The sequence below is a fragment of the Frigidibacter sp. RF13 genome (genome assembly GCF_026626305.1).
In the GTDB taxonomy this organism is placed as follows: Bacteria; Pseudomonadota; Alphaproteobacteria; order Rhodobacterales; family Rhodobacteraceae; genus TMP-24.
On the sequence record NZ_JAPNUE010000009.1, the window covers coordinates 1 to 111,760 of the forward strand.

The 111,760-nt window shown below is 64.8% G+C and carries 106 protein-coding genes, 2 tRNA genes and 1 pseudogene (1 of these 109 cut by a window edge); 50 read left to right on the forward strand and 59 right to left on the reverse strand.

The window, feature by feature from the left end:
* Together OU426_RS14870 and OU426_RS14875 are read right to left on the reverse strand one after the other, a co-directional pair.
* Window positions 1-1,281, reverse strand: a pseudogene (locus tag OU426_RS14870) (hypothetical protein); the annotation flags it as partial.
* Window positions 1,282-1,316: 35 nt separating this feature from the next.
* Window positions 1,317-2,384, reverse strand: a complete 1,068-nt coding sequence (locus OU426_RS14875) for a calcium-binding protein (protein ID WP_267634831.1) — start codon at window positions 2,382-2,384, stop codon at window positions 1,317-1,319.
* 286 nt (window positions 2,385-2,670) lie between these two features.
* Between OU426_RS14875 and yddG the strand changes: the two genes are divergently transcribed.
* Window positions 2,671-3,561: an aromatic amino acid exporter YddG gene (gene yddG / locus OU426_RS14880; RefSeq protein ID WP_267634832.1), complete on the forward strand. Its 891-nt coding sequence runs from the start codon at window positions 2,671-2,673 to the stop codon at window positions 3,559-3,561.
* Here yddG and OU426_RS14885 read toward each other — a convergent pair.
* From OU426_RS14885 to OU426_RS14895, 3 genes are all read right to left on the reverse strand, one after another.
* Complete coding sequence (locus tag OU426_RS14885) at window positions 3,539-3,706, reverse strand: YdcH family protein (RefSeq protein ID WP_267634833.1); 168 nt, start codon at window positions 3,704-3,706, stop codon at window positions 3,539-3,541. The genes yddG and OU426_RS14885 overlap by 23 nt on opposite strands.
* A gap of 119 nt (window positions 3,707-3,825) precedes the next feature.
* Window positions 3,826-4,584 carry a tRNA1(Val) (adenine(37)-N6)-methyltransferase gene (locus OU426_RS14890; RefSeq protein WP_267634834.1) on the reverse strand — a complete coding sequence of 253 codons (759 nt, stop codon included), beginning with the start codon at window positions 4,582-4,584 and terminating at the stop codon, window positions 3,826-3,828.
* Window positions 4,577-4,795 carry a putative signal transducing protein gene (locus OU426_RS14895; protein ID WP_267634835.1) on the reverse strand — a complete coding sequence of 73 codons (219 nt, stop codon included), beginning with the start codon at window positions 4,793-4,795 and terminating at the stop codon, window positions 4,577-4,579. Before OU426_RS14895 ends, OU426_RS14890 begins: the two co-directional genes overlap by 8 nt.
* 63 nt (window positions 4,796-4,858) lie before the next feature.
* Here OU426_RS14895 and OU426_RS14900 point away from each other — a divergent pair, with 63 nt between their 5' ends.
* Window positions 4,859-5,860, forward strand: coding sequence for a polyprenyl synthetase family protein (locus OU426_RS14900; protein ID WP_267634836.1), 1,002 nt, complete (start codon window positions 4,859-4,861; stop codon window positions 5,858-5,860).
* Window positions 5,861-5,960: 100 nt separating this feature from the next.
* On the opposite strand, the gene leuB is transcribed toward OU426_RS14900, so the two are convergent.
* The 7 genes from leuB to OU426_RS14935 all read right to left on the reverse strand — a co-directional run bounded on the left by leuB (window position 5,961) and on the right by OU426_RS14935 (window position 12,347).
* Window positions 5,961-7,067, reverse strand: coding sequence for a 3-isopropylmalate dehydrogenase (gene leuB / locus OU426_RS14905; RefSeq protein WP_267634837.1), 1,107 nt, complete (start codon window positions 7,065-7,067; stop codon window positions 5,961-5,963).
* 66 nt (window positions 7,068-7,133) lie between these two features.
* A complete protein-coding gene (locus OU426_RS14910) occupies window positions 7,134-8,183 on the reverse strand; it encodes an endonuclease/exonuclease/phosphatase family protein (RefSeq protein WP_267634838.1) in 1,050 nt (349 codons plus the stop codon).
* Between the two features lie 8 nt (window positions 8,184-8,191).
* Complete coding sequence (locus OU426_RS14915; protein WP_267634839.1) at window positions 8,192-9,028, reverse strand: hypothetical protein; 837 nt, start codon at window positions 9,026-9,028, stop codon at window positions 8,192-8,194.
* Window positions 9,029-9,307: 279 nt separating this feature from the next.
* Window positions 9,308-9,913 carry a 3-isopropylmalate dehydratase small subunit gene (gene leuD / locus OU426_RS14920; protein ID WP_267634840.1) on the reverse strand — a complete coding sequence of 202 codons (606 nt, stop codon included), beginning with the start codon at window positions 9,911-9,913 and terminating at the stop codon, window positions 9,308-9,310.
* 88 nt (window positions 9,914-10,001) lie between these two features.
* On the reverse strand, window positions 10,002-11,408 hold the full coding sequence (leuC, locus tag OU426_RS14925; protein ID WP_267634842.1) for a 3-isopropylmalate dehydratase large subunit: 1,407 nt from the start codon (window positions 11,406-11,408) through the stop codon (window positions 10,002-10,004).
* A gap of 199 nt (window positions 11,409-11,607) precedes the next feature.
* A complete protein-coding gene (locus tag OU426_RS14930; protein ID WP_267634843.1) occupies window positions 11,608-11,829 on the reverse strand; it encodes a helix-turn-helix domain-containing protein in 222 nt (73 codons plus the stop codon).
* Window positions 11,829-12,347 carry a DUF2975 domain-containing protein gene (locus OU426_RS14935; RefSeq protein WP_267634845.1) on the reverse strand — a complete coding sequence of 173 codons (519 nt, stop codon included), beginning with the start codon at window positions 12,345-12,347 and terminating at the stop codon, window positions 11,829-11,831. The genes OU426_RS14930 and OU426_RS14935 overlap by 1 nt, the downstream gene beginning before the upstream one ends.
* Window positions 12,348-12,413: 66 nt before the next feature.
* Between OU426_RS14935 and OU426_RS14940 the strand changes: the two genes are divergently transcribed.
* The 7 genes from OU426_RS14940 (at window position 12,414) to OU426_RS14970 (ending at window position 18,571) form a co-directional block, all read left to right on the forward strand.
* Window positions 12,414-12,947 (forward strand): hypothetical protein, encoded by a 534-nt coding sequence (locus tag OU426_RS14940; RefSeq protein WP_267634846.1) that lies wholly within the window; start codon window positions 12,414-12,416, stop codon window positions 12,945-12,947.
* Between the two features lie 195 nt (window positions 12,948-13,142).
* On the forward strand, window positions 13,143-13,511 hold the full coding sequence (rsfS, locus tag OU426_RS14945; RefSeq protein WP_267634847.1) for a ribosome silencing factor: 369 nt from the start codon (window positions 13,143-13,145) through the stop codon (window positions 13,509-13,511).
* A 13-nt stretch (window positions 13,512-13,524) separates the two neighbouring features.
* On the forward strand, window positions 13,525-13,995 hold the full coding sequence (rlmH, locus tag OU426_RS14950; protein ID WP_267634848.1) for a 23S rRNA (pseudouridine(1915)-N(3))-methyltransferase RlmH: 471 nt from the start codon (window positions 13,525-13,527) through the stop codon (window positions 13,993-13,995).
* Between the two features lie 96 nt (window positions 13,996-14,091).
* Window positions 14,092-15,621: a 2,3-bisphosphoglycerate-independent phosphoglycerate mutase gene (gene gpmI / locus OU426_RS14955; RefSeq protein WP_267634849.1), complete on the forward strand. Its 1,530-nt coding sequence runs from the start codon at window positions 14,092-14,094 to the stop codon at window positions 15,619-15,621.
* On the forward strand, window positions 15,618-16,724 hold the full coding sequence (locus tag OU426_RS14960) for a murein hydrolase activator EnvC family protein (RefSeq protein ID WP_267634850.1): 1,107 nt from the start codon (window positions 15,618-15,620) through the stop codon (window positions 16,722-16,724). The genes gpmI and OU426_RS14960 overlap by 4 nt, the downstream gene beginning before the upstream one ends.
* A 3-nt stretch (window positions 16,725-16,727) precedes the next feature.
* Window positions 16,728-18,071 (forward strand): S41 family peptidase, encoded by a 1,344-nt coding sequence (locus OU426_RS14965; protein ID WP_267634851.1) that lies wholly within the window; start codon window positions 16,728-16,730, stop codon window positions 18,069-18,071.
* On the forward strand, window positions 18,068-18,571 hold the full coding sequence (locus OU426_RS14970) for an RNA pyrophosphohydrolase (RefSeq protein ID WP_267634852.1): 504 nt from the start codon (window positions 18,068-18,070) through the stop codon (window positions 18,569-18,571). The genes OU426_RS14965 and OU426_RS14970 overlap by 4 nt, the downstream gene beginning before the upstream one ends.
* A gap of 67 nt (window positions 18,572-18,638) precedes the next feature.
* Here the strand turns inward: OU426_RS14970 and thpR are convergent, their stop codons facing one another.
* Window positions 18,639-19,220, reverse strand: coding sequence for an RNA 2',3'-cyclic phosphodiesterase (gene thpR, locus OU426_RS14975; protein ID WP_267634853.1), 582 nt, complete (start codon window positions 19,218-19,220; stop codon window positions 18,639-18,641).
* Window positions 19,181-19,744, reverse strand: coding sequence for a cupin domain-containing protein (locus tag OU426_RS14980; RefSeq protein WP_267634854.1), 564 nt, complete (start codon window positions 19,742-19,744; stop codon window positions 19,181-19,183). Before OU426_RS14980 ends, thpR begins: the two co-directional genes overlap by 40 nt.
* Window positions 19,745-19,883: 139 nt before the next feature.
* Between OU426_RS14980 and OU426_RS14985 the strand changes: the two genes are divergently transcribed.
* Window positions 19,884-21,158, forward strand: a complete 1,275-nt coding sequence (locus OU426_RS14985; RefSeq protein WP_267634855.1) for a 4-aminobutyrate--2-oxoglutarate transaminase — start codon at window positions 19,884-19,886, stop codon at window positions 21,156-21,158.
* 270 nt (window positions 21,159-21,428) lie between these two features.
* On the opposite strand, the gene OU426_RS14990 is transcribed toward OU426_RS14985, so the two are convergent.
* The 5 genes from OU426_RS14990 to OU426_RS15010 form a co-directional block, all read right to left on the reverse strand.
* A complete protein-coding gene (locus OU426_RS14990) occupies window positions 21,429-22,685 on the reverse strand; it encodes a lytic murein transglycosylase (protein WP_420712605.1) in 1,257 nt (418 codons plus the stop codon).
* Window positions 22,686-22,758: 73 nt separating this feature from the next.
* On the reverse strand, window positions 22,759-25,008 hold the full coding sequence (gene rnr, locus OU426_RS14995; RefSeq protein ID WP_267634856.1) for a ribonuclease R: 2,250 nt from the start codon (window positions 25,006-25,008) through the stop codon (window positions 22,759-22,761).
* Between the two features lie 90 nt (window positions 25,009-25,098).
* Window positions 25,099-26,250 carry a succinyl-diaminopimelate desuccinylase gene (gene dapE, locus OU426_RS15000; RefSeq protein ID WP_267634857.1) on the reverse strand — a complete coding sequence of 384 codons (1,152 nt, stop codon included), beginning with the start codon at window positions 26,248-26,250 and terminating at the stop codon, window positions 25,099-25,101.
* A gap of 10 nt (window positions 26,251-26,260) precedes the next feature.
* Entirely contained in the window at window positions 26,261-26,641 is a 381-nt protein-coding gene (locus OU426_RS15005) for a DUF8846 family protein (RefSeq protein ID WP_267634858.1), read from the reverse strand.
* A 74-nt stretch (window positions 26,642-26,715) separates the two neighbouring features.
* The gene (locus OU426_RS15010) at window positions 26,716-27,351 is read right to left on the reverse strand and encodes a glutathione S-transferase family protein (RefSeq protein ID WP_267634859.1); all 636 of its coding nucleotides are present in this window, start codon (window positions 27,349-27,351) and stop codon (window positions 26,716-26,718) included.
* A 162-nt stretch (window positions 27,352-27,513) separates the two neighbouring features.
* On the opposite strand from OU426_RS15010, the gene OU426_RS15015 reads away from it, so the two are divergent.
* Window positions 27,514-28,590 carry a bifunctional transcriptional activator/DNA repair enzyme AdaA gene (locus OU426_RS15015; protein WP_267634949.1) on the forward strand — a complete coding sequence of 359 codons (1,077 nt, stop codon included), beginning with the start codon at window positions 27,514-27,516 and terminating at the stop codon, window positions 28,588-28,590.
* On the forward strand, window positions 28,587-29,345 hold the full coding sequence (locus tag OU426_RS15020; protein ID WP_267634860.1) for an isocitrate lyase/PEP mutase family protein: 759 nt from the start codon (window positions 28,587-28,589) through the stop codon (window positions 29,343-29,345). The genes OU426_RS15015 and OU426_RS15020 overlap by 4 nt, the downstream gene beginning before the upstream one ends.
* Before the next feature lie 76 nt (window positions 29,346-29,421).
* On the opposite strand, the gene OU426_RS15025 is transcribed toward OU426_RS15020, so the two are convergent.
* Window positions 29,422-29,697 (reverse strand): NfeD family protein, encoded by a 276-nt coding sequence (locus OU426_RS15025; protein ID WP_267634861.1) that lies wholly within the window; start codon window positions 29,695-29,697, stop codon window positions 29,422-29,424.
* Window positions 29,697-30,578, reverse strand: coding sequence for an SPFH domain-containing protein (locus OU426_RS15030; protein WP_267634862.1), 882 nt, complete (start codon window positions 30,576-30,578; stop codon window positions 29,697-29,699). Before OU426_RS15030 ends, OU426_RS15025 begins: the two co-directional genes overlap by 1 nt.
* Before the next feature lie 307 nt (window positions 30,579-30,885).
* Here OU426_RS15030 and OU426_RS15035 point away from each other — a divergent pair, with 307 nt between their 5' ends.
* On the forward strand, window positions 30,886-31,992 hold the full coding sequence (locus tag OU426_RS15035; RefSeq protein ID WP_267634863.1) for a LysM peptidoglycan-binding domain-containing protein: 1,107 nt from the start codon (window positions 30,886-30,888) through the stop codon (window positions 31,990-31,992).
* 94 nt (window positions 31,993-32,086) lie between these two features.
* Window positions 32,087-33,340 (forward strand): DNA polymerase IV, encoded by a 1,254-nt coding sequence (locus OU426_RS15040; RefSeq protein WP_267634864.1) that lies wholly within the window; start codon window positions 32,087-32,089, stop codon window positions 33,338-33,340.
* A gap of 62 nt (window positions 33,341-33,402) precedes the next feature.
* Here OU426_RS15040 and OU426_RS15045 read toward each other — a convergent pair whose 3' ends face one another.
* Window positions 33,403-34,278, reverse strand: coding sequence for an N-formylglutamate amidohydrolase (locus OU426_RS15045; protein ID WP_267634865.1), 876 nt, complete (start codon window positions 34,276-34,278; stop codon window positions 33,403-33,405).
* A 133-nt stretch (window positions 34,279-34,411) separates the two neighbouring features.
* Between OU426_RS15045 and OU426_RS15050 the strand changes: the two genes are divergently transcribed.
* Window positions 34,412-34,486, forward strand: a tRNA-Val gene (locus tag OU426_RS15050).
* A 58-nt stretch (window positions 34,487-34,544) separates the two neighbouring features.
* Complete coding sequence (ykgO, locus tag OU426_RS15055) at window positions 34,545-34,670, forward strand: type B 50S ribosomal protein L36 (protein ID WP_100196728.1); 126 nt, start codon at window positions 34,545-34,547, stop codon at window positions 34,668-34,670.
* Window positions 34,671-34,745: 75 nt separating this feature from the next.
* Here ykgO and OU426_RS15060 read toward each other — a convergent pair whose 3' ends face one another.
* A complete protein-coding gene (locus OU426_RS15060; protein ID WP_267634867.1) occupies window positions 34,746-35,402 on the reverse strand; it encodes an RluA family pseudouridine synthase in 657 nt (218 codons plus the stop codon).
* A 127-nt stretch (window positions 35,403-35,529) separates the two neighbouring features.
* On the opposite strand from OU426_RS15060, the gene OU426_RS15065 reads away from it, so the two are divergent.
* Window positions 35,530-37,143 carry an arylsulfatase gene (locus OU426_RS15065; RefSeq protein WP_267634868.1) on the forward strand — a complete coding sequence of 538 codons (1,614 nt, stop codon included), beginning with the start codon at window positions 35,530-35,532 and terminating at the stop codon, window positions 37,141-37,143.
* A gap of 13 nt (window positions 37,144-37,156) precedes the next feature.
* Here the strand turns inward: OU426_RS15065 and OU426_RS15070 are convergent, their stop codons facing one another.
* From OU426_RS15070 to OU426_RS15080, 3 genes are read right to left on the reverse strand one after another with little or no spacing between them, the layout of a single operon-like run.
* Window positions 37,157-37,765 (reverse strand): nucleotidyltransferase family protein, encoded by a 609-nt coding sequence (locus OU426_RS15070; protein WP_267634869.1) that lies wholly within the window; start codon window positions 37,763-37,765, stop codon window positions 37,157-37,159.
* Window positions 37,765-38,661, reverse strand: a complete 897-nt coding sequence (locus tag OU426_RS15075; protein ID WP_267634870.1) for a homocysteine S-methyltransferase family protein — start codon at window positions 38,659-38,661, stop codon at window positions 37,765-37,767. The genes OU426_RS15070 and OU426_RS15075 overlap by 1 nt, the downstream gene beginning before the upstream one ends.
* Window positions 38,662-38,668: 7 nt before the next feature.
* Window positions 38,669-39,298 carry a LysE family translocator gene (locus tag OU426_RS15080; RefSeq protein ID WP_267634871.1) on the reverse strand — a complete coding sequence of 210 codons (630 nt, stop codon included), beginning with the start codon at window positions 39,296-39,298 and terminating at the stop codon, window positions 38,669-38,671.
* 72 nt (window positions 39,299-39,370) lie between these two features.
* Here OU426_RS15080 and OU426_RS15085 point away from each other — a divergent pair, with 72 nt between their 5' ends.
* A complete protein-coding gene (locus OU426_RS15085; RefSeq protein ID WP_267634872.1) occupies window positions 39,371-39,793 on the forward strand; it encodes a VOC family protein in 423 nt (140 codons plus the stop codon).
* Window positions 39,794-39,883: 90 nt separating this feature from the next.
* On the opposite strand, the gene OU426_RS15090 is transcribed toward OU426_RS15085, so the two are convergent.
* From OU426_RS15090 to OU426_RS15100, 3 genes are all read right to left on the reverse strand, one after another.
* Window positions 39,884-41,089 (reverse strand): rhamnan synthesis F family protein, encoded by a 1,206-nt coding sequence (locus OU426_RS15090; RefSeq protein ID WP_267634873.1) that lies wholly within the window; start codon window positions 41,087-41,089, stop codon window positions 39,884-39,886.
* Window positions 41,079-41,939, reverse strand: coding sequence for a glycosyltransferase family 2 protein (locus tag OU426_RS15095; protein WP_267634874.1), 861 nt, complete (start codon window positions 41,937-41,939; stop codon window positions 41,079-41,081). The genes OU426_RS15090 and OU426_RS15095 overlap by 11 nt, the downstream gene beginning before the upstream one ends.
* Before the next feature lie 159 nt (window positions 41,940-42,098).
* A complete protein-coding gene (locus tag OU426_RS15100) occupies window positions 42,099-43,187 on the reverse strand; it encodes an NAD-dependent epimerase/dehydratase family protein (RefSeq protein WP_267634875.1) in 1,089 nt (362 codons plus the stop codon).
* A gap of 194 nt (window positions 43,188-43,381) precedes the next feature.
* Between OU426_RS15100 and OU426_RS15105 the strand changes: the two genes are divergently transcribed.
* From OU426_RS15105 to OU426_RS15120, 4 genes are all read left to right on the forward strand, one after another.
* Window positions 43,382-44,434, forward strand: a complete 1,053-nt coding sequence (locus OU426_RS15105) for a Gfo/Idh/MocA family protein (protein WP_267634876.1) — start codon at window positions 43,382-43,384, stop codon at window positions 44,432-44,434.
* 63 nt (window positions 44,435-44,497) lie between these two features.
* On the forward strand, window positions 44,498-45,436 hold the full coding sequence (locus tag OU426_RS15110; protein ID WP_267634877.1) for a glycosyltransferase: 939 nt from the start codon (window positions 44,498-44,500) through the stop codon (window positions 45,434-45,436).
* Between the two features lie 10 nt (window positions 45,437-45,446).
* A complete protein-coding gene (locus OU426_RS15115) occupies window positions 45,447-47,063 on the forward strand; it encodes a GMC oxidoreductase (protein ID WP_267634879.1) in 1,617 nt (538 codons plus the stop codon).
* On the forward strand, window positions 47,060-48,082 hold the full coding sequence (locus OU426_RS15120; protein ID WP_267634880.1) for a formylglycine-generating enzyme family protein: 1,023 nt from the start codon (window positions 47,060-47,062) through the stop codon (window positions 48,080-48,082). Before OU426_RS15115 ends, OU426_RS15120 begins: the two co-directional genes overlap by 4 nt.
* 89 nt (window positions 48,083-48,171) lie before the next feature.
* On the opposite strand, the gene OU426_RS15125 is transcribed toward OU426_RS15120, so the two are convergent.
* Both OU426_RS15125 and OU426_RS15130 read right to left on the reverse strand, forming a co-directional pair.
* Entirely contained in the window at window positions 48,172-49,581 is a 1,410-nt protein-coding gene (locus tag OU426_RS15125) for a mannose-1-phosphate guanylyltransferase/mannose-6-phosphate isomerase (RefSeq protein ID WP_267634881.1), read from the reverse strand.
* A 42-nt stretch (window positions 49,582-49,623) separates the two neighbouring features.
* Window positions 49,624-50,877, reverse strand: a complete 1,254-nt coding sequence (locus tag OU426_RS15130) for an arylsulfotransferase family protein (RefSeq protein ID WP_267634882.1) — start codon at window positions 50,875-50,877, stop codon at window positions 49,624-49,626.
* Between the two features lie 220 nt (window positions 50,878-51,097).
* Here OU426_RS15130 and OU426_RS15135 point away from each other — a divergent pair, with 220 nt between their 5' ends.
* Entirely contained in the window at window positions 51,098-52,483 is a 1,386-nt protein-coding gene (locus tag OU426_RS15135) for a phosphomannomutase (RefSeq protein ID WP_267634883.1), read from the forward strand.
* A 90-nt stretch (window positions 52,484-52,573) separates the two neighbouring features.
* On the opposite strand, the gene pnp is transcribed toward OU426_RS15135, so the two are convergent.
* Both pnp and OU426_RS15145 read right to left on the reverse strand, forming a co-directional pair.
* The gene (gene pnp, locus OU426_RS15140) at window positions 52,574-54,724 is read right to left on the reverse strand and encodes a polyribonucleotide nucleotidyltransferase (RefSeq protein ID WP_267634885.1); all 2,151 of its coding nucleotides are present in this window, start codon (window positions 54,722-54,724) and stop codon (window positions 52,574-52,576) included.
* Window positions 54,725-55,057: 333 nt separating this feature from the next.
* Entirely contained in the window at window positions 55,058-55,768 is a 711-nt protein-coding gene (locus OU426_RS15145; RefSeq protein WP_267634887.1) for a winged helix-turn-helix transcriptional regulator, read from the reverse strand.
* Between the two features lie 123 nt (window positions 55,769-55,891).
* On the opposite strand from OU426_RS15145, the gene OU426_RS15150 reads away from it, so the two are divergent.
* On the forward strand, window positions 55,892-56,176 hold the full coding sequence (locus OU426_RS15150; protein ID WP_267634888.1) for a YjiS-like domain-containing protein: 285 nt from the start codon (window positions 55,892-55,894) through the stop codon (window positions 56,174-56,176).
* Window positions 56,177-56,259: 83 nt separating this feature from the next.
* Here OU426_RS15150 and OU426_RS15155 read toward each other — a convergent pair whose 3' ends face one another.
* The 4 genes from OU426_RS15155 to dnaK all read right to left on the reverse strand — a co-directional run bounded on the left by OU426_RS15155 (window position 56,260) and on the right by dnaK (window position 61,239).
* A complete protein-coding gene (locus OU426_RS15155; protein ID WP_267634889.1) occupies window positions 56,260-56,976 on the reverse strand; it encodes a sterol desaturase family protein in 717 nt (238 codons plus the stop codon).
* Between the two features lie 90 nt (window positions 56,977-57,066).
* A complete protein-coding gene (queG, locus tag OU426_RS15160; protein WP_267634891.1) occupies window positions 57,067-58,107 on the reverse strand; it encodes a tRNA epoxyqueuosine(34) reductase QueG in 1,041 nt (346 codons plus the stop codon).
* Entirely contained in the window at window positions 58,104-59,246 is a 1,143-nt protein-coding gene (gene dnaJ / locus OU426_RS15165) for a molecular chaperone DnaJ (RefSeq protein WP_267634892.1), read from the reverse strand. Before dnaJ ends, queG begins: the two co-directional genes overlap by 4 nt.
* A gap of 73 nt (window positions 59,247-59,319) precedes the next feature.
* The gene (dnaK, locus tag OU426_RS15170; protein ID WP_267634893.1) at window positions 59,320-61,239 is read right to left on the reverse strand and encodes a molecular chaperone DnaK; all 1,920 of its coding nucleotides are present in this window, start codon (window positions 61,237-61,239) and stop codon (window positions 59,320-59,322) included.
* A gap of 223 nt (window positions 61,240-61,462) precedes the next feature.
* Here dnaK and OU426_RS15175 point away from each other — a divergent pair, with 223 nt between their 5' ends.
* The 8 genes from OU426_RS15175 (at window position 61,463) to OU426_RS15210 (ending at window position 70,097) form a co-directional block, all read left to right on the forward strand.
* Window positions 61,463-62,041 (forward strand): alpha-ketoglutarate-dependent dioxygenase AlkB family protein, encoded by a 579-nt coding sequence (locus tag OU426_RS15175; RefSeq protein WP_267634950.1) that lies wholly within the window; start codon window positions 61,463-61,465, stop codon window positions 62,039-62,041.
* Between the two features lie 193 nt (window positions 62,042-62,234).
* Entirely contained in the window at window positions 62,235-63,320 is a 1,086-nt protein-coding gene (locus OU426_RS15180) for a transporter substrate-binding protein (RefSeq protein WP_267634894.1), read from the forward strand.
* A complete protein-coding gene (locus OU426_RS15185; RefSeq protein ID WP_267634895.1) occupies window positions 63,317-63,925 on the forward strand; it encodes an ANTAR domain-containing response regulator in 609 nt (202 codons plus the stop codon). Before OU426_RS15180 ends, OU426_RS15185 begins: the two co-directional genes overlap by 4 nt.
* Complete coding sequence (locus OU426_RS15190; RefSeq protein ID WP_267634896.1) at window positions 63,918-64,802, forward strand: ABC transporter permease; 885 nt, start codon at window positions 63,918-63,920, stop codon at window positions 64,800-64,802. Before OU426_RS15185 ends, OU426_RS15190 begins: the two co-directional genes overlap by 8 nt.
* A 1-nt stretch (window position 64,803) precedes the next feature.
* Window positions 64,804-65,724, forward strand: a complete 921-nt coding sequence (locus OU426_RS15195) for an ABC transporter permease (RefSeq protein WP_267634897.1) — start codon at window positions 64,804-64,806, stop codon at window positions 65,722-65,724.
* 17 nt (window positions 65,725-65,741) lie between these two features.
* Window positions 65,742-67,355 (forward strand): ABC transporter substrate-binding protein, encoded by a 1,614-nt coding sequence (locus OU426_RS15200; RefSeq protein ID WP_267634898.1) that lies wholly within the window; start codon window positions 65,742-65,744, stop codon window positions 67,353-67,355.
* Between the two features lies 1 nt (window position 67,356).
* Entirely contained in the window at window positions 67,357-68,316 is a 960-nt protein-coding gene (locus OU426_RS15205; RefSeq protein ID WP_267634899.1) for an acetamidase/formamidase family protein, read from the forward strand.
* Window positions 68,313-70,097, forward strand: coding sequence for an ABC transporter ATP-binding protein (locus OU426_RS15210; protein ID WP_267634900.1), 1,785 nt, complete (start codon window positions 68,313-68,315; stop codon window positions 70,095-70,097). The genes OU426_RS15205 and OU426_RS15210 overlap by 4 nt, the downstream gene beginning before the upstream one ends.
* Before the next feature lie 13 nt (window positions 70,098-70,110).
* Here OU426_RS15210 and OU426_RS15215 read toward each other — a convergent pair whose 3' ends face one another.
* Genes OU426_RS15215 through OU426_RS15240 form a run of 6 tightly spaced genes read right to left on the reverse strand, consistent with a single transcriptional unit; the run spans window position 70,111 to window position 75,731 of the window.
* Window positions 70,111-71,136, reverse strand: coding sequence for an AbrB family transcriptional regulator (locus OU426_RS15215; RefSeq protein WP_267634902.1), 1,026 nt, complete (start codon window positions 71,134-71,136; stop codon window positions 70,111-70,113).
* A complete protein-coding gene (locus OU426_RS15220) occupies window positions 71,133-71,429 on the reverse strand; it encodes a DUF4387 family protein (protein WP_267634903.1) in 297 nt (98 codons plus the stop codon). Before OU426_RS15220 ends, OU426_RS15215 begins: the two co-directional genes overlap by 4 nt.
* Window positions 71,426-72,784: an acyclic terpene utilization AtuA family protein gene (locus OU426_RS15225; protein WP_267634905.1), complete on the reverse strand. Its 1,359-nt coding sequence runs from the start codon at window positions 72,782-72,784 to the stop codon at window positions 71,426-71,428. Before OU426_RS15225 ends, OU426_RS15220 begins: the two co-directional genes overlap by 4 nt.
* Window positions 72,785-72,791: 7 nt before the next feature.
* Window positions 72,792-74,315 (reverse strand): tripartite tricarboxylate transporter permease, encoded by a 1,524-nt coding sequence (locus OU426_RS15230; protein ID WP_267634906.1) that lies wholly within the window; start codon window positions 74,313-74,315, stop codon window positions 72,792-72,794.
* A gap of 10 nt (window positions 74,316-74,325) precedes the next feature.
* Window positions 74,326-74,766: a tripartite tricarboxylate transporter TctB family protein gene (locus tag OU426_RS15235; protein ID WP_267634951.1), complete on the reverse strand. Its 441-nt coding sequence runs from the start codon at window positions 74,764-74,766 to the stop codon at window positions 74,326-74,328.
* Window positions 74,766-75,731 (reverse strand): Bug family tripartite tricarboxylate transporter substrate binding protein, encoded by a 966-nt coding sequence (locus OU426_RS15240; RefSeq protein ID WP_267634907.1) that lies wholly within the window; start codon window positions 75,729-75,731, stop codon window positions 74,766-74,768. The genes OU426_RS15235 and OU426_RS15240 overlap by 1 nt, the downstream gene beginning before the upstream one ends.
* A 136-nt stretch (window positions 75,732-75,867) precedes the next feature.
* Between OU426_RS15240 and OU426_RS15245 the strand changes: the two genes are divergently transcribed.
* From OU426_RS15245 to OU426_RS15275, 7 genes are all read left to right on the forward strand, one after another.
* Window positions 75,868-76,533: a response regulator transcription factor gene (locus tag OU426_RS15245; protein WP_267634908.1), complete on the forward strand. Its 666-nt coding sequence runs from the start codon at window positions 75,868-75,870 to the stop codon at window positions 76,531-76,533.
* 55 nt (window positions 76,534-76,588) lie between these two features.
* Window positions 76,589-77,929: a sensor histidine kinase gene (locus OU426_RS15250; RefSeq protein WP_267634909.1), complete on the forward strand. Its 1,341-nt coding sequence runs from the start codon at window positions 76,589-76,591 to the stop codon at window positions 77,927-77,929.
* A complete protein-coding gene (locus OU426_RS15255; protein ID WP_267634911.1) occupies window positions 77,899-78,945 on the forward strand; it encodes an ABC transporter substrate-binding protein in 1,047 nt (348 codons plus the stop codon). Before OU426_RS15250 ends, OU426_RS15255 begins: the two co-directional genes overlap by 31 nt.
* A gap of 91 nt (window positions 78,946-79,036) precedes the next feature.
* Window positions 79,037-79,690, forward strand: a complete 654-nt coding sequence (locus OU426_RS15260; RefSeq protein WP_267634912.1) for a protein-L-isoaspartate O-methyltransferase family protein — start codon at window positions 79,037-79,039, stop codon at window positions 79,688-79,690.
* Between the two features lie 80 nt (window positions 79,691-79,770).
* A complete protein-coding gene (locus tag OU426_RS15265; protein ID WP_267634913.1) occupies window positions 79,771-81,153 on the forward strand; it encodes a TolC family outer membrane protein in 1,383 nt (460 codons plus the stop codon).
* Between the two features lie 78 nt (window positions 81,154-81,231).
* Window positions 81,232-82,383: a hypothetical protein gene (locus tag OU426_RS15270; RefSeq protein ID WP_267634914.1), complete on the forward strand. Its 1,152-nt coding sequence runs from the start codon at window positions 81,232-81,234 to the stop codon at window positions 82,381-82,383.
* A gap of 60 nt (window positions 82,384-82,443) precedes the next feature.
* The gene (locus OU426_RS15275) at window positions 82,444-83,013 is read left to right on the forward strand and encodes a cobalamin biosynthesis protein CobQ (protein WP_267634915.1); all 570 of its coding nucleotides are present in this window, start codon (window positions 82,444-82,446) and stop codon (window positions 83,011-83,013) included.
* Between the two features lie 61 nt (window positions 83,014-83,074).
* Here OU426_RS15275 and OU426_RS15280 read toward each other — a convergent pair whose 3' ends face one another.
* Both OU426_RS15280 and ygfZ read right to left on the reverse strand, forming a co-directional pair.
* The gene (locus tag OU426_RS15280; RefSeq protein WP_267634917.1) at window positions 83,075-83,395 is read right to left on the reverse strand and encodes a DUF6280 family protein; all 321 of its coding nucleotides are present in this window, start codon (window positions 83,393-83,395) and stop codon (window positions 83,075-83,077) included.
* 234 nt (window positions 83,396-83,629) lie between these two features.
* The gene (gene ygfZ, locus OU426_RS15285; protein WP_267634918.1) at window positions 83,630-84,400 is read right to left on the reverse strand and encodes a CAF17-like 4Fe-4S cluster assembly/insertion protein YgfZ; all 771 of its coding nucleotides are present in this window, start codon (window positions 84,398-84,400) and stop codon (window positions 83,630-83,632) included.
* 122 nt (window positions 84,401-84,522) lie between these two features.
* Here ygfZ and OU426_RS15290 point away from each other — a divergent pair, with 122 nt between their 5' ends.
* Window positions 84,523-85,722, forward strand: coding sequence for a pyridoxal-phosphate-dependent aminotransferase family protein (locus OU426_RS15290; protein ID WP_267634919.1), 1,200 nt, complete (start codon window positions 84,523-84,525; stop codon window positions 85,720-85,722).
* Between the two features lie 54 nt (window positions 85,723-85,776).
* Here OU426_RS15290 and OU426_RS15295 read toward each other — a convergent pair whose 3' ends face one another.
* From OU426_RS15295 to OU426_RS15315, 5 genes are all read right to left on the reverse strand, one after another.
* Entirely contained in the window at window positions 85,777-86,883 is a 1,107-nt protein-coding gene (locus tag OU426_RS15295) for a pyridoxal phosphate-dependent aminotransferase (protein WP_267634920.1), read from the reverse strand.
* A 73-nt stretch (window positions 86,884-86,956) separates the two neighbouring features.
* Window positions 86,957-90,028 carry a valine--tRNA ligase gene (locus OU426_RS15300; RefSeq protein ID WP_267634922.1) on the reverse strand — a complete coding sequence of 1,024 codons (3,072 nt, stop codon included), beginning with the start codon at window positions 90,026-90,028 and terminating at the stop codon, window positions 86,957-86,959.
* A 128-nt stretch (window positions 90,029-90,156) separates the two neighbouring features.
* Window positions 90,157-90,507, reverse strand: a complete 351-nt coding sequence (locus OU426_RS15305; protein ID WP_267634923.1) for a DUF1428 domain-containing protein — start codon at window positions 90,505-90,507, stop codon at window positions 90,157-90,159.
* Between the two features lie 37 nt (window positions 90,508-90,544).
* Window positions 90,545-91,309 carry a VOC family protein gene (locus OU426_RS15310; protein ID WP_267634924.1) on the reverse strand — a complete coding sequence of 255 codons (765 nt, stop codon included), beginning with the start codon at window positions 91,307-91,309 and terminating at the stop codon, window positions 90,545-90,547.
* Window positions 91,310-91,329: 20 nt separating this feature from the next.
* Entirely contained in the window at window positions 91,330-92,013 is a 684-nt protein-coding gene (locus OU426_RS15315) for a glutathione S-transferase family protein (protein WP_267634925.1), read from the reverse strand.
* 101 nt (window positions 92,014-92,114) lie between these two features.
* Here OU426_RS15315 and OU426_RS15320 point away from each other — a divergent pair, with 101 nt between their 5' ends.
* On the forward strand, window positions 92,115-92,750 hold the full coding sequence (locus tag OU426_RS15320; RefSeq protein WP_267634927.1) for a winged helix-turn-helix transcriptional regulator: 636 nt from the start codon (window positions 92,115-92,117) through the stop codon (window positions 92,748-92,750).
* A 27-nt stretch (window positions 92,751-92,777) separates the two neighbouring features.
* On the opposite strand, the gene OU426_RS15325 is transcribed toward OU426_RS15320, so the two are convergent.
* A complete protein-coding gene (locus OU426_RS15325) occupies window positions 92,778-93,209 on the reverse strand; it encodes an Lrp/AsnC family transcriptional regulator (protein ID WP_267634928.1) in 432 nt (143 codons plus the stop codon).
* Window positions 93,210-93,431: 222 nt separating this feature from the next.
* Here OU426_RS15325 and OU426_RS15330 point away from each other — a divergent pair, with 222 nt between their 5' ends.
* Together OU426_RS15330 and OU426_RS15335 are read left to right on the forward strand one after the other, a co-directional pair.
* A complete protein-coding gene (locus OU426_RS15330; RefSeq protein ID WP_267634930.1) occupies window positions 93,432-94,577 on the forward strand; it encodes a type III PLP-dependent enzyme in 1,146 nt (381 codons plus the stop codon).
* A 158-nt stretch (window positions 94,578-94,735) separates the two neighbouring features.
* On the forward strand, window positions 94,736-95,812 hold the full coding sequence (locus OU426_RS15335; RefSeq protein ID WP_267634931.1) for a T6SS phospholipase effector Tle1-like catalytic domain-containing protein: 1,077 nt from the start codon (window positions 94,736-94,738) through the stop codon (window positions 95,810-95,812).
* Window positions 95,813-96,065: 253 nt separating this feature from the next.
* On the opposite strand, the gene metF is transcribed toward OU426_RS15335, so the two are convergent.
* Window positions 96,066-96,935, reverse strand: coding sequence for a methylenetetrahydrofolate reductase [NAD(P)H] (metF, locus tag OU426_RS15340; protein WP_267634932.1), 870 nt, complete (start codon window positions 96,933-96,935; stop codon window positions 96,066-96,068).
* 100 nt (window positions 96,936-97,035) lie between these two features.
* Between metF and OU426_RS15345 the strand changes: the two genes are divergently transcribed.
* From OU426_RS15345 to OU426_RS15360, 4 genes are all read left to right on the forward strand, one after another.
* On the forward strand, window positions 97,036-97,941 hold the full coding sequence (locus tag OU426_RS15345; protein WP_267634933.1) for a LysR family transcriptional regulator: 906 nt from the start codon (window positions 97,036-97,038) through the stop codon (window positions 97,939-97,941).
* Window positions 97,942-98,133: 192 nt separating this feature from the next.
* A complete protein-coding gene (locus OU426_RS15350) occupies window positions 98,134-99,648 on the forward strand; it encodes an ABC-F family ATP-binding cassette domain-containing protein (protein WP_267634934.1) in 1,515 nt (504 codons plus the stop codon).
* 136 nt (window positions 99,649-99,784) lie between these two features.
* Window positions 99,785-100,828, forward strand: a complete 1,044-nt coding sequence (locus OU426_RS15355) for a fatty acid desaturase (RefSeq protein WP_267634935.1) — start codon at window positions 99,785-99,787, stop codon at window positions 100,826-100,828.
* Window positions 100,829-100,904: 76 nt separating this feature from the next.
* On the forward strand, window positions 100,905-101,696 hold the full coding sequence (locus tag OU426_RS15360) for an inositol monophosphatase family protein (RefSeq protein ID WP_267634936.1): 792 nt from the start codon (window positions 100,905-100,907) through the stop codon (window positions 101,694-101,696).
* Window positions 101,697-101,765: 69 nt separating this feature from the next.
* Here OU426_RS15360 and OU426_RS15365 read toward each other — a convergent pair whose 3' ends face one another.
* Together OU426_RS15365 and OU426_RS15370 are read right to left on the reverse strand one after the other, a co-directional pair.
* Entirely contained in the window at window positions 101,766-102,161 is a 396-nt protein-coding gene (locus OU426_RS15365; RefSeq protein ID WP_267634937.1) for a GFA family protein, read from the reverse strand.
* Entirely contained in the window at window positions 102,158-102,898 is a 741-nt protein-coding gene (locus OU426_RS15370) for a rhomboid family intramembrane serine protease (RefSeq protein ID WP_267634938.1), read from the reverse strand. Before OU426_RS15370 ends, OU426_RS15365 begins: the two co-directional genes overlap by 4 nt.
* A 146-nt stretch (window positions 102,899-103,044) precedes the next feature.
* Between OU426_RS15370 and OU426_RS15375 the strand changes: the two genes are divergently transcribed.
* Window positions 103,045-103,443: a GFA family protein gene (locus OU426_RS15375; protein WP_267634939.1), complete on the forward strand. Its 399-nt coding sequence runs from the start codon at window positions 103,045-103,047 to the stop codon at window positions 103,441-103,443.
* 72 nt (window positions 103,444-103,515) lie between these two features.
* On the opposite strand, the gene putA is transcribed toward OU426_RS15375, so the two are convergent.
* Complete coding sequence (putA, locus tag OU426_RS15380) at window positions 103,516-106,983, reverse strand: bifunctional proline dehydrogenase/L-glutamate gamma-semialdehyde dehydrogenase PutA (protein WP_267634940.1); 3,468 nt, start codon at window positions 106,981-106,983, stop codon at window positions 103,516-103,518.
* 97 nt (window positions 106,984-107,080) lie between these two features.
* On the opposite strand from putA, the gene OU426_RS15385 reads away from it, so the two are divergent.
* A complete protein-coding gene (locus OU426_RS15385) occupies window positions 107,081-107,551 on the forward strand; it encodes an Lrp/AsnC family transcriptional regulator (protein ID WP_267634941.1) in 471 nt (156 codons plus the stop codon).
* Window positions 107,552-107,630: 79 nt separating this feature from the next.
* Here the strand turns inward: OU426_RS15385 and OU426_RS15390 are convergent, their stop codons facing one another.
* On the reverse strand, window positions 107,631-108,116 hold the full coding sequence (locus tag OU426_RS15390; RefSeq protein WP_267634942.1) for an META domain-containing protein: 486 nt from the start codon (window positions 108,114-108,116) through the stop codon (window positions 107,631-107,633).
* A 115-nt stretch (window positions 108,117-108,231) separates the two neighbouring features.
* Between OU426_RS15390 and OU426_RS15395 the strand changes: the two genes are divergently transcribed.
* Window positions 108,232-108,317: transfer RNA gene (locus tag OU426_RS15395), tRNA-Leu, on the forward strand.
* Between the two features lie 561 nt (window positions 108,318-108,878).
* Here the strand turns inward: OU426_RS15395 and argF are convergent.
* From argF to OU426_RS15410, 3 genes are all read right to left on the reverse strand, one after another.
* Window positions 108,879-109,805 carry an ornithine carbamoyltransferase gene (gene argF, locus OU426_RS15400; protein WP_267634943.1) on the reverse strand — a complete coding sequence of 309 codons (927 nt, stop codon included), beginning with the start codon at window positions 109,803-109,805 and terminating at the stop codon, window positions 108,879-108,881.
* A 93-nt stretch (window positions 109,806-109,898) separates the two neighbouring features.
* Window positions 109,899-111,074, reverse strand: coding sequence for an aspartate aminotransferase family protein (locus OU426_RS15405; protein ID WP_267634944.1), 1,176 nt, complete (start codon window positions 111,072-111,074; stop codon window positions 109,899-109,901).
* A gap of 249 nt (window positions 111,075-111,323) precedes the next feature.
* Window positions 111,324-111,760, reverse strand: the end of a protein-coding gene (locus tag OU426_RS15410) for a serine hydrolase domain-containing protein (protein WP_267634946.1). The gene runs 700 nt beyond the window's last position; the window shows 437 of its 1,137 coding nt (coding positions 701-1,137); its start codon lies off the right edge, out of view — the gene reads right to left on this strand; the stop codon is at window positions 111,324-111,326.

Sequence of the window (111,760 nt, forward strand, 5' to 3'; positions counted from 1 at the left end):
CCCGTTCCCGTTCCCGTTCCCGTTCCCGTTCCCGTTCCCGTTCCCGTTCCCGTTCCCGTTCCCGTTCCCGTTCCCGTCGCTCGGCACGCCGGTCGAAGGATAGTGTGGTGCCGGCGCCGACACGTCCACGTGCGCAGCGGGATCGCCCGGGGCGAAGGGACCATCGGTCTTATCGATCCCCCAGGCATTGCCCTGACCATTGTTCTGGCCTAGCCCATGGTCTGGCCCTCCTCGGTCTGGCCCTCCTCGGTCCGGCCCGCCATCGCCATGCCGACCGCGGTCCCGCGCCCCGTGGTCCCGGTCGCTGCGGTGTTCATCTGCGCCATCCCTTTCGGTCCGGTCCTGAATCCCGCCGTCGTGGGTATCCGGTTGGTCGCGCTCATCCTCGTCATCCCGGCGATCCTCATCACCCGGCGGACCAAGCGTCTCATCCTCGTCGCTATCGCCCTCATGATCATGATCGGAGCCCGACGGGCCGATGCCCGTCACTGCATCAGGGTCGTGCGCGGCCTCTTGCGATATCTCGCTCTCCAGGTTGACGGCGTCGTCCGGAGGATCTCTGGCCGTGATGCCTGGTATCGGCCGACCCGGGTCGATTGATTGGGGGTCGGTGGCCTCGGCCTCGGCTCCGCCGGTCGGCAGCCCAGCGTCACCGCTTTCGCCCGCCAACGGATCGTCCGAGGCGCTGCCGGGCCCGATGTCAACTGCCGCCCCCGCCTCCGCACCAGCCTCGGTCGTCTCGGATGTGGCGTCGACGAGCGGATCATGGTCCAGGGGCTCCTCCTCCGACGTCTCCGGGGCATCTGACGCCAGATCGGGAAAGTCATCGGTCCAGGCGAACCAATCGTTCGCAGCGCTGTCCGCGATCTCGCCATCCTGCCCGGATGTGTCAGGATCATCCGCTTCGGTTTCGCCTGTGCCTGCTTCGCTCAGGAAGCCGCTTTCCGCTTCCGGCTCCAGATAGCTTTCCTCCTGAGGTGCTTCGCCGCTGCCAAACCAGTCCACAGGTGCCGGGCTGTCACTGTCCGGCCCTTCGTCCGGCTCACCACGATCGCTGACCAAATCGGGCCGCATCTGGGGCGGGTGATAGCTGGCGTGATCGCCCTGCTGCGCGTCGCTCTCGCCAGGCGCTTCTTCGTCCGGCCAATCGCCCTGGGCTTCACCCGCGCTGCCCAAGGCTTCGTCGGCCTCGTCGGGACCTGTGTCTTCGTTGTCGTCGTCACCCGAAAAGGCATCGAGCACCGAAACGGCAAGAACGAGGCCAAGGAGTCCGGTCATCATGAGCACAGGTTTGTCCTTTCCTCTGACGTGCCAGGTTACGCGGCCTGCGCAGGCAGAAGCTGGATGTCCGAAACCGCGAGATCGGGGCTTGCAAGCACCCGCGCGACCAGGACGCCGTCGAGAAACAGGTTCATGTCGCCCTCGCCCTGGCCGTCATCTGCCGGCGCGAGTGAAAGAGAGGGCTCGGGATGTGCCGTCGTGTCATAGACGACCACGATCTGGTCCTCTGTCGCATCATAGTCGCCGATGGTGGCGGCCTCGTGTGCCTCGTTCAGCCACTGGCTGAGGACGAAACTGTCATGGCCCTCGCCGCCGTCCAGCCAGTCGCCCTCGCCAGCCACCAGCGTATCGTCACCCGCGCCGCCGTTCAGGAAGTCGCGCGTCACCTCGCCTTCGGGGTCACGGTCGGACAGGACATCATTGCCGCCGCCGCCCATGAGCACATCGGTGCCCGCGCCGCCGTCAAGCGTATCTGCTCCGTCATGGCCTTCAAGCGTGTCACCGCCAGCGCCACCAGAAAGGTTGTCGTTACCCGCGCCGCCCAGAAGCGAATCCGCGCCAGCGCCTCCATCGAGCACGTCATCGCCCATCTGACCGGCGAGGAGGTCATCGCCATCGCCGCCGGACAGGCTGTCATTGTCGTCGCCCCCCGAGAGCCCATCGTCACCCGCTCCGCCATCGAGCGTATCGTCGCCCGCCATGCCATGCAGGTCGTCATCGCCGTCCTCGCCTTCGATCAGATCGTCACCCCCATTGCCGCCGATCTGATCGTCACCCGCGCCGCCATCCATCGTGTCGCCGCCATCAGTTCCCACGAGAATGTCGGGCAGAGCGGTGCCGGAAATGACCTCGCCGTCCAGCGTGGGATCGCCCCTGCCGGTGAAGTCACTGTCGGGATGGCGTCGCAGCTCCTCGGTCGGGCCGCCGTCTGTCGCGTCGCCAGGCTCGCCCGCTTCTGGCAATGTCACTTCGTGAGAGGCGCCCGCCTCGCCAAGATGAGGGTCTGCGTCGGCTTCTGTCTCGTCGATCCCGCCGAACACCGATACAACGTCAAGGGCCGCGATCGCTGCCATCAGACCCATAAATCCCGCGAGCATGAGCATTGGTGCCCCCTGATCCCGGCGCCGGAACCCCTTCCGTGCGCACCCCGGGACCCAGAGGACGACAAATTGCTTAAGAGCGTGGAAACGGGGGCGGGAGCATGAACAATTCGAGCTATTATCCGCGGACACGGCGGGTTCGTGCCGCATTCGCGACCTATTCGCACAGCGATGGGCGGCCCTCGAGCAAAGCCATCGGCCGGGGGCGCCGTGCTCGCGCCCCAGCGGAAACCATGGCTTGTGCTTCGCCCGCGCATGCGCGATCACCGCGGAGCGGGAGGAAACAGACATGCGGGCACGGGCGACGGCGATCGGTTTCGGTGCGATCCTTCTGTGGTCGCTTCTGGCGCTCTTCACCGTCGGTACGGTGCCGGTGCCGCCTTTCCTGCTGAACGCGCTGACCTTTTCCATAGGGGGGCTCGTCGGGCTGATCTGGATCGGGCTCAGCGGTGGGTTTGGCCAGCTCGGGCACGTGCAGCCGAAAACCTATCTTCTCGGCGCAACTGGTCTCTTTGGCTATCATTTCCTTTATTTCTCGGCGCTGCGTCTGGCTCCTCCGGCCGAGGCCGGGCTGATCTGCTATCTCTGGCCGCTATTCATCGTGCTCTTCTCGGGCCTTTTGCCCGGTGAGCGGCTGACGCCGCTGCATGTGGCGGGTGCGGCCGTGGCCTTCGCGGGGACCGCCTGGCTGCTGCTCGGCAAGGGTGGTGGATTTGACGGCAGCTGGCTCGGCTTCCTTCTCGCCTTCCTGGCGGCGCTGACCTGGGCCTCGTATTCGCTCCTGTCGCGCCGGATGGGCGAGGTGCCGACGGCTGCCGTCGCTGTCTTCTGCCTGATTACGGCGGCGCTGTCCGTGCCTTTTCATGTCGCGCTGGAAACGACGGCCTGGCCCGTCGGCCTGCGCGGTTGGCTGTGCGTCATCGCCCTTGGCCTTGGGCCTGTGGGGCTGGCCTTCTATGTTTGGGATGTGGGGGTCAAACGCGGCGATATCCAGATGCTGGGAACCGCCTCCTATGCGGCGCCGCTTCTGTCGACGCTCACACTCATCGCCTCGGGCGTCGCAGAACCAACCGCCCGCATCGGCGTTGCCGCCATGTGCATCACCGCCGGTGCGGGTCTGGCCGCCTGGGCCAGCTCCCGCGCCCGGCCGGTGGAAATCAGGCCCGGCTCAACCGACTGATTTCTTCCTTCAGCTTCAATTTCTGTTTTTTCAGATCGGCGATCGTCAGATCGTCGACGCTCAGGCTGCGCTGGGCTTCCTCGACAGCTTCGGACAGATGCTGGTGCTTTTTGTGAAGCTCCTGCAAATGAGCGTTCATCGACATCGTCAACTCCTCTGCTGTGGATCTCTGGGATCAGTCGAGCATATTCCCCGAGTCGTGTCACGCGCGAAGGTGACGCAGTGTGAAGAGATTATGACAACCGGCGGGCGATGGCCGTTCGGTCAGTCGAAACCGGGAAGGGCGGCGCCATCGCGCAGGACGGCGCGGGCCTCGGGCGTGAAATCGTCGCCATCCGCCAGATGCGCCGCGCCTGCGTGCAGGATGAAGGGAGACAGGAGCCGAAGAGGCGCCTTTCCGGTCTTGCGGGCCCGCACGATCACCCGGCTCGCCGGACGCCCGGCGCGCGGCACCAGCGGCAGGATCGAGACCGATCCGGCGCGGCCTTCGAGGCCGGTCAGAATGTCGGCCAGCCGTTCGGACAGATGGATCATCGTCAGCCAGCCGCCGGGCCTGAGCCGTCTGAGGCCCGCGTCGATCCAGGCCGACAACGGCGCCTCCTCACGGAAGGCGATCTCGCGGCCCGGGTTCTGGGCGCCGGTGCCGTCACCGGCACGGAAGAAGGGCGGATTGGCGATCACCTGATCGAAGCTCAGGGCGCGCAGGTCAGGAGGCGGCCGCGTCAGATCGCCGGTGATCACCTCAAGCGGAAGTCCGTTCTGCCTCGCATTCCGGTCCGCCAAGGCGGCATAGTCCGCCTGACGCTCGATCCCGGTCGCGCGCACCTCCGGGACACGGGACAGAAGGCACAGGCTCGCCACCCCGACGCCGCAGCCAAGCTCCAGAACGCTGTCGCCCGGCTGCACCGGGGCGGCGGCGGCAAGAAAAACCGGGTCGGTCGCGGCACGATAGCCGTCCTTCGGCTGAAGGATGGAAAGCCGCCCGCCGAGGAAGCCGTCCGACGTCGTCTTTGCTTCAGCCATCGCGTTCGGGGATGTCATGGTCGCGCAGCAGCGCCTGCGCGATGAAATAGTCGCGGTCGGCCACCATCAGCCTGCGCGGCAAAATGCCCAAGCCGCCTTCAAGGACGCTCATGTGGACGTCCCATTCAAAGGCCGCTATACCCTCCCCATCCAGTAGGGCGGTTGCGAAGGCGATCCGGGTCGGGTCGGTGGTGCGCAAAAGCTCTTTCATATGCCAAGACTTAACGCGCTTTGCGGAAATGTCACGGCACGACCGGAACGGCCTGGGACGAAGATGAGCTTGGACGACGCCTCGACAAAACCGCATGACCGGCTGGGAGCCTATCTCGCCCGGGATATGGAGGCGGTGAATGTCCTGATCCGCACGCGGATGGCGTCGGAACATGCCCCCCGCATCCCCGAAGTGACGGCGCATCTTGTTGAAGCAGGCGGCAAGCGCCTCAGGCCCATGCTGACGCTCGCGGCGGCGCGCATGATGGGCTACCAAGGCCCCTATCACGTGCATCTCGCGGCGACGGTCGAATTCATCCATACCGCGACGCTTCTGCATGACGATGTGGTCGATGAAAGCCGCCAGCGGCGGGGCAGGCCGACCGCGAACCTTCTGTGGGATAACAAATCCTCGGTGCTGGTTGGCGATTATCTTTTCTCGCGCTCGTTCCAGCTGATGGTGGAAACCGGCTCGCTGCGGGTTCTCGACATTCTGGCAAATGCCTCGGCGACGATTGCCGAGGGCGAGGTGCTGCAGCTGACAGCGGCGCAGGATCTTCGCACTGACGAACGGATCTATCTGCAGGTGGTGCGCGGCAAGACAGCGGCGCTGTTCTCGGCCGCGACCGAGGTGGGCGGCGTGATCGCCGGGGCGTCGGACGATCAGGTGTCCGCGCTCTTCACCTATGGCGATGCGCTGGGCGTGGCCTTCCAGATGGTCGATGACCTTCTGGATTACGGCGGGGCGGCGGCTGTCATCGGCAAGAATGTCGGCGACGATTTCCGCGAACGGAAGCTGACACTGCCGGTGATCCGCGCGGTTGCCCATGCCAATGCGGCCGAGCGTGCCTTCTGGGAACGGGTGATCGAGAAGGGCGACCAGCGCGAGGGCGATCTGGAAGAGGCCATGCGGCTTCTGGCCCGCCATGGTGCGCTGGAGGCGACGCGGGCCGAGGCGCTCGCATGGTCGGCCAAGGCGCGGGACGCGCTGACCCGTCTGCCGCAGCACGAGCTGAACGACATGCTGGCCGATCTTGCCGATTATGTCGTGGCGCGGGTACGCTGAGCCCGGGTAGCGAAGCGGGCCGCTCTTCGGCCCTTTCAGGCCTCATCGCTTGTCAGCGAAGAGCCCCAGAAAGGGGGCGATGAGCGGCTTCCTTAACGGGTCAGAGACTGGCGTTCAGAGCCGCGATGATCGCATCGCCCATCTGGCTCGTCGACACCGGCTTGCCGCCTTCAGGGCCCATCAGGTCGGCGGTTCGGACGCCGTCGGCCAGGACCTTCTCGACCGCCTTTTCAACCCTCGTTGCCTCATCGCCCATGTCGAACGAATAGCGCAGCGCCATCGCGAACGACAGGACGCAGGCGATCGGATTGGCCTTGCCTTGTCCCGCGATATCGGGGGCGGAGCCGTGGACCGGCTCGTAGAGCGCCTTCGGTCGGCCATTGGCCATCGGTGCGCCGAGCGAGGCCGAGGGCAGCATGCCGAGCGATCCGGTCAGCATCGCGGCCGCGTCCGACAGAAGGTCGCCGAACAGGTTGTCGGTGACGATCACGTCGAACTGCTTGGGCCAGCGGCAAAGCTGCATCGCGCCCGCGTCGGCGTACATGTGCGAAAGCTCGACGTCGGGATATTCCTTGTCGTGCACTTCCTGCACGACCTCGCGCCACAGGATGCCACTTTCCATCACATTGGCCTTCTCCATCGAGCAGACCTTGTTGCCGCGACGGCGCGCGAGTTCGAAAGCCGACCGCGCCACGCGGGCGATCTCGCTTTCGGTATAGCGCTGGGTGTTGATGCCCACCCGCTCATTGCCTTCGGTGAAGATGCCGCGCGGCTCGCCAAAATAGACGCCCGAGGTCAGTTCGCGGACGATGACGATATCGAGGCCCGCGACGACCTCTTTCTTCAGGGACGAGAAATCGGCGAGCGCATCGAAGCACTGCGCGGGGCGGAGGTTCGAATAGAGATCCATTTCCTTGCGCAGGCGCAGGAGGCCACGCTCGGGCTTCACCGAGAAATCGAGCTTGTCGTATTTCGGCCCGCCAACCGCGCCAAGAAGCACCGCATCAACCGCCTGAGCCCTGGCCATCGTATCGTCATGCAAGGGCGTGCCGTACTTGTCATAGGCGCAGCCGCCGACAAGGTCTTCGGAAACGTCGAACGTCACGCCGCGCTTCTCGCCGAACCAGCCGATGATCTTCTTCACCTCGGCCATGACTTCCGGGCCGATGCCGTCACCGGCGAGGATGAGGAGGGAAGGGTTGGCCACGGGCGATCTCCTGTGAAAACGGGTGCGAGAAGCGCCTAGCCAAAGGGGGACGCGGGGTCAAGCCGGTCAGGGAAGATCGATATCGACCCACACGAGTCTGTGGGGCGAGGCAGCGGCGACAGTTGCGGCGAACGGGTCGTCCGGCGCGGGCCAGATGACGCCCGAACCGGTAAGGACCAGATCGGCGGAGGGCAGGACATAGTCCACCCTCAGATTGTCGCCGACATTGGGGTTCGCAGCCCAGTCTGCCGTGTCCAGCGCCGGATCGCCCGCCTTGTCTGGCAGGGCGGCGGTTGCACCGCCTAGGCTTGCCGGGCGCGGATCGATAAGGCGCGGATCGGACAGAAGCGCCCGGATCGCCGTCCGGTCGCCCGCGCCATCTTCGGGGTCGGTGTTGGCATTGCCGAGAAGGACGAAGGGCCCTTCTGGTGGAGCCCAGGGCAGTTTGCCGTCGAGATAGAGCGGCCAGAAGGTCGCCTCGTCGTGATTGCGGGCGCGGTTCATCGCCTCGGGGGCAAAGACCGGCGGGCCTGCATGCCAGGCGAGAAGGTGAAGCGCGTTGCCGTTTGGTAAGGCGACAGGCACATCCCACATGCCGTGGGCAGAGAGCCGCAGCACATCCTCGGCGCTCTCGGGCAGCCCTGCTTCGGCCATGCGATTGCCCGGCAGATCGCGCCATAGGAAGGGCGACAGGTCTCGGGTGCCATCATCGTCGATGGCAAGGCGCGACAGGATCGCCATGCCGCCTTGCCCCCGAAAGCTGCCGAAACCTTGCGCGTCGCGCGGTCCGCTCACTGAACCGTCACCATCGAGATCGAATCCGGTCGGTTCACCCGCGTTGGGTCGAAAGGCGAAGCTGTAAGGGTAGGGGTGACCTGCGGCCTCGAGCGATGTCTGAAGCGCGCGGAGCGCAACCAGATCGGCGTCCCAGTCGAGATCGGTGAGCAGGAGGATATCGGCATCTGCTGCGGCGATCACCGCAAGCGCCGCCCTGATCTGCGCGTCCTTGCCCGCTGCCAGATCGCGCGCAACAAGGCCCGGGCCATCGCGGCTGAGATCCGGATCCCAGGTGGCAACGCGCAGGGTTTCGGCCGCCGCCGGGGCGGCCAGTATCAAGGCAGTGCTCAGGCCAGCTGGTATTCGGCTTCGGCGGATTGACCCTGCATGCGGCGCTTGGTTGCGATCATCCGGGCGATGCGGCCCATGGCGATGCCGCGCATGAAAAGGCTGGCGGGAAGGAAGGCCCATGCGGTCATCGTCCAGATCAGGGTATGCGGGCTTTCAAGCGTGACGGGCGAGAAGGAAAGCGACGCGATCTTCAGCGTTGCTGGGATAATGAACGGCAGAAGCACGCCGAAGGCAATGTTGAACCGCGAATCGCGGGTCAGCCGGTCCACCACATCACCGCCCGCCGTCGGATCGAATGTGGGAAGGTTGATCCAGACGTTGAACGTGCCCATGCGGCTCGGCCAGCCGAGAAGCCAGAGAACCGCGATGAAGACGACAAGCGTCAGGAGCGAGATGAGGTAGGACAAGCCCGCCGCCGTGCGGACAAGCGCGATATGGTTCGGATCCATGTCGTTCGGCAGCATCAGCACCACAAGACGCACTGGGCTGTAGGGCACGTCGATCAGAAGGCCGATCTGGGTGCCGATCGCGGTCAGGAACTCGGTCATCGTGGTGGGCTGGGTCTGGCCGCGCACGATGGCGGCGAGCAGCATCACAGTCGCCAGAAGTGACAGATAGCGGATGCGGTTAAAGGGGGGCGCGTCGCGAAACTCCACCAGACCCGGATAGGTCGAGGCATATTCGAAGAAGGTGAGGGCGGCGGCGAAAAGCGAAACGAGGGCGACAATCTGGGTCGTATCGGTGTTGACGCCCGGCAACATGAGCGACGGCGTGGCGAGGAGCACCATCACCAGAAGCCCGCGCACGAAAGCGCCTGTGATCTGCGAAAACACTGCCTTACGCCCTCACACCCGTCGGGCTCAGCGCATTGCTCCGGCCCGAACCGCTGGCCTGTCCGCCAATTGTGGCAGCACGCCTTATTCTTGCCACACTTTTGCCCATATTCATGCCCCCCTGGCAATCGTCAGGGTGAGATAACAGGACAATAACGGCCATTTGATGGAGAAACTGGTGCGACTTTGCATCAAGGGCGACAGTTCGCCGATCCATCCTCCGAAAAGGCAAAGGGCCGCGCAAGCGCGGCCCTTTGTGAGCTGAGAGGTGACCGGGTATCAAACCCAGGGGCGGCTCAGGCTGGCTTGTGCCTCGAAACTGTCGATCGATGAAACTTTCTCAAGCGTCAGGCCGATATCGTCCAAGCCATTGAGAAGGCAGTGTTTCTTGAAAGGATCGATGTCGAAGGAATAGGTTTCTCCGTCCGACGCGGTGACGGTCTGGGCCTCAAGATCGACCGTGATGCGGGCATTGGCGCCCTTCTTCGCATCTTCCATCAGATGGGCGACAGCCTCGGGCGGCAGGACGACCGGCAGGATGCCGTTCTTGAAGCAGTTCGAGAAGAAGATGTCCGCAAACGAGGTCGAGATGACACAACGGATGCCGAAGTCCAAAAGCGCCCAAGGCGCGTGCTCGCGCGAGGAACCGCAGCCGAAATTGTCGCCGGCGACGATGATTTCTGCCTTGCGATAGGCCGGCTGGTTCAGCACGAAGTCCGGGATTTCCGATCCGTCGGCGTTGTAGCGCATTTCATCGAAGAGGTTCTTGCCAAGCCCCGAGCGCTTGATCGTCTTCAGGAACTGTTTGGGGATGATCATGTCGGTGTCGATATTGACCAGCGGCATGGGCGCCGCGATGCCGGTCAGGGTGGTGAATTTGTCCATGTCTTGTTTCCCTGCGGGGCCTCCTCGTCGCCTTCGGCGCTCGTCGTCCTTGCGAAGAGCGCCCGAAGGTCGACGATGAGCACCAAGTTTACATCATTTCGCGCACATCGGTCAGATGGCCCGTCACCGCCGCCGCTGCCGCCATGGCTGGCGACATGAGGTGCGTGCGGCCGCCGCGGCCCTGACGGCCTTCAAAATTGCGGTTCGAGGTGGCAGCGCAGCGTTCGCCGGGGGCGAGCTGGTCGGGGTTCATGGCGAGGCACATGGAACAGCCCGCGAGCCGCCATTCGAAACCGGCGTCGATGAAGATCTGGGCAAGGCCCTCTTCCTCGGCTTGAGCACGGACGAGGCCCGAACCCGGCACGACCATGGCACGCATGCCGTCCTTGATCTTTTTGCCTTTCAGGATCGCGGCTGCCGCCCGCAGATCCTCGATCCGACCGTTGGTGCAGGACCCGATGAAGACCGTGTCGATCTTGATATCCTCAAGCTTCATTCCAGGTGTCAGGCCCATATAGTCGAGGCTGCGTTGCGCCGCTTCAACCTTGCCGCCGGTAAAGTCGCTGGCAGCGGGGACAGTGCCGGTGATCGGCAGCACATCCTCGGGGCTCGTGCCCCAGGTCACCACCGGGGCGATGTCCTCGCCCTTCAGCACCACCACCTTGTCGAAATGCGCGCCCTCGTCGGTGAAGAGTGTCTTCCACCAGGTGAGCGCCGCTTCCCACTGTGCGCCCTTCGGTGCATGCGGGCGGCCCATGACATAGGCGAAGGTCTTTTCATCCGGCGCGATCAGGCCCGCCCGCGCGCCACCTTCGATCGCCATGTTGCAGACCGTCATGCGGCCTTCCATGGAAAGGTCGCGAATCGCCTCGCCGCAATACTCGATGACATAGCCGGTGCCGCCCGCCGTGCCGGTGGCGCCGATGACGGACAAAGTGATGTCCTTGGCCGTCACGCCGGGGCGGAGTTTCCCTGTGATCTCGACCTTCATGTTCTTGGACTTTTTCTGGATCAGCGTCTGGGTCGCCAGAACATGCTCGACCTCGGACGTGCCGATGCCGTGGGCGAGTGCGCCAAACGCGCCGTGGGTCGCCGTGTGGCTGTCGCCGCAGACGACGGTCATGCCCGGCAGCGTCCAGCCCTGCTCCGGCCCGACGATATGGACGATGCCCTGACGGACGTCGGTTACCGGGTAATAGTGGACGCCGAACTCCTTGGCGTTCTTGTCCAGCGCCTCGACCTGGATGCGGCTTTCCTCGGTCATGGTGGCCGCGTTGGCGCGATCGAGCGTGGTGGGCACGTTATGGTCGGGGACTGCGATGGTCTTTTCCGGCGCGCGCACCTTGCGGCCGGTCATGCGCAGCCCCTCGAAGGCCTGCGGGCTCGTGACCTCATGGACCAGATGGCGGTCGATATAGAGAAGGCAGGTGCCGTCGGCATCCTGATGGACGACATGGGCGTCCCAGATCTTGTCATAGAGAGTGCGGGCTGTCATGGCTCCGGTCTTTCGGCTGAAGTTCGGGTATGGCGAGACGGGCGCCCTGAGGCGCCTGCCGCATCAAAGGTGCGCAAGGATCGAGCGCGTGGCCTGGGTGAACCGCCAGGGCAGCCGCGCGTGATCATCCATGTCGAAATAACGCATCATGGGTCGGGTGATACGCCCGAATCCCTAACGAGGCAAGACGGCGGGAACCTCAGCCAGCATGCGTGCCGTCGGGCACGGCTTCCAGCAAATCACCCGGCTGGCAGTCGAGCGCCGCGCAGATCGCGGCAAGCGTTTCGAAACGGATACCCTTCACCTTGCCGGATTTCAGAAGGCTGATGTTCTGTTCGGTGATCCCGACCAGATCGGCGAGCTCTCGTGACCGCATCTTGCGGCGCGCGAGCATCACATCGAGGCGGACGACGATCTCCATCACACGAACCCGCGGTTTTCCTCGGCCAGCTCGGCCGCCTCGCGCATAGCCCAGCCGATGGTGACGAGAAAGCCGCCAGCCAGCATGAAGATGACGAAATTGTCGTTCAGGCCGAAAGAGAGCGTATCGCCGGTCAGAAGCAGGAGTTGGATCGCGGGCACCACCACCTTCAGCACGGCCAGCGACAACATGGCGCGGCCGATGCCGAGGATATGGCGGGCGCTCGCCTCGGTCAGGATTTCGCCGCGCCGGTAATTGCCGAAGAGGCTCCGCATCTCGACCAGCATATGCAGGATCGGAAGCACGAGCACCAGCGCGAGCGCGATGACCAACGAGGCAGCGACCCATCCTTGCTGCGCCCCCGCCGAGGCTTCGGGAAAGACATTCTGCGGCCAGTCGGGTGCCTGCACCAGAATGACGATGACGATGAAATAGGTGACCGGCAGGGCATAGACCAACACCGCCACCACCCACCACAGCCATGAGGCCAGTTTCTTCACGCGTTCACTATTCGCCATGACACCCTCTTCTAAAGTTATTTTTTAATGTAATACGATAAAAAGATCATGTCAAAGGAGATTCTGATGGCCTCGTCGAAACTGCTTCCTCTTTTGATGTCCGCCCTTGTTGCGGGCTGCAGCTATCTGGATCCGCGTGGAGTGAAGGACCTGTCGCTACTTGATCCCCTGCGCGCCGACCCGGCGGCGATCGAGGCGCGGGTGACAATGCCCGACGGGCTGCGGCTGCGGCCCGATCAGGCGCTTCTGAATGTCGAGGCGCGGCAGGGCGATCTGCGGCTTGCCGAAAGCTTCCGGCTTCGGCTGGTGGAGGGGCTGGAGGGCGGGGTTACCCAGCTTTCCTTCTCACCCGCCGACGCAGACCGGTTCCGGGCTTGGCAGGCACGGGTGCTAGAGCTTCGGCAGTCCGGCGAGGTGCCGGGGCAACTGTCGGTCAGCCTTGGCGCCTGCACGACGGGCAAGGGGCCCGCGTCCGATGCGACCGGGTCACTGGTCCTGAAACTTCGCCCTGATGCGCCGCTGGCGCCGGTGATCGAGGAGGCACCGCTCGCCGCACTGCTCGGCCCGGAGAATCTTGCCGCCATCGGCCCTTGTCGCTGAACGCACAAGAAAATCCCGCGCCCGGCTGCGGCGCGGGAACTTTTGCAAGGTAAGGTTCATTGAGATTTCGCAATTGCGATGTTACCTTAGATGCAAGCCCGGCGCCGGGGCCTCATTCGGCGTGCAGCACAGGAGGACAATGTTCTGTCCAGTCTTCATGAAGCGGCCGGTTCGACGGCCGCGCGGGCGGTGCCGATGACGGCACGGCCTTCCGATGGGCAAAGCGACGCTCTGCTTGCCCGAATTCTTGCCTCCCTCGACGACGACAAGGCCGAAAACGTGGTGACCATCGACCTGCGTGGGCGGTCTTCGGTCGCTGACTATATGGTCGTCTGCTCGGGCCGTTCGTCGCGTCAGGTCGGCGCCATCGCCGAAAAGCTGGTGGAACGGCTGAAGGACGAGATGGGGCGCAATTGCAAGATCGAGGGCAAGGAGCAGGGCGACTGGGTGCTGATCGATACCCAGGACGTGATCGTCCATGTCTTCCGCCCCGAGGTGCGCGACTTCTATCAGCTGGAAAAGATGTGGCTTCCGGCGGCGGCCGCTGCGGGCAAGCCGGTCTGAGGCCGGGCTTCCGGTGAAAGTCACCCTCGTTGTCGTGGGCCGCTTGCGGGCGGGCCCGGAACTTACGCTGATTTCCGACTATCTGGAACGGTTCGACCGGACCGGGCGGGCCCTGGGCCTCGGCCCGGCGCGCGTCGTCGAGGTCGAGGACAAGAAAGGTCTCGGGATGGAGGCTGAGGCGGCTCTGATCGAACGCGCCCTGCCGCAGGGCGCGCTTCTGGTGACGCTCGATGAGCGCGGGCGCACCCTGTCCTCGCCGGAGTTCGCGGAAGAGATGGCGCGCTGGCGCGATGGCGGGCGGCAGGAGGTAACCTTCGTTATCGGCGGCGCCGACGGGATCGCGCCAGGCCTCCGGGCCAAGGCGGATGTTTCGATCAGTTTCGGTAAGATGGTCTGGCCTCATATGCTCGTGCGGGTGATGCTGGCCGAACAGCTCTATCGCGCCGCGTCGATCCTTGCCGGTGCACCCTATCATCGGGCCTGACAGGGCGCGTGGCAGCCCACCCGTGAGGGCAGTGCTTGGTTGCCGCCCGCCGCCGCTGCGACTAGAAGAAGCCGAGATTTCCTGCAGGAGCCTCTGATGACCCGCACCCGACCCGTCGCCCTTTGCATTCTGGATGGCTGGGGCCTCAGGGCGGAAAGCGCGGGCAATGCCGTCATGCTGGCAGAGACGCCCACCTATGACCGGATCATGGCGACCTGCCCGCATGCTCAGCTTGTGACGCACGGTCCCGACGTCGGCCTGCCGACCGGCCAGATGGGCAATTCAGAGGTAGGGCACACGAACATCGGCGCGGGCCGGGTGGTGGCGATGGACCTTGGCCAGATCGATCTGGCGATCGAAGACCGCAGTTTCTTCTCGAACGAGGCCATGCTGGCGTTTGCCCAGACGCTGAAAGGCACGGGCGGAACCGCGCACCTGATGGGTGTGATCTCGGATGGCGGCGTGCATGGCCATATCAACCATGTGATTGCGGCCGCCGAGACAATCGTCGCGCAGGGCGTGCCGGTCGCCCTGCATGCCGTGACCGACGGGCGTGACGTGGCGCCATCTTCGGCGGCCGGGTTCATCGCCAATCTGGAAAGGCGTCTGCCCAAGGGCGCACGGGTCATGACGGTGACGGGCCGGTTCTACGCGATGGACCGCGACAATCGCTGGGAACGCGTCGCGCGTGCCTACGGGGCGATGGTCAAGGCCGAAGGCCTTGCGTCCGAGGGCGCGAGCGCAGCGGTGGCCGAGGCCTATGCGCGCGGGGAAACCGACGAATTCATCCAGCCCACGGTTCTATCGGGCTACACGGGTGCCAGGGACGGCGACGGCTTCTTCTGCCTCAACTTCCGCGCCGACCGGGCGCGCGAGATCCTTCTTGCTGTGGGCGAGGATGCGTTCGCGGGCTTCGAACGCGGCCCCCGTCCGCATTGGGCGGCGCTGATGGGCATGGTCGATTATTCGAAGACCCATGATGCCTTCATGGCCGCTGCTTACCCGAAACGCGCCGTGGTCAATACGCTTGGCGCATGGGTTGCGGGCAAGGGTCTGACGCAATTCCGTCTGGCGGAAACCGAGAAATATCCCCATGTCACCTTCTTCCTGAACGGTGGCAGGGAAGCGCCCGAGGAGGGCGAGGATCGCTACATGGCGCCCTCGCCCAAGGTCGCGACCTACGATCTGCAGCCGGAAATGTCGTCGACTGAGGTGACCGACCAGTTCGTCAAGGCGATCGGCAAGGGCTATGACCTGATCGTGGTGAACTATGCCAATCCCGACATGGTCGGCCATACCGGCAGCCTGCCCGCCGCGATTGCCGCATGCGAGGCGGTGGACCGGGGTCTCGCGCAGGTTCTGGCCGCCTTGGAACAGGCGGGGGGCGCGATGATCGTGACCGCCGATCATGGCAATGCCGAACTGATGATCGACCCGGTGACCGGCGGGCCACATACGGCACACACGACGAACCCGGTTCCGGTGGCGCTGATCGGCGGGCCCAAGGGTGCGCATCTCCGGAACGGTCGCCTCGCCGACCTGGCGCCGACGATCCTCGACCTTATGGGTCTCGACCTGCCGCCCGAAATGACTGGGCGCAGCCTGATTGAACGGGCGGGCGAATGAGGTTCCAGCCTATCGCGCTTGCACTGCTGTTCGTGGCTTCCCTCGCCTCGGCGCAGACCGCCCCGGTCACGGCCGAAAGTGCCGCCGCAGAACTGCGCGCCGCGATTGATGATCTTCAGGCCGCGAAAAGCGGCAAGGACCGGATCGCGGCGCTGACCCGGACGATCCGCGCCTATGAAACCGGCCTGTCGGCCTTTCGCGATGCCTTGCGCGCCGCGTCGGTGCGCGAGGCCGAGATCAGCGCGGGCTTCGAGGCGCGGCGCGATGATATCGGCCGCCTTCTCGGCGTGATGGCGGCGATGGAGCGGGAACCGGCTCCGGTTCTTCTCCTGCATCCCTCCGGTCCGCTCGGCGCGGCGCGCTCAGGCATGGTCCTGTCGGCGGCCGCCCCGGCGGTTCAGGATCAGGCGGATCGGCTGAAAGCGGAACTGACCGAGATGCGCAATATCCGCCGCCTGCAGCAAGAGGCACAGACAATGCTGACGCGCGGGCTGGTCGCGGTTCAGGAGGCGCGCACCGCGCTCTCGAAAGCCATGCAGGACCGGACCGACCTGCCGCAGCGCTATCTCGACGACCCGGCCGAACTGCAGCAGCTGCTCGACAGCGCGGGCACGCTTGATGCCTTCGCCGAAGGGCTGCGCGGGCTGGAAAGCGACATCGGGCCACCGCTTGAAGACTTTGCCGGAGCGAAGGGCACGATTGACCTGCCGGTGCTCGGGCGGCTCCTGCGACGCGCGGGCGAGACGGACGCGGCGGGCATCCTCCGCCCCGGCCTCCTGATCGCTACCGCGCCTGGCGCGCTCGTCACCGCGCCCTGGCCCGCGACGATCCGCTATCGCGGCCCGCTGCTCGACTACGGAAATGTGATGATCCTCGAGCCCGCGAACGGCTATCTATTGATTCTCGCGGGCATGGGCAGTGTGTTTGGCGAAACCGGCGATGTGCTGACAACCGGCGCACCGGTGGGGCTGATGGGCGGGACCGAGAACGGCAGCGAAGAAGGCAGTGGCGCAAACCGAACGGAAACGCTTTATATCGAACTCAGAGAGAACGGCGCGACCATCGATCCCGGTCCGTGGTTCGTGGAAACGAAGGACAAGTAGGTCATGAAGAAATACCTCTACTCCGCGCTTCTCGGCACGGTGGCGGGCATCGCGCTTACCACACAGGTGGCAGCACCTCTGGTGGCGCAGGAGAATACCAAGCCCGCCTCGGTCTACGAGCAGCTTGACCTCTTCGGCGACATATTCGAGCGAATCCGCGCGCAGTATGTGGAAGAGGTCGACGAGCGCGAGCTGATCGAAGCTGCTATCAACGGCATGCTGACCTCGCTTGATCCGCATTCCTCCTACCTGCCGCCCGAAGACTATTCCGACATGCGGGAATCGACGCGCGGCGAGTTTGGCGGCCTCGGGATCGAAGTGACCCAGCAGGACGGGTTCGTGAAGGTTGTGTCGCCGATCGACGGTACGCCAGCGGCCGAGGCAGGCATCCAGGCGGGCGATTTCATTACCCATGTGAATGGCGAAAGCCTTCTCGGCCTGACGCTCGACCAGGCGGTAGACATGATGCGCGGCCCGGTCGGGTCCGAGATCACGATCACCATCGCGCGCGAAGGATCGGACGAGCCCTTCGACGTGACCATCACCCGCGAGACGATCAAGATCGCGGCGGTGAAACCGCGCACCGAAGAAAGCACCGTGATCCTGCGCGTTACGACCTTCAGCGAGCAGACCTATGCGGGCATCGAGGAAGGGATCAAGAAGTCCATCGAGGAGCTTGGCGGCATCGACAAGGTCCGGGGCTTCGTCATTGACCTCAGGAACAACCCGGGCGGGCTCCTGACCCAGGCGGTCGCCGTGTCGGACGCCTTCCTCGACAAGGGCGAGATCGTCTCGACCCGCGGTCGCAACCCGGAAGACAGCGAACGGTTCAACGCGGAGCCGGGCGATCTGGCGCAGGGCAAGCCGATCGTCGTTCTGATCAACGGCGGCTCGGCCTCGGCCTCGGAGATCGTTACAGGCGCGCTGCAGGACCATCACCGGGCGATCGTCGTGGGCACCAAGAGCTTCGGCAAAGGCTCGGTCCAGACCATCGTGCCGCTGAAGGGCGATGCGGCGATGCGCCTGACGACAGCGCGCTACTATACGCCGTCGGGCCGCTCGATCCAGGCGCTGGGCATCTCGCCCGACATCGTGGTGGAACAGCCGAAGGCCGATCCCGCCGCGACCGGCGAAGAGACGCCCGAGAGCGCGGCGAAACGCACGCGGTCGGAAGCCGACCTGCGGGGCGCGCTCTCGAACGATTCGATGAGCGAGGACGAGAAAAAGGTCTTCGAGGAGGAGCAAAAGGCCGCCGAAGAGGCCGCCAAGCGTCGCCTTGACGATTATCAGATGGCCTATGCGATCGACATCATCAAGGGCCTTGCGGTGTCGCAGGGCACCGAATGAGCGGAAGCGACAAGGGCGGGTCGCCCATGAGGGATGACCTGCCCTACCGGCCCTGCGTGGGCGTGATGCTGATCGATGGCGCTGGCCGTATCTTCGCGGGCCAGCGCAAGGACAGCGAGGTTGCCGCCTGGCAGATGCCGCAGGGCGGGATCGACAAGGACGAAAAGCCGCGTGCTGCGGCGCTGCGCGAGCTCTGGGAGGAAACCGGGGTGACGGCCGGTCTTGTCGATTTCGTCGGCAAGACCCATGGCTGGATTACTTATGACCTGCCGGACCATCTAGTCGGAAAGGTCTGGGGTGGCAAATATCGCGGGCAGAGGCAGAAATGGTTCCTTTACCGCTTTCTCGGTCGCGACGATCAGATCGATATCGCCACCGAACATCCCGAGTTTTCCGAATGGAAATGGGTGACGGCCGACGAACTGATCACCTCGATCGTGCCGTTCAAGCGCAAGGTCTATGAGGAGGTGGTTATGGCCTTCCGTGCGTATCTGGCCTGACGGGCGGCTCGTCGTCGCACTTCGTGCGCTCCTCGTGCGAAGACATGCCGCACGGCTGCATGAGCAGCTAGCCCAACGGATAATCCGCGAGATCCTCGTAAAGCGAGCCTTCGGGACGCAGCCATGACCGGTAGAGGATCAGCCGGTCCGCGGTGAAGTCCGGCAACGGGGTCGCCGCATGCACGCCCAGAAAGCGCGCGACCTCCGCGTGATCGCCGGGGGCGGGATGACGGGGCAGGCGGGCGATCGTCACATGCGGGCGGAACCGCCGCCGCTCAAGCGTGATACCCGCCCCGCGTACGGCCCCCATGACCGACCGGTGCAGCGCCTTAAGACCGGGCGATAGCTGAACCTCTGCATGGACCGTCCCCGGACTGTCGCCGAAGGTGCCGAGCGGGCCGAAGGTCACCGGTAGGGCAGGCTGGTGCAGCCGCTCAAGCTCACAATGCAGCTCCTCTAGCGCGGGCTCGCGCTGCTCGCCCAGAAAGGCGATGGTCAGATGCAGGTTTTCTTCGGGCAGCGGGCGGCCGACCTTGAGGCGCAAGGCGACCTCCGCCAGCCGGGTCGCGACCGGTTCGGGCAGCGGGATGGCCAGAAAGAGCCGCATGGTCAGAAGGTCGGCGGCGTACAGCCCGAAACGATCACGCAATCGCCAGGCCCCGGGTTGCGGAAGCGGTGCGGCTGGCGGCTGTTGAAATGGTATCCGTCACCCGTCTTCAGAAGCTGCGTCTCGGTCCCGACCGTCAGCTCGATCTGGCCCTCGACCACAACGCCCGCCTCTTCGGATTCGTGGCTGTAAAGCTCAGGCCCAGTGTCGGCACCGGGGCGGTAATGTTCATAAAGAACCAGAAGCGCACTGTCGGTCGCATGGCCGACCCGCAGGAAGCTGATCTTCGGGTCCGCCGCCCCGCCCGGCGGCGTGATCTCGCGGAATTCCTCGTGGGTGAAATGCCATTTGGTGGCGGCAGGCTCATCCTCGGCAAAGAAGGCCGAGAGCGGCATGTTGAGCCCGCTCAGGATCTTCTTCAGCGTGCCGATCGAGGGGCTCGTCCGGTTCTGCTCGATCATCGAGATCATCGCCGCCGTCACGCCCGCAAGCGTCGCGAGCTGGCGCTGCGACAATTTGCGGGCCTCGCGTTCGGCCTTCAGCCGCGCACCGGTATCGAATGTCATGGATGCTCCTTCCATATGCATGAAATAGCTTGCGGGTCGGCCGGGAGAAAGATAAATTTATTTTCTGTCAATACATAATATTGAACGCACGCCGACGCGGGGCCCTGAGGGGCGGCGCGGCCATTGAAGGGGGACTGCCATGAAGAACGCCGAAATCGAAGCCCGCCGCAAGGCCGCCATGTCGCGCGGCGTGGGCGTGATGACGCAAATCTTCGTCGACCGCGCCGAAAATGCCGAACTTTGGGACAAGGAAGGCAACCGCTATATCGACTTCGCGGCGGGGATCGCGGTGGTGAACACCGGCCACCGGCACCCCAAGGTAATTGCGGCGGTCAAGGACCAGCTCGACCATTTCACCCACACCTGCCACCAGGTCGTGCCCTATGAAAACTATGTGCGCCTGGCCGAACGCCTGACCGCCATCGCCCCGATCAAGGGCGAGAAGAAAGCGGTCTTCGTCACCACCGGCGCCGAGGCGGTGGAAAATGCAGTCAAGATCGCCCGCGCGGCCACCGGCCGCCAGGCAGTGATTGCCTTCACCGGCGCCTTCCATGGCCGCACCTTCATGGGTATGGCGCTGACCGGCAAGGTCGTGCCCTACAAGGTCGGTTTCGGCGCCATGCCGAACGACGTCTTCCACGTCCCCTTCCCGGTCCCGCTGCATGGCGTCTCGGTCGAACAGTCGCTCGATACGCTGAACTATCTCTTCAAGGCCGATGTCGACCCCAAGCGCGTCGCCGCGATCATCCTTGAACCCGTTCAGGGCGAGGGCGGCTTCTATGAAGCGCCGCGCGAGTTCTTCAAGGCACTCCGCGCGATCTGCGACGAACATGGCATCCTTCTGATCGCCGACGAGGTGCAGACCGGCTTTGCCCGCACCGGCAAGATGTTCGCGATGGAGCATTACGACGTGCAGCCCGACCTGATGACGATGGCCAAGGCGCTTGCCGGCGGCTTCCCGCTTGCCGCGGTGGTCGGCCGGGCCGAGGTTATGGACGCCCCCGGCCCCGGCGGCCTTGGCGGCACCTATGGCGGTTCGCCCATGGGGATCGCGGCGGCGAATGCCGTCCTTGACGTGATCGAGGAGGAAGGGCTCTGCGACCGCGCCAATCAGCTCGGCTCCCGCCTGAAGCAGCATCTGGAAATGCTGCGCGCCGAAGTGCCCGAGATCGTCGATATCCGCGGCCCGGGCTTCATGAACGCGGTCGAGTTCAACGATGCCAAGAGCGGCAAGCCGTCGGCCGACTTCGCCAACAAGGTGCGGCTCGAGGCGCTGAAGCGCGGGCTGATCCTTCTGACCTGTGGCGTCCATGGCAATGTGATCCGCTTCCTTTCGCCGATCACCATCCAGGACGAAATCTTCACCGAGGCGCTCGGCAAACTTGAGGACTCGATCCGCGCCGCCCGCGGCTGACGTAATCCAAAGGCGAGGCCTTCGGCCTCAAGCCTCTTCGTGGCGCCGCAGCCGATAGCTGCGGCGCGCGTGCCTCCGGCGGGGATATTTCGAAACGGAAGAAACCAGCAAGAACGCCCTGACCTGCGGGTCAGGGCGCCTCTTCCGCTACGGTCATCGGCGTCCCCGCCTGTACCGTCTCCGCAGGGTAAAAGAGCAAGGTTAACGAAACATTGCTCTTCCGTTTCCAAATATCCCGCGGGGGTCCGGGGGTGCGAACCCCCCGGCCTCTCAGCCGCGCAGCCGCTTCAGGATATCGAGGCTGGCATAGCCATCGGGGATCATGCCGATCGCGCGCTGGAACGCCTTGACGGCCGCGATGGTCTTCGGGCCGACCTTGCCGTCCGCTCCGCCGGTGTCGAAGCCCGCCTTGATCAGGCGTTCCTGCAGTTCCACACGTTCCGGCAGCGTCAGCGCCCTGTCCTCGCGCGGCCAGGGGGCCTGAATGGGCGCGCCGCCCTTCAGGCGGTCGGCAAGGTGGCCCACGGCGATCACGTAGGCGTCGGCGGCGTTATAGCGTTCGATGGCGCGGAAGTTCGGGAAGATCATGAAGGCGGCTCCACGCGCGCCGGCTGGCAGCAGGATCGAGGCCGAGCCGCCCTCTTTCACAACCTTGCCATCCATGTCGCGCACGCCGAGCGCGGCCCAGTCGGCGGCGCTTTTCTTCACGCCGTCGCCGGTCAGATCGACGTTGAAATCGGACGGCAGGCGCACCTCGGCGCCCCAGCGCGCGCCCTTGCGCCAGCCGGATTTCGCCAGATAGGCGGCGGTTGAAGCGAGCGCGTCGCTGGGATCGTCCGACCAGATGTCGCGCTTGCCGTCGCCGGTGAAATCGACCGCGAAAGCGAGGTATGAGGTCGGGATGAACTGGGTATGGCCCATCGCACCAGCCCAGCTGCCGGTCATGTCACTGGGCGCCACATTACCCGCCTGAATGATCTTCAAGGCGGCGATGAGTTGGCTTTCGAAGAAGCTGCCGCGACGGCCGTCATAGGCGAGCGTCGCCAGCGATTGAATCAGCGGCAGGTTGCCCCTGTTCGCGCCGTAGGAGCTCTCGAGCCCCCAGACCGCAACGACGATCTCCTTTTCGACTCCGTAGGCCGCCTCGATCTGTTTCAGAAGGCGGGCGTATTTCTTCAGCGCTTTCCGGCCGTTCGCCACCCGTTCGTCCGAGACTGCCTTGTCGAGATATTCCCAGATCGGCTTGACGAACTCGCCCTGATTGCGGTCCTTTTCAACCACATAGGGGTCGTAGGTCACGCCCCTGAAGGCCCGCTCGAAGAGCTTTTCGCTGATGCCGCGGGCCAGCGCGCGGGGGCGGAAGCCCTCGACCCAGCGGTCGAACCCCGCTTCGCTGCCCACGGTGATCAGCGCCTCGGGACCGGTGGACATGGGCGGGGCTCCTAAGGGCGGTGCGGGCTGCGCGGCGAGGCCCGGCAGGGCGGCAAGCGACAGAAGAAGGGTAATCGGGCCTGTTGGGCGGATCATCGGGCTGCTTTCTTTTCGGCAAGCCTACCCTGCCTGCCGCGGCGCGAAAAGGGGGGCGGTCGCGAACGGCGGTTCAGCGCCGGTGCCGTTCGACCTTTCGACGGACCTTCGCATCGCGCGCGCGGGTCTGACCGGGTTTGCGCGCCATGCGCCGCCCGCGCTTCAGCCCGCCGCCGGGAAGGGGCGCGCCATCGATCTCCAGAAGCTCCAGCGCGAGGCCGCCCGTCACTGGAACCGCCTCGGCCAGCCGCACTGTCACCTTCTGGCCAAGCCCGATGGTCAGGCCGGTATCGGCGCCTATCAGGGTCTGGCTTGCTGGATCGTAATGGAAGAACTCCCGCCCGACCGACCGGATGGGGATCAGCCCGTCTGCGCCGGTCTCGTCGAGCTTCACGAACAGGCCGAACTTCTGCACGCCGCTGATCCGACCGGTGAATTCGGCGCCGACCCGGTCCGACAGGTAGGCCGCCAGATAGCGGTCGGTCGTATCGCGCTCCGCGGCCATCGACCGGCGCTCGGTGTCGGATATTTGCTGGGCGGTCTCCTCCAGCATCTCGATATCTTCGGCCGACAGCCCGTCCTTGCCCCAGCCATGGCCCGAGATCAGCGCCCTATGCACAATCAGGTCGGAATAGCGCCGGATCGGCGAGGTGAAATGCGCGTAGTTCCGCAGAGCGAGGCCGAAATGACCGAAATTCTGCGGATGGTAATAGGCCTGGGTCATCGAGCGAAGCATGGTGATGTTCAGAAGCTCGTCGAATTCCGTACCTTCGGACTGTTTCAGCAGCCGGTTCAGCGCCGAGGTTTTCAGCACCTGTCCCTTGGCGAGCGTGAAGCCCGACGCCTCGGCTACCTCGCGCAGGGCGTCGATCTTTTCGGGGCTTGGTTCTTCGTGGATCCGGAAGAGAAGCGGGCGGCGCAACCGGATCAATTCTTCGGCGGCGGCGACATTGGCGAGGATCATCGCCTCTTCGATCAGCCTGTGGGCGTCGAAGCGTTCCTTGAAGGCGACCGAGGTGACATGGCCGTCATCGGAAAGCTCGATCCTGCGTTCGGGCAGGTCGAGGTCGAGCGGCTGGCGCGCGGCGCGGGCCTTCTTCAGCGCCTCATAGGCCCCATAAAGCGGCCGGATCTGATCCAGCAAACCCGCAGTCCGGTCACCCGGCGCGCCATCCTGGGCTGCCTGAACCTCTTCATAGGCAAGCGAGGCGCGCGAGCGGATGAGGCCACGCGTGAATCGGTGCGAGAGCTTGTTGCCGTGGGTGTCGATCTTCATCCAGACCGCCAGAACCGCCCGGTCGACATGTTCGTGCAGCGAACAGAGATCGCCCGACAGACGGTCGGGCAACATCGGCACCACCCGGTCGGGGAAATAGGTGGAATTGCCGCGCTTGCGCGCCTCGCGGTCCAGCGCGGACTGCGGCGTCACATAATGTGCGACATCGGCGATCGCGACCCAAAGGATGAACCCGTCAGCGTTCGTCGGGTCTTCATCCTCATGCGCAAAAACCGCATCGTCGCGGTCGCGGGCGTCGGCCGGATCGATCGTCAGGAAGGGCAGATGCCGTAAGTCCTCGCGGTCGCCAAGCGGCGCGGGCTCCATCCCATCGGCCTCGGCGATCACGGCGTCGGGGAAATGATCGGGGATGCCGTGCTGGTGGATCGCGATCAGCGAGACGGCCTTAGGGGCGGACGGATCGCCCAGAACCTCGACCACGCGGGCGCGCGGCAGGCCCATGCGGCCGTTGGGGCCGGCCTGTTCGGCCTCCACGAGTTCGCCGTCCTTCGCGCCGAAGGTCGCGTCAGCCGCGACCAGCCATTCCTTGTCGGCTCCCTTGTCGACCGGGATGATCCGCCCGCCCTCCGCCGCCTTGCGGAAGAGGCCGACGATGCGGATCGGGTTGGTGCCGATCTTTCGGATCAGGCGCGCCTCGTAGCCATGGCCCTCTGCCTTCACCGGCGCGAGTTTCGCGAGGATCCGGTCGCCCTGCCCAAGAGCCGGATCGCCCTTACGTGCAATGAAGAGAATGCGGGGTGGCGCCCCCTCTCCCTGCCAGTCCAGTGGTCTGGCGAAGAGATCGCCTTGCGCGTCGGGCGGCAGGATGGTCAGGACCGCGACCGGCGGCAGGGCTTCGGGGTCGCGATAGGACCGGCGGCGTTTTTCCAGATGGCCCTCAGCCTCCAACTCCTTCAGCATGCGCTTCAGATCGATCCGCGCCGCGCCCTTGAGGCCGAAGGCCTTGGCTATGTCGCGCTTGGCCGTCTCGCCGGGGTTGTCGGCGATCCAGGCGAGGATTTCGGCCTTGGAGGGAAGCTCTTTCATGGGCGCGGCCTAGCATGCAACGCCGCCGCCGTCATGCGGAAAGCGCGGGTGGGGGCTGTCTGCCCCCACCCCCTTGCAGCCGAAGGACGCTCAGTTGAAATAATCCGTCAATATCCGGCTGTAGATCGCCTTCAGCTGGCCGATCTGAGCCACTTCCACCCGTTCGTCGACCTGATGCATGGTCTTGCCGACGAGGCCGAATTCCACAACCGGGCAATGGTCCTTGACGAAACGTGCGTCAGACGTGCCGCCGGAGGTCGAAAGCGCAGGGTCGAGCCCGGTTTCAGCCTTGACCGATCCGGCCACGAGGCGGGTGAAATCGCCAGGCGGGGTGAGGAAGCTTTCGCCCGATATGTCGATCGTGAGCGTGAACTTCACGCCAGTTTCCGCCTCGACCTGCGCCGCCTCGGCCCGGAGCCATTTGGACAGCGAGGCGACGGAATGGGCATCGTTGAAGCGGATGTTGAGCCGTGCGCTCGCCCGGGCGGGAATGACGTTTCCGGCCGGGTTGCCACAGTCGATGGTGGTCAGGGCAAGCGTCGAGGCATCGAAATGATCGGTCCCGCGGTCAAGCTCATGCGACGCGAGTCGGTCAAGGAGCCGCACCAAGGCATGAAGCGGGTTCTTCGCCCGGTGCGGATAGGCGGAATGGCCTTGAACACCGGTCGCCTCGATGAAGCAGGTGAGCGACCCGCGCCGCCCGATCTTCATCATGTCGCCCAGCCGTTCGGGGCTGGTCGGCTCGCCCACCAGACAGACCGACATCGCCTCGCCCTTCGCCTTCATCCAGTCGAGAAGCGCGACGGTCCCGTCCTTGCCGGGCCCTTCTTCGTCGCCGGTGATAGTGAGGATGATCGCGCCGTCGGGGGGCGTGTTGCGCACGAAATCGATAGCCGCCGCCACGAACGCCGCCACGCCCGATTTCATGTCGGTGGCGCCCCGGCCCCAAAGCCAGCCGTCATGGATTTCGCCGCAGAACGGATCGCGTGTCCAGGCGGCGGCATCGCCTACCGGCACGACATCGGTGTGGCCGTTGAAGCCGAACGTCCGGTTCGCGCACGGCCGCCCCCAGCGGGCGAAAAGATTCGGCGTGCCGTTCCGGTCGACCCGCGTGCAGTCGAAGCCCGCGCCGGAGAGAAGCTTTTCCAGAAGCTGCAGCGCGCCGCCCTCCTCCGGCGTCACCGAGGGACAGCGGATGAGGTCGGCAGTCAGCGCGATGGGATCGATGGGTGCGTGGGACATGTCTTGGGCCTCAGTGCAAAGTCGCGGCGCGACTTTCCTCGTCGTAGAAGGGGGTGGCCTGCACGACGATGACGGCATTCTCGGCAAGTGCCCGGTCCATCAGTTCGCGCTCGTCTGCGTCGATCTCATGGCCTTGTGCCGCGCGCTCCTCTGGCGTGCCGTATCCGGTGACGTCGAGGGGCGCCATGTCGGCCTGCTTCAGGACTGCCACGCATTCACGCACCGCTTCTTCCTCGCTGACGCCAGTCGAATAGCACAGAAGTGCCGCGCCGGTCGCACCTTTGGGCAGACCGTCGCCTTCCTTGCGGCCGACCTCGACAAGCAGTGTATAGACCTTCTGCGGGCGTTTGATTTTGGACAGACGGTCGGTCTTGTCGCTGGCGTCGGTCATGCGGGCCTTCCTTCGGCGGGAACGCGGCGGACCCTAAGCGCGCGGGCGCAAAGGTGCAACTCTCCGCGCGCAGCCTAGCCGAAGTTGCGCTTCATCGCGGCCGCCAGTTCTGGCCGGTTGCCGGCCGCGCGGCCGATGGCCAGAAGGCCAGGAGCCTCGGCCGCGAACCAGTCCTTTCCCGGGCGCCAGTTGGTCATCACCGCGAGATAGAGGTCGAGCGCGCTGAACCTTTGTCCCACGAACCAGGGGCCACCGCGCATCTCAACAATGGCCGCGACCTCGCGCCAGAGCGTCCGGTGATGGTCGTCCACCCGCGCCCGATAGGCTTTCGCCGCATCCGGATCGGCGACGAAACGCGCCGGATCGTCCGCGAAGGTGAAGCAGGGATAGATATTGGCGACGATGAAGATCAGCCAGCGCAGGAAGGCCGCCCGCTCGGCCGCACCCGGCCCCGGCACCAGATCGTCGCGCCCGGTGATGTCAGCCAGATGCAGGGTGATCGCGGCGCTTTCGGTCATCACCTCGCCCGATGGCAGCACAAGCGTCGGGATCTGGGCGCGTGGATTGAGCCGGGACAACCTGTCCCGCGCCGCGGCACTGTCGAAGAGATCGCCGGTCTCGATCAGCTCATGCGGCAGTCCGTACCAGGCGAGTTGCAGTTCGACGAGCGCCGAGCCCCAGCCGGGCATCTGATGAAGCGAATAGACCATGGCGCGCCTCTGTGATTGAACGTAACGTGAACATACAAGGTCGCCCGCCCCAAGCAAGCGAGAATGGCCGAGACGTGGCGCCCGGTCGCGTCGGCGATCCGCAAGGTGAAATCGGCGCCCGATTTCCGGCGGCGTGGCGCCACGAAGATGATAGGTTGCGGCATGCTGTTCGCTCTGCCCGATCATGACAGGCTCTATCAGGCGCTCGTGCAACGCGATGCCGCGTTTGACGGGCAAGCCTATGTCGGCGTCGCGACGACCGGCGTCTTCTGCCGACTGACTTGCCCGGCGCGGAAGCCCCGGCCGGAGAATTGTAGCTTCTTCGGTTCGGTACGCGACTGTCTCGACGCGGGCTACCGGCCCTGCAAGCGCTGCCATCCGCTTGCGCCAGAGGCCATGGCCGATCCGTCGATCCCGGTGCTGCTGGCCGCGCTGGATGAACGCCCCGATCACCGGTTCTCGGAAGCCGATGTCGAGCGGATGGGTTTTGACCCGTCCACCGTCAGGCGCGCCTTCAAGCGCCAGTATGGCATGACCTTCCTCGACATGGCGCGTCAGCGCCGCTTGCGCGACGGTTTCGTCACCATCTCGGCCGGCGGCAGCGTCATCGACGCCCAGCTTGATGCACGCTTCGAGTCTGCCAGCGGTTTCCGCGCGGCGTTCGCCGCCCTTCTGGGGCGTGCGCCCGGTCGGCTCGACCCCGATCCCCTGCTCTTCGCAGACTGGATCGCGACGCCGCTCGGCGACATGATTTCGATCTGCAGCCGGTCAGAGCTGCATCTTCTGGAATTCATCGAACGCAAGGCGCTCAGGACCGAGCTTGGAAGGCTCGATCGACATGCGAAAGGGCGCATCGGTCTGGGCAAGACCCCGCCTGGCGCGCAGATCAGGGACGAACTGGCGGATTTCTTCGCCGGACGGTCGGCCGAGTTCCGAACGCCGCTTGCCTATCACGGCAGCGGTTTCACGCAACTGGTATGGGATGAGCTCCGCCGCATCCCGCCGGGCGCCGTGTGCAGCTATACCGATATTGCCCGGCGCATCGGCAGGCCGGAGGCCGTGCGCGCCGTGGCGCGGGCCAATGGCGCGAACCAGCTTGCCGTTGTCGTACCCTGTCACCGGGTGCTTGGTGCCGATGGCGCGCTGACCGGCTATGGCGGCGGCCTGTGGCGAAAACAGAAACTCATTGAAATCGAAAGGCAATTTACGATGGATGCGAAGAGAGGCGGCGTGGCATGAGCCAGAAAGACAAGGCGATGAGGTTCAGGTCGCTGCACCGCAAGGGGGCGCCGCTTGTCCTTTACAACATCTGGGATGCGGGCAGCGCGAAGGCGCTCGCCGACGCCGGTGCCACGGCGCTGGCGACCGGCAGCTGGTCGGTCGCGGCGGCGCAGGGGTTTGCCGACGGCGAGGCGATCCCGCTCGATTTCCTCCTGCGGATCGTGGAACGGATCGTGCAGGCGGTGGATATTCCGGTCAGCGTCGATTTCGAGGGCGGCTATGCGACCGACCCGGCGGACCTGGCCGAGAATGTGCGCCAGCTGATCCAGACCGGTGCGATCGGGATCAATTTCGAAGACAGGGTTGTGCGCGGTGAGGGCCTTCATCCGATCGAGGTTCAGGCCGGGCGGATCAGGGCGATCAGAGAGGCTGCGCGTCAGGCGGATGTGCCGCTTTTCATCAATGCGCGGACCGATCTGTTTCTGAACGCCGACCCGACGGCGCACGAAGGCTGCCTTACCGAAGCCCTGCAGCGCGAGACAGCCTATGCGGCGGCGGGGGCAGATGGCTTTTTCGTTCCCGGCCTGACCGACCCCGGGCTGGTGCGGGCCATCGTCTCGGCCGCGCGCCTGCCGGTCAATGTGATGATGAGAGGCACGCTCGACCGGATCGCGATTGCCGCCGAGCTTGGTGCGGGGCGTGCGAGTTACGGGCCGGGGCCGTATCGAAGTGCGATGGCAGACCTGACAGCGCGTTACCGGGCGCTGACCTGACACGAGGAGGAGCGCTTGCCGAGCGCGGACGGTGTTACAGCGCTGGCAAGGAAAGGGCGGCTGACGCCGCCCTTCTTCAGTTCTCGTTGATGTCGTGCTCGATGATCTTCACCCGGTCGCGGGGCAGGCCGAATATTCGGCGCAAGATCAGCCAGGCGGCAAGCGAGGCGATCGCGAAGACCAGAACCATCGGCGACATCCAGTCGCCGAGGACGCCAAGTGCGATGAGAAGGCCGGTGAGGACCGCGCCGATGGCGAAGCCGAGGAGCACATAGCCCGAAACCATGACTTCAAGGATTGCCAGCACGCCGCCCGCCGCAACCCAGACCCACCAATGCTGCCAGATTTCCATCAGCCGCGCCCTTTCAGAAGCTTGAACGCATCGCCGAAAGCCTCAAGCGCCGATGCCGGGACGATGACGGTCTGCGAACCTTGCCCGGCGGCAACGGCGGACAGCGCTTCGACCTGCTTCAGCGCCACCTGATATTGTGCCGCCTCGATGCCGTTTTCCTTGATCGCCTGGGCGACCACGCCGGTTGCATAGGCTTCGGCGTCCGCCGTGATGCGACGGGCCTTGGCGACCTGCTCGGCCGCGTAAAGTTCGGCATCCGCCGACAGTTCCACCGCGCGTTTCTTGCCCTCGGCCTCGGTCACCTGCGCGCGCCGCGCGCGTTCGGCGTTGAGCTGCTGCAGCATGGCAGACCGCGTCGCCTCGTCGAGATTGACGTCGAGGATCTCGACCCGCGTCACCTCGATCCCCCAGTCATCCACCACCTGCGCCAGCGCGTCGCGGATCTTGGCGATCAGGCTCGAACGGTTCGACTGAACGTGATCGAGGTCCATCGTCCCGATCTCGGCCCGGACGATGCCTGCGACGGTGGTCGCGATGGCCGCGTCGACATCGCGGATGCGGTATACGGTCTTTTCCGGCTCGGTGATCCGGTAGAAAACGCTGGTATCGACCGTCACCAGCACGTTGTCTGCAGTGATTGCATCTTGCTTGTGTGTCGGCAGCTGGCGTTCAAGGACCGAGATCTTGTGGCGCACCCGGTCGAGGAAGGGGATGATGAAGTTGATCCCCGGCCCCAGCACGGCGCGCAGCCGCCCGAACCGTTCGACCACGTGCTTTTCCGACTGCGGCACGATGCGCACGCCAAGCCAGATGCAGAGCAGTATGAAAAGCGCCAGCACCAGAAAAACGGCGCTGCCACCGGTAAATTCGTTCCCGTTCATGGGTCCCTCCCATTTGCTTTTTCCCTAAATGGTCGGATTGCAACCCGCGCGCAAGTGGGTTCGGGCAGGTTCCCGCCTCTTTGCCCGCGCGCCGATTTGCGGCGAAAATGCGACGCCTGCCCATTCTGGCGGTATCGTTCCTCCACCCGTTATGCGCGAAATCCCGTAAAGAATCGCAGATTTTGATCAAATTGCGCGAGATGTGGGAATATGATCAAAATCGCCGCACTGTCGCCCGATTCCGACGTACACTTGCCGATGCCGCTACGTAACGCGGGACGCGAAGTAGCCAAACGGGACGGAGCAGATGATAGCAAAAACATTTCAAGGATCATGCCGCAGCCTGCTGATCCTCGCCGCCTGGGGCGCGCTGGCTTCTCATGCCTTCGCACAGGAGGCTTGTAGCACCTATGTCGTGAAAGAAGGCGATACGCTCGGTTCCATCTCGATGTCGGCTTTTGGCAGGCTCGACTATCAGGCGATCTTCAACGCCAATACGGAAGCGCTGCGCGCGAACCCGAATGCGCTTTCCGCCGGGATGGAGCTTGCGATCCCCTGCGGCGACGGGCGGCGGACGGCGGCCGATGCGGTGGCCGAGATCGATGCCAGCGCTTCGAAAGTTGGCTCGGTGTCCAGCGATACCCAAGGCAAGTATCGCGCCAAGGTCCGGTTCGTCACCGGCGGCGACTGGTATCCGTTCGCAGACGAGGGGCTTTCGGGCGGCGGTTTCCTGATCCGGCTTGTCTCGACTGCGATGCAGCGCGCAGGCAACGACCAGCAGTTCTCGATCGAGTGGGTGGACGACTGGGATTCACACCTGACGACCTTGCTGCCGCTCGGCGCTTTCGATGCCTCGGTCGCCTGGTATCAGCCGGACTGCGCCTCACTCGACACCGTGTCGGAGATGACGCGCGATCTGTGCCTGAATTACGATTTCTCGGAATCGCTCTATGATGCGGTCTTCGGCTTCTTTACGAAAAAGGGCAACGCTTACGAGAACGCCAAGACCTTCGCCGACCTCAAGGGCGCGCGCATCTGCAGGCCCGAGGGCTATTCCTTCCACGATCTTGACGCACAAGGGCTGATGGAGCCGGTTGTGACCATCTCGGTCCCTGACTACATGGACGCTTGCGTCAAGGGCATCATGTCGGGCGAGTACGACATATTCTCGGTAGAATCTCAGGCCGCCTATCCGGCACTGAAGGCGGAAGGCGCCGAGGCGGATATCGTCGAGAACCCCAGGATATCCTCGATCCAGGCGATCGCCGTGATGACCTACAAGTCGAACCCCAATTCCAGGCAGTACCTGACCTATCTGAACCGCGGCCTGAACGAGATGCGCGACAGCGGCGAATGGTACGACATCATTTCCAGCTCGCTGCAGGAAGCCAACGAGAAACTGGCCTCCCAGTAAGTGGCCGCCGCCGCGTCGCGCAGGTCGTGGGAACGCCTCAACTTGGAAGCGGTGGGGCGTTTTCGTCTGCGCGCGGGCGCCCTATACTCGCGCCATGCCCGCCCTGTGCCGCGACTGTTTCCATAGGTTCGAAACCGGCAGCCGCTGCCCCGCCTGCCGGTCGCCGCGCATTCTCGCGCACCCGGAGTTATTCGAGCTGTCCATCGCGCATATGGATTGCGACGCCTTCTATGCCTCAGTCGAAAAACGCGACCGGCCGGAACTGCGCGACAAGCCGGTGATCGTGGGCGGCGCGAAGCGCGGCGTCGTTTCCACCTGCTGCTACCTCGCCCGCATCAAGGGCGTGCGGTCCGCCATGCCGATGTTTCAGGCGCTGAAGCTCTGCCCCGAAGCGGTGGTGATCAAGCCACGCGGCGGTCACTATGCCGCCGTCTCGAAGGAGATCCGGGCGCTGATGGAGGCGCTGACACCGCAGATAGAACCCCTGTCGCTTGATGAGGCCTTCCTCGACCTGACCGGTACGGCGCGGCTCCACAAGGCGCCGCCCGCCGTGCTTCTCTGCCGTCTGCTGAAGCGGATGGAGGAGGAGCTGGGCCTTACCGGCTCCGTCGGGCTGTCGCACAACAAGTTTCTGGCGAAAGTCGCTTCCGACCTCGACAAACCGCGCGGTTTTTCGGTGATCGGGCGGGCCGATACAACGGCCTTCCTGAGGGGCAAGCCGGTGCGGATGATCTGGGGCGTGGGCGCGGCATCGCAGGCGATGCTGGAACAGGCGGGGATACGAACCTTCGACGATCTCCTGAGGTGGGACCGGAAGGACCTGGGTCAGAAATTCGGCTCGATCGGCGACCGGCTTTGGCACCTCGCACGCGGAGAGGATCACCGTCGGGTGAACCCGCATGAACCGATGAAGTCGATTTCTGCCGAGACGACCTTCGATGAGGATACGTCTGACCGCGATCTGCTCGACGGCCATATCTGGCGGCTGTCCGAGCGCGTCACGGATCGGGCGAAGGCCAAAGATCTTGCGGGCGTTACCGTCACGCTGAAGCTCAGGCGCACGAATTTCACGCTTCTGACCCGCAGCCACAAACTGCATGAGCCGACCCAAACCGCTGACCGGCTGTATCGCGCGGCGGCGGAACTGATGGCGACCGTGAAGGAGCCTGGACCTTTCCGACTTATCGGCGTTGGCCTGTCGGACATCAGGCCGGGGCGCGAGGCGGACCTATCAGGCGACCTGCTCGACCCCGAGGCCGTGCGGCGTGTGGGTGCCGAGCGCGCCGCCGACCGCATCCGCGCGAAGTTCGGCAAGGATGCGATCGTGAAGGGCCGCGCGCTTCGATAGCACCAGTTTCCCGGCGGCCTCCTCGAGCACTTCGTGCACGCGTCGGAGCCGCAGATCCTGCCTCACTCCGCTGCAAGCTTCTGCGCTTCGCCGCCAATCGCGGCGATATCGCCGAGGACGCGTTGCAGCCGCGCCTTGAAATGGGCGAATTCGCCGTGCGGGGTGATCGTGCGCTCATCCATGTAAAGCCTGCGGTCGATCTCGATCTGCAGGGCGTGCTGGCCGATGCCGGGGCGGCCGTAGGTCTGCACGATATAGGCGCCGGCGAAGGGCGCGTTGCGGGCGACGGTGAAGCCCTGGGCGCGGAAGGCCTCCTCGACCGCATCGGTGATGTCGCCGGCCGCCGAGGCGCCATAGCGGTCGCCGATCACGATCTCGGGCCGGTGGCCGGGCCGGTGGGCCAGCGTCTCCATCGCCTCATGCGGCATCGAATGGACATCGACAAGGATGGCCTGGCCGAAAAGCGCCCGCGATTCGGACAGAAGCGCGCGCAGCCGGTCGTGATAGGGATGCCAGTAGGTCTGGATGCGCTCGCGCGCCTCAGACATCGGGATCTTGCCGCGATAGATCGCACGCCCGCCCGACACGACGCGGGGGATGACCCCGAGCCCGGAGGCGATTCGCGGATTGTGGGCGAAAGAGAGCGCGCTTTCGACCACTGCCGGGTCAAGTTCATCGGCGCCGCGGTTGAGGTCCAGATAGGCACGGGGCGCCATGCCTGTCAGCAAAGGCGCGCCGAGTTCTGTCACGCCGCCAAGCAGCAGATCGACAAAGGCATCTTCGGACGAACGGATCGCGCGCTGATCCAGAACCGAGGCCGTGAGAAACGCCTCCGGATAGGCGCGGCCGGAATGGGGCGAGGCGAAAACCACGCTGGTCCGGCGGTCTTCCGGCAGGTGAAGTTCATAGGCAATCGTTGGTGCGGGCACGCGTGTCATGAGTCAACCATAGCGCCAAAAACTTAAGCGCCAAACCCTCTTGCAAGCCCGGACGAGACTTTATATAGACCCCGGGACCGACGCGGTTCCGCCCGCGTCCTTATTGTTTGGAATGGGCGGAATTGTTGACGGCGGGCGCGTAGCTCAGCGGTAGAGCACTACGTTGACATCGTAGGGGTCACAAGTTCGATCCTTGTCGCGCCCACCATTCACCGCCCTTCGGGGCAAGTCATGCAGCGCCGACTTGGCCTGCGAAGGAGAGAACGATGAAGGTTGCGAACTCGCTCCGCTCGCTCAAGACGCGTCACCGCGATTGCCAGATCGTGCGCCGCAAGGGCCGGGTCTATGTGATCAACAAGACGCAGAAGCGCTACAAGGCCCGTCAGGGCTGAGCGTTTCAAGCGCGAGGAATTCAAAGGCCGCCCGTGGGACACCCGGGCGGCTTTTTCGTATCTGGTACGCTTTCGTCAGCGAAACGGACAGGGCGCGGAAAAGGTGATGCCCTTTCCGGTCTCGGGATGGCGGAAGCGCAGAGATTCGGCGTGAAGCATCAGGCGTGGGAAGTCGCGCGCCGCGCCCTCGGCATAGAGCGGATCGCCAAGGATCGGATGGCCGAGCGCCTGCATATGAACACGCAGCTGATGGCTGCGGCCAGTCAGCGGATAGAGCCTCACCCGCGTCGTGCCGTCCGGATCATGACCAAGGACGCGCCAGTCGGTCTGGGCAGGCTTGCCGGTCTCGTGGTTCACATGCTGGCGCGGCCGGTTCGGCCAGTCGACGATCAGGGGCAGGTCGACGCGCCCTTCCTTGGGGTCGAGATGCCCCCAGAGGCGCGCGCGATAGACCTTCTTGGTCTGCCGCCCTTCGAACTGCGCACCAAGTTCGCGCTGCGCATGCCGGGTCAGGGCGAAGACCATCACGCCTGATGTATCCAGATCGAGCCGGTGAACGAGCAGCGCCTCTGGGTAGAGCTTCAGCACCCGCGCGATCGTGCAATCGGTCAGATGCTCGCCCTTGCCGGGAACAGAGAGCAGGCCCGCGGGCTTGTCGACGAGAAGGACGGCGTGATCGGCATGGATCACACGGACAGGCTCGTCGGGCGGGGCGTAGGTGAAGTCGGACATGGACGCGGCCTTAGCACGCACAAAAGCTGCCGCAAACAGCGCATCTTGTCGTGTTTCCCCCTGTCCTGGGCGGAAGGCTGGGTCAAGCTGGACGAAGCCTGTCGCCTGAGCTGAAGGAATACCATCCATGCAAGAGCAGCGCCGCCCGAACATCATCCTCGTCCTCGTCGATGATATGGGCTTTGCCGACCTCGGGCATATGGGGTCAGAGATACGGACGCCGAACATCGACAGCCTGGCTCGGAACGGGCTTCTTCTGTCATCGATGTACAATTGCGCCCGTTGCTGCCCGACACGCGCCTCGCTCCTGACCGGGCTTTATCCGCACAATGCGGGCATTGGCCATATGGGCGCAAACCTCGGGACGCCTGCCTATCAGGGCTACTTGCGCAATGATGCTGCGACGATAGCCGAACTGATGCGCGATGGCGGCTACCGGACTCTGATGAGCGGCAAGTGGCATGTGGGCGGTGATTTCTGGGCGCGCCTCACTGACACATGGCGGGTGGGCGATGTCGACCGCCCCACTCCGCGCCAGCGCGGCTTCGACCGGTTCTATGGGATCATCGACGGCGTGACCCATTTCTTTTCGCCGCATTATATCATGGAAGATGACGCGCGCGTCGATGTCTCGCCGACGGATTTCTATTTCACCGACGCGATCACCGACAAGGCAATCGGCATGATCGAGGAAAGCGTGGCGCTGGATCAGCCGTTCTTCCTTTACCTCGCCCATGCCGCGCCGCACTGGCCGTTGCATGCGCACGAGGAAGACATTGCCAAGTATGACGGCACCTACCAGAGGGGCTGGGACAAAATCCGCACCGGACGGCATGAAGAGATGTTGGGCCGCGGGGTTCTGCAGCATAATTGGGCCATCTCGCCGCGCGACGAGGGCGCGCCCGAATGGAACGACGTGCTGGAAAAGGATTGGGAGGCCAGCCGCATGGCCGTCTATGCGGCGATGGTCGACCGGATGGACCAGTCGATCGGTCGGGTGCTGGAGGCACTGAAGCGGCTGGGCCAGTACGAGGACACGCTGATCCTGTTCCTCTCAGACAATGGCGGCTGCGCGGAGTTCATGGCCGAGGACGGCTGGGCCAAGTTCATGCCCGACATCCACAACGACGGCCGCAAGATCGAGATGGGGAATCGGCCCAGCCTGCGCCCGGGCGGTGCGCTTACCTACATGAGTTACGACCTGCCCTGGGCCAATGTCTCGAACGCGCCCTTCCGGCTCTTCAAGCACTGGGTGCACGAGGGCGGGATTTCGACTCCGCTGATTGCCCACTGGCCGAACCGCATCAAGGCGCCGCGCACTGTGCATGCGCCCGCCCATGTGATCGACCTTCTGCCGACGATCCTTGAGGCCGGCGGGGTCATGTACCCGGACGAATTCGGCGGTCAGGCGATCCAGAAGCTGGACGGCGAAAGCCTCGTGGCGCTGATCGACGGCAAGGACTGGTCACGCGAGCAGCCGCTTTACTGGGAGCACGAGGGCAATGCCGCGATCCGGGCGGGGAACTTCAAGCTGGTGCGCAAGTTCAATCAGCCGTGGGAGCTTTACGACATGGAAAGCGACCGAACCGAGCTGAACGATCTGATGGGTCGTAACGAGCCCCTGACCCGGCGCCTGACGACGGATTACGAGGCCTGGGCCGAGAAGACCGGGGTCATGGACTGGAATATCGCGCTGCCGAAGCTTCTGTCGATCTGGCAGATGGAGGATGCGCACGGCTGATGGGCGGTTCCCGTCAGTCCGGCCAGGGGACGACCTCAAGTTCCGGCCAGAGCGACTTTTGCCGCGCGGCCTTCGCCTCGTGCGTCGCGCGGTTCGGAAGGCAGGGGTTGGGGGTCAGCCGGAAGGCGAAAATATCGCCGAGGCCATGGGGGGCGTGGAGTGTCAGGTTGCCATCAGCCTCCAGCCTGAGGCCGACGCAGTGGGTAAGGCATGCGAACTGTTCGATGGCGGTGCGGCTGTCGGGCAGGGGCGCGCGCTTCTGACCGAAATGCGACTCGTACCAAAGATGCACGCGTGCCTGGTTGCGCAGTTCGACCGGCGGTTCCGGCGGAAACAGCGCTGCAGCGCGGCGGATTTCGCGGTCTTCCGCCTCGTAGCTGGTATCGGGGTCGAAATAGAAGAGGTCGATATCCTTGACCCCGTGCATCTCGGGCCGCCCGGTCAGATGGTTCCAGACCTGATTGTAGATCGCGCCCGAGACAAGCCAGCTGTCCGGCAGGTCAAGCGCCCGAAGGCCTTGCAGCGTCCGCATCAGCACCGGGCTTTCGCGGACGATATGGAACAGGGCGGCACGTTGTTCCTCGTAACGCCACGCCGCGAACCGAAGGTGGTCCGGCGGCATCAAACTATCCGGTGGCCTTCGGCAGTTAGTCGCCGGGCGATTTCCGCGATATGGGCGGGCGTCGTCTCGCAGCATCCGCCGATGATCGTCGCGCCCATCGTCACCCACAGATGCGCGAACTCGGCATAGCGGGCGGGCGTCATCTCGGGTCGGGCGCTCAAGAGGTCGACGGTCGGATTGTCCTTGAGGAAGTCCTTGGTGATCTGCTGGAAACCATTGGCGTAGGCGCCAAAAGGCAGGCGGAAGCCCTTGAAGATATTGAGAGCCGCCGCCATCGCCTCGGGCGCCGAACAATTGGCAAGCACCGCCGCAATTTCATGGTCGCGAAGGATCGGAGCGAGGTCCGCGACCTTTTCGCCCGAGCGCAGGCGTGTGCCATCCTCGTCATCCACGGTGACCGATAGCCAGAGCGGCTTTCCCGCGCCTGAGGCGCCTTCGGCCACTGCGCGGGCCGATGCCAGCGAGGGCACGGTTTCGGCAATCAGCACATCCACATACGGCGCCATCAGCTCTGCCGCCTCGCGGTAGCGTGCGACGGCGACCTCGTGCGGGGGCAGGACGTCGGAGCGGTACGACGCGACAAGCGGGCCGAGCGACCCAGCGATCCGGCCGCGCCCATGGGCGGCGCGGGCCTCGGTCGCCTCGGTCAAGGCCTGCGCCATCAGTGCTTCGAACCGGTCCTCGATCTTGAACGTCCTTAGCCGTTCGCGCTCGATCGCATAGGTGTTGGCGGTGGCAACGGTGGATCCCGCAGCGAAATAGTCTGCGTGGATGGCACCGACGAGCCCCGGATGGTCGATCATCACCTGTGTGGCCCAAAGCGGCGTCGGCGGATCGCCGGACCGGGCGATCAGTTCCTGCCCCATGCCGCCGTCGAGAAGCGTGATCTCTTCCATGAAAACCTCAATTGGTGCGAAGAAGGCGGATGGCGAGCAGGGCCAAAAGCCCCGCCGCCACCCGGTTGAGAAGATGCAACCGCGCGGCCAAGGCGGCGCGGAACAGGCCGGCCGCCGCCCCGTAAAGCGCGGTGACAATCGTGCCGGTCAGCGTGAAGAACGCACCCAGGATCGCTATCTGCTGCCAGACTGGCCCGCGCGCCGGATCGGTAAACTGCGGCAGGAAGGCGAGGATGAAGAGCGCGACCTTGGGATTGAAGGCATTGACGAGAAAGCCACGCCAGAGGGCGCGGGCGGGTGTGATCGCTTCTGGCTGCGGCAGGCGCGCATCACCGGCCCGCCAGCTCGACCAGGCGAGCCACAGAAGATAGGCCGCGCCGCCCCAACGGAGCGCGGTGAGCGCCGCAGGCACAGCGGCGAGGAGCGCTGAAAGGCCGAGCGTGGCAAGCCCGACATGCCAGAGGCCGCCGAGCCCGACGCCAAGCCCCGCCGCCGCCCCCGCACGCGGCCCGCCTGAAAGTCCGGAGGCGGTCGCAAACATCACATCGGCGCCGGGCGTGAGGTTGAGGATCAGCCCCGCCATCAGGAAGATGGCAAGGTCATGCGCCGGGATCAGGCTGAAAAGCGCGTCGGTCATGTCGCGACCATCCACGGACGGCGCGGCTTTGACAAGGCTCGACGCATGCGGAACAAAGGGGCAGGAGGCGCCATGGATTTCGAAACGATCAGTCCCGAGGATTTCGGCCGTTCGCTCAAAGGCATCGGGCTCAACCTGCTGGTGCGGGACGTAAGGGCCGAGGCCGCGTTCCTGACCCGGCTTTTCGGCATGGGCGCGCACCGGCTGTCGAAGGATTTCGCCATCATGTCCTATGGCGATCAGCTCTTTCAGCTCCATGCCGACCCGACGTACGGATCAAACCCGCTCCTGTCGCTGTTGCCCGAAGCAGGCGCGCGCGGCGCGGGTATCGAAATTCGGCTTTACGACAGCGACCCGGACGTGGTGGCGGCTCTGGCGGCGGCGGACAAGGACGCAACCATCCTACAGCCGCCGACCGACAAACCACACGGGTTGCGCGAATGCTATGTCCTTTGCCCGAACGGCTACGCCTGGGTGGCAAGCCGAAGGACTTGAGACCGCACATACGCGTTTGATCGCGCCGACTTTCGGGCTATGGGAATGTCTCGTCTGGCATGGTGCGCGGGCGGGGAAAACCTGAGCGGATTAAGAGGCGAGACGCAGTTCCTGCGGTGCGCCTTGGTGGGCCTCCTCGGCCTTTCCCGTAAGCGCACGAATCTCCTGCGCGATACAGTTCTCCCCGTTCCGCGCCAGATCGCTCGCGATGGCCAGCATGGCCCGCACGTTGTCGGTCCCGGCGCTGCACGGAGACTTCTTCAGGAAAGGAAAACCAAGCTTGCGGACGAGCAGCCCGGCGACGGCATAGCTCGCGCCCTGGCGGGCGACACTGCATAGAATGATCTTCTCCAGGTCGGTCCTGTTCACCGTGGCAACGTCGACCTGCGCAACGTAGCGACGCCGAAAATCGACCATGTCAGGATCATTGACGCTGATCAGCTCGTCGAAAACCCTGCGAAGCTCGTGATCCGGGAGGCTGGACAGGAGGTTCGGAAGGTCCGCCATTTCGGTCGCGGCGGCGTGGGAGTAGCCATTTTGCATGACCCATCGCGTCAGCCCCATCTCTCCCCGCCGGACGGTCAGGTCTTTATCGGAGGTCAGTTTGAGGTTCCGCCAGAACTGCATGAAACTCGCATCTCTCAGGATCTTTGCCGAGAATCCGAGTGCGAAGGAGGCATAGTGGAAGTGTCGCCGGCTCTTGTCGATCCGCCAGTCGATCTTCCTGAAATCTTCAGGCTCCCGTTTTGGAACCGCCCATGCCCATATCGACGCCCAGAAATCCTTGCCGGACCGCTCCATCCGCGCCAGCCAATCGTAAGAGCCCGGCAGGGGAAACCAGACAGAATCGTTCAAGAGCACCAGGTGGTTCAACTCATTTACCTTGTCCTTGAGGAAAAGGACGCCGTCACGATAGCCACCAAAATCGTAGCCGAAATTCGGCCTCTCCATTACCACATGCGATTTATCGGCAAGGGCTTTGCGCGCTTCTGCCGCCAAGGGCATGTTGGAAATGACGACCGGCGCATACCCTGATGCGACGAGGTACTCCAGCGCAAGGAAATGCGATGCGTAAACACCTTCCCGAGGATAGATGAGGTAGATGGCGCATTTGTCGCGTAGTTCAATCCGGCCCGGGGTCATCCGTGTCCTGAAGGATTTCGTCAGGTCAAAGTGAAGCTGCACAAGGGTGGACTCAATGATACGATAGGGCAGATTGCTCAGCTGAAGGCCAATTCGACGAACCTCACGCCGTGCCTTCCGTCCGAAGGTCGGGAGATTCACGCTACTGAACATTTTTGTCTGCACCTAGGTAGCCGGAAAAGATTCCGCGCACGAAACCGAACCGCTTGTGGATTTGTCTTCGGGACAAGAAGTTCCAGGGAAGCGCCATCTGCGCGACGCCTGCCATCGCCGCAGTGATCCCTCCCCACCTGAGCCCATGCTTGCGAGCGGCATAAACGCGGGATCGGCCCATGTGCCAGGCCTTGAACGCTGCCATTTCTGCGCTGCGCGGGCTTGAACCACCACCTGCGTGGCGAACCGCCGCCGAACGAATGAACATGAGAGGTCCGCGCTCGGCGCGCAGCCGCAGGCTCAGGTCATCGTCTTCGTGGTAAAGGAATATCTTCGGGTCGAAACCGCCGACCGCCTCGAAGTCGGCGCGGCGCACCATAAGCGCGGCACCCGACAGCACGGTTACCTCGCGGTCAGCCTCTGGCCAACCGCGCGGCATGCGTTCGCGGCGTGGCAGCAGCACGCTCCGCCGCTTGAAATAGGGCCGTCCGTCTGCCTCGAGGATGCGCGGGTTCAAAGCCGACGCGCGAGGGAAGCGATCCATCGCTTCTTCCACCGCCGCGATGCATCCGGGCTCCAGAGCGGCGTCAGGATTCAGAAACATCACGAATTCTGTATTCGCCTCTGAAGCGCCGATGTTGCAGGCAACGCCGAAGCCCCGATTGTCGGGGTTCCGGATGACGCGTGCCCCGACAGGGCTTGCATATCGCTCGACCCCCTCCGGATCAGCTGACGCATTATCGACCAGGACCACAGGCATGCCAACAGGAACCGACGCCAGCATCGCTGGCAGAACGGCAAGGCTGTTATGGCAAACCGAGACGATCGTTGTGCGGCAGGGTTCAGGCATGATGCAAACATAGTGCAGATCACGCCATTTTACACCCCCGGTTGTCGCTTTCGCGGCGAGGCAACTCCCTGATAGGCGGGTTTTTTCTCACGCAGGCGGATTTGACGCTCCATACTGCGATTGTAGGAGCTGATATGCGAAAGGCGCGCGCGGATGACCTTATCGCTTTTGCTGGCCGAGTCGCGCGAGGTGCGGCGCGACATCGCGCAGCCCTTGAGCGAGCCCAAAGGTCGGTGCATAGCCAAATCGGTCGGCAGCCCGCTGCGCCGGGCATCGCCCCGCCGCGACCATCAGTTCGTATAGATGGGCGTCGGGGCGCATTTCGCCGCTTCGCTTCAGGCGGCGTTTGGTTGCCCGTACCAGCGCCTCGAAGCGATCGCGACCGATCAGGCGGCGGCCGAGGGCCGAAATTCGGGCGGCGGCGGAGGGTGCGTGGTCGGGCTCGGGTACCGCGCCATGCGGGACGGCGGGTCTGAGGCTCTCGGCCGGGGCGAAGCGGATTTCTCCACGACCGAGAAGCTTGCGGTAGCCATCCAGAAGGGCGGACCAGAGGAAGGGTTCGGGCCCGTTGATGATGAAGCGCTCGTGCCCGAGGTCGCGCAGGGCGGCCACCCGCAGGCAGGCCTGTACCACATCATCGACATAGACACCCTGGCACAGGCCTTCGGGCTCCGGCAGTACCACCGCGCCTGCAAGCAGCGCCTCGGCAAAGCCGTCGGTCCAGAGGCTCGATCCCGGTCCCCAGACGATAGTCGGCTGGAGGATCGCAACCGGCAGGGGCGACCCCAACAGGCGCCGCTCCATCGCCACCTTTGCCTGCCGGTAGGGACTGCCGCCCGGCCGGTCCATCGGGGATGATTCCGTCAGGGTGCCACCCGGCCAGTCGTCATAGACGACGATGGAACTGGTATGGACGATCCGCGCGCGGCCCTCGGCTTCAGCGGAGGCGAGCAGTGTTTCAAGCGCCGCGACATTCGCCGCGCCGGTATCGCGGAAATCGTAGGCGAGGTTGAAGATCACCTCCTGCCCAGCAACCGCCGCGCGCGCCGCACCCGGATCGCCCATCGCGCCTGTGAGGCAGCGCACCTTCTGTCCCCGGAACGGCGCGGCCGAATGCCGGGTGCGGCCAAGCGCGGTCACTTCGGCGCCCGCCGCGACAAGCGCGGCAACCAGCGGGCGCCCGATGAAGCCCGATGCCCCGGTTACCAGCACCTTCCGGCCCTTCAGCGCGCTTTCGAACCCTGCCATCTTCCCCGCCCTTTCCGCTTTCCCCGACCCTAGCCCGCACCGTTTCCCAAAGGAACACCTGAGGCGCCCGGGACTGGCCCGAATCCGCTGCCCGTGATAGCCGCGCGACAAACGGATTGTTTCGAAGTCATTGATGACGTTTGCTGGACGCACCGGGAACCGGGCGCGCGGTGCGGCGGCAGGGAAGGGGCGGAATGCGGATCGGGATCATCGGGGCGGCAGGCAAGATCGGCAGGATGCGGGTGGCGACAGTCCGGGCGCACCCCGAGACCGAGCTGGTGGCTCTCATGGACCTCGACCCCGAAAAGGCCCGCGCGCTTGCGGGCGGCGCGGCGGTCCACTCCGATCTTCAGCGGTTCCTCGATGAGAAGATGGATGCCGTCATCATCTCGACCCCCGCCCATGTTCGCGAACCCCTGTGCCTTGCCGCCTTCGAACGCGGCCTGCATGTGCTTTCCGAAAAGCCGCTGCACCACACGGTCGAGGGCAGCCGCCGGATCGTCGCGGCGGCCAAGGCAGCGGGGCGGGTGCTGGGGGCTGGGTTCAACATGCGCTATTATCCAGCCTTCGCCCATGTGAAGGACGTGATGGACAGCGGCCGGATCGGCGAGATCGACCACATCCGCATCTATGGTGGGCACGAAGGCCTGCCGAAATTCGCTTATGACTGGGAATATAAGGCCGAAATCTCGGGCGGCGGGGCGCTTTGGGATGTGGGTATCCACATGTCGGACATGGCCCGTCACCTGATGGGCGAGATCACCGAGGTATACGGCGTGGCGACCGAAAAGGTCTGGAAGGTGCCGGGGTCTGAAGACAATGCGATGGCGATTTTCAAGGCGCCATCGGGCCTTGCCGCCACATATCAGGCGACCTGGACCGACTGGAAAGGCTATCGCAGCGCGGTCGAGGTCTATGGCAGCCACGGCATGGTGATGGGTGCCTATGCGCCGATGGAGACGCTGACGATCACCATGGACCGGCCCGGCGGCGCAATGAGGCGCGAGAGGAACCGGTTCTGGGGCACGAAACTGACCGAGAAGCTGAAAAGCTGGAAGGTGACGGCGGAAGCCTCCTTCGCGGCGGAACTGGCGGATTTCGTGCGGCTGACGCGTGGGGAAGGCGGATTGCGCATCGCCGATGGGCACGCCGCGCTGCGGTCGGTCGAGATTGCCGCCGCCGTGCCGGAAAGCACGCGGACCGGTCTGCCTGTGAGGCTGGACTATCTCGGGCCGATGCGGGTCTGAACCGGCCGGGACTTTGGATTGAGCCATAGCCAATGCTATGACGATGATGTTTGAGGGAATGATTTGCGCGAAAGTCTTGAGGTGAAAGAAAGTCCGCTTCTATCGATCGTTGTCACCATCGTCGATGGCGGCCCCTACCTGCGGGAGTTCCTGAAGGCCACGCAGCGCTTCAGCACGCCGCCGCGGCTTGAGCTGATCGTGCCCTATGACGCGACCGTGGCTGATGTGGCGGCCTATGCGGCGGAATTTCCGCATGTGGCCTTCCTCGATCTGGGCACAATCACGCCCATCTACCCGATCACCACCGAGGCGGGTCAGCACGAGCTTTTTGACCGCCGCCGCGCGGCGGGGCTGGCGGCGGCGACCGGCGATATCATCGCCATTCTCGAAGATCGCGGCCATCCCGCGCCGGATTGGGCCGCAACGGTGGTGCGGCTGCACCGCGAGACGGGCAAGAATGTCATCGGCGGCGCCATCGACTGCAAGGAACCGACAAGCCTTCTGAACTGGGCCTTCTGGGTCACCGATTTCGGCCGCTACGGCCGCCCGTTCGACACCGGCTCGGCGACCTGGGTATCAGACGTCAACGTCACCTATTCCCGCAAGGCGCTGGAGGCGACGCGGCATCTCTGGCGCGAACGGTTCCATGAGCCGGTGGTGAACTGGCACCTGATCTCGCTCGGCGAAGAACTGCTTCTGTCGAACGAGCTTGTGGTCGAACATGTGCGCCCGCCCGCGACCCTTGCCCGGCTCTTGCCGGAACGGTTCCATTGGGGGCGGCTTTTCGGCTGGATCAGGGCCAAGCATTTTACCCCCAGCCAGCGGTTCTTCTATATCGCGCTCTCGCCGCTCATCCCCGTCAGCCTCTGGCTGCGACACGGGCTGACGCAGGCGCGCAAGGGCAGGGGTGGGCGCTATCTGCTCGCGCTGCCTTACGTGATCATCCTCACCATCGCCTGGACCCTGGGCGAGGTCTGGGGCTATGTGACGCGGCGGCCATGAGGGGGCGGCCATGACAGAGACTGCCGATTTCGACGTCATCGTCATCGGCTCTGGCGCCGCCGGGGGCTGGGTGGCGAAGGAATGCGCCGAGCGTGGGCTCTCCACGCTGATCCTCGAAGCCGGTCGAAAGCTTGATCCGGCGAAGGACTTTCCGCCGCAGTCGCATGAGGAAGGGTCGCGCGTTTCCGTGCTGACGCGGGTCATGTCGATCCTGAAAGGGCAGGCCGTGCAGGCACGCTGCATGTCCTTCACGCCACAGACCTCGCATCTCTTCATCAACGACCGGCAGAACCCCTATTCGACCGGGCCGGGCGCGCGCTTCAACTGGTACCGGGCGCGGCAGGTCGGCGGGCGGTTGCACTTGTGGGGGCGGAATGCGCTGCGCATCTCGGACCTCGATCTGCATATGGCCGAACGCGACGGCTTCGGCGATGGCTGGCCGGTCAGCTATGCCGACCTTGATCCCTGGTATGGTCGCGTCGAGCAATTTCTGGGCGTAACGGGCGAGGCGGCGGGGATCGATAACCTGCCCGACGGGCAGTACAGTCACCCCCATCCCCTGACGCAGGCGGAACGGCGGCTTCTGGCCGAGATGAAGGAAAAATGGCCCGACCGGCCCGCCACCACCTGCCGGATCATCCATCACATGGCCGGGCGCGAAGTCCCGACGCTGAAGGCGGCGCTGGCCACGGGGCGGGCGGAACTGCGCCCCGATGCCATTGCCGCGCGGGTCGAGACCGATCCGGCGACAGGTCTTGCGACCGGCGTCACCTATATCGACGCCCGGACCAAGGCACGGGTGACGGTCACGGCGCGGGCGGTCGCTGTCTGCGCCTCGACCATCGAAAGCGTGCGGCTGTTGCAGATGTCGTCGGGCGAGCGACACGGGGCAGGGCTCGGCAATTCCTCGGGCAATCTCGGGCGTTATCTGTCCGATCATCTGATGGTGTTCCGCGCGGGCACCTTGGCGCAGGTCGAAGGCATGGGCGCGGGCCACGACCCCTATGATTTCGGCCAGCAGTCGGGGATCTATATCCCCTCGTTCCGGAACCGCGCCGGACCGGAGGGCCTGCCCTTCCTGCGCGGCTATTCGCTTCTGGGCTCGGTCGGGCGCTTGTCGCCCGGCTGGTTCTTCATGGCGATCGGCGAGGTGTTGCCGCGCGCCGACAACCGGGTGGAGCTGGACTGGGGTAAGACGGATGCTTGGGGCCTGCCGGTGGCGAAGGTGACGCTGACCCATTCAGACAATGAAAGAGCGATGGTTGCCGACATGCAGGCGGTGCTGAAGGACCTCTCAGCCACCTTCGGGCTGCCCGACGATCTGCTGGGGCGAGAAAGCCTAATCTCGAAACTGGTCTACAAGATCGCGGGGCCTCTGGTCTACACCCCCGAGGGCGCGCTGATCCCGGGTTCGTCGATCCACGAAACCGGTGGGGCCTGCATGGGCGACGACTCCAGGCGCCATGTCACCGATGCGCGCAACCGCCTGCATGATTGCCCGAATGTCTGGGTGACCGACAGCGCGTCCTTCCCGACCAATCCTTTCCACAATCCCGGCCTGACCATCATGGCCCTGTCGGCGCGGGCGGGCGCCGATATTGCGGCAAGCCTCGGAGGGCAATCATGAAACATCCCTGGCGCAGGCTCCTCGTTGCCTTCGGTCTCGTCGCGGCGCTTCTTTACGGCCTGGCGCTTTCAGCGCTTTCCGATCTCGACCGGATCGTCGAGGCGGGCGAGGTAGAGACATCGGCCGACGATCCGTTGCCGGGGTGGAAAAGCTGGCCCTTGTTCCTTGTCTCGCAGCTTTTGCCCTTGCGCCAGCCGGGCGCCGCGACGGTATCGCCGGGCGAGATGGTCCGCGATTGCCCCGATTGCCCGGAGCTGGTGAAGATCCCCGCCGGTTACTATCTGATCGGCTCGCCGCTGATCGAAAATGGGCGGCACCAGCATTTCTTCGGCCGCTATCCTGTGCGGGCGCAGTTCAGGTTCCTTAACCGCGAAGGCCCGCGCAGGCTCGTCCATATCGGCCGTGGCTTTGCGATGTCGAAACATGAGGTGACGTTTGCGGACTGGGAAAGGGCACAGGCCGATCCAGATTGGGAGAAGATCACCGGGCGCCCGGCGCGGGTGATCGCCTTCGGCGAGGCTGACTATCTGACCCGGCCCGTCACGCAGATCGATCAGAACGATGCCCATGCCTATGCCGCCTGGCTGTCCGCGAAGACCGGACAGAGCTACCGTCTGCCGTCGGAGGCCGAATGGGAATATGCAGCCCGTGCGGGCACCGCGACCGCCTATTACTGGGGCAATGCGATGGAGCCCGGCCGCGCCGCCTGTTTCGGCTGCGGCGGCGTCTGGGATGAGTGGCGCGTGGGGCCGGTCGGCCTTGAACCGCCGAACGGCTTTGGCCTTTACGATATGGCGGGCAATGGCTGGGAATGGACGGAAGATTGCTTCACCCCTTCCCATCCCGCCTCGATCACCGACGGGTCTGCCTACAAGGGCGGGGATTGCGAGCTTGCGGTCTTCAAGGGCGGCGCGACCTTCAGTCCCGACTGGCAAGTGCGATCCGCCATGCGCGTGGGACCGCATCCTTACAACAACGGAGAGGGCTCGACCATTCGGCTGCTCAGGGAGCTGCCGTGAGGGCGGAGCGAGAGGGCTGCCTGCCCTCTCGCGCTCTCCCGTAGGTATTTGGGCCAAGATGAAGGGAGGGATGCAGATTCGGGCGCGGGTCAGGCGCGACCGAATTCATCCTCGATCCGCTCGATATCGTCCTCTTCCAGATAGGCGCCCGTCTGGACCTCGATGATCTCGACCGGGATCTTGCCGGGGTTGGCCAGCCGGTGGATGGCACCGATCGGGATATAGGCGCTTTCGTTCTCATGGAGGACGCGGACGGTGCCGTCGACCGTCACTTCGGCGGTGCCGCGCACCACGACCCAATGTTCGCTGCGGTGGTGGTGGCGCTGCAGCGACAGTTTCGCGCCGGGTCGCACCTGTATGCGTTTCACCCGGAACCGGTCGCCGAGGTCGGTGGTCTGGTACCAGCCCCAGGGCCGGTGGGTGCGGATATGTTCGCTCGCTGCCGGGTTGCCCGCGGCTTTCAGCGCCTCGACCAGGCCCTTCACCTCCTGCGCCGCGTCGCGATGGGCGACGAGCACCGCATCAGGGGTTTCGACAATGGTCAGATCCTCGACACCGAGCGTGCAGACCGTGCGGCTTTCGGCGCGGACAAGCGTGTTTTTCGTGCTTTTCGCAACCACATCGCCGCGGAGCGCATTGCCGTCGGCGTCACGGGCGGCGGTCTTCCAGAGCGCATTCCAGTCGCCCACGTCCGACCAGCTGAAGGTCGCAGGCACGACGAAAGCCTCGCGGGTTTTTTCCATGAATGCATGGTCGAAGGAGATCTGGCGGACGTCCGAGAAGGCCGCACCGGGGATCAGCATGCCGAGATCGCGGCTCGTGCGCCGCACCGCTTCCTCCATCAGCGAGACATCGCCGGGATAGAGTTTCGCCAGGGCGTCGATCAGCCAACCGGCGCGAAAGACGAAAAGGCCCGCGTTCCACAGGCAGCCTTCGGCAATGAGTTTCGCCGCACCGGCTTCGTCGGGTTTTTCGACAAAACGCTCGACGGCGAAGAGGCCGGGCGCGGTCTCGGCGCCAGGTCGGATATAGCCATAACCGGTCGCGGGTTCGGTGGGCTGGACGCCGATCACGACGACCCCGCCCGAGGCTGCGCGGGCGGCTGCGGCGCGCACCGCGTCGCAAAAGGTGGCTTCGCCGCTGATCAGGTGATCCGACGGCATCACCGCGAGGATCGCGTCGGGATCGTCTGACGCAGCCAGCGTCGCCGCAAGAAGGACCGCGGCGAACGTATCGCGCCGGGCGGGCTCCAGCACTAGTGTGGTCGCGGGGGCGACCGCCTCGATTTGGTCCTTCAGGATGAAGCGCACCGGATGGGCGCCGATCACCATGGCCGGTCCAAACCCTTGGGCACCGGTCACGCGCTGGAGCGTCGCCTGCAACATGGTTCGGTCGCCCGCCAGCGGCAGGAGCTGCTTTGCCATCCCCTCTCGCGAGACGGGCCAGAGGCGCGTACCCGTGCCTCCCGAAAGGATCACGGGTCTGATCGCCGGGGTCATGTCAGCGTCCTTTCGAAGCCTAGCTTGCCATTTCGGGATCGCTCATTCCTGACAATTCGGCAAGCGTTCCAGATAGCCATCCGGCAGAAACTCTGAATAGGAAACAATCGCATTGTAGCGACCGTCGAGAATATTGCTCCACTCCCGCACCATCTCGCCCGCCGCAGTCACTTCGAGTACTCGCCCCTCGATCGGCGAGGTGATCATCCAGTTGCCGTTCGGCAGGTGCTGATGCTTGCCCATGATGAAGGAATTGAAATTGGTTTCGGTTCCCTCGAAGAGATCGCGCGCCACGCCCGTCTTTGGATCGACCTGGATGATGGTTGAGCGATTGCGGTCGATATTGTTGGAAAAGACAGTGATCGTGCCGTCGGGCTGGAAGTCTGGATCGTGCTGATCCAGCCAGGGCCCGTGCTGGGCCCAGAGCACCCGATGTGTGCGCCGATCAATCACGGCGACCAGGTTGATATTGCGCAAGCTGATAAGCAGGTCACCGGCGCGGAATTGCGGGAAGGCCGGCGCCATCGCCGCACTCAGTGCCTCGACATCATTGGGATGAAGGATATCCTTTGTCTCTCCCTCCCTGGCATCGCGCGTGAATTTGAATCCTTCCGGGATGGTGAGCGCGAGCGCGTTCTGCGACGATTCGAGGATCACGTCGTCGATCAGATGCATCGTCTCCATGGTTTCGCCGGTTTCGGGGTCGAACCGCACCATCTCCTGATTCTGACCGCCCGACCACAGAGGTTCGGCCCAGGTCCAGTAGCCGTCATCCGCCTTTTCGATCGAGTGGTGATAGACCTGATCGTTCTTGTTCCAGATAGGTTTCCCGCACGCATCAAGGCGCGCCATCGACCGGCCATTGCCAAAATTGACCATGAGCGAGCCGTCCGGAAGCATCGTGGTGATATGCGCAAATTCGGTCGGGTTGCCGTCTGGGACCAGCAATGAATAGTCGATCGGCCGGGAATGAACGGTGATCCCCTCCTGATCGATCAGATCAGTGACGAAAGTCTGTGTGACCGGATCGAAACGGTTGATGACCCAATAACCCTTCGCCGCCCTCTCTGGGCGCTTGGCGACGTAGACCATGTCGGCGGAATAGTCAGCCCTGGGCTGGTAGGTGCCATCGCGAAGAAACTGGCCGGTCGCGCGCCAGGATCGCCAGAGCTTTTGGACGTCGGTCGTCAGCTGCCAGGGTTTCCAGTCCTTGTAGGTCGTCCACATGCCAGCCGCAAAGCTGAACAGGACTGCAAGAAAGAAGAGGGCGGAGAAGAATATGCGGCGCGCGGTCATGCATCCTCGATCTGTTGGCATCGGGCGAAGCGACGGTCTGGCGGAAGATTAGACGCGCGCAGGCAATTGCTCAATGACATGGCGTTGTGATTGCGCAGATTGTTGATCCGATGGGGTTAATTCGCTGATGGCAGTCGGATTCCAGGCCGTGCATCGGTCATCTGTGGCTTTTCAGCCTTGCGGTTGCCCTCTACGGTGCGGCGAGAACGGAGAGCGGAGCATGGCGCCGAAATTTGGGACAAGCGGGCTGAGAGGCCTTGTCTGCGACCTGACAGACGACCTGTGCGCGCGCTATGTGCGGGCCTTCCTTGATGTCATGCCGCCGGGCGATCTGCTTTATGTCGGGCGGGACCTGAGGCCGTCCTCGGTGCGGATTGCGGCCGCGGTTGCGGGGGCGGCGGACGGGCGGCGGGTGATCGACTGCGGTGCGCTGCCGACGCCTGCACTGGCGCTTGTGGCGATGGCGGCGGGTGCGCCTGCGGTCATGGTGACGGGCAGTCATATCCCGGCCGACCGCAACGGGTTGAAGTTCTATCGCCCGGAAGGCGAGATCACCAAGGCGGACGAGGAAGCGATCAGCGCGCGATCCGGGGCGGCGAGCGGTGCGGTCGCCCTCGTTGAGGCCGAAGCATTCGATGCGGCAGCGGCCTACGAGGCGCGGTATGTCGATTTCTTTGGGCCTGGTGCGCTGTTAGGTCTGAGGGTCGGGGTCTACGAACATTCGACGGTCGCGCGCGATGGCCTTGCGTCGGTCCTCTCGGTACTCGGTGCCGAAGTTGTGCGCTTCGGCCGGTCCGACAATTTCATTCCGGTCGATACCGAGGCGGTCAGCCCAGAGATGCGCGCCGCCCTTGGTGCTTGGGTGCGCGAGCACGGCGTCGATGCCATCGTCTCGGCGGACGGCGACGCAGATCGCCCGCTTCTCACCGATGCTTCGGGCCGGGTGGTGCCTGGCGATGTGCTTGGCGCCCTGACCGCGATGGCGCTTGGCGCCGATGTGGTAGTCACGCCGGTCTCCTCCAATACGCTGATCGAGCGGTGCGGCGCCTTTCGCCGCACGCTTCGCACCCGGATCGGTTCGCCCTATGTCGTAGCGGGAATCGAAGAGGTCCAGGGCGACGGCAGCCGCCCGGTGGGGTTCGAGGCGAACGGCGGCTTCCTTCTGGGCTTCACCGCCGAACGCGAGGGAAGACGCTTGCCCCCGCTTCTGACCCGCGATGCATTCCTGCCGATCCTGTCGGTCCTTGCGATGGCCCGGACCGAGGGCAACGGGGTCGCCGGGCTCCTCGCCCGCCTGCCGCAATGCTATACCGCCGCTGATCGGCTGGAGGACGCGCCGACGGACCGGTCGCAGGCGCTCGTCGCTCACCTCAGCCGTGACGAGGCCACGCGCATGGGCTTTTTCGAGGGATTTGGCGAGGAAGCGGCGGTCGATCTGACCGACGGGCTTCGTGTGAGCTTCACGGGCGGACTGATCCTGCATCTGCGCCCTTCGGGCAACGCACCGGAACTGAGGGTCTATGCCGAGGCTGGCAGTCATGAAGCCGCTGAGGCCGCGATGAGGGAGGTTCTCGCGCGGGCACGCCAGGCGCTTTCTACTGGCTGATCAATACAGCCCTCCGCTGGTTCTCGCGGGCGGTTGTATAAAAAAGGCCCCGGTGTGATGACCGGGGCCTCTTGGTTGGTGAAGAGAAGATCAGCCCTCGGCTGCCTCTTCCTTTTCCTTCTTCTCGGGCACGATTTCAGCGCCGGTTTCCTGGTCGACCATCTTCATGCCGAGCCGGACCTTGCCGCGATCGTCGAAGCCCAGGAGCTTGACCTTCACTTCCTGGCCTTCCTTCAGAAGCTCGTTCGGGTGGTTCAGGCGCTTGCCGGAAATCTGGGACACATGGACCAGACCGTCGCGCTTGCCGAAGAAGTTCACGAAGGCGCCGAAGTCGACGAGCTTGACCACCTTGCCGGTGTAGATCTTGCCCTCTTCCGGCTCGGCCACGATCGAATAGATCATGTCATAGGCGCGCTTGATCGCATTCGCGTCACTGGACGCGATCTTGATCACGCCGTCGTCGTTGATGTCGACCTTGGCACCCGACGTCTCGACGATCTCGCGGATGACCTTGCCGCCCGAGCCGATCACTTCGCGGATCTTGTCGGTCGGGATCGACATGGTTTCGATCTTCGGGGCATATTCGCTGAAGCCCTGCGGGGCCGACAGCGCCTTGTTCATCTCGCCGAGGATATGGAGACGGCCGTCTTTGGCCTGCGCGAGCGCCTGCTCCATGATCTCGGGCGTGATGCCCGCGACCTTGATGTCCATCTGCAGCGACGTGATGCCGTTCGTGGTGCCCGCGACCTTGAAGTCCATGTCGCCGAGGTGATCCTCGTCGCCCAGGATGTCGGTCAGGACCGCCCAGCGGCCGTCATCTTCAAGGATGAGGCCCATGGCCACGCCGGCGACAGGCGCCTTCAGCGGCACGCCCGCGTCCATCATCGACAGAGAGCCGCCGCAGACCGACGCCATCGAGGAGGAACCGTTCGATTCGGTGATCTCGGACACGACACGGATCGTGTAGGGGAAGTCGGTCGCAGCCGGCAGAACCGCCTGCAGCGCGCGCCAGGCGAGCTTGCCGTGGCCGATCTCGCGGCGGCCTGGCGAACCCACGCGGCCCACTTCGCCGACCGAATAGGGCGGGAAGTTGTAGTGCAGAAGGAAGTTCGAACGCCAGTTGCCGTTCAGCGCGTCGATGATCTGTTCATCCTCGCCGGTGCCAAGCGTCGTCACGACGAGACCCTGGGTTTCCCCCCGGGTGAAGAGCGCCGAGCCGTGCGTGCGCGGCAGGATGCCGGTTTCGCAGACGATCGGGCGGACGGTCTTGGTGTCGCGGCCGTCGATACGGGTGCCGTTCGTCACGACATCGCCGCGCAGGATCGACGATTCCAGCTTCTTGATCGCCGAGCCGAGGTTGGCGTCGGCCAGGTCTTCCTCGCCCAGCGATGCCTTGATCGCCTCGACCGCCGCCGAGATGGCGTTGGTGCGGTCCTGCTTGTCGCGGATCGCGAAGGCGGCACGCATCTGCGCTTCACCCGCGGCTTTCACCTTGCCGTAGATGGCCGAGATGTCGGGCGGCGTGAAGTCGAAGGGCTCTTTCGCGCAATCTTCGGCGAAATCGACGATCAGGTCGATGACCGGCTGCATCTGGGCATGGCCGAATTTCACCGCGCCCAGCATTTCGGCCTCGGTCAGCTCATAGGCTTCCGATTCCACCATCATCACCGCGTCCTTGGTGCCCGCGATGACGAGGTCCAGACGCTGGTCGGGGTTGTTCCGAAGCTGGTTCATGTCGTCCATGGCCGGGTTCAGAACATATTCGCCGTTCGAGAAGCCGACGCGCGCCGCGCCGATCGGGCCCATGAACGGAACGCCCGAGATGGTCAGCGCAGCCGAAGCCGCGATCATCGCGACGACGTCGGGGTCGTTCACGAGGTCACAGGACAGCACCGTCGCCATCACCAGGACTTCATGCTTGAAGCCTTCGACAAAGAGCGGGCGGCAGGGCCGGTCGATCAGGCGGGAGACCAGCGTTTCCTTCTCGGAAGGACGCGCTTCGCGCTTGAAGAAGCCGCCGGGGATCTTGCCCGCGGCATAGTATTTTTCCTGGTAATGCACGGTCAGGGGGAAAAAGTCCTGGCCGGGCTTGGGGGATTTGGCGAAGGTCACGTTGGCCATCACCTGGGTTTCGCCGAGCGTCGCGATGACCGACCCATCGGCCTGGCGCGCAACCTTCCCCGTTTCCAGTGTCAGCGTTTCTTCGCCCCACTGGATTGATTTCTTCGTCACATTGAACATCTATCGTTTCCTCAAGGAGGCATCCCGGCCCCTGCCGGTCCTCCGTTTTGCATGGCGGCCCCATTGCCGCCGCCCCCTATCCTTTGCATGCGGCCGGGGGCGGGCCTCACGTCACAGATGGACGGGGGCCATACAGGAAAACGGGGGGGTTGGGAAGCGGGAAGGCGATCCACAAAGCCAATGTCGCACTAAGCCTGCCATGGTGACGCTGAACTTCTCGCCTCCTGACCGACCAAGGGTTGTCACCTAAAGGCCGGAGAGCGAGGACAACAACCAGACCCATCGCCTGACTGTACGCCCCATAGTCGAGCCTCGGCTCGAGGCGGTGGTCGGCTACTCAGCAGCAGAAAGCATGCGGATACCTTCAACCCCTGCGTAGCTGGAACGGGGCAACCATTGCTGCATCGTGCGCTGCAAGAGCTTGTCCCCCGAGACATACATTCGTCCGGCCTCGATCTCGCGCGCGACAGTCGAGCGGCCATAAAAGATTGCGTTCAGCGATACCTTGCTCAGTTCCACGTAAAGGTCGATATCCAGATCGGGCATGGACACACAGACGCTGCAGGGCGCGCCGGGTTCGGCCAGCAGAAAGTAGGTCTTGTAAGGTCCGGGTTCGTCAGAGAAATTGAAACGCACTACAACGCGCCGTTGTGGAAAGCTGTCTGTTCTGATCAGTTTGCCATACTCCCACATCATGTGGGCCACGTCGTTCGTTGCCAGCGCGACCTCGGCGTCTATATTTCGCTGCGCCCAAATGCTCAGGGCATCCATTGCGGGTTCAAGGTCTATGGCCATCTGCGTGCGCACATAATCCACCGTGCCCTTCGCGCGATCCTCGATCCGCTCGATCAGGCCAATGCGTTCCAACTCGGCCAGACGTTTGGACAGGACGCCGGGCGAAATGTTGCCAACGGCGCGCCGCAGGTCTGAAAAGCGGGAATAGCCCGACCACATCTGGTTCAGGATCAACAGGGTCCAGCGTGGTTCGATTAGTTCACAGGCCTTGGACAGGGCGCAGATCGTTCCATAGGGTTTCGCGGGCATGGCACTCTCCCCTTTGCCCCAGCTTACGGGGTGCAGGTACACTGCTGCTAGTACGAAAACCGTAGTGCCACTGTTCCATTCCAGAACTGGCCGCTGGTGCGACCGCACCGCAGGATGGACGCCATGAACCTCCAAGTCAAAGGCGACATCATGCTGTACCGCGCTGACAATCAAACGACAAAGTCCAGCTTCATTTTGCGGCCAGAATTTATGGCGATGGTTCCTGGTCTCTGCCAGGAAATGATCCGCAGGCATCGAATCCGCCGTATCTGCAAGCGCATGAGCGATGCCGAGCTGCGTGATATCGGACTTAGCTCCGCTGACATCGAGCATGCCCTGTCGTTGCCGCTGGCCAAAGACGCAGGGGAATTTCTGGCGTCGGCCATACCCGACAAGCCCAACTGGTAAGTTCCGGCGACTCGTTTCGGCATGACCAGGTTCTGCCGGTTGCTGATCAACCGCTTGCCGTCAGGGCAACCCGGTCTAGGGGCTCAGGCACGCTTCATCCCCGGCTTCGGCGGCAGGCCGTAGGCCTTGCGGGCCGTCACCAGCCGCAGGTCCTCGGGGTCCATGCCGATCGACAGGATCGTCTTGCGGTCGAAGCGGGCCTTGGCGGCCTCGGCATCGTGGGGGGTGCCGAACAGGCGATCGATCCAGCCCATGCCGAGGCTCACGTGGTAGGTCGCGTGGTGGTCCTGATAGTGGTGGGCCAGATGGTCGCGGGTGATCTTCTGGCCGATCCAGCCCTTCGGCACGTTCAGATGGGCGAGCGTGTGGCAATATTCATAGAAGGCGAAGGCCGAGACCGAGCCGAGGAAGAGGCCGACGAAGGCAAACAGGAAGGCGGTTTGCAGGCCGAGGAACGGCCAGAGGAGAACCGTGTGCACCGCCACCGAGATCAGGCCGAAGCGGACCGGATACCAATGGTCGTCGCCGGTGAAGAGCTCGGGGTCCGCAGGGAATTCGTGGTGGCCGATGTGGCTGCGGTAGAGATGGTTGAAGATGCCCTGTTCGGTCGGGGGTTTGCGATGCAGCAGGAAGCGGTGCATCACATATTCGACGAAGAATTGCAGGACGACGCCGTAGAGGACCGCGATGACCAGCAAGGGCGTCCAGGCCCATACGGCTAGTGCAACAGCCGCGAGCCAGAAGGGAAAGAGACGCTGCAGGCTGCCCATATGCAGAAGGACGCGCAGGGTGGGGATCATCGGCTGGCTCCGGCAAAGCTGAACGGGTGAGTTCAGATGTGCGACCGGCCTGCCGTGCACGTCAACAGGGACGCCACGTCACGCGGACCCTCAGGCCGTCAGCCGCGCCACAGCCCAGCGGGCCGCATCGGCAACCGCCTCGTCGCGCGCATCCAGATGGGCGGCGGCATGGGGCGCAAGTGACGCATCGCCGGAATTTCCGATGGCATAAAGCACGTTGCGGAGGAGCCGGTCGCGGCCGATCCGCTTGATCGGGCTGCCGGAGAAAAGCGCGCGGAAGGCGGCATCGTCGAGCGCAGCGAGCTCGGCCAATCGCGGCGCCTCCGCGAAGCGGCTCGCATAGCCCGTCTCGGACGCCGCTTGCGCGAACTTGTTCCAGGGGCAGGCGGCAAGGCAATCGTCACAGCCATAGATCCGGTTGCCGAGAAGCGGGCGCAGCTCTTCCTCGACCGGCCCCTTATGCTCGATCGTCAGGTAGGAAATGCAGCGGCGCGCGTCGATCTGGTAGGGGGCGGGAAAGGCCTTGGTCGGGCAGATGTCGAGACAGGCGGTGCAGGAGCCGCAATGGCTGACCTCGGCCGTATCGGGCTGAATTTCCAGGGTCGTGAAGATCGCGCCAAGGAAGAACCAGCTGCCAAGTTCGCGCGACAGAAGGTTCGTGTGCTTGCCCTGCCAGCCAAGCCCCGCCGCTGCCCCGAGCGGCTTTTCCATCACCGGCGCGGTATCGACGAACACCTTGATCTCGCCGCCGCCCGCACCGATCAGCCAGCGGCCAAGGCGCTTGAGGCGCTTTTTGACGATATCGTGGTAATCCTTGCCCTGCGCATAGACGGAAATCGCCGCCCGATCCCTCCGGCCCAGAACCTCCAGCGGATCGTACGGCGGCGTATAGGCTTCGGCCAGCATGATCACCGTGCGCGCCTCGGGCCAGAGCGCGGCCGGGTTGCCGCGCCAGTTTATCCGTTCGGCCATCCAGCCCATCTGGCCGTGGCGGCCCTCAGCCACGAAAGTCGCAAGGCGTCCGGCGGCCTCGGGGATGGCGTCGGGACGACAAAAGCCGAGGGCGGCAAAACCCTCGGCTTTTGCTTGGTCGATGATCAGGGATTTCAGGTCGGCCGAGTGGCGGCTCACCGTGTCATCCCGTCCCAGAAGTTCTTGACCTTCGAGAAGAAGGAGGAACCTTCGGGGTTGTTGTTGGCCTCGATCGCGTCGAACTCGCGCAGGATTTCCTTTTGCCGCGCCGTCAGGTTCACCGGCGTTTCGACGGCGAACTCGATCAACATGTCACCGACGCCGCCCCCGCGCAGCGCGGGCATGCCCTTGGCGCGGAGCCTCAGCTGTTTGCCGTTCTGTGCGCCCGCCGGCACCTTGACCAGACTGCGCCCACCGTCGATCGTCGGCACCTCGACCTCGCCGCCAAGCGCTGCGGTCGGCATCGAGACCGGGATGCGGCAGTAAAGGTTCACGCCGTCGCGCTGGAAAAGCGCATGTTCCTTCACCTCGATGAAGATATAGAGATCACCCGCCGGTCCGCCACGCAGGCCCGCCTCGCCCTCGCCGCCAAGGCGGATGCGGGTACCGGTTTCCACGCCTGCCGGGATGTTGACCGACAGTTGGCGTTCCTTCTCGATCCGGCCCGCGCCACGGCAGGCCTTGCAGGGGTTCTTCACGATCTGGCCCGCGCCGTTGCAGGTCGGGCAGGTGCGTTCGACGGTGAAGAAGCCCTGCTGAGCACGCACCTTGCCCATGCCCGAACAGGTCGGACAGGTCTGGGGTTCCGAGCCGCTTTCCGCGCCGGTGCCGCTGCAGGCGCCGCAATTGACGGCCGTAGGTACGGTGATCGCCTTCTGCACGCCCTTATAGGCTTCTTCGAGCGTGACGCGCAGGTTGTAGCGCAGGTCCGACCCGCGCGTCGCGCGTTGCCGTCCCCCGCCACCGCCGCGACCGCCACCCATGAAATCGCCGAAAAGATCCTCGAACACGTCAGAGAAAGCGCTGGCGAAATCGCCTTGACCGCCGCCGCGCGGGCCCCCGCCCATGCCGCCCTCGAAGGCCGCATGGCCGAACCGGTCATAGGCCGCTTTCTTCTGGTCGTCCTTCAGGCATTCGTAGGCCTCGTTCACTTCCTTGAACGCGGCTTCCGACTTGGGATCGTCCTTGTTGCGGTCGGGATGAAGTTCCTTTGCCTTCGACCGGTAGGCCTTTTTTATCTCGTCGGCCGATGCCCCGCGCTGGACGCCCAGAACCTCGTAATAGTCGCGTTTTGCCATTCTGCACCCACTTTCGGGAAACGCGCAGGGCCGGCCCGGTCAAAACCGGACCGGCCCCCGGGTTCAGGCGGCCTTAGCGGCGCCGCTTGTCTTCGCCAAGGTCCTCGAAATCGGCATCGACGATATCGTCATCCACGCCGCGCGGACCTTCTTCCTCATCACCGGCCTTGGCGGCGCCCTCGGCCTGGCTCGCCTTGTAGATCGCTTCGCCAAGCTTCATCGACGCGTCCATCAGGTTCTGGATGCCGCCCTTGATCTTGCCGGCTTCCTCGGACTTGAGCGCTTCTTCAAGCGCGCCCATCGCCAGTTCGATCGCCTCGACGGTCGAACCGTCGACCTTGTCGCCATGCTCTTCGAGCGACTTCTTGGTCGAGTGGATCAGGCCCTCGGCCTGGTTCTTGGCCTCGACCAGTTCCTTGCGGCTCTTGTCGGCCTCGGCATTGGCCTCGGCGTCCTTCACCATCTTCTCGATCTCGTCGTCCGACAGACCGCCCGAGGCCTGGATGGTGATCGCCTGCTCGCGACCCGTCCCCTTGTCCTTAGCCTTGACCGAGACGATGCCGTTCGCATCGATGTCGAACGTGACCTCGATCTGCGGCAGACCGCGCGGGGCGGGCGGGATTTCCTCAAGGTTGAACTGGCCGAGCAGCTTGTTGTCGGCCGCCATTTCACGCTCGCCCTGGAAGACGCGCAGCGTCACGGCATTCTGGTTGTCCTCGGCGGTCGAGAAGATCTGGGACTTCTTCGTCGGGATCGTGGTGTTGCGGTCGATCAGACGGGTGAAGACCCCGCCCAAAGTCTCGATCCCGAGCGAGAGAGGCGTCACGTCGAGAAGGACAACATCTTTCACGTCGCCCTGAAGCACACCGGCCTGGATCGCCGCGCCAAGCGCCACGACCTCATCGGGGTTCACGCCCTTGTGCGGCTCCTTGCCGAAGAAGTTCGTCACTTCCTCGATCACCTTCGGCATGCGGGTCATGCCGCCGACCAGAACCACCTCGTCAATGTCGCCCTTCGACACGCCCGCATCCTTCAGCGCGGCGTCGCAGGGTTTCAGCGACTTCTTGATCAGGTCGCCCACGAGGCTTTCCAGCTTCGAACGCGTCAGCTTCATCACCATGTGAAGCGGTGTGCCCGACTTCATGTCCATAGAGATGAACGGCTGGTTGATTTCGGTCTGCTGGCTCGAGGACAGTTCGATCTTGGCCTTTTCAGCCGCTTCCTTCAGCCGCTGCAGCGCCATCTTGTCCTTGGTCAGGTCGACGCCATGTTCCTTTTTGAACTCGTCGGCCAGATAGTTGACGATGCGCATGTCGAAGTCCTCGCCGCCGAGGAACGTGTCCCCGTTCGTCGATTTCACCTCGAAGAGGCCATCATCGATCTCAAGGATCGTGATGTCGAACGTACCGCCGCCAAGGTCATAGACCGCGATGGTTTTGGTCTCTTTCTTGTCGAGGCCATAAGCCAGCGCCGCTGCCGTCGGTTCGTTGATGATGCGCAGAACCTCAAGGCCTGCGATCTTGCCCGCGTCCTTGGTCGCCTGACGCTGGGCGTCGTTGAAATAGGCGGGAACCGTGATAACCGCCTGCGTGACCGTCTCGCCGAGGTAGCTTTCGGCTGTTTCCTTCATCTTCTGCAGGATGACGGCAGAGATCTGGGCGGGGCTGAACTTCTCGCCGCGTACTTCGACCCAGGCGTCGCCATTGCCGCCGTCGACGATCGAATAGGGGACGAGTTTCTTGTCCTTTTCCACTTCCGCGTCGGTGACGCGGCGGCCGATCAGGCGCTTCACTGCGAAGATGGTGTTCGACGGGTTGGTGACGGCCTGACGCTTGGCGGCCTGGCCCACAAGGCGTTCGCTGTCGGTATAGCCCACGATCGAGGGCGTGGTGCGGGCGCCTTCCGAGTTCTCGATCACGCGGGGTTTCGACCCGTCCATGATCGCGACGCAGGAGTTGGTGGTCCCGAGGTCGATCCCGATGACTTTGGCCATAGTAATTCCTCTTCCTTCGGCGATGATAAGGAGCCGGGTCCCATAAGGCCCCCGCCTCCGATCCCAAATTGTGACCGGGGTGCCCCCCGACCGGCTTCTGGGCGTATATAGGGAGGGGGAATTGCCCCTGCAAGCGGCGAGAGAAGCGGAAAAGCGGAAAGAAATCGTGGAAAAGCCGGGTCATTCTTCCACTTTCCCGACACCGTCGGCGGTGATCCGCGGCATGCGCCTTCACGCGGGCTGGATTTCGCCGGAGGACCAGCGCGCTCTGGTTTCCGGCCTGCGCAGCGTGATCGCCGCCGCGCCGCTCTTTGCGCCGCTGACCGGCTGGGGCAAGCCGATGAGCGTGCGCATGACGTCCGCCGGGCGGTTCGGCTGGTATTCCGATCGAAAGGGCTATCGCTATATCGACCGGCATCCCTCGGGCAGCGCCTGGCCGCCGATCCCGGACCGGGCGCTTGAGGTCTGGCGGGCGCTCGCAGGCTCGGCGCGCGACCCCGAATGCTGCCTGATCAACTGGTATGGTCCAGAGGCGCGCATGGGCCTGCATCAGGATCGCGACGAGGCGGATTTCACCGAACCGGTCCTGTCAATCAGCCTCGGCGACGATGGCCTGTTCCGCGTCGGCAATATCGACCGCGGCGGGCCGAGCGAAAGTGTCTGGCTGCGATCGGGCGACGTGCTGGTGATGGAAGGCGCCTCGCGCCTTCTCCATCACGGTATCGACCGGATCGCGGCAGGTACCTCGACACTCCTCGAACGGCCGGGGCGGATCAATCTGACCTTGCGCGTCGTGACCTGAAGAAATCCGGCGGTGGTAGAGCGGACCACGACGGCGATGCCCCCTTGAGAGAAGGGTTGATTAGACGGGCCGTGCCCCTATAATCCTTTCTGAAATCGGCAATATGCCAAGCGGCAAACAGGCCCCGACTGCAGTTCCACAAAGGCTGCGGCGGGGCTTTTTTCATTGCCGGTATGGGGGGATTTTGGGGGCGATGAAGCGGCGAATCGAACTGGGGCTTCTGTTCTCGCGCTCGGGTAGCTACTCGCTGATCTCAGAGGCCTGCCGGACTGGTGTCCTGTCGGCAATTGCCCGCATCAATGCCGATCCCGAGATCGACCTCAGCTTCGTTCCCGTCGAGCGCGATCCCGGTGGGAATTTCGACCTCTACGGGCCGATGTGCGCCGAGATCCTGCGTGACACGGGCGCGCGCCATGTGGTTGGCTGCGTCACCTCCTGGAGCCGGAAGGAGGTCATTCCCACGCTGGAAAAGCATGGCGGCACGCTTTGGTACGCGGTGCCTTACGAAGGGTTCGAGGCCTCCGACCATGTGGTCTATACCCATGCCTGCCCTAACCAGCATCTGCTGCCGCTTCTCGACTGGGTCATGCCCGCCCATGGCCGCCGCGCCTATCTGACCGGCTCGAACTATATCTGGGGATGGGAGATGAACCGTCTCGCGCGCGAACGGATCGTGCTGGCGGGCGGCGAAGTGATGGGCGAGCGCTATCTGCCGATCGGGTCGCGCGATGTCGGCCGGATGATCGAAGAGATTCGATTCGCCCGGCCCGACTTCGTGCTGAATTCGCTGATCGGCCCGTCGTCCTACGAATTCCTGACGGCCTATCGGGCATTGGGTGAGGAAGACGGCCATTTCCGGCCCGATACCTGCCCGATCCTGTCCTGCAACCTGACCGAATGCGAACTGCCCGCGCTCGGGCCAGCGGCGGAAGGGCTGGTGTCGGCGGGCCCCTATTTTCGTGGCGAAGAAGGTTGGCCCGGCGGCGGCAGCTTCGGCTCCTCGCACGAGGCGGCGGCGTTCACAGCGGTGCGGGAACTCGCGCGGCTTCTGGCCGGGCGGCCGGGGGCGGAAAACCTGAGCCTTGCCGAACTTCTGGCTTCGGATCAGGGCGGTATCGTCGATCCAGGTACCCATCACACCATCCTGCCCGCGCTGATCGCCCGTGTCGAAGGCGGCCGGTTCCGGGTAATCCAGCGCCGTGCCGATCTGCCGGGCGATCCCTATCTGACCCGCACCGTCGACACGCCCGCCGCCGCGACGCTGAGGCTGGTGAAATGAGGCGCCCGATCCGCATCCAGAACCTTGGCGGCGCGCGGGCGGCGATCCTGCACCGGCCTCATGCCACCGTGCAGGCGCTGACACGGCAGCTTGCGGCGATCGGGCTTGAGGTAACGCAGTTCTGGCCCGAGCTGGGACCGGAAGCGCTGGGTGCGGATTTCGTCTTCTTCGATGCCGACATGGGCCATGACGGCATGTTCCCCTGGCCACCAGGCGCACCGCCGATGCCGATGATCGCGCTCATCGGGTCCGAGGCGCCGGGGCGGATCGAATGGTCGCTGAGGGCGGGCGCGCATGCCCAGCTGTTGAAGCCCGTCGGCGATCACGGCGCCTATTCCGCGCTTCTGATCGCACGCGACGCCTTTGATGCCCAGCATGCCCTGTCGGCGGAGATCGACGAACTGCGTCAACGCCTCGACCGGCGTCAGACGGTGGTCAGGGCGGTGACGCTGCTGGCCGCGCGCGGAAAAAGCGAGGAGGCCGCCTATGCCCAGTTGCGCCAGATGGCGATGTCTTGGCGCGTTACGTTCGAAGAGGCGGCGGAAAGGATCGTCGCGGGTTCTCGCGGGCCAATGCCCTTGACGCGGGAGGAAGGCGATGGCTGACGCGACCGCCTCGGCCATTCCTGCCCCGGAGGGCGCGTTCCGTCGGCTGATAGAGCGGCGACTGGCGCTGTTCGGTCTCTCGCTGATCCTTCTTGTCGTGGCAGGTGCTCTCTTTGCGCCGTGGATTGCCCCCTATGCGCCTGAAGAGCAGCATTTCGACGGGCTTACGATAGAAGGCGCGCCGCTGTCGCCGAATGCGCAATTCTGGATGGGCACCGATCTGCTCGGCCGCGACCTTTTCAGCCGGATGCTGTATGGCGCCCAGACCTCGCTGATCATCGGTATCGTCGCGAATGGGCTCGCGCTGATCATCGGCACTATTGTCGGCCTGACCGCCGGGTTCTTCCGCGGCTGGATTGGCGCAGTCCTGATGCGCTTCACCGACCTGATGATGGCCTTTCCCGCGCTCTTGCTCGCTATCTGCCTTGCAGCGATCTTCAAGCCCTCGCTCTGGATCGTCGCGCTGGTGATCGCGCTGGTGAACTGGGTGCAGACGGCTCGGGTTATCTACACACAGACCAGTTCACTAGCCGAGCGCGATTTCATTGCGGCTGAGCGCACCTTGGGTGCAGGATCTGGCCGCATCCTCTTTCGTCATCTTCTGCCGCATCTGCTGCCGACAATCATTGTGCATACAACACTCGGGATATCGACGACGGTACTTCTGGAGGCAACGCTGTCCTTTCTCGGTGTCGGCGTGCAGCCGCCGACGCCAAGCTGGGGCAATATCATCTTCGAAAACCAGACCTATTTTCAGGCCGCGCCCTGGCTCGTTTTTATCCCCGGCACAGCAATTATCCTCTTGGCGTTGGCCTTCAACCTCGTGGGTGATGTGCTGCGCGACGTTATGGATCCGACGCAAAGGGGGCTCGATTAGAGTGGGTCGCTATCTTCTGAGTCGATTCCTACAGTCAATCCTGATCCTTCTGGGCATCAGTTTCGTGACGTTCGTCCTTCTCTATGTTCTGCCCGCCGATCCGGTGCGCCAGATCGCGGGGCGGTCGGCGACGGCGGAAACGGTCGAGAATATCCGCCGCCAGCTTGGCCTCGACCAGCCCTTCATCGTCCAGTACGGCCGCTATCTGGCGGGCCTTGCGCAAGGCGATCTCGGCCGCAGCTATCTGCAGAAGTCCGAGGTGACCGAGCTGATCCTGTCGCGCCTGCCTGCCTCTCTGCAGCTGATGGCGGCGGGAATCTTCGCCGAGCTGGTTCTGGGTCTCGGCATGGGGATCGCGGCAGCGGTCCTGCGCGGGCGCATGGCCGATCAGCTTCTGATGATGACCTCGTTCGTCACCGTGTCTGCCCCGCAATTCGTGGTCAGCCTCTTGATGCTCTACATCTTCGCCGTCAGGCTCGGCTGGTTCCCGATCGGCGGCTATGGCACAGCGGCCCATCTCGTCCTGCCCGCGCTCACTCTCGGTATCCTCGGATCGGGCTGGTACAGCCGGATGATGCGATCCTCGATGATCGATGTCCTGCGCGCCGACTATATCCGCACCGCCCGCGCCAAGGGGCTGGGGCGCAGCCGGGTGATCCTGCGCCATGCGCTGCCGAACGCCATCCTGCCGGTCATAGCCATGATCGGCATCGACATCGGCATCTTCATGGGCGGCATCGTCGTGGTGGAATCGGTCTTCGGCTGGCCCGGCATCGGCCAGCTTGCCTGGCAGGCGATCCAGCGCGTCGACATTCCGATCATCATGGGCGTCACGCTGATCTCGGCCTGCGCCATCGTCCTTGGAAATCTTCTGGCCGACCTGATCGCGCCCATGATCGACCCGAGAATAAGACTGAAATAGCCAACAGGAGAGAGAGAATGAAAAGACTGCTTGCCACCACCGCCGTCCTCATCGCCCTGGCCATCCCTGCCATGGCGCAGGACTATACGCCCGATCCCAACGCCCAAGCTGGCGGGTCGATCACCATCACGTACAAGGACGACGTCGCCACGCTCGACCCCGCCATCGGCTATGACTGGCAGAACTGGTCGATGATCAAGTCGCTGTTCGACGGGCTGATGGACTATGTGCCAGGCACCACGACGCTGCGCCCGGGCCTCGCTGAAAGCTACGAGATTGCCGAAGACGGCCTGACCTATACGTTCCATCTGCGCACGGGCGTGAAATTCCACAACGGGCGCGAGATGACGGCGGACGATGTGAAATATTCGCTCGACCGCGTCACCGATCCCGCCACCCAGTCGCCGGGCGCCGGGTTCTTCGGTTCCATCGCCGGGTTCGAGGCTGCCGGGTCGGGTGGCCTGTCGGGCGTGGAGGTCGTCGATGCGGCGACGGTAAAGATCACGCTTTCCCGGCCCGATGCGACCTTCCTGCATGTCATGGCGCTGAACTTTGCCAGCATCGTGCCGAAGGAAGCGGTCGATGAGGCAGGGGCCGATTTCGGCAAGAAGCCGGTCGGCACCGGCGCCTTCAAGCTGGCGGAATGGACGCTTGGCCAGAGGCTCGTCTTCGAGAAGAACGCCGATTACTGGCGGGCTGGCGTGCCCTATCTGGATTCCGTCGTTTTCGAGGTCGGGCAGGAGCCGGTCGTGGCGCTGCTGCGCCTTCAGAATGGCGAGGTCGACGTGCCCGGCGACGGCATCCCGCCCGCGAAGTTCCAGGAGGTGATGGCCGACCCGGCGCAGGCCGCGCGTGTCGTGCAGGGCGGGCAGCTTCACACCGGCTATGTCACGATGAACGTCAATACCCCGCCCTTTGACAAGGTCGAGGTCAGGAAGGCCGTCAACATGGCGATCAACAAGGACCGGATCGTCCAGATCATCAACGGCCGTGCTGTGCCCGCGACCCAGCCCCTGCCGCCGTCGATGCCGGGCTACACCGAGGGCTACGCAGGTTATCCGTTCGACGTCGAGGGCGCGAAACAACTGATGGCTGACGCGGGCCTTGCCGACGGCGTCGATACCGAACTTTACGTGATGAACACCGACCCGAACCCGCGCATCGCCCAGGCGATCCAGCAGGATCTGGCGGCGATTGGCATCCGCGCGGAAATCAAGTCGCTCGCCCAGGCCAATGTGATCGAGGCAGGCGGCGCAGGCACAGCGCCGATGATCTGGTCGGGTGGCATGGCCTGGATCGCCGACTTCCCCGATCCGTCGAACTTCTACGGTCCTATCCTCGGCTGCGCGGGCGCAGGCGAGGGCGGCTGGAACTGGTCGAAGTTCTGCGATGAGGGGCTCGACAAGATGGCGGTCGACGCCGACAGCCTGTCCGATCCTGCCAAGTCCGCCGACCGGCTGAATCTCTGGTCCGACACTTACATGGGCGTGATGGAGCAGGCGCCCTGGGCGCCGGTCTTCAACGAGGAACGCTATACGATGAAGTCCGAACGGATGGGCGGCGAGGATGCGCTTTACGTCGATCCGGTCTCGATCCCGGTCAACTACGACTATGTCTGGGTGAAACAGTAAGATGTGTAAAGACTGCAATTATACGATCCACGGTGCGCAGCACCATTTCGGCTGGGACAATTCCCTGCCCCCGGCGCTGCGCACTGATCCCGGATCAACGATTCAGTTCCACTGTCAGGATTCATCGGCGGGCCAGCTTGGCCCGTCGTCTACACTGCAAAGCGTGATCGACCTCGATTTCGGCAAGATCAATCCGGTCTCGGGGCCGATCTTCGTAGAAGGCGCGAAACCCGGCGATGCACTGAAAGTGACGATCGAGGGCTTCAGCCCCCGCCAGTTCGACGGCAAGGGCTTTGGCTGGACGGCGAATATCCCGGGCTTCGGCCTTTTGGCCGATCAGTTCACCGACCCGGCGCTGAACATCTGGACCTATGATCCGACGAGCCTTGCCCCGGCGCTTTGGGGCAGGGAGGCGCGCGTGCCGCTGAAACCCTTTGCGGGGACGATAGGCAACGCGCCTGCCGAGAAGGGCCTGCATTCCGTCGTGCCGCCCCGGCGCGTGGGCGGCAATCTCGACATCCGCGATCTGGCGGCGGGCACCACGCTTTACCTGCCGGTCGAGGTGGAGGGCGCTTTGTTCAGCGTGGGCGACACCCATGCTGCGCAGGGCGACGGTGAGGTCTGCGGCACGGCCATCGAAAGCCCGATGGATGTGGTGCTGACCCTCGATCTGGTGAAGGGTGCGAACCTCAAGACCCCGCGCTTCACAACGCCGGGGCCGGTGACGCGCCATCTCGACGCCAAGGGATACGAGGCGACGACCGGCATCGGGCCAGACCTTATGACGGCGGCGCGGGATGCGGTTGCGAATATGATCGACCTTCTCGCCGCACAACGCGGGATTTCGGCCGTCGATGCCTACATGCTCTGTTCGGTCTGCGGCGATCTACGCATATCCGAAATCGTCGACATGCCGAACTGGGTCGTCAGCTTCTACTTCCCGCGCGCCGTCTTCGAATGACGGTAGACGCCCGACCGCTGTCCGGGGCCGACAAGGCCCCGGGCACTGCCGCCCCCGTGCTAACGGTGGAGGGGCTGACCGTCTCGGTCCGCACCGAGGGCGGCTTGCGGCCGCTTGTCCGCGATCTGTCCTTCACGCTCGCCCGTGGCGAGGTGCTGGCCATCGCCGGGGAAAGCGGATCGGGAAAGTCGATCACCTCGCTTGCGATCATGGGGCTTCTGCCGCCGCCTGCGGTCAGGGTCACGGCGGGCCACATCCGCCTTGGCTCTACCGACCTGACGGCGCTGCCCGAAGCCGCGATGCGGGCGGTGCGTGGCGACCGGATCGCGATGATCTTTCAGGAACCGATGACGAGCCTCAATCCGGTGATGACGGTGGGCGCGCAGCTGATCGAGGCGATCCGCACCCATGAACCCGTTGGCCGTGCCGATGCGCGCAGGCGGGCGGTCGAGGCGCTTGGCGCGGTGCGTCTGTCGGAACCCGTACGGCGGATGGGCCAGTATCCGCATGAACTGTCAGGTGGCATGCGGCAACGGGTGATGATTGCGATGGCGCTGGCGCTGCGCCCCGAGGTGCTGATCGCCGATGAGCCGACAACAGCGCTTGACGTGACGGTCCAGCGCGAGGTGCTGGACCTACTCCGCGACCTGCAGCGAGAGACCGGCACCGCAATCATCCTCATCACCCACGATATGGGCGTGGTGGCGGAAATGGCCGACCGGGTGATCGTGATGAAGGATGGCGCGATGGTCGAGACTGCGCCGACGCGCGACCTGTTCCGCACGCCCGGCGCCCCCTACACCCGCGCGCTTCTGGCGGCAGTGCCGCGCATGGGCGCCGGTGCGGTACGGGGCGAGATGCCTGTCGTTGAAACTGTTGCCGCGCTCAGCGACGTCGTGGTGCGCTTCCCGCTGAGGGGCGGGCTATTTGGCCGTGTCACCCGCAATGTCCATGCCGTGGAACATGTCGGGCTGGAGATAAGGCGCGGCGAGACATTGGCGCTTGTTGGCGAATCCGGTTGCGGAAAGTCCACCATCGCGCGGGCTATCGTCGGGCTTGTTCCGCATGAAGGCGCCATCAACGTCGCCGGCAAGGAACTGCGCCAGCTCGACCCCGCCGGGCGCCGCGCGCTCTGCCGCGATGTGCAGATGGTGTTTCAGGATCCGATGGCGGCACTCGACCCGCGCATGCGGGTGGGCGACTTGATCGCCGAGCCGCTCTTGATCCACGGGATCGGCAGCGCGGCCGACCGTCGCGACCGCGCCGCGGAGTTGCTGGCGCGCGTCGGTCTCGAAAAGGACCATGCCGCCCGCTATCCGCACGAATTTTCCGGCGGCCAGCGCCAGCGCATCTGCATCGCGCGGGCGCTGGCGCTGAACCCCCGCCTGATCATCGCCGACGAAAGCGTCTCGGCGCTCGATGTCAGCGTACAGGCGCGCGTGCTGACCCTTTTGCGCGACTTGCAGGAGGAGCTGGGGCTGTCTTACCTGTTCATCAGCCATGACATGGCGGTGGTCGAGAATATCTCGGACCGCGTCGCGGTGATGTATCTCGGCCAGATCGTCGAGATGGGCAGCCGTGCACAAATTTTCGGCAATCCGCAGCACCCCTATACATGCCGCCTGATCGAGGCGGTGCCAGTGCCGGACCCAGAGCACCGCCGCCCGCCGGGCGTCCGGTTGACCGGAGAGATTCCGACGCCGGTTCACTCGGTCGGCGCGGGGCCGGAAAGGGTCCGGCTGACGGATGTGGGTGGCGGCCATCTGGTCGCGGCGCACTGAGGCCGCGCGCCGGTCAGCGCAGCCAGCGTTCGGCGAGCGGGGCGAGCAGGATAACCAGGATGATCCGCAACAGATGGTGGCTGACGACATAGGCCAGATCGGCGCCCGCCACGATGGCGATCACCACCATTTCCGCCTGTCCGCCGGGCAGGAAGGCGAGGAACGCCTCGCGCGCCGGTGCGATGCCTGCGCGATGTATCCCCTCGATCAGCGCGAGCGACAGGCAGCCGAGCAGCAGCGCGTGCAGAAGGCCCGCCCCGACGATCCGTTTAAGCTCGGCCAGCGTTATGCCGGAATATTTCGACCCGACGGCGATGGCGATGAAGAATTGCGCTGCCCAGATGATCTCGGCAGGTGGCCGCATGGTGATGAGGCCCGCGACCGACAGGATTGCGGTCAGGATCAGCGGGCCGAGAATCGAGGCGCCGAAAAGACTCGCGCGTTCGGCAATCTTCCAGCCGAGGAAGCCCGCCGCGACCATCAGGGCGATCTGCAAGGGCGGCACGTCTGCTGCGGGCAGGCCCGGCGGTCGGGTCAGATCGACCGACCAGACATGGGTCATGATGAGGGGTGCGAGCGTCACGATGAAGAGAACGCGGGTGGCGTGGATCAGCGACAGGGCGCGCGGGTTGCCGCCCGCCTCTTCTCCGAAGATCAGCATGTCCTGCAGCCCGCCGGGCATAGCCGCGTAGAAGGCCGTGGCGTGGTCGAAGCCGAGGACCCGACGGAAGAGCGGATAGCCGAGCCCGCCGATGGCCAGAACAAATACGGGAACGAAGAGGAGCGAAAGGGCGAAATCGGGGATGTGGCCCAGTGTGGCTGGCTGGATCGACGATCCGACCGCGACGCCGAGGAAGGTGCGCATGAAGGTGCCGAGGATGCCCGCATCGCGCATGCGGACGCCTGACAGCGCTGCGATCAGGCAGGCAGCCAGCGGACCAAGCAAGAGGGGAAGCGGCAGATGCAGCGCCAGAAAGAGCACAGCCCCCGCCGCAGCGACGGCAAAAGTGGTCAGCCGGCCGCGGTCGAAATAGCTCACACCTCGATCTCTTCCAGAAGATGCGCCCATTGCGCGCCGTGCATGTCGCGGTCCTCGCGGCTACCCTGAACGACCGGGCGCGGCAGCGAGATCTTCACCACCGCCAGATCGGCGATGTCGAACCGTTTCAGCATCTGACGCGGGGTGGCGAACAGCCTTGCGACCTCGCCCGTGTCAAGCGCGGCGATGACCCGCGCGAAGCGCTCAGCGTCGCCACAGAAGATGTCCACCGTCAGCCAAAAGGGACCGGCGTTCTTGGAGCGGACCTTCAGGACCAGGTCACCAAGCCTCATGCGCCGACCTCCGCCACGAGGATACGGAAGGCCGCCATCGGATCATCAAGCATCATCACGTGGTTCAGCGCGAACTCATAAAAGGCGCCACGGTCGGTTGTCGCTGGTGAATAGGGGAAGGCGAAGGTCGGCAATTCCTCGTCCTCGGTCAGTGGATAGTGCAGGACGAACGGGTTGATGAGTTTGCCGATCTCGGCCGCCGTATCCTGCGTTGCGGCCGTGACGATCCCCAGAACGCCGATTTCCACCGGTCGGCCGGAACGGTTCTCGAGCGGCCCGAGCGCGCCGTCAGCGCCGATCAGCCGGAAGTCGAGCGCATAGTCGGCGGGCGACAGACCCATGCGGCCTGCAATTTCGCCCTGAAGGAATATCCCGAGCTTCTCGGTCCATTCGCGCGCTGCGGCGACATAACGGGGCGCACGCAGGATGGCGAGGATCGTCGTCTGGTAGCCCGCGATCCGTGCCCCTTCGAGCTTGACCGTATAGGCCCCCGGCACCCATTCCGACCCTTCTACCCGGACCCGCCGCGCGTCGAGCGCGCGGTACCGCGCGCCGGTCACGTCAAGATGCCCACCGGGCTCATAAAGTCGGAACGGGTCGGAGTTTTCATAAAGCATATGCGCCGAGACCGAATGCGGCGTGCAAAGCGCGTTTTCTGCCATCGCCTCGACCGTGAAACCTGTCTCGTCGAAATCGACCAGAATCACGCCAGAGGTCGGGTTCGTCGAACAGAGCGCGCCGCATTCGGCGATTTTGGCGCCGTGCCAGGCCGCACCCGGATGATCGCCGCGCGCAAGCGGCAGGGCGGCGATGGTCGCCGTGTCGGTCGTGCGGCCCGCGATGACGATATCGGCGCCGGTGGCGAGGGCCGCCTGAATCTGTTCGGCGCCCGCAAGGGCAACGATATTGGTCATGTCCGCAATCGCCGCCGCATCGACCGGCGGCGCGGGGTCGAGCGGGCGTAGCTGACCCGCCGTCAGCGCCTTGGTGATGCGGTCATTGGGCTGGCTGGAATAGAGCCGCGCCACACGGACCGTCTGACCCAGTTCCGCTGCCAGTTCTATGGTGATCGCGTACATCCAGTCGACCGTCGCATCGGTGCCGCAAGTGCCCGCCGTGCCGATCACCAAGGGAACGCCTGCCTCGGCCCGCGCCTGCATCAGATGCCGCCATTCGGCTTTGGTGGCGGCGCGGGAATATTTTGATACACCCGCGCCGAGGGAATAGGGTCCGCTGTCGGTCGAGCCCCCGTCGATGGCGATGATGTCGGGCCGGGCCGCCACGCCGCGCGCCAGCGCCACCCGGTCGAAGCCAAGGCCGAGAACCCCCGAGGGCACCAGAACGCGGGTTGCCATCTTTTCCTCAGTCGCTGTCGTAGCTGTCGGTCGCAGGCACCGGTGGCCGCTTCAGGACGCCGCGCAGGAACATCGGTGCCACGAAGCCAAGCGCCGCCGCAAGCCACAGTCCGACCGCGATCGGTGACGAGAAGAGGTAGGTCCAGTCTCCGTCCGACAGGACCATGGCACGGCGCAGATTATCCTCCATCGCATTGCCAAGAAGGATGCCAAGGATCACCGGCACCGTCGGAATGTCGAGCTTGCGGAAGACATAACCCATCACGCCGAACCCGATCATCATCAGCATGTCGAAGCTTGACCCGGTCAGCGAATAGATGCCCACGAAGGCGATCATCGTGACGCCGGGCAGAAGGATCGCACTCGGCACCGACAGGATATGGACGAAGATCTTCACCATCGGCACGTTCATCACCAGAAGCACGATGTTGGCGATCAGAAGCGCCGCGATCAGCCCCCAGACCACCTCGGGCCGGTCGGTGAAGAGAAGTGGGCCAGGGGTTATATTGAGCGTGAGGAGGAGAGCCAGCAGCACTGCCGTCGTGCCAGACCCCGGTACGCCGAGCGTCAGCATCGGCACCAGCGCGCCGCCTGCCGCCGCGTTGTTCCCGGCCTCGGGTGCCGCCACACCGCGCGGATTACCCTTGCCGAAACTCTCGGGGTCACGCGCGATGGCCTTTTCGCCCATATAGGCAAGGAAGGAGCCGAGCGAGGCGCCCGCGCCGGGCAGAACACCGGCGGCGAAGCCGATGACGGTGCCGCGCAGCATGGCCCAGCGGGTCGACCACATCTTCGCCCAGTTCACGGTGATCTTGCCCAGCTTAACACCGATAGCGCTGTCCTTGCCGTGGCTCTCGATGAAATGGAAAACCTCTGCCACCGCGAACAGGCCGACGATGGCGACGAGGAAGTCGATCCCGTCGTTCAGATGCAGGTTGCCGAAGGTGAAACGGGTCATGCCGGTCGTCTTGTCGAGCCCGATCATCGCGATGCCCAGGCCGATGGCGGCGGCCATCGCCGATTTGGCCTGATTGTTCGCGCCGATGCCGCCCAGCGTGCAGAAGGCGAGCATGTAAAGTGCGAAATACTCCGCCGGGCCGAATTTGAAGGCGACCTGGGCCAGAAGCGGCGCCATCAGCATGAGCGCGATGGTTGCAAGGAACGCACCGACAAAGGAGGCGACGCCCGAAATCACCAAAGCGTCCGAGGCGAAGCCCTGCTTGGCCATCGGATAGCCGTCGAGTGTCGTCATCACCGCCGGTTCGTCCCCAGGGATGTTCAGCAGGATCGACGAGATGCGTCCGCCATACATCGCGCCGTAATAGACCGAAGTCAGCAGGACGAGTGCCGAGATCGCATCGAGCCCCATCGAAAAGGAAATCGGGATGAGAAGCGCCACGCCGTTCGACGGGCCAAGGCCCGGAAGCGCGCCGATGATCGTGCCGACGAAGGCGCCGATCACTGCAAGCATCAACGTCCAGGGCGTCAGCGCGATGGAAAAGCCAAGCGCGAGATTTGATAGAATGTCCATGCGGGCGCTCCTAACCCATCAGGAACCGCGGCAGGCCGTGAAGGCCGAGACCGAGAACCGTCTTGAAGAGAATGTACAGCCCGATCCCGAGCCCCGCGCCCGCAATCGCGGCCTGCGCCGGACGGCGGCTGATCTGCCAGGACAGGAAGCCCGAGGCGAGCATCGTGGGCAGGATGAAGCCCAGGGGCTTGATCGTCAGTGCGTAAAGCACAAGCGCAAGAAGCGCGGCGCCGAGCGTCATCACCATCGCCGGACCCGGCCAGTCGACGTCCGGATCGGGGCGCAGCACCATCACGAGTGCGCAGATCATCACCAGTGCGCCGATTATATAGGGAAAGACCCGTGGCCCTACTGGGTCCGACAGGAAGCTGGTCTCTACGGTTGAGGCGCTGAGGAGATACCCCAGCGCCACGACCATCATGACCAGACCGAAGATCCGGTCACCCTTCATCACTGGATGATCCCGATCTCTTTCGAGATGTTGGTGATCTCGGCGATATTCTCGCCCACGAAGGTCTCGAAATCGGCACCCGTGAGAGTGTAGGGCGCAAGACCGTTCTCGGTCATGACCTGCTTCCACTGGTCCGAGGCCGCGACCTTGTTCAGCGCATCGACCCACTTGTTGTAGTCGTCATCCGAGATGCCCTTCGGCACATAGAGACCGCGCCAGTTCATCGCGACGAGGTCGACGCCCTGTTCCTTGGCGGTCGGGATGTCGTCAAAGCCCGCGACACGTGCATCCGACAGGACCGCAAGTGCGCGCACATCGCCGGATTTCAGGAAGCCGCCGACTTCGGACAGGTCGCCGGTCATGGCCTGGGTGAAGCCACCCACCGTCTGGGTGATCGCGTCGGCGCCGCCGTCAAGGCCGATGTACTTGACCGATTTCGCATCGCTGAAGCCTGCGCGGTTCATAAGCATCAGGACTTTGAGATGGTCGAAGCCGCCCACGGCCGAGCCGCCTGCGAAGGAAACGGCGGCCGGATCGGCTTTCACTGCCTCAATAAGGTCGTTGATCGACTGATAGGGGCTGTCCTTGGCCACGACGATCACGCCCGGATCGCCGCCGATCGCGCCGACCCAGCGCACCTGATCGGCGGTCGCGCCCGCATAGGCATTCTGGGCAAGCCGGGTGGTGGTGGCCGACGAAGCCGCGACGATCAGGTCGGCATCCTCGTTCCGGTCGGCGACAACCGCCGAATAGGCGACACCGCCGCCGGCACCGGCCATGTTGGTCACCTGCACGAGGTTCGGCGTCACACCGATTTCCTGCAGGATACGGCCGATCTGGCGGCAGGTGAAATCCCAGCCGCCGCCAGGGTTCGCGGGCGCGATACATTCGGTGGCCGAAGCCGCGCCAGCGGCCGAGAAGGCAGCGACAGCGGATAGCGCCAGCGCCTTGAAAGTCGTTTTCATCTGTTCCTCCCATGGTTCAGTCGCGCCCCGGAGGGCGAGACCGCCCGGGGATTGCGAGGGGCAGTCAAACCTGAAAAGCTGACATGAACCTGTCACGGGCCATGTTCGTAGACGGTTCATCGCGAAGGGGAGGGCGATGCGGTTCCTTCTGGTGGAGGATAATGCCGAACTTGCGGCGTCCGTTGCCGCACGGCTGAAGCTTGACGGCCATGCCGTCGACAGCGCCGCCACGCTCGACGAGGCGGAGGCCTGTCTCGGCGTTGCCGGTTACGATCTCATCCTTCTTGACATGATGCTGCCCGATGGCGACGGGCGCGATTTTCTGGCGCGCCATCGCAAGGCCAGCCGCGAAACGCCGGTGATCGTCATGACCGCGCGGTCTGCCGTCACCGACCGGATCGATGCGCTTGATACCGGGGCGGATGATTATGTGACGAAGCCCTTCGATTTCGCCGAGCTTGAGGCGCGCTGCCGGGCGGTCCTCAGGCGACGCGGCGGTGGGGCGCAGACGCTTAGGACCTATGGCGATCTGACTTTCGATCCGCTCGCAGCAACTCTTGCGGTGGGCGAGGAACGGCGGGAACTCCGTTCGCGCGAGGTGCGGCTTTTCGAACTCTTTCTCAATGCGCCGGAACGGATCCTGTCGAAGGAACATCTGTGTGACCGCCTGTTCTCCTTTTCCGAGCCGGTCAGCGACAATGCGATCGAGGTCTATGTCGGGCGCCTGCGCAAGAAGCTTGCGGGCAGCCGTGCGCGGATCGAAACCGTGCGCGGGCTCGGCTACCGCCTGACGGGCGGCTAGGATGGCCCTGGCGCCGAACCCACAGACAGGATCGCCGGTTTCTCTGAGGCGGCGATTGCTTCTCCAGCTGCTCTTGCTTGCCGCCTGCCTGTCGGTCGGGCTTTACGCCGCCGTCCGGCTCGGGGCGGACCGCGCGTCGGAGGCGACATTCGACGCCGTCCTCGGCGCCGCCGCCGGAAGTCTCGCCGAAGAGGTGCGGGTCGCCGAAGGCGGCATTACCGTTGATCTGCCGCCCGCAACCTTCTCGATGCTGTCGGCGATGGGTGAGGAGCGCATCTTCTACCGTGTCGATGTCGACGGGGCGCCGGTGACGGGTTATGCCGATCTGCCTCTGCCCGAACAGCTGCCGACCGCACTAGCGCCGAGTTTCTACGATGCAAACTATCGAGATACCGATGTCAGGATCGCGGCCATCCTGCGCAGTATCAGGATCGATGGGCGCGCGGCGCCGCTTCTGGTGCTGCTTGCCGAGACACGACAGGGCCAGGGGGCGATTGCGGCGCGGCTAGGCAATCGGGCGGCTGTTCTGGGGCTTGCGATCTTCCTCGCGGCCATTCCCTTCTCGCTTTATTTCGCGCGCAGTTTCCTCAGCCCGATCGACCGTCTGGCCGAGGCAGTCGGGCGGCGCGGTGCACGCGACCTGCGCCCGCTGCGCCATCCGGCGCCGAGCGAACTGCAACCTTTCGTCACCGCGCTTAACAGCTTCATCGCCCGCCTGCGCGGCACGCTCAGCCAGACCGAAACCTTTCTGGCCGAGGCCGCACACCATATCCGCACGCCGCTGACGGTGATGCGGAACGAGGCGGAACTGGCGCTTCGGCAGTCGGGCGAGGAGGAAACCCGTGCCCGGCTGCGCGGCCTGATCCGAGCAGCGGACGAATCGGCGCGCTCGGCAAGCCAGCTTCTGGATCACGCGACCGTCCTTTATCGCGCCGAACAGGCCGACTGGGCCGAGATGGATCTGGCGAAACTTGTCCGCGATTTGGTGGAACGGTTCCGCCCGGCGGCAGAGATGCGGGATATTTCGGTTCGGCTGGAGGTCCGTGGCACGCTGCCCACGCGGGCCGATCCGGTGCTGGTCGAGGCGGCGCTGAGGAATATCATCGACAATGCCGTCAAATATTCCGCCCCCGACGGGCTCGTCGAGGTGATGGCCGAAGCGGTGGCGGGCGAGGCGCGCGTAACGGTGATGGACCGGGGGCGGGGTCTTGCGGGGGTTGTGGATCAGGGGTTGAAGCGCCGCTTCCGGCGTGGCGCCAATGTAAGCGACGTGCCGGGATCGGGACTTGGCCTGACCATCGTCGAAGAGGCCGCACAGGCGATGGGCGGAAGCTTCGCCATCGGCCCGCGAGAGGGAGGGGGAACATGCGCGGTCTTTTCGCTGCCGCTTCTGTAAGGCTGGTCTGCGGCGTCCTTTGGCTCGCGCTCGCCGCGGCGGGTGCGCGCGGGTTCGAAACCGAAGCGATGCAGGATTTCGGAACAGGCCCGCAGCGCATCGACGTCCTGTCCACCACCGACATCGCCTATATGCAGCCGGTGATCGACGCCTATCTGGTGCGCCACCCTGATGTGACCTTGCACTACGTGGTCGCCTCCAGCCAGGAGGTCTACCGCGCCGTCGCCGAGGAGGAGGCGCCTTTCGATCTGGTGATCTCCTCGGCAATGGACTTGCAGATGAAGATCGCCAATGACGGGCTGGCGCGCCCACTTCCGGCCGCGCTTATGTCGGGCCAGCCGGGCTGGGCGCGCTGGCGCGACCTTCTGGTCGCGGTGACGCAGGAGCCTGTGGTGCTGCTTCTTGGCCGCGATGCCCTGCCACCCGGCACGCCTGCACCCACAACGCGGCGCGAGTTGATCGACCTTCTGCGCGACCATCCCGACCGGTTCCGGGGTAAGGTCGCGACCTACGATCCGGCGGTTTCCGGCGCGGGCTATCTGTTTGCGGCCCAGGATGCGCGACTGTCCGATGCGTTCTGGCGTCTCGCGGAAGTGATGGGGCGCCTCGACGCGAAGCTCTACTGCTGTTCTGCCGGGATGATCGGCGACATTGCCGAGGGGCGGATGCTGCTTGGCTACAACGTCCTTGGCTCCTACGCGCCCGGAAACGACGCCGACGGGCTCAGGATCGTCGAACTTCAGGATTATACGCTCACGCTTCTGCGCACGGCGCTTGTGCCTGAGCGCGCCCGCGCGCCCGAGGCCGGGGCGGAGTTTCTGGCCTTCCTTCTGTCCGCCGAGGGGCAGGCGCTTGTTGCCGAGGGCGCGGGCCTGCCCGCGCTCGACGCCGACGCTTTCGACCGCAACCCGCATCTGCGCCCGATCCGGCTGGACCCCGGCCTTCTCGCCAACCTCGACCAAATCACTCGGCGGCGCTTTCTGGAGGAATGGCGCGCGGCCCTCATTCAGCCTTGAGGCGGGCATGTGCGACCCCCGGGCGCGGTTGCCGCGGCTTGCAAACTGTGGCAAGACTGAGTAAAGCCAAACTAAACCATTGAGTTCAGAAATGACCGATTACGCCGCCGCCCGCACGATGATGGTCGACACGCAGGTCCGCCCCAATGACGTGACCAAGTTTCCGATCATCGAAGCGATGCTGTCGGTGCCGCGCGAGGCGTTCGTGCCCGAGGCGGCCAAGGGCGCGGCCTATCTTGGCGACAATATCGCGCTGCACCCCGGCCGGGTGATGCTGGAACCCCGGACGCTTGCCAAGATGCTAGATGCGCTTGATGTCGGGCCGGGCGACAAGGTGCTGATCGTCGGTGCAGGGCTTGGATATTCGGCTGCCTTACTGGCGCGGATGGCGGGCGTGGTCGTGGCGCTTGAGGCGGACGCCGACCTCGCAGCAGCGGCGCGCGAACGTCTGGAGGCGCTTGGTGCCGCGAACGTGACGGTGCGCGACGGCGCGCTGTCCGATGGCGCGAAGGCCGATGGCCCGTTCGACCGCATCCTCGTGGAAGGTGCGATCGAGGCATTGCCCGAGGCGCTCGCTGCACAGCTGAGCGAGGGCGGCCGCATCGGCGCGATCTTCATGGACGGCGCGCTTGGCACCGCGCGGATCGGCCACAGGATCGATGGCGCGATCAGCTGGCGCTTTGCATTCAACGGCGCGGCCCCGGTTCTGCCGGGCTTCGCCGCGAAACGGGAATTCAGCCTCTGAGCCTCGCCCGCCTTCCGCGGACGACTGGCCGGTCAGGCGACAATAGCCCGGGTCCGAACCCGGCGGCAGGAGGCAAGAGAATGACAGGTCATGTGGCGCGCACGCTGAGGGCTCTCGCGACCGGATCGGCCATGCTCGCGCTTCTATCCGGGCAAGTTCAGTCGGAAACTTTGGGCGACGCGCTGATCTCGGCCTACCGGAATTCGAACCTGCTCGACCAGAATCAGGCTGTTTTGCGCGCCGCCGACGAAGATGTGGCGGCGGCGGTCGCGACGCTGAGGCCCGTGATCAGCTATATTTTTAAGGGCACCTACAGCGAAGGGCGCAGCCCGCTCTTCGGCACCGGGGTGAACAGCCGCAGCGCCGAGCACATCATCAGCCTCGACTGGACGCTTTACGATTTCGGCCGCTCGGGGCTCGGGATCGACATTGCCAAGGAAACCGTCCTGTCCACCCGGCAGGCGCTCTTGCAGGTCGAACAGGGCGTACTGCTGGATGCCGTCCGCGCCTACATGGATGTGCGTCGTGCCACCCAGGCGGTCGAGATCAATCGCACCTCCGTCAATGTGATTTCCGAACAGCTGCGCGCCGCGCAGGATCGGTTCGAAGTGGGACAGATCACCCGCACCGACGTGGCGCTTGCCGAGGCGCGTCTTGCGGCGGCGCGCGCCGGCCTTGCCGCCGCCGAAGGTGATCTGAAAGTGGCGCGCGCGGCCTATACCGCCGCTGTCGGCCATGAAAGCGACGGGCGGACCAGCCTGCCCGGCACGCCCGCCTTCCCCAAGACGCTTGCCGAAGCGCAGGCGCTGGCGCAGAAGCTGCATCCGGCAATCCTCAGGGCTCAGCATCAGGCCAAGGTCGCGGATCTGCAGTTCGAACTGGCGCGCGCCCAGCATTTCCCGACAATCGAGGCAGGCGCGCAGGCGCTACGCGACGACGATGGGGATACGTCGGGCCAAGCGACCCTGCAGCTTGTCCAGCCGCTGTTCACCGGCGGCAAGATCGCGTCGGCGGAACGCAAGGCCATCGCCGGTCGCGACGCTGCGCGCGCAGCGCTGACCCAGACGGCTGTCGAAGTGGCGGAGCAAGTGGCCAACACCTGGTCGGCAATCGAAGTGGCGCGCGCCCAGATCGGAGCGATCGACCTGCAGATCGAGGCGGCGCAATCGGCCTATGACGGCACGAAGGAAGAAGCAGCGCTGGGCGCCCGGACGACGCTCGATGTCCTTGATGCCGAACGCGAGCTTCTGTCCGCCAAATCCGACCGCACCACGGCCGAGGCCAATCTTCAGGTAGCATTTTATTCACTTCTCGCCTCTATGGGTCTTCTGACGGCGGAAAACCTGAAACTCGGGATCCCGGTCTATGACCCAGAGGCCTATTACAACGTGGTCAAGAAGGCGCCCCTGTCGGCGCAGGGGGCCAAGCTCGACCGTGTCCTCAAGGCCATCGGCAAGAACTGATTGTTACGGAAGTCTCATTTTTGATGTGACGTTCGGCCGCCGGTCTGCTGTTATTGTGGCAAGGCAGGAGCGGTTGAGATGAGTACATCACCGGCGAATATGGAAATCAACGACGTCCTTTCCTCGATCCGACGGCTGGTGGCCGAGCGTCGGCATGTGGCGCCCGAAGAGCCTGCGCAGGCCGAGAGTGGGGCTGTTGCGCTTACTTCCGTTGCCCCACCTGTTACCGCGCCCGCTGCGCCGGCCGAGAGCGCCGACAGCCGCCTGGTGCTGACCGCTGCCCACCGGATCCCGACCGAGGATACTGCGCCTTCAGGCGCGTCCGGGACCGCCGCCGAATGGGAGGCCGATATCGCCGCGGAGGTCGAGGAGACACCGCTCTTACTCGACCTGCCGCCGGAGGTCGCGGCGGAGCCGCTGCTGGCGGAGGCCGCGTCGCTGGAAGAGACCATCGCCGAACTGGAAGCCGCCGTCGCGGACATTGATGAGCCGTTCGAACCCGATCTCGGCGATGCCGAGGCGCTGGAGGATGCCGACTGGGCGGCCGACGTCGCCGACCCCTCGCCAGAGACTGAAAGCTGGGCGGGAGAAGAGCCCGCACGGCAAAAGCCGTCAGGTTTCCACGGAATCATGGCCGGTTTCGAAATGTCGGCGCCTGAAGACCGGCTCGATGCGCCGATCATCGGCGATATTGCGATGCCGCTCATGCGGCGGGGCGACAGCTGGCGTGTCTCGCTCTCGCCCTCGGTCCCGGAGAGCGAACTGTCCGCGAGCATGCCTGCCGATGCCGCCGGCGCAGTGGCGGTGCCCGAGGATCGTACGGAAGACCTGTCCGACGCACTCCTCGACGCGAATGCCGGGCCGGAGGATCAGGAAGCCCTTGAATTTGAGGCCCTTGAATTTGACGAGGTGTCAGCAACGCAGGAAACCGATCTGCCCTGGCGCGCCGACGGTCGGCTGCACCTTTCGCTGACGGCGGAGGCACTGCCGGATGTCGCAGGCGATGCGGCCGACGATGGAGACGACAGCCTTGTTGCGGATGAACCTGTTGACCTTGCCGCGTCGTCGCCCGATCGAGATGCCGCCATCGACGCCGTCGCCCTGCCGGACGGCATGTTGCGCGGCCTGATCGCCGATGTCCTGCGCGAGGAACTGCAGGGCGAGCTTGGCGCGCGCCTTGTCGGCCGGATCGAAGCTGCCATCGCCGAGGCCCTGCAGAAGCGAGGGTAAGGACGGCCGCCCTAGCGGGCCCTTGCCAGTATGCGGCGGGCGTCGCACTCTGCCGCCACCATGAACACGCCCGCTCATCTTCTTTTCGGTGCCGCACTCTTTGCCCGTCCGTCCCGTCCGGGGACAACCGTCGCGGCGGTTCTTGGCTCACTCGTGCCCGACCTGTCGCTTTATTTCATGGCCACGGTCTCGATCTGGCTCATGGGCATCCCGGCGGAAAGGGTTTTTCGCGAACTCTATTTCTCGGCCGAATGGCAAGCGGTGTTCGCCGTCGATAACAGCATTCCGCTCTGGGGCCTGCTGCTGGCGATTGCCCTCTGGCGCAAGCGCCCGGCGCTGACCGCCTTCGCGGCAGCGGGGCTTTTGCATTTGGTCTGCGATCTGGTTCTGCATAACGAAGACGCGCGTCGCCATTTCTGGCCCCTGTCGGACTGGATCTTCCGCAGCCCGCTCAGCTACTGGGACCCGCGTCACCATGGCCAGATCGTCGCGCCGGTCGAGATGGCCTTCGCGATCCTCTGGGCCGCGATCCTCTGGCGGCGCTTCACCGGCTGGCAGGCGCGGACGTTCTTCGGCGCGCTGCTCGCGCTCGAGCTCACACCGCACCTGATGTTCCACTATCTGCTTTGACCCGGATACGAAAACGCGCGCCCAGAGGCGCGCGCTGTGTAACCGGACTGCCGGGTGCTGATCAGGCCGCTTCGGCTTCTTCCGCGGCGTGGCGACGTTCGCTCTCCTCGCGCGACAGCGCGACCGAGGTGCGCACGCCCTTGCCCACGAATTCCATCAGACCTTTCACGACCCGCTCGTTCGGGTCAATCCCGGCACAGGACAGAACCTCGCGGCCATCGCGCGACCGCGCCCAGCGGGCGATCTGGTCGGGGCCGTTGCCATACTTCTTGTCGTCGGCAATCGCGTCGTCGAGCGCAGCCAGCACCACCGCTGCAAAGAGTTTGCGCGACCGCTGACCTTGCTCATAATTGAAAGCCGTACCATCCACAAAGTCGCGCATTCCGTCCGTCCTGTTATTGCTCTTGCGTTTCCCGAAGTGTCGTGAATATGACGATTTATTCGTGATTCGGTATTTCTGGTTTCGAATGCCTGTCATGCGTCTGCTGCATGGCTTTGCAGCTGCAGCATCAATATATTGCCGAAGTTATCGCAAACACACGTCCAGATATGGGGCCGCTCCTCGTTACTTCAAGGCGCCCATGCGATTCTTTGCCGAATTTGACCAAACGGTCGATCAGGAGCCTCGTTGAGGCTCCGCGAGCCTAACTATCGCCTCTCCCGCCCGCATTTCACCCATTGCACGGTCAAATCGCAGGTAGGCGATCGCATTGTTGCCAGAGCGGGTGCAAACCTGCCCCGCCTCCTTGCCGTCCGCAAGGATCGACGTGCCGGGCGCCGCCTCGCCGGTGATCTCGACCAGCGCGAGGCCCTTGCGCAACTCGGTCTTGTGTTTCATCCGCGCGGTCACTTCCTGTCCAACATAGCAGCCCTTGCGGAAATCGACGCCGTTCAGTCGTTCAAAGCCCATTTCAAGGATGTAGCTCTCGTCAGGGAGCAGTTCGACCAAGGTCTCGGGGATCAGTTCGGCGACGCGTATCGAGTTCCAGTCGATCGCGGGATCGGCGCCCGCAGCATCCGCCACCGAGCGCCAGCCCATCGCCGGATGGCGCGGGTCGGCGAACGCCCCGGCGGGAGCAGGGCCAAGGCCGCGATGGACGTGCAGCCCGGTGCGTTCCAGCGAAATGTCAGCACGCAGCCGGTAAAGCGACAGGCGGCGCAAGAGCCCGTCGGCCAGCGGATCGGCCACGTCCAGAAGCACGGCGTCTTCCTCAGGGTAGAGAAAGAAATCCGCCAGATATTTGCCCTGCGGTGTCAGGAGCGCGGCATAGACCGCCCCATGCCGAAGCTTGCGCAGGTCGTTGGTGACGAGCCCCTGCAGGAAGCTTTCGCGGTCCGTGCCGCTGACGCGGATGATGGTGCGGCCCGGGGCCTCTTCGCCTGTCATGCTCTCTCCTGTCGCGAGGCCCAGATATAGCGCGGACCCGCGCCGGTGAAAGGGCGAAACGGCGCACGTTGACCTTTCTTGCGGCAGCGCATTAGCTCTGCCGCGAAGGAAGGAGCTTTCCCATGAATCTCTCGCAGGGCCGTCCCTATCTGGCCATTCCCGGCCCGTCCGTCATGCCCGACCGGGTGCTGGGTGCCATGCACCGGGCGGCGCCGAATATATACGAAGGGCCGCTGCATGATCTGACCGCGCGGATCTTCACCGATCTGCGCCGGGTGGCGCGCACCTCGGCCCATGTGGCGATCTATATCGTCAACGGCCATGGCGCCTGGGAGGCGGCGAATGCCAACCTCTTCTCGCGCGGCGACCGGGCACTTGTGGCCTCGACCGGCCAGTTCGGGCTGAGCTGGGCCAATTCCGTCCGCCGCATGGGGGTTGAGGTGGAGGTTCTGGATTTCGGCCGGTCGGTCAAGGCCGATGCCGGGCAGATCGAGGCGGCCCTTCGGCAGGACAGGGAAGGCCGGATCAAGGCGGTTCTCATGACGCAGACCGACACGGCCTCGACAGTGCGCAATGATGTGGCCGAGGTCCGGGCGGCGATCGACGCGGCGGGCCATCCGGCTCTGCTGGCAGTGGACTGTATCGCCTCTTTGGGCTGCGATCCGTTCCTGATGGACGAATGGGGTGCGGATGTCGCGGTGGCGGCGAGCCAGAAGGGGCTGATGGTGCCACCGGGCCTAGGCTTTGTCTGGTTCTCTGACAAGGCGCTTGCCGCCTGCAAGGGATCGGACCTCCGGACGCCCTATTGGGATTGGGAACCCCGCGCCTTTGCCGAGGAATATTGGCAGCATTTCTGCGGCACGGCGCCCACGCACCATCTGTTCGGTCTGGGTGAAGCCTTGACGATGATCCTTGACGAGGAAGGGCTTGCGAATGTCTGGGCGCGGCATGACAGGCTCGCCCGCTCGGTCTGGGCGGCGGTCGATGCCTGGGGGGTCGGCGGCGATATCGCGCTGAACGTGGCGGCGCCCGATCAGCGCGGCACATCGGTGACGGCGGTGCGCTTCGGCGGCGGGGCGGGTGGCAGGCTGCGCGGCTGGTGTCAGGAGCTCGCGGGTGTGACGCTGGGCATCCCGCTCGGCATGGCGCAATCGAACGAGCCCGCCTATGGCGATTACCTCAGGATCGGCCATATGGGCCATGTGAATGCCCATATGGTGCTGGGGGTCCTCTCGGTGATCGAGGCGGGGATGACGGCCTTGTCGGTGTCGCATGGGCCGGGTGCGCTTGATGCGGCGGCGGCGGTGATCGCCGGGGCGTGAGGCTCCTCGGGCACTGCGTTTCTCGTCGCGGAGTCCCGAGGACGCACCGGAGGCTCAGGACGAGGTCTGCGTTGCCTGAAGCGCCTCGGGCAGGGCGGCGGCGAAGGCTGCAAGGTCTTCGGGCCGCCCGCAGCTGACGCGGATGCAGCGGTCGTGCGGCGCGACGAAGGGCATGCGGACGAAGATGTCGCGGGCGATGAGTTCGGCGACGAGGCGGCGGGCGAAGGCGCCGTCGCGGCCTGCGTCGATGGTGACGAAGTTGGTGGCAGAGGCCAGGGGCGTGAGGCCGTTGGCTGCGGCGATCCGGGCAATCCCGGCGCGGGCGGTTTCGACGGCGGCGCGGGTCCGGGGCAGGTGATCCTTGTCGGCGAGTGCCGCGAGGGCGCCGGCCTGGCCGATGCGCGACATGCCGAAATGATTGCGGATCTTGTCGAAAGCGCGGATGAGGCCCGGGTGACCGATCGCAAAGCCAACGCGAGCGCCTGCCATGCCGTAAGCCTTTGAAAAAGTTCGCATTCTTATAGATTTGGGGTTCGCAGGGTCGAGGGCGGGCGCAGTTGCGTCGGGGGCGAATTCGACATAGGCCTCGTCGAGAACGAGGAGGCTGCCCTCGGGCACCGCGTCGATCATCCGCTGGACGGCTGCCGCCTCGTGCCACGAACCCATGGGGTTGTCGGGGTTGGCGAAGTAGATGAGCTTGGCACCGGTTTCGCGGGCCTTGGCGATGAGGGCCTCGGGGTCTTCCCGGTCGCCCCTGTAGGGGACCTTGTGGAGGATGCCGCCGAAGCCTGCGACATGGAAGTTGAAGGTCGGATAGGCGCCGTCAGAGGTCACGACCGGGTCGCCCGGGCCGATGAGGAGGCGGCAGAGATAACCGAGGAGGCCGTCGATGCCTTCGCCCACCACGATATTTTCCGAAGCGATCCCATGATGCCGGGCGAGCGCCTGTTTCAGGTCGTGGTTTTCCGGGTCGCCGTACATCCAGATGTCGCGGGCGGCCTGTTCCATCGCGGCGATGGCCATGGGCGAGGGGCCGAAGATGTTTTCATTGGCGCCGAGGCGGGCGGCAAAGGCGCGGCCGCGGGCGCGTTCCTGGGTTTCCGGGCCGACGAAGGGGACGGTCGCGGGGAGGCTGTCGACGAGGGGCGTGAAGCGGGGCATCGGTCCTCCTTTTGGGGGGAGGCCGGGGGCGCTGCCCCCGGGCCCCCGGGATATTTAGCAACGGAAGATTGGGTCAGACGGCCTCGGCGAGGCGCGCGAGCGCGGCTTTCAGCTTGTTCGCCTCTTCCTCGTTCAGCGCGAGATTGTCGCGGGTTTCCTCGATCACCTCTTCTGGGGCGGAAGCGGTAAATTTCGGGTTGTTGAGACGACCGCGCAAGCCGCCCATGTCTTTTTCGATCTTCTCCAACGTCTTGGAAAGGCGTGATTTTTCGGCCTGAAGGTCGATGATCCCTTCGAGGGGGAGGGCGAAGGCGCCGCCTTCGACCGGGATGGTGATCGCGCCTTTGGGGGCGGCGCCCTCGGTCAGGCCGTCGATACGGGCGAGGCGGTCGATGATGGCGCGGTTGCGGCCGAGGGCGGCGCGGCCCTTGTCGTCGAGCGCGGTCAGGATCATCGGCAGTTTGAGGCCCACCGGCACGCGCATTTGGGTGCGGGCGGAGCGGATTTCCTCGATCAGGCGGATGACCCAGTTGATCTCGGCATCGGCCGTTTGATCAATGATTTCAGCGCCATAGGTCGGCCAGTCGGCATGGACGAGCATCTTGTCGCGTTGGCCGGTCAGCGCCCACAGTTCCTCGGTGATGAAGGGCATGATCGGGTGCATGAGGATGTAGCACTGGTCCAGAACCCAGGCCATGGTTTGCCTTGTTTCATTGGCGAATTCACCGTCCATCAGCGGTTTGGCGAATTCGACATACCAGTCGCAGACCTTGCCCCAGACGAACTTGTAGAGCGCGTCGGCGGCGTCGTTGAAGCGGAAGCTTTCCAGCGCCTCGTCGACGGCGATCCGGGCGCGGGCGACCTCGCCGATGATCCAGCGATTGACCGTATGCTTCACGTCGGGCATCCGTCCCGCATCCGTCCCGACAACGTCCCGACAGAGCGCCGCGTTCATTTCGGCGAAACGGGTGGCGTTCCAGAGCTTCGTTCCGAAATTCCGGTAGCCCGCGATGCGCTGGGTGTCGGCCTTGAGGACGCCGCCCAGAGAGGCCATCGCGCAGTTCGCGAAGCGGAGCGCGTCGGCGCCGTATTCGTCGATGATGTCGAGCGGGTCGATGACATTGCCCAAGCTCTTCGACATCTTCTTGCCCTTGGCGTCGCGGACGAGGCCGTGCAGGTAGACGGTGTGGAAGGGGATCTGATCCACGACGGCGAGTTGCATCATCATCATCCGGGCGACCCAGAAGAAGATGATGTCGAAGCCGGTGACGAGGACGGAAGTGGGGAAATATTTCTTCAGTTCGGGCGTGTCTTCCGGCCAGCCGAGGGTGCCGATGGGCCAGAGGCCGGAGGAGAACCAGGTGTCGAGCACGTCGGGATCGCGGTAGATCCTTATGGGCTCCCCATAGCGTGGGCGCGGTCCTGCCCGAGAAAAGTTCCGGGCGGCCTCCTCCGAATCAAACGCCAACACCTCTTTGCCATAGTGGTGTTCGGCAGCCAGGCTATAGTATTGTTTTGCCTTAATAATTGCCTCCGCCTCTGTCGAGGCGCAGAAGACCTTGGAAAGCCCGGCTCCCGACCACGGATAGTGGAGTGAGTCGTCTTCAGTATCCTCGTCAAAGGCCATTTTCGGCCCATACCACACCGGGACCTGATGGCCCCACCAGATCTGGCGGGAGATGCACCAGGGCTCGATGTTTTCGAGCCAGTTGAAATAGGTCTTTTCGCCCGAGGGCGGCATGATCTTCGTCTTGCCGGAACGCACCGCCTCGAGCGCCGGTTCGACGATCTTCGCGGTATCGACGAACCACTGGTCGGTCAGCATCGGCTCGATCACCACTTTCGAGCGGTCGCCGTGCGGCTGCATCATCTTGTTCTGTTCGACGAGGGGCAGGCGTTCCAGATGTTCGGCGCCGGTTTCCTTGTCGATACTCTTGTGCAGAACCGTGACCGCCAGCCCTTCGCGGGTGATCTGGTCGATCACGCGTTTCCGCGCCTCGTAGCGGTCCAATCCGCGCAGGTCGTCGGGGACGAGGTTGATCGCGTCGACTTCGGCCTCGGTCAATGTGCGCTCGCCTTTGGCGACCGCCATGGCGATGGTGGCGGCCTGCGTGTAGGGCGCGCCGTCGGCGCGCATCTGGGCCTTGGTGTCCATCAGCCGGTAGCAGGGGATGCCAGCGCGCTTGGCAACGCCATAGTCGTTGAAATCATGCGCGCCGGTGATCTTCACCGCGCCCGAGCCGAAGGCCGGGTCGGGGTAGTCGTCGGTGATGATCGGGATCAGGCGGCGGTGTTCCTTGGGGCCGACCGGGATTTCGCAAAGCATGCCGACGATGGGCGCATAGCGTTCGTCGGAAGGGTGGACCGCGACCGCACCGTCGCCGAGCATGGTTTCGGGGCGGGTGGTGGCGATCGAGATATAGTCGCGGGTCTCGCGGAGCGTGACGTTGCCGTCTTCGTCCTTCTCGACATATTCATAGGTCGCGCCGCCCGCGAGCGGGTATTTGAAGTGCCACATGTGGCCCTGGACCTCGACCTGTTCGACCTCGAGGTCGGAGATCGCGGTCTCGAAATGCGGGTCCCAGTTCACCAGCCGCTTGCCGCGGTAGATGTAGCCCTTGTTGTAGAGATCGACGAAGACCTTGATGACGGCGTCGTGGAAGTTGCCTTCCTCGCCTTCTGGCGCGCCGGGGGCGCCCGACATGGTGAAGGCCTCGCGGTCCCAGTCGCAGGAGGCGCCGAGCCGTTCAAGCTGGCCGCGGATATTGCCGCGCGAGAGGCGCTTCTGTTCCCAGACGAGTTTGGTGAATTCCTCGCGGGTGAAGTCGGTGCGGCGGCGGTTGGTCTTGGCGAGTTCACGCTCGACGACCATCTGGGTCGCGATGCCCGCGTGGTCGGTGCCGGGCTGCCAGAGCGTGTCGTGGCCGCGCATCCGGTGCCAGCGGATGAGGATGTCCTGCAGCGTGTTGTTGAAGGCGTGCCCCATGTGGAGCGAGCCCGTGACATTCGGCGGCGGGATGACGATGGAGAAGGCTTCCGCGCCCGGCTTGGCATTGGCGCCGGCCGCGAAGGCCTTTTTCGCGATCCATTCGGCCGAGATGCGGGCCTCGGCCTCGGCGGGGGTGAAGGTCTTTTCCATCGGCATGTTCGTCGTCCCTTGGCTCTGCCCTCCTCTAGCGGGAGACGGGCGAAAGGCCAAGGGGAAGCGGGCCATTCAGGCGCGCGCCGAGGGACAGCAAACACACCGCGCCGCCAGAAATAGCGGAGCGCGGGTCAGGCCGTGCCTTCGAAGATCGGTACGAAACTGCCGTAGACGAGCCGTTTGCCGTCGAACGGCATCTGGGCCATGTCCATGTCGCCTTCGAACATGGCGGCAAAGGCCCGGTCGCGGGTGGCCTTGTCGGGCCAGGTCATCCAGGCGAAGACGACGGTCTCGCCCGTCCGCAGGTCGACGGCGCGGCGGAAGTCGGTCTGGGTACCGGAGGGGACATCGTCGCCCCAGCAGACGGTGAGGCCGGTTGCGCCATGGTCGCGGAACCAGGGCCACCATTTGGCCTCGTGGGCGCGGTATTCCTCTTTCCGGGCGTCTTCGACCGGGATCAGGAAGCCGTCGATGTAGGACATGGTCATCTTTCCCTTCGGCACGTCGGCGGCTGCTGGATCATTTCGGTCCGACGAGCGCAAACGCCGCGCCCTGCGGATCGCTGGCGACGGCGATGAAGGCGCCGCCCGGCACTTCCATCGGGCCGTTCATCACCTTGCCGCCGTTCGCGGTGATGCGGGCGATGGCAGCCTCGACACCGTCGATGCCGAAATAGGGCAGCCAGAACGGTACGCCGGGGCCTGGCATGCCAGGGGCGATGGCCATCATGCCGCCGATGTCCTGGCCCTGATGGGAGAACAGCTGGTAGGTGCCCATCGGTCCCATGTCCATCGCGGTCGAGGCTTTCCAGCCGAAGAGCTTGCCATAGAAGGCAAGCCCGGCCTTGGGGTCGGAGGACATCAGTTCGTGCCAGTTGCCGTGGCGGTCCTTCTTCTGGTCGAAGGCGTCGCTCGCCCCGTCCATCGCGAGGATCGAGAAGGCCGCACCCTGTGGGTCGGCGAGGGCGGCGAAGCGGCCGACGCCGGGGATGTCGGTCGGTTCCATATAGACCTGCGCGCCAGCGGCCTTGGCGGCCGTGGTCGCGGCATCGCAATCGTCGACGGAGAAGTAGATGCCCCAGTTCGGCGGGATGCCGGGGGCGGGGGGCAGCATGAGCCCCGCGACCATCGCCTCGCCGGCCTTGGCGATGCGGTAGTCCATCCCCTCCATCCCGCTGTCGCCGACGGTCCAGCCTATGACCTTTTCATAGAAGCGCTGGGCGGCGTTCAGATCGCCGGTCGTGAGTTCGTACCAGCAGGGAGTGCCTTGCGCGGGTCTTGTCATGGCTTGTCCTTTCGGTCGGGTCAGGCGACGGCGGCGCGGGTGGCGTCGGCCGCATGCCAGTGGGCCATCTGGTCGGCATGGGCCTTCAGGAAGGCGGGCCGGGCGGTGGCGCGGGCAACGTACGATTGCAAGACAGGATAGCCTTCGAGCCCGCCCTTGTCGCCGGTGATCCTGAGCACGTCGGCCATTAATATGTCAGCGATGGTGAAACCACCGGCGAGCCAGTCGCGGTTGGTCAGGACGGTTTCCATCGCGCCGAGCTTGGATTTCATGCGCTGGGCAAAGCGTTCGATCACCTCTGATGCGGGCGCGGGGCCGAAGATTTGCGGCGCGGCGAGCGAGGCATTTGCGAGGATCCAGGGCTGGGTCGACATTTCGACCGAATTGGCAGCGGCGAAGAGCCATTCGGTGATGTCGGCGCGGCGGTCTTCGGGCAGAAGCGTGGGATGGCCCGACGCGAGGCCAAGAAGCATCGCGCCGGTCTCGAACCAGCTGCGGCCGCGCCAGCGCACCGCCGGGACCTGGCCGAAGGGCTGCATCGCCAGATGGTCGGCACGTTTCGGGGCGAAAGTGACCGTTTCGACCCGGTAGGGCTGGCCCATTTCGTGAAACAGCCAGCGTATGCGCAGGTCACGGACATAACCGCGCGGAAAGTCGGGGACCCATTCATAGGTGAAGAGGATCGGCATGTCGGCGTCGGGCATCGGTCGCTCCCTATTGAGTCGTTTTGCGGAAGGGTAGGCCGATGCACTTGCAAAAAACAACTGATACTTTATTTTTGAAATTGCGAAGGGACAGGTGACATTTGCCGAAAAGCTACGGGGAAGGCTGTCTGGCGGCCCATGCGCTCGATCTGATCGGCGACCGCTGGACGCTGCTTGTCGCGCGCGAGCTGATGCTGGGGCCGAAGCGGTTCGGTGCGATCCGGGCAGGAGTGCCGGGGATCGCCACGAACATGCTGGCGGGGCGGCTGGAAGAGATGGTGGCAGCGGGCCTTCTGACCCGCGAAACCCTGCCGCCGCCTGCATCTGTTGTGGTCTATGGGCTGACGGAAGCGGGCGAGGGGCTGTGGCCCATTCTCAAGGCGCTGTGCGACTGGGGCGTGCGCCAGCCGGGTCATGACCCGCGGCTTTTCATCAGCCCGACGGCGCTGATGCTGTCGATGCGGGCGATTGCGGACCGTGGCGGGGCGCCGATGGCAGCGGGCTTTTCCATGGGAGGGGAGCGGTTCGAGGTTCGGCTGGGCAGCGGCGCCTATGCGGTCCGCCGGGCGGCGGGGCCATGCGGAGACCTGCAGTTTCAGGGCACAGCGAACGGGCTTGCGGCGCTGGTCTATGGCAGCGCCCGTGTGAGCGATGCGGTCGAGGCGGGTCTGGGTCGGGTCGAGGGCGACCTTGGGCTGGCGCAGCAGTTCGTCGACAGGTTCCACCTGCCGCGCTGACGCATCTGCGGTTCCCGAAAGCTAGCGTCAGACCGCGCGGTCGATCTTCGTCGAGAGGTGGATGAGGCTTTCGGACGATTTCACCCCGGTCATCTCGCCGATCTGGTCGAGAATCCCGTCCAGAACCGCCGTCGTTGTCGCCGAAACCTGCAGCAGGAAATCGACACGGCCCGAGGTGGTATGGACGCGCTCGACCTCAGGGATCGATTTCAGCCGGGTGAGGATCGATGCCTGGGCGCGTGGCTCGATGGCCAGCAACACCGTCGCCCGGATGCGGCCCTGGCGCGCGGCCTCGCCGAGCTTGACGGTGTAGCCCGCGATCACTCCACTGGTCTCCAGCCGTTCAAGGCGCGCCTGAATCGTCGAGCGGGCGACCTTCAGCCGCCGCGCCAGCGTCGCGACCGATATTCTCGCATCGGCGCCGAGAAGGGCCAGAAGCGAGCGATCGAGGTCATCCATGCCGTTCTCCGTCGGATTAACCGGAATTTTCGGCGTTATAACGACTCTCACAGACAAATCTACTCTTTTGATCGGTGAAAATGTGCCCCATATCGCGGCCATTCGTTCAGGTGAAAGGGCGCCTCATTCGCACCTGGCCTGGTTGGTTGACCGCGTAAGCGTCTTCTGACCCGTAAAGCCGGGGAAAAAGGTGGCTGCGCCTTGTTGGCAGAGGATGCGCCGATGGGGCTCTCGAAAACGATATGGACGAATCCGTCCGAATTCCTGCGTTCGCAACAGCCGGACAATCCGGTGATGTTCTTCGCGCCTGCGGTCCTGCAGGCAACCGCCCGCCGCTTCATCGACGGCTTTCCGGGGATGGTCACATATGCGGTGAAATCGAACCCCGACGAGATGGTCATCCAGAATCTGGTGGCCGCCGGGGTGAAGGGTTTTGACGTGGCTTCGCCCGCCGAGATCGCGCTGATCAAGCGTTTGGCGCCGGGTGCTGCGATGCATTACAACAACCCGGTCCGCGCGCGTCACGAGATCGCCTTCGCGGTCGAACAGGGCGTGGTGTCCTACTCGGTCGACAGCGCCAGCGAACTGGACAAGCTGATCGAGATCGTCCCCGCGGAAGGGACCGAGATCACCGTACGCTTCAAGCTGCCGGTCAAGGGCGCGGCCTACAATTTCGGCGCGAAGTTCGGCGCGACGGTCGAAGTGGCGGCGGAACTGCTGAAGCGGGTCGCGGCGGCGGGCTTCATCCCCTCGCTGACCTTCCATCCGGGCACGCAATGCATCCGCCCGATGACCTGGGATGCTTACTTGCGCGCGGCGGCCGAGATCTGCCAGCTGGCGGGCGTGAAGGCGCGGCGGCTGAACACCGGGGGTGGTTTCCCCTCCTACCGCGTGTCGGGCGAGGTGCCGGACCTTGAGGCGATCTTCGAGACGATCGACCGGGTCACGGCCGAGGTCTTCGGCGCGGATCGCCCGGCGCTGGTGTGTGAACCGGGGCGCGGCATGGTGGCCGAAAGCATCACCAGTGCGGCGCGGGTGAAGGGCGTGCGCGACGGGGCGCATGTGTTCCTGAACGACGGCGTCTATGGCTGCATGGACGAGTTGCCGCTGACCGGCATGATCGACCGGGTGTCGGTGCTGACGCCGGAGGGCAAGAAACGGGACGCCGCTAGGGAAGGCCGCATCGTCTTTGGCCCGACCTGCGATTCCGTCGACCAGCTGCCGGGCGAGGTGATGCTGCCGGGCGATATCGCCGAGGGCGATTATCTTCTGATCGAAGGCATGGGAGCCTATTCGACTGCGACCAACACGCTGTTCAACGGGTTCGGCGCGGTGGTGATGGTCACGGTTCTCAACCCCGCGCCCTGAACCTGCCGATTTTCGCGCGAATGTGACGGCAGGGACCGATTGTTGATCGGCCCCTGCCTTTGCGATGACGCAACCTTCTGTAAAATTCCTTCAGATAGTATGGTTATCGGGAAGGCAGAGGGACCGGCGCTGTGCGGGAGTGGCTAACAGACCGTCTGATGAGGATGCTGCGCATCGGCCGACGGGTCGAGGTGCAGAACCCAAGGCCTGCGCCCGCGAGCGCCCCGCCGGAGCGGCGCCGGACCGATCATGTGATCCTGCTCGACGGCACTCTGGGCGATCTGACCCCGGGGCAGGAAACGAACGTGGGCCGCATCTACCGGCACTTGCGTGCCGCGCCCGCCTCGGCGCGGCTGTCGCTTTACTATGAGGCGGGCGTACAATGGCACATGTGGTCCGACACGCCCGGCGTCGCGATGGGGCGCGGCATCAACCGCCAGATCCGCCGGGCCTATGGCTGGCTCGCCAATCGCTACCGGCCGGGCGACCGGATCTTCCTGATCGGCTATTCGCGCGGCGCCTATGCGGTGCGGTCGCTCGCGGGCGTGCTGGATCAGGTCGGGCTTTTGCGGGCCGAAGCTGCCACTGAACGCAATGTTCAGCTGGCCTACCGCTATTATCAGACCAAGGATAAAAGCGCGGCGGAGGCGGATTTTTCCCGCATCCATTGCCATCCGTCGATCGAGGTCGAGATGATCGGGGTCTTCGATACGGTCAAGGCGCTGGGCGTCAGGCTGCCGTTCCTGTGGATGTGGACCGAACCGCAGCATGAGTTCCACAACCATGACCTCTCGGCCGTTGTGCGGCACGGCTATCATGCGCTGGCGCTTGACGAGACGCGGGCGGCCTTCGATCCGATCCTGTGGGAGACACATGGCGGAGACTGGCAGGGGCGGGTGGAACAGGTCTGGTTCCGCGGCGCGCATGGCGATATCGGCGGACAATTGTCGGGGGTCGAGGCGGCGCGGCCGCTGTCGAACATCCCGCTTTTCTGGATGCTGGAACGGATCGAGCGCTGCGGCCTGCCGTTGCCCGAAGGCTGGCGGGCAGCGTTGAAATGCGATGCCTCGGTTCCCTCAGTCGGCACGACGCGGGGCTGGGGTAAGGCGTTCCTTCTGCGGGCGCGGCGGCAGGTGGGTGGCGATCCGTCCGAAAGCCTGCATCCCAGCGCCCGCGAGAGCCGCCGCGGGCAATTCTGGCTGAAACGGGCGCCGCAACTGGCGAGCGAGCGCTGAAGAGCCTCAGGGGCAGCCCAGGAGGCCGCTCGTCGTCGCACTTCGTGCGCTCTTCGCTGATGCTGCAGGACGCCCCCGGAAAGCGAAGTTCAGCCTTGGTCGTGAAACCGGGCTCGTCTGGAATCGTCGTTGGTATGCATTGCCGTGACCGTCGCGACCACGAAGAGCGCACGCAGTGCGACGATGAGCCCTCCGCATAAAAAAACGCGCCCCGGGGGGCGCGTTGACCCGACGAGCGGGCAGGGAGATTGGATCAGGCGACCTTTTCCAGCGTGACCTGCGGTGTGACGCCAAGCGCGTGGCAGACGTCGCGGGTCATGTGCGGGCGATTCAGCGTGTAGAAATGCAGCTCTTCCACCCCTTCGCTCACCAGCCGGTCGCAAAGGACCGTGCATTGGGTCAGTGCCAGAAGCTCCTCACGCCCGTCGCGGATCGCATGGGCGAAACCCTCTTCCAGCGTCGGCGGCACATGGGCGCCGCAACGGGCGGCGAAACGCTTGGCCCCCTCCCACGAGATGATCGGCAGGATGCCCGGCACGATCGGCGCGTTAATCCCCGCGGCGGCGCAGGCATCGCGGAATCTGAGAAAGGTCTCGGCCTCGAAGAAGAACTGGGTGATGGCGCGGCTCGCGCCTGCGTCGATCTTGCGCTTCAGCCAGTCGACATCGGCCTGGGCGCTCGCCGCTTCGGGGTGCGGCTCCGGGTAGGCGCCGACGGCGATGTTGAATTTGCCGGTGCGGGCCAAAGCCTCGACCAGTTCCACCGTGTTGGCGAAGCCCTCGGGATGGGGCACGAACCGGTCCGCGCCCTTCGGCGCGTCGCCACGAAGTGCCACGATATCCGTCACACCGGCGGCGGCATAGCTTTCGGCGATGGCGAGGGTTTCTTCACGCGTCGCGTCGACGCAGGTCAGATGCGCCGCGACCCTGAGGCCGTAGTTCTGGCCGATGGTCCGGACCGCCTCATGCGTCAAGGCCCGCGTCGTGCCGCCCGCGCCGTAGGTGACCGAGACATAGTCGGGCGAGAGCGGCGCCAGCATCTGCACCGTCTCCCACAGCCGGAAGGACGCATCCAGCGTCTGGGGCGGGAAGAATTCGAACGAGATGCGGGGTGCTTTGGACATGATCGGGCCTTTCCTTTGCACCTCTTGTCCCACGCGCCGGGATGTGAGACAAATTCATAATCTTCAAGATCAACATGAATTCCTTTTGTAGAGTCTCGCCATGCACCTCGACTTCAGGCACCTGCGCACGATCAAGGCGATCCATGAGGCGGGCGGTATGGCGCGCGCGGCCGAAGTGCTGAACATCACACAGTCCGCGCTCAGCCATCAGATGAAAGGGCTGGAGGATCAGGCGGGGGTGGAATTGTTCGTGCGGCGGTCTAAGCCGCTGAAACTGTCGCCCGCGGGGCAGCGGCTTCTGCGCGCCGCCGACCGGATCCTGCCCGAGGTCGAGGCACTTTCGGAAGAGTTCCGCGCCCTCAGGATGGGCCGCACCGGGCGGCTGCATATCACGCTGGAATGCCATGCCTGCTATGACTGGCTCTTTCCGGTGCTGGAACAGTTCCGCCATGCCTGGCCGGAGGTCGATGTCGATATCCGCCCTGGCCTTGCCTTCGACGCCATGCCCGCGCTCCGGCGCGAGGAGGTGGATCTGGTGATCACATCCGACCCCGAAAAGCTCGACGATGTGATCTTCCATCCGCTCTTCGACTATCAGCCGACACTGATCGCTGCGGCCCAGAACCCGATCGCGGCGAAGCCTTTCGTCGAGGCTGAGGATTTCCGCGATCAGGTGGTGATCACCTACCCGGTCGACCGGTCGCGGCTGGATATTTTCACCACGCTCCTGACCCCCGCGCGGGTGGAGCCGCGCGGGCACCGGCAAGTGGAACTGACGGCGGTGATCCTGATGCTGGTGGCCTCCGACCGCGGCGTGTCGGTCCTGCCCGACTGGGTGCTGCGCGAGGTGAAGTACCAGCCCGACTATGTGACGCGACCGATCACCGAACATGGCATCACCAAGCGCATGTATGCCGCGACCCGGGGCGAGGATGCGACCCAGCCCTATATGGCGCATTTCCTGAAGCTCGCCCGGTCAGAACCGGTGAAGCTGCAAAGGGGTTGACCGGCGCGGCAACTCGGGCATGATCGGACCGAACGAAAACGGGTCTGACGTGAAAACCATCTTCACCCGCGAGCGCCGTCCTGGCCCTGTTTCTGCCCTGCTGTTGAAGCAGGGCTGACCGGAGGCGCATTTCCCAAAGGTCCGCCCTTTCCGGCGCCGCGTGCGCTATGCCCAGATTTGCGGACCTGACCCATGAGCCTTCTTGCTGTCAAAGACCTGTCGCTGACCCTTGGCGAACCTCTCTTCACCGATCTCTCCTTTACTCTGCAGCCCGGAGACCGCTTGGGGCTGGTCGCCGCGAACGGGCGCGGCAAATCCTCGCTTCTGAAGCTGATCGCGGGGGCGCTGGAGCCGAGCGCGGGTGACATAACTCGCGCGCGGGGCCTCAAGATCGGCCATGTGGCGCAGGATGTGCCGGCGCGGCTGTTGCCCCTGACCTTCCGCGATGCGGTGCTGGAGGCGCTGGACCCCGAGGCGCGCGATTATGAAAGCTGGCGGGCCGATGTGCTGCTGGACGATCTGGCGGTGCCGGAGCCGTTCCGCGAACAGCCGCTGAGTGGTTTGTCCGGCGGCTGGCAGCGCACGGCGCTTCTGGCGCGGGCGGCGGTGGGCGAGCCCGACCTTTACCTACTGGACGAGCCGACGAACCATCTGGATCTTGGCCGGATCGGCAGGCTGACCGACTGGCTGGCCGGATTGCCCCGCACGGTCGGCGTGATCGCGGCCAGCCATGACCGGGCGTTTCTGGACGAGGCGACGGGGCGGACATTGTTCCTGCGTGCCGCTGGCAGCCGGTTCTTTGCACTCTCCTATGGTTCGGCGCGGGCGGCGCTGGCCGAGGCGGATGAGGCCGATGCCCGGACCTATGAGAACCGGATGAAGGAGGCGGAGCAGCTCAGAAAGCAGGCGGCGAAGCTGAAGAATATCGGCATCAACTCCGGCAGCGATCTTCTGGTGGTGAAGACCAAGCAGCTGAAGGAACGCGCCGCAAAGATCGAGGAGGCGGCGCGGCCCGCCCATCATGAGCGGTCTGCGGGCGCGATCCGTCTGACGAACGCGGGCACCCATGCCAAGGCTCTGATCGCGCTGAACGATGCGTGGGTCCGTACCCCCGACGGGCGCGACCTGTTCCGGACGGGCGAGACATGGATCGAACGCGGCGACCGCGTGGTACTTCTGGGGCCGAATGGCGCGGGCAAGACGCGGATGATCGAGGCTGTGCGTGCCGCATGTCTGGGTGCCGACAGCCCGATCCGCGCGGCGGCGACGCTGGTGCTTGGCCACAGCGATCAGGGGCTTGCGCATCTGCCTGACTCGGCCACGCCCTTTGACCTGATCAACCGCTTTGATGTGGGCGATCAGGCGGCGCGGACGCTTCTGGCGGGGGCGGGCATTCGACCGGACCGGCAGGGCGCGAAGGTCGCGACTTTGTCGGGCGGCCAGAAGGCGCGGCTCGCCATGCTGGTCCTGCGGCTGACGCGTCCGAACTTCTACCTCTTGGACGAGCCCACGAACCATCTGGACATCGAGGGACAGGAGGCTTTGGAGGCCGAACTGCTGGCGCAGGGCGCGACCTGTCTGCTGGTCAGCCACGACCGGCAGTTCGTGAGGAATGTCGGCACCCGGTTCTGGCAGATCGAACGGAAACGCCTGATCGAGGTGGACGACCCCGAACCCTTCTTCGATACCGCTCGTGCCGCGGGGTGAACCTTGCGGCATTTTCAACGGCAGAGCGTCTGCGCGATTGCGCGGGCGCCGCGCATGGCCTATGGCCAAGAAAAAGGGGAGCGGTGCCGGAGCCGGTGGCCGGAGCATCGCAGAGGAAACGGGGAAGCAGTCAGCGATGAGCGATGCGGATGCGCCGGCGGGCGTGGAGCCTGCCCAGAGGTCGGGGCGCGACTGGGTGCAGATACTTGCGCGCTACCGCGAGCCGCATCACGGCCGCAGCGCGGTGGAGTTGGCGCTGACGCTGATACCGCTGGTCGCGCTTTTCGCCTTCGCCTGGTGGCTTCTGTCGATCAGCTATCTGCTGGCGGCGGCGGTGGCGGTGGTGAACGCGGGCTTTCTTCTGCGTGCCTTCGCGATCCAGCATGATTGCGGTCATGCCTCTTTCTTCCGCAGCCGCGGCCTGTCGGATTGGGTCGGGCGCGGGCTCGGGGTGCTGACGCTTACGCCCTATGACGTCTGGCGGCGGTCGCATTCGATCCATCACGCCTCGTCGGGCAATCTCGACAAGCGCGGGATCGGCGATGTGATGACGCTGACGGTCGATGAGTATTACGCTTTGTCGAAATGGGGGCGGCTCGGCTATCGGCTTTACCGCAACCCGCTGGTGTTGTTCGGGCTGGGCCCCGCCTATCTCTTCATCCTGCAGAACCGGCTGCCCATCGGTTTCATGCGCGCGGGCTGGAGCTATTGGACAAGCGCCATGGCCACCAATGCCGCGATCGCGCTGGGGCTTGGGCTGATGATCTGGTGGGGTGGGTTCGCGCCGCTATTGCTCGTGTGGCTGCCGACGGCGCTGATCGCCGCGACGCTGGGTGTCTGGCTCTTCTATGTCCAGCATCAGTTCGAAGAAACGCACTGGCGGCCCGGTGCCGACTGGCAACTGCATGATGCGGCGCTTGAAGGCTCGTCGCATTATGTGCTGCCCGCGCCCTTGCGCTGGATCACCGCGAATATCGGCATCCATCATGTCCATCACCTCTACAGCCGCATCCCCTTCTACCGGTTGCCGGAGGTGCTGCGCGATCATCCGGTGCTGGCGGAAAGCCAGCGCATGACGCTCTGGCAAAGCTTCCGCTGCACAAGGCTGCATCTGTGGGACGAGAAGGGGCGGCGGCTTCTGTCCTTCGCCGGTGCCCGGCAGCTGCGGATGGCAGGCTAAGAGCCGGGGCCCGCGGCCCTTCACATCCTGCGCGCGCTTGACTATAGGGGCCACTTGACCCGATGGAGCCCGTGAGATGCAAGGCAGCGCCAACCTCAACCTGATGATCAAGGCCGCCCGCAAGGCGGGCCGCAGCCTCGTGAAGGATTTCCGCGAGGTCGAGAACCTGCAGGTCTCGCTGAAGGGCGCGGGAGATTTCGTCAGCCGCGCCGATATCGCGGCCGAGAAGATCATCAAGGAAGAGTTGATGGGCGCCCGCCCGACCTATGGCTGGCTGGGCGAGGAGACGGGCGAGACCGACGGCCAGGATCCGACGCGGCGCTGGATCGTCGATCCTTTGGACGGGACCACGAACTTCCTGCACGGTCTGCCGCACTGGGCAGTGTCGATCGCGCTGGAGCACAAGGGCGAGATCACCTCGGCCGTCGTCTTCGATCCGGCGAAGGACGAGATGTACTGGGCCGAGAAGGGCGCGGGTGCCTGGATGAACGAGGCGCGTATCCGCGTCTCGGGGCGTCGGTCGATGTCGGACGCGGTTTTCGCGACCGGCGTACCGTTCGGAACGAAGAAGACCCTGCCCGCGACGATGCGCGACCTGGCCCGGTTGATGCCGGCCTGCGCGGGCGTGCGGCGCTGGGGGTCGGCGGCGCTCGACCTCGCCTACGTGGCGGCGGGGCGGTACGACGGCTATTGGGAACGCGAGCTGGGCGCCTGGGACATGGCGGCGGGGCTCTTGCTGGTGCGCGAGGCCGGTGGTTTTACCTCTGCCGTGCGCGAGGGGCGCGAGATTTTTGAAAGCGGGTCGGTGATTGCCGCGAATGGCGAGCTGTTCCAGCCGCTTTGCGACATCCTGCGCGAACCTGCCTGAGGGAAGGCGGGGGTTTCACACCCCCGCACCCCCGTGGAGTATTTCCGGACAGAACGTGAGAACAGCGGTCTAGCGCGCGGGCCGGTCAGAGGGATGGTTGACGCCGTCGCTCCATTTGACATCGCCTAGATCACGCGGATTGAGGCCGTCGAGGGAAGCGGCGTTCACGCCATATTCGTTGGGGTTCGAGCGGCGCTGGTGGTGGGTATAGATGCCGCAGACGGAGCAGAAGTAATGTTTCGCGGTCTTGGTGCCCCATTGGTAGAGCGAAAGCTTGTCGGCGCCCCGGATGACGCGCAGCCCGTCGAGCGGCGCACTGACGGCGATGGCACCGCGACGGCGGCAGTAGGAGCAGTCGCAGCGCCGCGCGGTTGAGAGGCCACCTTCGACAAGGCTGACTTCAAGTTCCACCGCGCCACAATGGCAGGTGGCGCGATGGGGGCGGGTGATCTCGGGCAGAGTCATTTGCGGCGTCTCACGAGCGGGATGTTGGCGGGATTGTACTGAAGCGCTTCATGCGGCGGGCGCCCGTGGGTTTCGCGCCACCAGCCGCCCGCGCCGCGCCGTGCCCAAAGTGGGATTGTCAGTACGATACCGGCGGCAAAGCCCGCGGCATGCGCCCAATAGGCAACGCCGCCCGCCTCGGTCGAATGGCCGAGGCCGCCCATGATCTGGAAGGCGAACCAGAGGCCAAGCATCACGAAGGCCGGGATCGAGAAAACCCGGAAGAAGATGATGAAGATGATGAGGATGTCGACGCGGGCGCGCGGGAAGAGAAGGAGATAGCCGCCCATCACCCCCGCGATAGCGCCCGAGGCACCGACCATCGGTATGGTGGAGCCCGGATCGGGCAGGATCTGGCCGAAGGCAGCGGCGATGCCGCAGGCGAGGTAGAAGATCAGAAAGCCAACGTGGCCCATCTGGTCTTCGAGATTGTCGCCGAAGATCCACAGGAAGAGCATGTTGCCTGCCAGATGCATGAAGCCTGCGTGCAGGAACATGTGAGAGAAAAGCGCGTGCACCTCGCTGCCGCCGGTCACAGCCGCCGGGAAGAGCGCCCAGTTGCGCAGGAAGAGGTTGCTGGCGACCTGGTTGTCGGCGAAGGACAGCTGATAGAGATACACCAGCACGTTCGCGAGAATGATCGCGTAGGTGACGAAGGGCGTCCGTTCGGACGGATTGTGATCGCGGATCGGGAACATGCGGCGACCGTTCCCGATCCCAAGGGGTTCGTCAAGCGCCGCTTACGCCCGTGCGCGAGTCGTTGTCGATTGGATGACGTTCGCTTTCGAGTGCGACCCTGTTGCTGGCATCCGGGAGGATGTCTGCGCGAGGCGAGGAGGTCAGCATGCTGGGACGCTGCCTGTGCGGATCGGTCAGGTTCGAGGTCGACATGCCGGTCGAGACCTGCGTGACCTGCCATTGCGACAGCTGCAGGCGGCAATGTTCGGCGCCGATGACGGTCTATATCGGGGTGGCCGACGGGTGCTGGCGCTGGACGCAGGGCGCGCCCAGGATCTATCGCTCGTCGCCCGGCGTCGAGCGTGGCTTCTGCGAAAATTGCGGCACGCCTCTGTCCTTTCGGTCCGCGAAACTGTCGGGCGTCATGCATCTCTATGTCGCCGCGATGGATCAGCCGGAGGCCTTCGCTCCGACGCTTCATGTAGCTTACGAGGAAAGGCTGCCTTGGTTGAAACTTGCCGACGGCCTGCCGACCCACGCAGGACCGGACTACACGAAGGCTTGAATCTAGACCTTCCAGGACTGAAGGGGCGCAAGCCCGGGAGCGAAGATTACGCCCCCGGGGCAGTGGTGCGCCTTAGCTGTTGCCAGCCTCCGCCAGCAGGGCGGCGTTGCCGCCCGAGGCGGTGGTGTCGATGCAGAGGTGCCGTGCCTCGGTCACATGGCCGCGGTCGGGCAGGCCGGTGATCAGCGGCAGGATCGGCCCCTTGCGGGCGGCGAGCGCCTGTGTGAGGGCGCGTGCCTCGGCCTCGGGCCCCCACCAGAGCGCACCGGAAAAACCATCGAGCGTGGTCAGGACTTCGGCTGGCAGGCGGCCCGGCGCCTCGACCGCGATGCCGCCGAGCGCACGGACCTTCGCGGCCTGATCGCGCGCCGCTTCCGCCCCCGGACCGAGGCAGAGGAGCGGTGCGCGCGGGTAAAGCGACAGGCGGTTCGATTCGCCGGTCGGGCCCGGCAGGGCCTCCTCGGAGAGGGTCGCGTGCGAGCGAGCAGCGAGCAGCGACTTCCGCAGCCCATCGGGGTTTGTGGCCGCGCCAGCGGCATCGGTGACCGACTGCGCAGGATTGGCCGCGAAGCGCGCCAGATAGTCCGGTCCGCCTGCCTTGGGTCCGGTTCCCGAGAGCCCCTCGCCGCCGAAGGGTTGCGAGCCCACGACCGCGCCGATCTGGTTGCGGTTCACGTAGATATTGCCGACCTTGAGCGCCTCGCACACTTCCTGCACGCGGTTGTCGATCCGCGTGTGCAGGCCGAAGGTCAGGCCGTAGCCGGTGGCGTTGATCGCGTCGACGATCTTCGGCAGTTCCTCTGACTTGAAGGTCGCGACATGAAGGACCGGGCCGAAGATCTCGCGCTTCAGGTCGGCGATGCCTTTGACCTTGATCACCGCGGGGGCAATGAAATGGCCGTCCTTGGGGCGGGAGAGCTGGCGCAACAGCCGACCCTCGCGACGCGCGGTTTCCACATGGGCGCGGATGCCCGCCTCGGCCTCCTGGTCGATCACCGGGCCGACATCGGTCGCGAGATCCCAGGGATCGCCGAGTTTCAATTCCTCCATCGCGCCGTAGAGCATGTCGAGGAAATGCGGGGCGATATCTTCCTGTACATAAAGGCAGCGGAGCGCCGAGCAGCGCTGGCCCGCCGACTGGAAGGAGGAGGCGATGACATCGCGCACCGCCTGTTCGGGAAGCGCGGTCGAATCGACGATCATCGCATTCAGCCCACCGGTTTCGGCGATGAGCGGCGCACCGGGGGAGAGGTGACGGGCCATCGCTTTGCGGATCAGAAGCGCGGTTTCGGTCGACCCGGTGAAGCAAACACCCGCGACGCGCGGGTCGGAGGTGAGCGCTGCGCCAACCGTCGCTCCATCACCCGGCAGCAGCTGCAGCGAAGCGACCGGCACGCCCGCCTTGTGGAGGAGCGAGACGGCATAGGTCGCGATCAGCGGCGTCTGTTCGGCGGGCTTGGCGAGTACGCCATTGCCCATGGCAAGTGCTGCCGCGATCTGGCCGGTGAAGATCGCAAGCGGGAAGTTCCAGGGGCTGATGCAGGTGAAGATACCCGCCGGGTCCTTCGCCTCGGTCAGCGAGCGGGCGGCATAGAAGCGCAGGAAATCCACCGCCTCGCGCAGTTCGCTGACGGCATCGGCAAGCGTCTTGCCCGCCTCGCGCGCCAGGAGCGTGAAGAGGAGGCCGAAGTTTTCTTCATAGAGGTCGGCGGCGCGGTTCAGGATCTGGGCACGCTGCGCGACCGGCGCGGACCAGACCTTCGCGGCGCCAAGCGCGGTCTGCACGTCGGCCGGGCCCGCATCGGTGACCTTGCCGATATGCTTGCCGGTCGCCGGGTCGGTAACGCGCCGCACCGGCAGGCCGATGACATGGCCCGCGATGATCGGGTCGGCAAGGAATTCCTCGGTCGCGTGCGGTTCGCGCGCCTCGTCGATCAGGGCGAGCGTTCCGGCATCGGTCAGATCGAAGCCCTTCGAATTGGGGCGTTCGGGCGCGAAAAGCTCCGGCCCCTTGCGGATTGCCTTGTTGGAAATGTTCGGAAGCGCCGTCTCGATCTGGGTGATCGGGCATTGCGCCACGATCTCTGGCGCAACTTCGAGGTCGACGATCTTGTGAACGAATGAGGAGTTGGCTCCGTTTTCGAGGAGTCTGCGGACGAGGTATGCCAATAGATCGCGGTGCGCGCCGACAGGCGCATAGATGCGGCAGCGGGTGCCGTTCGCGCGGTGGACGATGTCATGTAGCCGTTCGCCCATACCATGCAGGCGCTGGAATTCGAAGGCCTGCCCCGGTTTCACCATGTCGAGGATCGCCGCGACCGTATGGGCATTGTGGGTGGCGAACTGCGGATAGATCCGGTCGGTCATGCCGAGGAGTTTCCTGGCATTGGCGATATAGGAAACATCCGTCGCCTCTTTCCGGGTGAAGACCGGGAAGTCGGTCAGGCCCATGACCTGCGCGCGCTTCACCTCCGCGTCCCAATAGGCGCCCTTCACCAGACGGATCATGATCTTGCGGTCGAGCCTTTGGGCAAGGTCATTCAGCCAGTCGATCGTGGCACCCGCGCGGCGGCCATAGGCCTGCACCACGATGCCGAACCCGTCCCAGCCCTTCAGCGCCGGGTCGGACAGGACCGCCTCGATCACCTTGAGCGACAGGGTCAGCCGGTCGGCCTCTTCGGCGTCGATGTTGAAACCCATGCGCGCACTCGCGGCCTTGCGGGCGAGGTCGCGCACCACCGGCACAAGTTCGGCCATCACCCGGGCGTCCTGCGCCACCTCATAGCGGGGGTGAAGGGCGGAAAGTTTTACCGAAATGCCGGGGTTGGTGCCGATATCCTCGCGGTCGCAGGCGGCGGCGATGGCATCGATGGCGAGCCCATAGGCGGTCGCATAGCGCTTCGCGTCATCGGCGGTCTTCGCCGCCTCGCCCAGCATGTCGTAGGAATAGGTGTAACCTTGGGTCTCCATCTCCTGCGCCCGGATCATCGCCGACTTGATCGTTTCGCCCAGGACGAACTGCTTGCCCATTTCCTTCATGGCGCGCTGCACCGCCTTGCGGATTACCGGCTCGCCCAGGCGGCGGACGGCGGCGCGCAAATGGCCCGCGACGCCCGGTTCCTTCTCCTCCAGCACCTTGCCGGTCAGAAGAAGCGCCCAAGTCGAGGCGTTGACGAGCGGCGAGGAGGATTGGCCGAGATGCTTGCCCCAGTTCGATGGCGCGATCTTGTCTTCAATAAGCGCATCCATCGTATCGGCATCCGGTACGCGCAGAAGCGCCTCGGCGAGGCACATCAGCGCGATGCCTTCCTCGGTCGAGAGGCCATATTCGGCGAGGAAGACCTCCATCAGCCCCGGCCGCACATCGGCCCGGATCTTGGTGACAAGGTCGGCGCCCGCGGCGGCGATCCGCGCCCGGTCGCCCGCATCGAGACCGGCGGCGGCGATCAGCCGCGTCAGCAGGGCGGCTTCGTTCTGTAGGGTTCCGGCCTCGATGGCATTCCAGAGGCTCTCAGTGTGGTCGGATTGATCGGCGCGCATGGGGAAATCTCCTGATTTGGCCCATGATACAGGTTGTCACGAAGACGTTTCGCCCATATTTTCACTATTCAAAGGCAATTCGACCATTCGAGGCGCAATGAGCAGTCCGGCACAGGTTCCCGATCTTGACCGGTTCGATCAGGCGATCCTGCGGGCGCTCTCGGGCGAGGGACGGATGACGATGACCGACCTTGCCCGCAAGATCGGCCTGACCAAGACGCCCACCCAGGCGCGGGTGAAGCGGCTGGAGGAGATGGGGGTGATCGCGGGTTACCGCGCCGTCCTCAGCCCGATCCGCATGGGCCTTGCCCATGTGGCCTTCGTCGAGGTCCGGCTGTCGGACACGCGAGAGGCGGCGCTGCAGGCCTTCAACCGCGCGGTGCGCGCGGTGCCCGAGATCGAGGAATGTCATATGATGGCCTCTTCCTTCGACTATCTGCTGAAGGTGCGGACCGGTGACATCCAGGACTACCGCCGCATCCTCGGCGAGCGGATATCCACCCTGCCGCATGTCGCCTCGACCTCGACCTTTGTGGCGATGGAGGCGGTGAAGGAGGCGGGGCTTTGAGCAGGCCGCTCGGCGGCCCGCGCAGGCCTTCTCGCTCAGCGAAGAGCCCCGCAAGAGGTGATGAGCGGACTGGCCGGCCCTATCGGCAGGGCCTCAGGCAGAGCGCGACGCTGCCGTCGGCCCGCGAAAGATAGAGATTGTCGTCGAGGCCGACGGCGAAACTTACCACTTCGGACAGCGCATCGAGATAGGCCTTTTCGAGCGCCATCCGCGGTTCGGTACAAGTCATCCTGGTGATCGCGAGCGGACCGAGGACAAGAAGGCCCGCGTCCATCTCCGCCACGCCGGTGATCCGGTTACAGCCTGTATGACCGTCGACCTTGCCATGAAAGTCTATGGTCAGAGAAATCTCCGTTCCCTCAGGCACGGGTGCGCCCGCCAGTTCAACCGGCACCCAGCCGCGGTCCGTGAACCGCCCGACCGAGATCGACGCGCCGGAGTCAAGCGTCGGCGCGATCTTCGCGCACGGCGCGGCGGAACGGGCGCTGGCAGACGGGATGCTGCCCGCAAGGACGAGCGCGACGCCCAGGGGGAGGGCGGGGGCTAGGCGAGAGACGCGGTGCATGGACAATCTCTTCAGTTTCGGATGACGCGTCGTTGGGACGCACGCTCCTGTCGCAGTCTTGGTTCTCAAGGCGCCTTTTCTCCGCCCCCTGCCTTCAGTATGGTCGCGCCCGGCCGCCCGCGTGGTGAAATGGTAGACACAGGGGACTTAAAATCCCTAGGCCGAAAGGTCGTGCCGGTTCAAGTCCGGCCGCGGGCACCAGACTTTCACATATGTATTGATTTTTATTGAGAAATATATTTCGCAAGTTGTTGACGAGCCATACAGGCCTGTCGGCATTGAGCGACGCTCCGACCCTTCGGCAGGCTTTCGGGTGATCCAAGCTGCTGCCCCAGCTGCCGATCGGTCTCGAGGGTGGTGAAGTAGATCATGGCGGGCGGTTGCAAGATGGGCCTGCTTGCCAATCTCGCCGGCCCGCCGCCGACGAGCTTGGAAATCCAACCGGTACAGATGATACTCTCTCAGGTTGTGAGACGCCTTGTCTCCGCTATCGACAGAGTAGGGCAGCCTTAGCCCAGACCCCTGCAGGGCCGCACTTCAGGCTCGGCAAGGCTGGTGGCGGGTCAATGGCAGGGACCCGTTACACCGTGCGGCACGGCCGTTCAGAAATTGCGCGCCGCGCTCTTGCGCTGGTTTGCCGAAGGCTTCGGCGCGACGTCGCGGCGGAAATCGATCTGAGGACCGAAGCGCGGCCGCCCTTCTGACCTGCCGGTCCTTCACCGGAGCCTGCTGGCGCGAGGAGCGGCCCAGCCGACCGGTGGCTCAGACGCCCAGACAATAGCGTAGGATGGCCTTCTGCGCGTGCAGGCGGTTTTCGCTTTCGTCGAAGATCACCGATTGCGGGCCGTCCATGACCGCGCTCGAGGCTTCCTCGTTCCGATGCGCGGGCAGGCAGTGCATGAAGAGGGCGTCGGGCTTGCCCCGGCCCATCATTTCTTCGTTCACCTGATAGGGCCGCAGCTGGTTGTGGCGGCGTTCACGGGCGCTTTCGGGGTCGTGCATCGAAACCCAGGTATCGGTGACGATCGCATCGGCGCCACTGGCGGCCTTCAGCGGGTCACGCTCGATCAGGACGGTCGAGCCTTTGGAGCGGGCGAAGTCGACGGCGCGCGGGTTCGGGTCGAGTGTTTCGGGGCCGGTGAATGTGAGATCGAAGCCGAACTGCCCGGCCGCATGCAGCCAGGAGGTGCAGACATTGTTGCCATCGCCCGACCAGACGAACTTGCGGCCTTTGACCGAGCCGCGATGTTCCTCGTAGGTGACGATGTCGGCCATGATCTGGCAGGGGTGCGAGGTGTCGGTAAGGCCGTTGATCACCGGAACCGTCGCATGTTCGGCCATCTCGATCAGCGTCGCTTCCTCGAAGGTGCGGAGCATGATGAGGTCAACATAGCGCGAGAGGACGCGGGCGGTGTCGGCGATGGACTCGCCATGGCCGAGCTGCATGTCCTTTCCGGATAGCACCATCACCTCGCCGCCCATCTGGCGGGCGCCGACGTCGAAGGAAATGCGGGTTCGGGTCGAGGGTTTTTCGAAGATGAGCGCGATCATCCGGCCGGCGAGCGGCTGGTCGGCATCGGGCGCGCCCTTGGGCTTGCCGGCACGCGCGTCCTTCATGGCGCGGGCTTGCGCGATCATTGCATGAAGGTCGGCGGCAGGGGTGGTGTGGAGGTCGAGGAAATGGGTCATCTTGGCCTTTCTGGGGGCGCTGGCCGGGGGGCTGTCTGCCCCCCGGACCCCCCGAGAGTATTTCAGGACAGAACGTCGGAAAGCGACGGCATCTCAGGCCGCCTGTCGGAGCGATTGGGCGGCGGCGTCGAGGCGGCGGGTGGCCTCGGCTAGGTCCGTGTCACTGATGGTGAGAGGTGGCAGCAGTCGGACGGTGTTGTCGGCCGCGGCCACAGTCAGGACATGGGCGGCGTACCCGGCCTTCACGACATCGGCGGGTGCGACCTTGCATTTGAGGCCGAGCATCAGGCCCTGTCCGCGAACGCCCTCGAAAATGTCGGGGTGAGCGGCGACGAGCGCCTCCAGCCCCTGGCGGAAGAGCGCGGCCTTGCGGTTCACTTCGGCCAGGAAGGCGGGATCGGCGATGATCTCGACGACCCTGGCACCGACCGCGCAGGCCAGGGGGTTGCCTCCATAGGTCGAGCCATGGGTGCCCACCACCATGCCGGAGGCGGCGCTTTCGGTGGCAAGCACCGCGCCGAGCGGGAAGCCGCCGCCGATGCCTTTGGCCACCATCATGATATCGGGCCTGACGCCTGCCCACTCATGGGCAAAGAGGCGGCCGGTGCGGCCCATGCCCGATTGCACCTCGTCGAGGATCAGGAGCGCGCCGGTCTGATCGCAGAGCTGGCGGATCAGTTTCAGATCGGCGTCGGGCATCGGGCGGATGCCGCCCTCGCCCTGGATCGGTTCCAGCATCACCGCGCAGGTCTTGTCGGAAATCGCGGCCTTGAGCGCCGCCATGTCGCCCCAGGGCAAGTGCCGGAAACCGGGCATCAGGGGCCCGAAGCCCTTCACCATCTTCTCCGACCCGGCGGCAGCGATCGCGCCGGTCGAGCGGCCATGGAAGGCGCCTTCGAAGGTGAGGATCTCGTCGCGTGGGGTGCCTTTGTCGTACCAGTATTTCCGCGCCATCTTGATGGCGAGCTCCGCCGTCTCGGTCCCGGAATTGGTGATGAAGGCGGTATCGGCGAAGGTGTGGGCGGTCAGAAGATCGGCGAGCCGCTTCTGTTCGGGGATCTCGTAGACATTGGACACATGCCAGACCTTGCCCGCCTGTTCGGTCAAGGCCGCGATAAGCGCCGGATTGGCATGGCCAAGCGCATTGACCGCGATCCCTGACCCCAGATCGAGATAGCGCGTGCCGTCGGTGGCGATCAGCCAGCTTCCCTCGCCTCTGTCGAAGGCAAGGGGCGCGCGGTTGTAGGTGGGCAGGACCGATGGGATCATGGCTGTCTCCGGCTGAATGGGCGATGCGTGCCAAAGGGGCGACCTTAAGTCAACGCAAGGTTCGGGGGCGGGCTGGTTCAGGGGCGGGATGTGGCGCGGGGCCACGGGCGAGCGGACGTCAGGCGCAGGTGCGGCGGCGTCGGGGACGGGCAATGATGGCGGTCCGGTTGCTCATGCGCTTTCCTTAGCGCCGGGCGCGCGCCCTGTCCATCTGGAAATCGGTCAGCGGACAGCGTTGGCGTGTCGGGCTCACGCCGCGGCGCAAATCTCGGCTAGCATCGCGATCACCGGCGGGTAGTAGGCGCTGTCATAGCCGCTGTCGTTCTGCATCACCGACAAATAGCAGGCGACGCGCCCGGTCGAGGGGTTGGCCACCAGATACTGGCCGCCATAACCGCCATGGCCAAGCCAGATGCCGTCGGTATTGGTTTGGTTCGAATAGCGCAGATGGGCGCGCGGCGGGGGCATCGGCACGCCGCCCGTCAGCGTTTCCTCGATGAAGGCGGCCGATCCGAAGGGGCGGCCATCAACGCCCGCGCCCCTCCGGGCGAAAAGCGCGCCATAGCGGCAGAGATCGCGCGCCGTCAGGCAGATACCGCCGCTCATCAGCGGAAAGCCCGCCCGGTCGGTCACCACATGCATCGCCCCCTCCATACCCGCCGCATCGGCGAGATCGGTGATGAAGG

Excerpts from the sequence above, each read along its gene's own strand:
- OU426_RS14875 (WP_267634831.1), bottom strand. The coding sequence starts at position 2,384 with ATGCTCATGCTCGCGGGATTTATGGGTCTGATGGCAGCGATCGCGGCC.
- yddG (WP_267634832.1), top strand. The coding sequence starts at position 2,671 with ATGCGGGCACGGGCGACGGCGATCGGTTTCGGTGCGATCCTTCTGTGG.
- OU426_RS14885 (WP_267634833.1), bottom strand. The coding sequence starts at position 3,706 with ATGTCGATGAACGCTCATTTGCAGGAGCTTCACAAAAAGCACCAGCAT.
- OU426_RS14890 (WP_267634834.1), bottom strand. The coding sequence starts at position 4,584 with ATGGCTGAAGCAAAGACGACGTCGGACGGCTTCCTCGGCGGGCGGCTT.
- OU426_RS14895 (WP_267634835.1), bottom strand. The coding sequence starts at position 4,795 with ATGAAAGAGCTTTTGCGCACCACCGACCCGACCCGGATCGCCTTCGCA.
- OU426_RS14900 (WP_267634836.1), top strand. The coding sequence starts at position 4,859 with ATGAGCTTGGACGACGCCTCGACAAAACCGCATGACCGGCTGGGAGCC.
- leuD (WP_267634840.1), bottom strand. The coding sequence starts at position 9,913 with ATGGACAAATTCACCACCCTGACCGGCATCGCGGCGCCCATGCCGCTG.
- leuC (WP_267634842.1), bottom strand. The coding sequence starts at position 11,408 with ATGACAGCCCGCACTCTCTATGACAAGATCTGGGACGCCCATGTCGTC.
- OU426_RS14930 (WP_267634843.1), bottom strand. The coding sequence starts at position 11,829 with ATGGAGATCGTCGTCCGCCTCGATGTGATGCTCGCGCGCCGCAAGATG.
- OU426_RS14935 (WP_267634845.1), bottom strand. The coding sequence starts at position 12,347 with ATGGCGAATAGTGAACGCGTGAAGAAACTGGCCTCATGGCTGTGGTGG.
- OU426_RS14940 (WP_267634846.1), top strand. The coding sequence starts at position 12,414 with ATGGCCTCGTCGAAACTGCTTCCTCTTTTGATGTCCGCCCTTGTTGCG.
- rsfS (WP_267634847.1), top strand. The coding sequence starts at position 13,143 with ATGACGGCACGGCCTTCCGATGGGCAAAGCGACGCTCTGCTTGCCCGA.
- gpmI (WP_267634849.1), top strand. The coding sequence starts at position 14,092 with ATGACCCGCACCCGACCCGTCGCCCTTTGCATTCTGGATGGCTGGGGC.
- OU426_RS14960 (WP_267634850.1), top strand. The coding sequence starts at position 15,618 with ATGAGGTTCCAGCCTATCGCGCTTGCACTGCTGTTCGTGGCTTCCCTC.
- OU426_RS14965 (WP_267634851.1), top strand. The coding sequence starts at position 16,728 with ATGAAGAAATACCTCTACTCCGCGCTTCTCGGCACGGTGGCGGGCATC.
- OU426_RS14970 (WP_267634852.1), top strand. The coding sequence starts at position 18,068 with ATGAGCGGAAGCGACAAGGGCGGGTCGCCCATGAGGGATGACCTGCCC.
- OU426_RS14980 (WP_267634854.1), bottom strand. The coding sequence starts at position 19,744 with ATGACATTCGATACCGGTGCGCGGCTGAAGGCCGAACGCGAGGCCCGC.
- OU426_RS14985 (WP_267634855.1), top strand. The coding sequence starts at position 19,884 with ATGAAGAACGCCGAAATCGAAGCCCGCCGCAAGGCCGCCATGTCGCGC.
- OU426_RS14990 (WP_420712605.1), bottom strand. The coding sequence starts at position 22,685 with ATGATCCGCCCAACAGGCCCGATTACCCTTCTTCTGTCGCTTGCCGCC.
- rnr (WP_267634856.1), bottom strand. The coding sequence starts at position 25,008 with ATGAAAGAGCTTCCCTCCAAGGCCGAAATCCTCGCCTGGATCGCCGAC.
- dapE (WP_267634857.1), bottom strand. The coding sequence starts at position 26,250 with ATGTCCCACGCACCCATCGATCCCATCGCGCTGACTGCCGACCTCATC.
- OU426_RS15005 (WP_267634858.1), bottom strand. The coding sequence starts at position 26,641 with ATGACCGACGCCAGCGACAAGACCGACCGTCTGTCCAAAATCAAACGC.
- OU426_RS15010 (WP_267634859.1), bottom strand. The coding sequence starts at position 27,351 with ATGGTCTATTCGCTTCATCAGATGCCCGGCTGGGGCTCGGCGCTCGTC.
- OU426_RS15015 (WP_267634949.1), top strand. The coding sequence starts at position 27,514 with ATGCTGTTCGCTCTGCCCGATCATGACAGGCTCTATCAGGCGCTCGTG.
- OU426_RS15020 (WP_267634860.1), top strand. The coding sequence starts at position 28,587 with ATGAGCCAGAAAGACAAGGCGATGAGGTTCAGGTCGCTGCACCGCAAG.
- OU426_RS15025 (WP_267634861.1), bottom strand. The coding sequence starts at position 29,697 with ATGGAAATCTGGCAGCATTGGTGGGTCTGGGTTGCGGCGGGCGGCGTG.
- OU426_RS15030 (WP_267634862.1), bottom strand. The coding sequence starts at position 30,578 with ATGAACGGGAACGAATTTACCGGTGGCAGCGCCGTTTTTCTGGTGCTG.
- OU426_RS15035 (WP_267634863.1), top strand. The coding sequence starts at position 30,886 with ATGATAGCAAAAACATTTCAAGGATCATGCCGCAGCCTGCTGATCCTC.
- OU426_RS15040 (WP_267634864.1), top strand. The coding sequence starts at position 32,087 with ATGCCCGCCCTGTGCCGCGACTGTTTCCATAGGTTCGAAACCGGCAGC.
- OU426_RS15045 (WP_267634865.1), bottom strand. The coding sequence starts at position 34,278 with ATGACACGCGTGCCCGCACCAACGATTGCCTATGAACTTCACCTGCCG.
- ykgO (WP_100196728.1), top strand. The coding sequence starts at position 34,545 with ATGAAGGTTGCGAACTCGCTCCGCTCGCTCAAGACGCGTCACCGCGAT.
- OU426_RS15060 (WP_267634867.1), bottom strand. The coding sequence starts at position 35,402 with ATGTCCGACTTCACCTACGCCCCGCCCGACGAGCCTGTCCGTGTGATC.
- OU426_RS15065 (WP_267634868.1), top strand. The coding sequence starts at position 35,530 with ATGCAAGAGCAGCGCCGCCCGAACATCATCCTCGTCCTCGTCGATGAT.
- OU426_RS15070 (WP_267634869.1), bottom strand. The coding sequence starts at position 37,765 with ATGCCGCCGGACCACCTTCGGTTCGCGGCGTGGCGTTACGAGGAACAA.
- OU426_RS15075 (WP_267634870.1), bottom strand. The coding sequence starts at position 38,661 with ATGGAAGAGATCACGCTTCTCGACGGCGGCATGGGGCAGGAACTGATC.
- OU426_RS15080 (WP_267634871.1), bottom strand. The coding sequence starts at position 39,298 with ATGACCGACGCGCTTTTCAGCCTGATCCCGGCGCATGACCTTGCCATC.
- OU426_RS15085 (WP_267634872.1), top strand. The coding sequence starts at position 39,371 with ATGGATTTCGAAACGATCAGTCCCGAGGATTTCGGCCGTTCGCTCAAA.
- OU426_RS15090 (WP_267634873.1), bottom strand. The coding sequence starts at position 41,089 with ATGTTCAGTAGCGTGAATCTCCCGACCTTCGGACGGAAGGCACGGCGT.
- OU426_RS15095 (WP_267634874.1), bottom strand. The coding sequence starts at position 41,939 with ATGCCTGAACCCTGCCGCACAACGATCGTCTCGGTTTGCCATAACAGC.
- OU426_RS15100 (WP_267634875.1), bottom strand. The coding sequence starts at position 43,187 with ATGGCAGGGTTCGAAAGCGCGCTGAAGGGCCGGAAGGTGCTGGTAACC.
- OU426_RS15105 (WP_267634876.1), top strand. The coding sequence starts at position 43,382 with ATGCGGATCGGGATCATCGGGGCGGCAGGCAAGATCGGCAGGATGCGG.
- OU426_RS15115 (WP_267634879.1), top strand. The coding sequence starts at position 45,447 with ATGACAGAGACTGCCGATTTCGACGTCATCGTCATCGGCTCTGGCGCC.
- OU426_RS15120 (WP_267634880.1), top strand. The coding sequence starts at position 47,060 with ATGAAACATCCCTGGCGCAGGCTCCTCGTTGCCTTCGGTCTCGTCGCG.
- OU426_RS15125 (WP_267634881.1), bottom strand. The coding sequence starts at position 49,581 with ATGACCCCGGCGATCAGACCCGTGATCCTTTCGGGAGGCACGGGTACG.
- OU426_RS15130 (WP_267634882.1), bottom strand. The coding sequence starts at position 50,877 with ATGACCGCGCGCCGCATATTCTTCTCCGCCCTCTTCTTTCTTGCAGTC.
- OU426_RS15135 (WP_267634883.1), top strand. The coding sequence starts at position 51,098 with ATGGCGCCGAAATTTGGGACAAGCGGGCTGAGAGGCCTTGTCTGCGAC.
- pnp (WP_267634885.1), bottom strand. The coding sequence starts at position 54,724 with ATGTTCAATGTGACGAAGAAATCAATCCAGTGGGGCGAAGAAACGCTG.
- OU426_RS15145 (WP_267634887.1), bottom strand. The coding sequence starts at position 55,768 with ATGCCCGCGAAACCCTATGGAACGATCTGCGCCCTGTCCAAGGCCTGT.
- OU426_RS15150 (WP_267634888.1), top strand. The coding sequence starts at position 55,892 with ATGAACCTCCAAGTCAAAGGCGACATCATGCTGTACCGCGCTGACAAT.
- OU426_RS15155 (WP_267634889.1), bottom strand. The coding sequence starts at position 56,976 with ATGATCCCCACCCTGCGCGTCCTTCTGCATATGGGCAGCCTGCAGCGT.
- dnaJ (WP_267634892.1), bottom strand. The coding sequence starts at position 59,246 with ATGGCAAAACGCGACTATTACGAGGTTCTGGGCGTCCAGCGCGGGGCA.
- dnaK (WP_267634893.1), bottom strand. The coding sequence starts at position 61,239 with ATGGCCAAAGTCATCGGGATCGACCTCGGGACCACCAACTCCTGCGTC.
- OU426_RS15175 (WP_267634950.1), top strand. The coding sequence starts at position 61,463 with ATGCGCCTTCACGCGGGCTGGATTTCGCCGGAGGACCAGCGCGCTCTG.
- OU426_RS15180 (WP_267634894.1), top strand. The coding sequence starts at position 62,235 with ATGAAGCGGCGAATCGAACTGGGGCTTCTGTTCTCGCGCTCGGGTAGC.
- OU426_RS15185 (WP_267634895.1), top strand. The coding sequence starts at position 63,317 with ATGAGGCGCCCGATCCGCATCCAGAACCTTGGCGGCGCGCGGGCGGCG.
- OU426_RS15190 (WP_267634896.1), top strand. The coding sequence starts at position 63,918 with ATGGCTGACGCGACCGCCTCGGCCATTCCTGCCCCGGAGGGCGCGTTC.
- OU426_RS15200 (WP_267634898.1), top strand. The coding sequence starts at position 65,742 with ATGAAAAGACTGCTTGCCACCACCGCCGTCCTCATCGCCCTGGCCATC.
- OU426_RS15205 (WP_267634899.1), top strand. The coding sequence starts at position 67,357 with ATGTGTAAAGACTGCAATTATACGATCCACGGTGCGCAGCACCATTTC.
- OU426_RS15210 (WP_267634900.1), top strand. The coding sequence starts at position 68,313 with ATGACGGTAGACGCCCGACCGCTGTCCGGGGCCGACAAGGCCCCGGGC.
- OU426_RS15220 (WP_267634903.1), bottom strand. The coding sequence starts at position 71,429 with ATGAGGCTTGGTGACCTGGTCCTGAAGGTCCGCTCCAAGAACGCCGGT.
- OU426_RS15225 (WP_267634905.1), bottom strand. The coding sequence starts at position 72,784 with ATGGCAACCCGCGTTCTGGTGCCCTCGGGGGTTCTCGGCCTTGGCTTC.
- OU426_RS15230 (WP_267634906.1), bottom strand. The coding sequence starts at position 74,315 with ATGGACATTCTATCAAATCTCGCGCTTGGCTTTTCCATCGCGCTGACG.
- OU426_RS15235 (WP_267634951.1), bottom strand. The coding sequence starts at position 74,766 with ATGAAGGGTGACCGGATCTTCGGTCTGGTCATGATGGTCGTGGCGCTG.
- OU426_RS15240 (WP_267634907.1), bottom strand. The coding sequence starts at position 75,731 with ATGAAAACGACTTTCAAGGCGCTGGCGCTATCCGCTGTCGCTGCCTTC.
- OU426_RS15245 (WP_267634908.1), top strand. The coding sequence starts at position 75,868 with ATGCGGTTCCTTCTGGTGGAGGATAATGCCGAACTTGCGGCGTCCGTT.
- OU426_RS15255 (WP_267634911.1), top strand. The coding sequence starts at position 77,899 with ATGCGCGGTCTTTTCGCTGCCGCTTCTGTAAGGCTGGTCTGCGGCGTC.
- OU426_RS15260 (WP_267634912.1), top strand. The coding sequence starts at position 79,037 with ATGACCGATTACGCCGCCGCCCGCACGATGATGGTCGACACGCAGGTC.
- OU426_RS15265 (WP_267634913.1), top strand. The coding sequence starts at position 79,771 with ATGACAGGTCATGTGGCGCGCACGCTGAGGGCTCTCGCGACCGGATCG.
- OU426_RS15270 (WP_267634914.1), top strand. The coding sequence starts at position 81,232 with ATGAGTACATCACCGGCGAATATGGAAATCAACGACGTCCTTTCCTCG.
- OU426_RS15275 (WP_267634915.1), top strand. The coding sequence starts at position 82,444 with ATGAACACGCCCGCTCATCTTCTTTTCGGTGCCGCACTCTTTGCCCGT.
- OU426_RS15280 (WP_267634917.1), bottom strand. The coding sequence starts at position 83,395 with ATGCGCGACTTTGTGGATGGTACGGCTTTCAATTATGAGCAAGGTCAG.
- ygfZ (WP_267634918.1), bottom strand. The coding sequence starts at position 84,400 with ATGACAGGCGAAGAGGCCCCGGGCCGCACCATCATCCGCGTCAGCGGC.
- OU426_RS15290 (WP_267634919.1), top strand. The coding sequence starts at position 84,523 with ATGAATCTCTCGCAGGGCCGTCCCTATCTGGCCATTCCCGGCCCGTCC.
- OU426_RS15295 (WP_267634920.1), bottom strand. The coding sequence starts at position 86,883 with ATGCCCCGCTTCACGCCCCTCGTCGACAGCCTCCCCGCGACCGTCCCC.
- OU426_RS15300 (WP_267634922.1), bottom strand. The coding sequence starts at position 90,028 with ATGCCGATGGAAAAGACCTTCACCCCCGCCGAGGCCGAGGCCCGCATC.
- OU426_RS15305 (WP_267634923.1), bottom strand. The coding sequence starts at position 90,507 with ATGTCCTACATCGACGGCTTCCTGATCCCGGTCGAAGACGCCCGGAAA.
- OU426_RS15310 (WP_267634924.1), bottom strand. The coding sequence starts at position 91,309 with ATGACAAGACCCGCGCAAGGCACTCCCTGCTGGTACGAACTCACGACC.
- OU426_RS15315 (WP_267634925.1), bottom strand. The coding sequence starts at position 92,013 with ATGCCCGACGCCGACATGCCGATCCTCTTCACCTATGAATGGGTCCCC.
- OU426_RS15325 (WP_267634928.1), bottom strand. The coding sequence starts at position 93,209 with ATGGATGACCTCGATCGCTCGCTTCTGGCCCTTCTCGGCGCCGATGCG.
- OU426_RS15330 (WP_267634930.1), top strand. The coding sequence starts at position 93,432 with ATGGGGCTCTCGAAAACGATATGGACGAATCCGTCCGAATTCCTGCGT.
- OU426_RS15335 (WP_267634931.1), top strand. The coding sequence starts at position 94,736 with ATGAGGATGCTGCGCATCGGCCGACGGGTCGAGGTGCAGAACCCAAGG.
- metF (WP_267634932.1), bottom strand. The coding sequence starts at position 96,935 with ATGTCCAAAGCACCCCGCATCTCGTTCGAATTCTTCCCGCCCCAGACG.
- OU426_RS15345 (WP_267634933.1), top strand. The coding sequence starts at position 97,036 with ATGCACCTCGACTTCAGGCACCTGCGCACGATCAAGGCGATCCATGAG.
- OU426_RS15350 (WP_267634934.1), top strand. The coding sequence starts at position 98,134 with ATGAGCCTTCTTGCTGTCAAAGACCTGTCGCTGACCCTTGGCGAACCT.
- OU426_RS15355 (WP_267634935.1), top strand. The coding sequence starts at position 99,785 with ATGAGCGATGCGGATGCGCCGGCGGGCGTGGAGCCTGCCCAGAGGTCG.
- OU426_RS15360 (WP_267634936.1), top strand. The coding sequence starts at position 100,905 with ATGCAAGGCAGCGCCAACCTCAACCTGATGATCAAGGCCGCCCGCAAG.
- OU426_RS15365 (WP_267634937.1), bottom strand. The coding sequence starts at position 102,161 with ATGACTCTGCCCGAGATCACCCGCCCCCATCGCGCCACCTGCCATTGT.
- OU426_RS15370 (WP_267634938.1), bottom strand. The coding sequence starts at position 102,898 with ATGTTCCCGATCCGCGATCACAATCCGTCCGAACGGACGCCCTTCGTC.
- OU426_RS15375 (WP_267634939.1), top strand. The coding sequence starts at position 103,045 with ATGCTGGGACGCTGCCTGTGCGGATCGGTCAGGTTCGAGGTCGACATG.
- putA (WP_267634940.1), bottom strand. The coding sequence starts at position 106,983 with ATGCGCGCCGATCAATCCGACCACACTGAGAGCCTCTGGAATGCCATC.
- OU426_RS15385 (WP_267634941.1), top strand. The coding sequence starts at position 107,081 with ATGAGCAGTCCGGCACAGGTTCCCGATCTTGACCGGTTCGATCAGGCG.
- OU426_RS15390 (WP_267634942.1), bottom strand. The coding sequence starts at position 108,116 with ATGCACCGCGTCTCTCGCCTAGCCCCCGCCCTCCCCCTGGGCGTCGCG.
- argF (WP_267634943.1), bottom strand. The coding sequence starts at position 109,805 with ATGACCCATTTCCTCGACCTCCACACCACCCCTGCCGCCGACCTTCAT.
- OU426_RS15405 (WP_267634944.1), bottom strand. The coding sequence starts at position 111,074 with ATGATCCCATCGGTCCTGCCCACCTACAACCGCGCGCCCCTTGCCTTC.